The following is a 115,343-nucleotide window of genomic DNA, read 5'->3' as shown; positions in this document are numbered from 1 at the left end:
GTGGCAGCGCCGTAACTGGGCAGTGGAAACTGCCACTGCTCAGATGGAGGTGGTAGGACGTCGTCACTATGGACGCAAAGCCGCAGCCCCTGGTGGTGGCGGTGGACAAGGTGCGCCAACGCGCGAACTGCTGGACACGCTGCTGCTGTGGCAGTCTGCCGTACAACTGGATGCTCAAGGCCAGGCGGTTGTGGAGGTGCCCCTCAATGATGCGCTGACCAGTTTTTCCATTGTGGTGATCGCTGATGATGGCGTGCAACGCTTTGGCACAGGCAGTGTGGACATACGCACCAGCCAGGATTTGCAAGTAATCAGTGGTTTGCCTCCCGTGGTGCGCGAGGGGGACAAGTTCCGCGCCATGGTCACCGTGCGCAACAGCACCGAGCAGGCCATGCAGGTGAAGCTGCAGCCCAGGGCCGAAGGTGCAAGCTTGGCTGCTCAGACCGTGGAGGTTCCAGCGCAAGAGGCGCGCGAAGTGGCATGGGATGTGACGGTGCCCAACAGCTTGAACCAAGCGGTGCAGGCGCAATGGCAGTGGCAGCTGGAGGCTGAAGATACCAAGTCCGGGGCCAAAGACAACCTGACATTCAGCCAGCGCTTGCTGCCAGCCGTCCCATTGGGGGTACAGCAAGCGACCATCCAGCAAATCGATGGTCACTGGGAGCAGGCATTGAGCTGGCCGGAGAGCGCAGTGCCAGGCAAGGGCGGCGTCAGGTTGTCGTTCAGTGACAAGCTGGCTGACAAGGAGGAAGGCGTTCCCGGACTGCGTGACTGGTGGGCCGCGTATCCGTATGCCTGTCTGGAGCAGACTGTCGGCAAGGCCATTGGTCTGGGCGACGAAGCGCTATGGCAGCGCACCATGGCGCAATTGCCCACGTATCTGGACGACGATGGTCTGGCCATGTACTTCCCGCCACAAGACCATCGCCGTGCACAAGGCAGTGACACATTGACTGCACATTTGCTGGCGGTTCACCACAGCTTGCAGTCGGTGGATAAGCGCATGCAACTGCCTGCGGCAGAAAAGACGCGCATGGAGTCGGGGTTGATTGCTTTTGTGGAAGGTCGCCTGGAGCGGAAGTTCTGGAGTCCGCGCAAGGACCTGGATGTGCGCAAGCTCGCAGCGATTGCGGCGCTGGCCCGCAGTGGCAAGGCACGGCCCGCCATGCTGGAGAGCATCAGCATTGCGCCGCAGGAGTGGCCCACACATGCGTTGATCGACTGGCTCAGCATCTTGCAGCAGATGCCGCAAGTACCAGACCACGCGGCGCGACAGGAGGAAGCGCTGCAGCAGTTGAAGACCCGCCTGTCTTACCAAGGCAGCCAAGTCAGTTTCAGCACCGAAGCCCAGGACAACTGGTGGTGGCTGATGCAAAGCGTGGATGTGAATGTGGCCCGCTTGTTGCTGACCACCATGAATGATCCAGCCTGGGATGCCGAGCGCACGCGTTTGGTAACAGGTTTGCTGGCACGCCAGAAGCAGGGCTCCTGGAGCACAACCACTGCCAATACCTGGGCAGGTCTGGCATTGCGCCAGTTCTCGCAGCGTTATGAGCGCGAAGAAGTGACGGGCAACACCACCGCATTGCTGGGATCTGCAACGCAAACAGTGCACTGGAATGAAGCTGCTGCGCAAGAGTCCTCCGCAGCCTTGCCCGTCGGTAGCGCCGCACCTTCTCAGACGGGGGATCGAAGCTTGTTTCTGCCCTGGGGGGAGCGCCGCATGGGGCAGTTGAGCGTGCAGCACCGTGGAACGGGCAAACCCTGGGTCGGACTGCAGTCGATTGCGGCAGTGCCACGCACGCAGCCCATGAACGCCGGTTATGTGGTCAAGAAGACCGTCACCGCAGTTCAAGGTGCGAACAGCCAGAGCTGGAAGCGTGGCGATGTGGTGCGCGTGCGTTTGCAACTGCAAGCCAGCGCTGACATGACCTGGGTGGCTCTCAGCGACCCGATTCCCGCGGGCGCTACCATTTTGGGCAGCGGTCTGGGGCGTGATTCCGAGATCGCACAGCAGGGCGAAGGTCAGCACAGCGAAGGTGTCTGGCCTGCATTTGTGGAGCGTGGGCAAGACAGCTATCGTGTGTATTGGGACTATCTGCCTAAGGGCGATGCGGTAGTGGAGTACACCATGCGCCTGAACAATGCTGGTGACTTTGCACTGCCGCCTACTCGTGCGCAAGCCTTGTATGCGCCCGAAATGTTCGGCGAGTTGCCCAACGCACGCTGGCAGGTGGCACAACCCTGAAACGCGTTCATCCCTGCGGGCATAGCCCCGCAGAGATTGGAGCGTATTGGGGGATGGGACGCTGGAGGATCGAACTCCAGACAAGAAAAAGCTTTCAGAGCACGGCGTCTCTGAAAGCTTTTTTCAGGCTCCTGTCAGCCCTGCAGACAATCAGCAGGGCCAGGAGGCCATGCGGTAGGCACTATCCCAGAACATCCATTCCAGGCGCGCTGCATCGGTATAGGCGGCATGCATTTCTGACAGCGTCTGGGCATCGGCCTTGGCCGCCACTGCGTCGACAGTGTGGCGTACAGCACGCACATGCGCGTGGAATTCGTCCCCGCCGTAGGTGTCAATCCAGCTTTGGTAGGGGTTATCAGGCACGCTGTGCTTTTGCAGGTCCACCCCGACTTCTGCGTAAATCCAGAAGCAGGGCAGCAAGGCAGCCAGCGCAACAGGATATGGGCGGCTCCATGCCACAGATTGCAGAAAGTGACAGTAATGGTGGCAGGTGGGGGTGAGCGGTGTGGACTGGAAAATTTCAGGCGTGACTGCAAAATCCCGCATGAAACCGTGGTGCAACGCTCGCTCTGCGACGACTGCTTCTTGCGCAGCGGCGGCAAATTGCACGACACCTTCCGCGTCATTGGCCTTGCCCGCCGCCACAGCCAAAGCACGGCCAAAAGCGACCAGGTAATGGGCATCCTGAATCATGTAGTGCTGAAACACATCGCGCGGCAAGCTGCCGTTGGCCAAAGCCTGATTGAACGGTAGAGCGACAGTGGCATTAAAGAGTGGCAAATTGCTTTGCCAAGCTTGGTCACAGAACTTCATGGTTAGAACAGAAAAAAATGTCAAAAAATTCTCTGATGAGAGCGAAGGCTTCTACAGTGCTAAAAGACGCGCTATGTTTACGCCAGCGTCAGAATGGCCTGACACGATGAACCCCATAAAGCATATAGAGAGTTTTTCATGCGCTTGGTGACTTGGAATACGCAATGGTGTTGCGGTTTAGATGGACAAGTGCGTCCAGAACGAATAGTGCAAACCCTTGAGGCAATGGGGGAGAGCGACGTGCTATGCCTGCAGGAAGTTGCTATCCATTATCCGCAACTGCGCGGAGGCCCTGGGAATCAGTTGGCCCAGCTGCAAGCGCTCTTGCCGGAGTGGACGATCTTGTATGGAGCTGCAGTGCATGAGTGGACGGCTGCAGGTGAACAGCAGTTCGGCAATTTGATTGCCACGCGTTTGCCGGTGTTGCAGGTGCAGCACTATCCACTGCCGTATCCGGCAGACCACAATGTCCGCTCCATGCCGCGCATGTGTACAGCGGTGACGGTGCAGGACCCCACTTTGGGGCCTGTGCGTGTGATGACCACACATTTGGAGTACTACTCCAAACGCCAGCGCATGGCCCAGGCGCGTTATCTGCGGCGCATGCATTTTGAGGCTTTGTCACAGGTATTCGCGTCGCCACCAGCTGTACAAGATGGATCACCTTTTCAGAGCAAGCCGCATACCGCGCACTCGGTGTTGTGCGGTGACTTCAACCTTGAGCCGCATGAGATGGAATATGCAGCCTTGAGTTCGCCGGCTGCGGTGATTGAATGTCTGGAAGCGGGATGGCCAGAAGGGGTGGTGAATGCCCGCTGGAATGATGCGTGGCGTGTTTTAAATCCAGATCTGCCGCAGCCCGATACCTTCCGTTTGTTTGACCGGCAGTTTGGCTCAGAGCCCGGAGCTTGCGATTTTGTCTGGGTCAGTGACAGCTTGCGCACTCATGTGCGCAGCTTTACGGTTGATCAGCAGACCCAGGCCTCAGACCATCAGCCTGTGCGCGTGGTGATTGATTAAAGCAGTTCAGGCGTTGCGCGATGGCTTTTCGACAATGGGCGCTGCTAGGTGCTTTGTGCTTGCCGCTGTGCAGCTGGGCAATGCCCAGCCCCCAGGAGGTGCGCAGCAGCTTTCTGCCCTCGGAGACCTATATTCTTTCGCGCGAGGGCGAGGTATTGCAGCGCATGCGCACCGATATGCAAGTGCGTCGTGGCGCCTGGGTGGAACTGAGCGATGTCTCCCCCGCCTTGCGGCTGGCCTTGCTGGTCAGCGAAGATCAGCGTTTTTATGCCCATAGTGGCGTGGACTGGAAAGCGGTCTCCGCTGCGGCCTGGGGCAACCTATGGAACAGCAAAACCCGGGGGGCCAGCACCATCACCATGCAGTTGGCAGGTCTGTTGGACGAGGACTGGCGTTCCAGCAATCGGGGGCGCAGCATGGGACAAAAGCTGGGGCAGGCATTGGCTGCCACACAGCTTGAGCGCCGCTGGCGCAAAGACCAGATCCTGGAGGCCTATCTCAACCTTCTGCCGTTTCGTGGGGAGTTGGTGGGTATCGACGCGCTGAGTCGAACCTTGTTTGGCAAGGCTGCCCATGGGCTTGATGAAGTGGAATCAGCCATTACGGCAGCCTTGGTACGTGGGCCAAATGCCAGCGTGGCCGTGGTGTCTCAGCGTGCATGCGGTGTTTGGCAGGAGCTGGTAAAGCAGCGGATGGTATCCACCAACACCGAATGCACAGCCGTGCAATGGCGCACCGAGCAGGCTTTGCGTGCCCGTCTGTGGCCAGCCAGTGAAGGTTTGGCATCGCACTGGGCGCAGCGGGCATGGGCGGCTTTCGATAAAACGCAGCCTGTGCCTGCGCAAGGCATTTTCACCACGTTGAACGCCCAGGCTCAGCATCTGGCGGTGGAGAGCCTGCAGCGCCATTTGCGCGAGCTGCAAGGCCGCAATGTGCAAGATGGTGCTGCCGTGGTGCTGGACAATCAAAGTGGTGAGGTGCTGGCTTGGGTGGGTTCTTCAGGTGCCTTGAGCCAGGCAGGTGAAGTGGATGGCGTGCTGGCTTGGCGTCAGCCGGGATCCACGCTCAAACCGTTTTTGTACGCACAGGCATTGGATGAAAAACGTTTGACGGCGGCATCGCTGCTGGAAGACTCTTCTGCGCAGATTGCAACCACTTCTGGCCTATATGTTCCGCAAAACTACGACCGCAGATTCAAAGGCTGGGTGTCGGTTCGCATGGCTTTGGCCGCATCTTTGAACGTACCAGCCGTACGCACCCTGGTGATGGTCACGCCGGATGCTTTTTTTCAGCAACTGCGCCAGCTGGGTATGCCCTTGCGTGAAAACGCTGGCTTTTATGGCTATAGCCTGGCATTGGGCAGCGCAGAAGTGCCTTTGCTGCACTTGACGAATGCTTATCGGGCGCTGGCCAATGGGGGCAAATTTTCTGCTGTGGCGCCAGCACTGAAAGGGCAGGTCAACGTCACGCAACCCGTTCAAGTGCTGTCTGCCCAGAGCGCATTTGTGATTGGCGACATCCTGTCCGACGCGCAGGCACGGGCAAGCACCTTCGGCCTGGACAGCGTGCTGGGAACCCGTTTCTGGACGGCGGTTAAAACCGGTACCAGCAAGGACATGCGTGATAACTGGGCGGTGGGGTGGTCGCAGCGCTACACCGTGGGTGTCTGGGTTGGCAATGCCTCGGGCGAGGCCATGCACAGTGTCAGTGGCAGCAGTGGCGCGGCGCCGATCTGGGCGGACATCATGGCAGGCTTGCATGCCAGCAAACCGAGTAGAGCCCCCCAGGCCCCCTCCGGTCTGGTACGGCAAAACGTCACGTTTGTACCGGCAAGTGCCGGGCGCAGCCTGGAGCCTTCGCGCCAGGAGTGGTTTATTGCTGGAACGGAGCAGTCGCAGTTTCAGGAGCCTGCAGTGCCGGATGCTCGGCGTACGCCCAGCATCAGGGCGCGCATTCTTGCACCCACAGAGGGCACTATATTGGCGCTTGACCCAGATATTCCACCTCAGCAGCAAAAACTGCAACTGCAGGCATCAAGACCTGATGTGCGGTGGTTTTTGGGTGCGCAAGTGTTGGGACAGGGGGCGCAACTGCAGTGGTCGCCGTGGCCGGGGCGTTATGTGCTGCAGCTCAAAGACCTTAGGGGCCAATTGCTCGATGAAGTCAGTCTGGAAGTCCGCGGTGCAGGCGTGAAGACTCCTTAGCACGCGTATTGATCTAGCGCTGATTGAGGCTGGATAGGGATTCGTAGAATGCTTGGCTGACCTGCTAAGCCTATGACTTACCGATTATTTTCTCGCCGCGTGACCTGGCTGGCATTGATTGTCTCGCTGGGTATCGGTGCGTTGTTTGCGCACAGCATGTGGTCGATGCGTCAGGAACACTGGAGTGCGCAGTTGCGTACCAATGGCAATCTCAGCAGTACTTTGGCCAAGGGGCTGGAGTGGTCGTTGGAGGCAGTGGACCTGTCATTGCAACACACCGCGATTGCTCTCAACGAGGCAAATGTATTGGAAGCAGAACCTGATCAGCTTTCAAATCATTCTGTGCTGGAAGCTTTATGGCGCGATATTGAGGCCAACAATTTACTGGTACTTGATAGTCAGGGGCGAGCGTTGTCTCGCACGAAAGGTGTTCAACGCCTGGGCAAATCATTTGCCAACCATGATTTCTTTCAGGCATTTTTTCTGGATCAGTATCCGGGTGTTTTTATTGGAGCTCCCACGCAGGACTTGTATCCCGGCGAGTATGTGCTACCGATAGCGCGTGCAGTGCGTGGAAAATTCGGTCTGCTCAGCGGCGTGGTGGTCGGTGTGCTGCACATGCACTCCATCAATGCCTGGCTTGCATCTATGGATTTAGGCGAAAACAGTGGTGTGAATGTTATCCGAGAGGATGGCTTGATTCTCACGCGCTTCCCATATCAGCCATCAGCCATACACAACAGCTTGGCGGGATCCAGTAATTTGGCTCGTTTTGTAGCTTCGCCACAGGGCAACTTTGTTGGCATAGCAGTGATTGATGGGGTGCAACGCCTGTATACGCACAATCGGGTTGGGCATTTCCCTGTGGTGGTGAATGTGGCACAGGCCACGCGCACCATTTTTCAGGCATGGCGCCGAAATGTCTGGCAGCTTGGGGCATTCGCCAGCTTGCTGATGCTTGGATGTTTTGGCTTGTCTGTTCTGTTTGCACGGGAGCTTTCTCGGCGAGAAGCCACCGAGGTTGACCTATTCGCAGAAAAAGAACGCATGCGCCTGACCTTGCAGGCTATTGGCGATGCCGTGGTGTGCACCGATCCCAAGGGCAATATCACTTACCTCAATCCTGTGGCACGGCAGATTACCGGCATCGAGATGTGGGAGGTGGAAAACCATCCCGTTGAAGTCTTGCAGGCTATGCCTTATGCCATGAAGCAAGGTCCGGACTCTTCACCATTGCGTCGGGTTCTGCAGCAGGGCAAGGCAGTGGATCGCGAGCGCACCACGCTGATGCACCGAGGCAGCGGTGAGTTGCTGGAGATGGAGGAGTCTGCCAGCTTGGTCAAAGCTTTCGATGGCACGGTTCTGGGTGCTGTGGCTGTGCTGCGCGATGTGACTTCATCGGTGGCTCATGAGGAACATATGAAGCGCCTAGCCTTTCACGATACGCTGACAGGCCTGCCCAACCGCCAGTTGCTGCAAGATCGTGCGCAGCAAGCCATGGCGCATAGCAAGCGTAGCGGTGACATCATGGCCGTGTTGTATCTGGACCTGGATGGTTTCAAGCAAATCAATGACACCCATGGACACCAGGCAGGAGATGCGGCCCTGATCCATGCTGCAAAAGCGCTGCAGAGCAGCGTGCGCGAAAGCGATACGGTATGCCGTCTTGGGGGAGATGAGTTTGTCCTTTTGTTGTGTGAGATCCCTTCTCGTGCACATCTTCAAACCATTGCAAGGAAGGTGTTGAAAGCGTGTGCGCAGCCATTTATGTGGCAAGACAAAGCGTATGTGTTGCACATCAGTGGTGGCATGGCTCTGTACCCCGAGCAAGCGACGCAGTGGGGTGCGTTGCTGCACTGTGCGGACACTGCCATGTACGTTGCCAAGCAGGCGGGGAAACGACAGATTCGCCTCTTCCATGATGGGGCTGAGGCATCACTTTTGGCGAAGGCAGAAAGCGCTGCTGGCTTTGATATGGCTGCTGTCGGTGCAGGGGCGCGTTAAATTTCAAGCAAGCGCAAAATACATTCACGCAGCCAGCATCTTGGGCGCACTACGATATGCGCTGTTATCGAATAAGTGAGGGCTGAGCCGTGGCAGACTTGTCAAAAATTACCTGTATTGAAGACCTGCGCGTGATTGCCAAGCGACGTGTTCCGCGTATGTTCTACGACTATGCCGATTCGGGGTCCTATACGCAGAGTACTTATCGCGCCAACGAAGAGGCATTTCAAAAGATCAAGTTGCGCCAGCGTGTTGCCGTGAATATGGAAGGGCGCAGCACACGCACCACCATGATTGGTCAGGATGTGGCGATGCCTGTGGCGATTGCGCCAACGGGACTGACGGGGATGCAGCATGCCGACGGTGAGATTCTGGCGGCGAAGGCGGCAAAGGCCTTCGGCATACCTTTCACACTGTCGACCATGAGCATCTGCTCTCTGGAAGACATTGCAGTGCACACGGATCGCCACCCGTTTTGGTTCCAGCTCTATGTGATGCGCGACAAAGGCTTTATGGAACGCCTGATTGACCGTGCCAAAGCGGCCAATTGCTCTGCATTGCAGCTGACCTTGGATTTGCAAATCCTGGGTCAACGGCACAAAGACATTAAAAATGGCTTGTCCACGCCACCCAAGCCTACGTTGGCAAATCTGATGAACCTGGCGACAAAGCCCCGCTGGTGCCTGGGCATGCTGGGCACCCAGCGTCGCAGCTTTGGCAATATTGTGGGGCACGTGGATGGTGTGGCGGATATGTCATCGCTGTCTTCTTGGACAGCAGACCAGTTTGACCCTACTTTGAACTGGGGCGATGTCGAGTGGATCAAAAAGCGATGGGGCGGCAAGCTGATCCTGAAGGGTCTGATGGATGCAGAAGATGCCCGTCTTGCAGTGCAAAGTGGTGCAGATGCGCTGGTGGTGAGCAACCATGGAGGTCGCCAACTTGATGGCGCGCCGTCGTCCATCGAGGCATTGCCCAGCATGGTCGAAGCTGCTGGAAAAGGGATTGAGGTGTGGATGGATGGCGGTATCCGCAGTGGCCAGGATGTACTCAAGGCGCGAGCACTGGGTGCTCAAGGCACGCTGATTGGCCGCAGCTTCTTGTATGGTCTGGGCGCTTTTGGTCAAGAGGGTGTGAGCAAGGCGCTGAGCATCATTCACAAGGAGCTGGACACCACGATGGCGTTCTGTGGGCACACCAACATCAACAATGTGGGCAAGGAAATACTGTTGCCCGGAACCTATCCCCAGCCTTTTCCTGAAGTGTGACAGCTTCTGCAGCATGTGTATGTCTTTGTAAGAGCGAAACAGCAGGCAAGCGAGGGCGTGGACGTCCTACAGGTATCGCGCACGGATTATTCCTAAATGGCGTGTAGCACTTCCCGTCTTCGGGAGGACTGCAACCTATTGCAAAGGAGTAGCGACATGCTGGATACCTTGATTCGTGAAATCAGCGCCCGCTGGGGCTTGGGTGAGCAAGGACGTTCTTTGGTGCAGATGCTGGTGGCTTACATCAGCAATCCAGCAGCAGGTGGCCTGAGCGGTTTTCTGGAGAAGTTCCGCAATGCTGGCTGGGGAGGTATGGCCAACAGCTGGGTCGATAACCAGGCTGTTCCAGAGTCGCCGACTACCGCTCAGCTGGAGAGTGTGTTGGGCGGCAGCTCGGGTTTGTTGCAGCAAATCAGCAATCGCTTGGGCTTGTCCTACGACAAGGTCAGCGGTGTGGTGGCGGGTGTGTTGCCATCGCTGGTGCAACGGATGACACCTGACGGACACGTCCCTGCCACTTTGCCTGCGGAATTCGCAGCCCTGGCCAACGAGGGCAAGGCATTGCTTGGGCTGGGGGCTGGCGCCGCCACCGCAGGCGCCGCCCATCTTGGTGCACAGCGCACGGCAGCGGCCGCAGCAACGGCTAGCGATGTTTCCAGCAGCAGTGGTGGTTTGGGGAAATGGCTGCCGTGGTTGATCGCAGCCTTGGTGGCGATTTTGGGTATCAGTTATTGCACTCAGAACAAATCACCTGAGGCGACCTCCACCAGCAGTGCACCCATGCCTGCGCCCACACCTGCACCAGTGGCTCCAGAGCCAGCCCCTGCTGTGACTTCTCCTTCCAATGAAACTGTGGCTCCGGCTCCTGTGGTGCCCCCGGCAAGCAGCATGGGTGAAAGCGGTGCGACAGCTGCAGTGCCCGAAGGTGCTGGTGTCATTGATGAGATGGTCAACGACATGCCGGTGCTGCGGGTGTTCTTTGATACGGGAAGCACGGCGGTAGCGCCTGCATTTGCGGACAAGGCGCAAGCCATGGTGGCCTATCTGCAGTCGCATCCCGGTGTAAAAGCGATCATCTCGGGGTTCAATGATCCGACAGGCGATCCTGCTAAAAACGCGGAATTGTCCAAACAACGCGCGCAAGCAGTGAAGGCTGCACTGGAAGCTGCTGGCGTGCCGCCTGACAGCGCTGTTCTGGAAAAGCCTGCAGAGACGACGGATACCGGAGCCAACAATGCGGCATCACGCCGTGTGGATGTGATGCTGCGCCGCTAAGTTCCCGCGTTCCCCCCGCAGAAAAGCCCGATGTTCTGCCATCGGGCTTTTTTATTGCAGCCATTCATGGGCGAAGGGGCTCACATCGCCAGCCAGCGCGGGCTCCTTCGCCAATCAGCGCGAGACGGCAGATCAGCTGCGCCGTAAGCTGCGCCCTCATGACTGAATCGATTGTTTCTTGGTCTTGGCTGTGGGTGCCCTTTACCTTGTTTGCGGCGTTAGCCCAAACCATACGCAATACAGCCCAGCGCTCGTTGACCCAGCAGCTGGGTACTTTGCCCGCCACCTTGGTGCGTTTTGTCTATGGCTTGCCTTTTGCGGCAGTGTTTGTGGCGCTGTTGTACATATTGCCTGCGCAGCCACCAGCACTTCCGCAGTTCAGTGCAGCCTACGTTGGCTGGATTGGTTTAGGCGCTTTTTTCCAAGTGGCAGCTACGGCGGCTTTGTTGCTTGCCATGAAAGAGCGCAACTTTGCGGTGGCCGTGACGCTGTCCAAAACAGAGATTCTGCAAGTGGCCTTGTTTGCTGCCGTGTTCTTGAAAGAACTGCCTTCGGCGCTGGCACTGTCAGCCATGGTGATTGCCACCATTGGCGTGCTGCTGCTGTCGCTGCCGCAGCGTGGTCAGATATTGTCGTTGCGGGCATGGTTCAGCAAGTCTGCTTTGTATGGACTCATTTGTGGTGCATGTTTTGCGATTGCCGTGATTGGCTTTCGTGGTGGCGCTTTGGAGTTGAACGCTGAAACTCCCTGGCTGTCTGGTGGATGGGGCGTTCTGTTGGCCCAAACGTTGCAAAGTATTTTTCTGGGGGCGTGGGTAGCCTTTAAAACTCCGCAGGGCATCATGCCGATTGTGCGTGCCTGGCGCGCTTCACTGCTAGCTGGCTCCATGGGGGCTGCAGCATCCCTGGCCTGGTTTACCGCATACGCCATGCAAAGTGCGGCAGCCGTGCGCACGCTGGGAATGGTGGAGGTGGTTTTCAGCTATCTGGTCTCACGCCGCTTGTTCAGCGAAAACTTCAGTACCGCTGAAAAACTGGGGATGGGCTTGATGGTGCTGGGACTTGTGCTGATCTGCATGCAGGGTGCCTAGCGCTTCTTTCACAATAGTGGGGTGACTGCCACTGATCTGCCCCGCCGCATTGCCCATCTTGATATGGATGCATTTTTCGCGTCTGTGGAGTTGCTGCGCTATCCGCAGCTCAAAGGCTTGCCGGTGGTGATCGGCGGCAGCCGGCATACGCAGCAGCATGAAGATGCGCTGATCGCGCAGTGGGGCGCCCTTGAACAGGTACCTGTCGAAGCGTTTGCGCGCCTGGGGTCCTATGTGGGGCGTGGCGTGATCACCACTGCCACCTATGCGGCGCGCCAGTTTGGCGTGGGGTCGGCAATGGGCATGATGAAAGCCGCACGGCTGTGCCCGCAAGCCATCTTGCTGCCCATTGACTTTGCGCGCTATCGCCAGTATTCGCGCTGGTTTAAAGAGGTGATTGTGTCCGTGGCGCCGCTGATGGAAGACCGTGGCGTGGACGAGGTGTATATCGATTTCACGCATGTCGAAGGCGGACAGGAAGAGGGCGGGCGTTTGCTGGCTACCAGGCTACAACAAGCCATCTTTCTCAAAACCGGTCTGACATGTTCGGTGGGCGTGGCTCCCAACAAGTTGCTGGCCAAAATGGCCAGTGAGTTCAATAAGCCGAACGGCGTCTCGGTAGTGCAGCCGCAAGATCTGCAAACACTGATCTGGCCATTGGCTTGTCGCAAGATCAATGGCATCGGTCCTAAGGCGGGGGCCAAGTTGCAAGCCTTGGGCATTGTCACCATTGGTGAGCTTGCGCAGCAAAGCCGCGCCTGGCTGGTTCAGCACTTTGGAAAGTCCTATGGAGCTTGGTTGCATGCGGCTGCACAAGGGATCGACGATCGACCGGTGGTGACCGAGAGTGAACCAGTAAGCATGAGCCGTGAAACCACGTTTGAGCATGATCTGCATGCCGTGCAGGACAAAGCACAACTGGGGGCCATCTTCACGCGCTTGTGTGAGCGTGTGGCAGAAGACCTGCAGCGCAAAGGCTATGCCGGACGCACGATTGGTATCAAGCTGCGCTATGCAAACTTCAAAAGTGTCACGAGGGAGATCACCGTGGAGGCTTTTATCCAGGATGCGCACACGATCCGTGCCGTGGCCGGACAGTGCTTGAAGCGGGTGTCTTTGGAGCAGAGTATTCGATTGTTGGGCGTGCGTGTCGGTGGCCTGGTGCATTGGGATGCGGAACAAGGCAGGCCGATTGGAGAGTTACCTCCGAGCCCACGCAAAAGCAATCACGGTGATGAGTGGACCTTGCCGCTGTTTTGAATGCCCCTGATGACGGTGGAACGAGCTCACTCCAAACGGGCAGGACGGTAAAGCCTGGAATTTTCAAGCTCGCGCATGAAAAATTCTTTTCACTATCTCTAAGATGCGCAGCATGAAAACAGTGTTCTTGGTCCTGGTGCTTGCGGGTTTGTGGTGGTGGCTGCGCAAAGCGAAGCGCACAGAGCCTTCGGAGGCACCTGGGCCGCTATGGTCAGATCCCACGGCCAGCTTGGGTGTGCACCTGCGCATGCAGGGCGAGCGTGGCATGGGCGGCCCGGTCTACGGTGATGTGCTGTGTGATGACGGCGTATATCTGCCACATGTCTGGGAAATGGATTTTCAAACCAGTTCCGATGGCCGGTGGTTGCTCAAAGGCGATTATGACAATGAGACGCCCTGTCTGATTGACCGAGAGTGCCGTTGTGCCTGGGTCTTGTCTAGCGATGCGCTGGATACGCTGCGCCAGCGCATCAATCAACTGCCCGCTTGGCGCAATGGGGCTGAAGGGGCTGCATCTCAGGCCCGTTCATTGGCAGCTTCAGAAGTGCCATATGAAAGCTGGTTGACTGAGGCACTCGGCAACCCTGCGCAGGCTTTGGTTGCGCTGCAAGACCTGTGGATCATGCCCCATGATGTACCAGATACAGTTGATGCCACACCGCCTGCCTTGCCACAGCCTGCACATGGCGCTGTGCAGGTGACGTTGAAGCGGTTGCAAGCCAACAAGCTGCGCCATGAGCGCTACCCGCTGGAAACATGGGTGCGTGCAGACTGGCAGTTCGTGCTTGATGGTCAGGCCACCCCCTGGGTGCTGGATTGTGAGGCAGGCACTTTCACTTGGCGTGCTGACGGTAAGGCATTTGCCTGCTATGGCTACCCCGTGCGTAATGGTGCGCGGGACACAGAATTTCAATTGCTGGTTTGGAGTGTGGAGCGCGGTTGGCAACAGTGGGACCAGAGCCAACCTGCAGACCGTAAGCCATGGAGCATTTCCATGGTTTTGCCTGATCCATCATCTGTGTCACCCGCTGATAGCGCCGCTTTGCAATGGGACGAGGCTGCACTGCTGCAGCGCATGTATATCGACACACCGGAACTGGAACGCTTGCACGATGGGCGCAGCATCAGCTGTGTCATGAGTGAAATTGAAGGATGCGCTGGCCACAGTCTTGAGGGACTGCCAAAGCTTTCTCCTGTGCCACAGATACGTTTTTGGTGGCGCAAAGACTTGGCACATCCTGCACATTGGGTGGCACAAAGCGATCCGGTTGCCGGCCATGCTTTGCACTGGAGCTTGAAAAAAGAAGCGAAGGACGTTCAGGGGGCATCAGCGGCTTACACGCTGCGCTGGGGGAACATGCTGTTACCCGGCTTGTGGGAGCTGGAGCACGTGGTGGTGCAGGGCCGATGGGCGCTGTTGCGACCATGGGGAGAACCAGTTGAGCAAGGTGGTTGTGGAGAGATCGTAGTGTGGGATGGTCAGCATATCCAAACGCTGGATCTGCCTTGGCCCGTGCTGCGCCTACGGCCAATCCCGCAAGAAGATGGGCGAGATGCTGCGGTTATCTCAGTAATGGCTCTGCTGGGCGTTGTGGAGGATAAGCGGGAGCATGCATCTACAGGATGGTGGCGCTGGGGTGTTCAAGATGCAGTCAAAGAGCTGGCGGAGAAGGAGGCTTTGGATGCCGTTTATGCGTGGCGCAATGTAGCAGCTGATGCGCAGGGACACTGGCAACTGCAGAAAAACTGGCGCAGTGTTGTGCGTGCCCAGCACCCTTGCGCAGACGGAGACTACGTCTGGAATCTGGCAGACGGCAGTGACGGCCTGTGGTGGTGGGGTGGACTGAACCTGAGCATCAACAGCTACTGGTACGACGAAGTGCGTATTGAAGGAGTGTGCATCACCCGCAGTGGCGCTGCTTTGTGTGGTGTAGGGCCGCATGCACTTCCTCATCCCGATGGAGATGGGTGGGTGGTGCTGGAGCATGTTGAGCGGGATTACAGCGAGCCGCACCATTGGCTTGTGCACTGGATTCGCCCCGCAGAGCGCGAAGTGCGGAGCGTGCCACTGCGCGCTCATGTCCCCGTGCTGAGCCACTGGAGTACAGAAGGCTTGCTGTGGCAAGACATGCAAGCTGCGCAGCCGCACGAGGGGGAGGCTGGTCCCACACATGGTCAGGTGAGGGGGGAGGACTGGTTGAAAGCCATGCGTATTCCCTTGGTGGAGGCAGAAAGCGGACTGTGGTTGCGGCCGCAAGATGCCGTGTACGCGCAGGCGTTGCAGATGCAGCAGCCAAGACCGTGGCTCAGTTTTGAGGAAAATCAGTCCAAGACGTAGATTCGGCGATATTGGTTTGAAGGCGACCCGTGAACTCTGGATTGACAACAAAAGTGTGAGCAAATGAAAGTGCTGTGCGATGATCGTTAGATAGCCTAGATGCGTATGGCAAGGGAGCCGCGCACGGGCAATTGTTCGTATGGAGATCAGAGTGCGCGTCAACCTCCCCGTCAGCCAAAATAATTACGATTTTCCAGGCGATGAACTATTGGTATCGGTAACCAATACCAAAGGTGAAATTACCCATTGCAACCCTGCTTTTGTGCGCGTGAGCGGCTTTAGCTATGAGGATTTGATGGGGCAGCCTCACAATATGATCCGGCACCCTGACATGCCCGCAGCTGCTTTCAAAGATATGTGGCGCACGATTGCCCATGGTTATCCATGGACGGGTATTGTGAAAAACCGCCGAAGCAACGGAGATCATTACTGGGTGTCTGCCAATGTGACGCCCATCATGGAAGGCGGAAAACCTCAGGGCTATCTTTCTGTACGTACCAAGCCCAGTGCGCAAGAGGTGCAGGCGGCGCAAGCACTGTATGAGCGCATGAATGAAGAAGCCCGGTCGGGCCGTGAAACCATGCGTTTGCGTGGCGGGGAAATTCGTCACTATGGTTTGCGCGGCTTGTGGGAGCAGCGCAGTGACGTAGGCTTGCTGGCTCGAATGGTGATCATGTTGACCTTGGTGGCTGTACTGACGATGCTGCCAGATATGCTGGGCTGGCAGGGCGCGGCAGCATGGGGCTGGCGCTTGGCTGCATTGGTGTGCGGTACGGCATGGATTGCATGGCGCTTTCAGTCGCGCTGCGTCAGTGGTATCGAACAGGCCAATGCCTGGGCTGCAGAAATGGCCAGTTGCAACTTGTCGGTTAACCATAAGCACAGTTACTCGGGTGCCGTAGGTACCTTGATGGCAAGGCTGCAACAAATTCAAATCAATTTGCGTGCGGTGGTTGGTGATGTGTTGCTGGAGGTGCGTGGTTTCAATGCCATGTCTCAAGAGATGGCTCACAGCAGCCTCGATTTGTCCAAGCGTACTGAATTGCAGGCAGCCGACCTGGAGCAAACCGCTGCCTCGATGGAGGAAATTTCAGGTACTGTCATGCAGACGGCGGACATGGCCCAGCAGATGGAACAAGAAAGCAACGAGAGTAAAACCGTTGTCAGCCGCAGCGGAGAAGCCATTCAAGAAGTGGGCGAGGCCATGGAGCGGATCCGTCAGTCGTCCACACGCATGCGTGAAATCATCGGGGTGATTGAGAGCATTGCATTTCAGACCAATTTGCTGGCGCTCAACGCTGCTGTGGAGGCTGCCCGCGCAGGTGAGCAAGGCCGTGGTTTTGCCGTAGTGGCTGCTGAAGTGCGGGCCTTGGCGCAGCGCAGTGCGACCGCAGCCAAAGAAATTGGAGGTCTGATCAACACTACGGTAGACGGCATTAATGACGGAAATACGCGCATGCAGGCAGCAGGAAAGACCATTGAAGGCATGGTGGCAGCAGTAGAGCGCGTGAGCGAATTGGTGCACCACATCAGTTTGGCAACTCGAGAACAATCCATTGGTGTGGCCCATGTCAATGAGGCCGTGGCATCACTGGATACGATGACGCAACAAAACGCTGCCATGGTGGAACAATCCACTGGTGCTGCCGATGCATTGCACACCAATGCGGTGCGTTTGCAGCGATCAGTGGCGTTTTTTAATCTCTAATTTCGCCTTCTGACTGGGAAAAGCAGCCTTTGGGCTGCTTTTTTTGTTCCATTTTGTATAAAAAGTTAGCGTACGAAAGTCGCAAGCTTGGTTAGCATCCAAGTATGAAAATCTTGTTCTTTGTTTTGGCGGTCCTTGCTCTGCTGCTGTGGGGCATTAGAAGCTATCGTCCAAAAAAGCAGAGCACGCAGCAGACCAGAACCAAGCCAGTGACTCTCGCTGCACTGAAACCAGAGCCTGTGCTTGAGCCTGAGGAAGCGCCCAGCTTCAGCAGCGATGTCAAATTTCGCATGCGGGGCGAGCGTGGCATAGGTGGGCCTATTTATGGCGATGTGCTGTGCAGTGATGGGGTGTATTTGCCCCAGGTCTGGGAATCGGACTTTCATACATCTTTTGATGGTCGCTGGATTAGAACAGGCTCCTATGGAGACTCTGTACCTCGCTTGCTGGATCGAAAAAGCCGACGCTCCTGGTCGCTGAGTGTGGCGGAAGCAGGCTTGGTGGACGATTTGCATTGGCGGCTGCCACGTTGGAGTGGTGAGTCCGAAGGTGGTAACGGCGTGGCAGCAGAGGGACACAATGTGCTCACGGATACTGCTTTTGAGGCTTGGCTGAGCAAGCATGTCCAAGCCAAAGCGAATGCCTTGACGGGTGTTTGTGATTTGTGGATTCCCGCTGACTGTGTACCTGCTCAGGCGCAGGCCATGCCACCTGTGATTCCCGAGCAGGCCAATGCTGTAGTGCAGGTCACAGTGCAGCGCCATTGGCCCACCTCCCTGCGCGAACTCGACAATCCTTTGGAGCCCTTGCACAAACCACATTGGCAGCTGCAGCTCAATGGCGAAAATCATTCTTGGATCATCGATGGCAAAAGTCCTTTTGTGTGGCGAGCAGATGGTCAGGCATTTGCCTGCTATGGCTACCCTACCAGTGATGTCGCTCGCAGTTCGGGGGAACGTTTAGGTGTTTGGAGCTTGACTTTCGGTGGGCAGCAATGGTCGCAGTGGCTGCCGGAGGATCGAAAGCAGTGGTCTGTGTCCTTGTATCGTCCTGGCGCGGAGGACAACGGTGATGCTTTGCCAGCGCTGAGCTGGGATGGCAATGAGTTGCTTCAGCGCATGCAGATGGATACGCCTGAATTGGAACGCTTGCACGATGGCCGGAGCCTGAGCAGCGCAGCGACTCCTTTGTACGCCGCTTCCAAGCACCGCGAGGATGGCCGCGTACTGCTGAAAAAAATACCTGTGCGCCAATTCGTCTGGCGCCGAGATTTGCACCATCCGACGCGTTGGGTTGCGCAGAGTGAAGCGGTTGCGGGTCAACCATTGACTTGGCATCTGGTGCACGATGCCAAGGACGAATCGGGTGCTACGGCAGCGTACTCGGTGCAGGCTGCAGATCAGCAATTACCGGGGCTGTGGGAGCTGGAGCATGTTGTTGTGGATGGTCAATGGGCTATTTTGTGCCCTTGGGGAGAGTCCCCGCTACAAGGTGGCAAGCCTGTCCCATGGACATGGGATGGCAAGCAACTCAACAGCATTGATGTGAGCGCGCCTGTTTTACGAATGCGCCCTCATGTTTTGCCGGGGCATGCACAACTGCTGTTGCTGGTCGGCTGTGGCCCAGATAACAGCAACCTGGCCAGCAGCGGCTTATGGCGCTGGCCACTGCAAGTGGCGGACGCTACAAACCTGGCAAAGCATGGTTGGACTCCTGCTTATGAATGGCGTGATGTAGCGGTGAATGCACAAGGCGTGTGGCAGCTCATGCCGCGATGGCGTGAAGTGCAGCAGGTGCAGCATGCCTGTGCGGATGGTGATTATGTCTGGCGTTCGGAAGTTGCACGGGACGCCATCTGGTGGTGGGGAGGTTTGCACAATCAGATGAACAATTACTGGCGGCCGAAGGCGCCACGTTGCGAAGGTGTCCTGGTTACACAGTCAGGTGCTGTACTTTGTGGTGTGGGGCCCACTGCATGTCCACACCATGCGGGCGATGGTTGGTTGTCTTTGGAGTGGTTGGCACGTGGCGCAAGTGGTGAGGCAAATCACTGGAAATTGCATTGGCTGCGTCCACACAAACATGAAGTATGGACTTTGGAACTACGTGCGTACATGCCGGTGTTGCATGCCTGGGATGCGGTGCAGGGTGTGCAATGGGCAGATATTGAAGTGCCAGCAAACGAAGACGGTGGGCCTTTGCAGACAGTACAACATGTCATTGCGCCCATGCGTTGGGAAAGAGCGCAGCTAGATGTGCTCAAGCAAGGTCCTGCTGGTCTGTGGGTACGCAAGCAAGATGCGGTCTACGCCGATGCGATTGCTTTGCGTGATGATTGGCCTTGGACCCGTATGCCACCGACAGCGACATCGCGACCATGAAAAAACCGGCCTTGAAGCCGGTTTTTTTATGTGCCTGACACAACGCAGCGAACTACGTTGCGAGCTCTGCATTAAGGCTTGTTGCCTGTTGGAAAGGGCCATGCAGCTTGAGGTGCCAAGACAGTTTTGGCAACCGGTGCTGTGGTCTCTGCAGCAGGAGCAGCAGCGGCCTTCTTGGCGGGAGCTGCAGCCTTCTTGGCAGGAGCAGCGGCCTTCTTGGCGGGAGCAGCAGCCTTCTTGGCAGGAGCTGCAGCCTTCTTGGCAGGAGCAGCGGCCTTCTTGGCAGGAGCAGCAGCCTTCTTGGCAGGAGCTGCAGCAGCCTTCTTGGCAGGAGCTGCAGCAGCCTTCTTGGCGGGAGCAGCGGCCTTCTTGGCGGGAGCAGCGGCCTTCTTGGCAGGAGCAGCAGCCTTCTTGGCAGGAGCAGCAGCCTTCTTGGCAGGAGCAGCGGCCTTCTTGGCAGGAGCTGCAGCAGCCTTCTTGGTAGGAGCAGCAGCCTTCTTGGCGGGAGCAGCAGCCTTGGCAGTGGTTGCAGCCTTCTTGGGCGCAGCGGCCTTGGCAGTGGTTGCAGCCTTCTTGGCAGGAGCAGCGGCCTTCTTGGCGGGAGCAGCAGCCTTGGCAGTGGTTGCAGCCTTCTTGGGCGCAGCAGCCTTGGCAGTGGTTGCAGCCTTCTTGGGCGCAGCAGCCTTGGCAGTGGCTGCAGCCTTCTTGGGCGCAGCAGCCTTGGCAGTGGTTGCAGCCTTCTTGGGCGCAGCAGCCTTGGCAGTGGTCGCAGCCTTCTTGGGCGCAGCGGCCTTGGCAGTGGTTGCAGCCTTCTTGGGCGCAGCGGCCTTGGCAGTGGTTGCAGCCTTCTTGGGCGCAGCAGCCTTGGCAGTGGTTGCGGCCTTCTTAGGTGCAGCGGCCTTGGCAGGAGCAGCTGTTGCGGCTGCTTCGGTGGTTACGGGTGCAGCTTTTTTATCAGCCGCTTTCTTTGCAGTTGCCATCGTTTTCTCCTTCATCAATTTGCACACAGCGTTTGCGTAATCGAACTCAAAGAGCGATTACGAGCCATTGCGACGTGGAGTGATTCGACGCATGGACACACAAACGCCCCATGCCATCACCTGTAGAAATAATTTGTGATGGCATGAGGCGCATTATGAATTCCCTTGCAGTAGTTTGCGAAGCTTTATAGCGACTTAATCCCAAGAAAGTGCGCCACCTGATTGGTATTCGATCACACGTGTCTCAAAGAAGTTACGTTCTTTCTTCAAATCGATCATTTCGCTCATCCATGGGAAGGGATTTTCTTCACCAGGAAAAAGCTCTTCCAAGCCGATTTGTGTTGCGCGTCGATTGGCGATGTAACGCAGATAGCCCTTGAACATGGATGCGTTCATGCCCAGCACGCCACGCGGCATGGTGTCTTCCGCATACGCGTATTCCAGGTCCACGGCTTTGCGGAACAGGGCGTTGATTTCATCTTTGAACGCTGGTGTCCACAGGTGAGGATTTTCCAGCTTCAACTGGTTGATCAGGTCGATGCCGAAGTTGCAGTGCATGGACTCATCGCGCAGGATGTATTGGTATTGCTCTGCGGCTCCCACCATCTTGTTCTGACGGCCTAGCGCGAGGATTTGCGTGAAACCCACATAAAAGAACAGTCCCTCCATCAAGCAGGCAAAAACGATCAGTGACTTCAGCAGTGTTTGATCGTTTTCTGGCGTACCCGTGTGGAAGTGCGGGTCCATGATGGTGTCAATGAACGGGATCAAAAACTCGTCCTTGTCGCGGATGGATTTGATCTCGTTGTAGGCATTGAATATCTCACCTTCATCGAGGCCGATCGACTCCACGATGTACTGATAGGCGTGGGTGTGAATGGCTTCTTCAAATGCCTGGCGCAGCAGAAACTGGCGGCATTCTGGGGCGGTAATGTGGCGGTAAGTGCCCAGCACAATATTGTTCGCAGCCAACGAGTCCGCTGTCGTAAAAAAACCTAGATTGCGCTTGACGATGCGGCGTTCATCTTCAGTAAGCCCATGTGGGTCTTTCCAAAGCGCAATATCGCGTGTCATGTTGACCTCTTGTGGCATCCAATGGTTGGCGCAGGTGGCCAGGTATTTTTCCCAGGCCCATTTGTATTTGAAAGGGACCAGCTGATTGACATCTGTCTTTCCATTGATGATGCGTTTGTCGACAGCATTCACACGCTGGTGCATGTGCCCGTCTGACGCTGCAGAGGAAGAGGTTGTGGCAGTAGTGGTGTCTTCGTCAAAACTCAGCATGGTGAACTCCTTGGATGTGCAACAAAAAGGGAGATGGCTGTGCATGGGAGACAAGGCGCTGCCCTCTCAGGTGCAATCCCTTGGCGCCATGGCACTGGCTGTGAATAAATGGATCACGTGGGGAGGTGCTGCCGCCGTGCTTGGTACATCGGCAAGGCAGCACAGCTTTATTGGCAGGCCTCGCAGCCTGGGTCATCAATGGCACAAAACTTGATGTCGGTGGCAGGTACGCCTGCGCTGGCTCGTGCTGCCGCAGCAGCGCGGTCTAGTGCACTACTGGCTTCCACGGCAGCAGGCGAGACGGCATTGAGTGCACGGCTTTGAACCGTGGATTTTTCTGCAGCTGTGGCACTGGTCGTGCGCAAGTAGTACGTGGTTTTGAGGCCGCGCAGCCAGGCCAGCTTGTATGTCTCGTCGAGCTTTTTCCCAGATGCACCTGTCATGTAGATGTTCAAGCTCTGGGCCTGATCGATCCATTTCTGGCGGCGTGCAGCTGCCTCGACCAACCAGACAGGCTCGATCTCAAAGGCTGTTTCATACAGCTGTTTGATGTGCTCGGGAACGCGCTCAATGGCGCGCAGTGATCCATCAAAGTGTTTGAGATCCATGACCATCACACTGTCCCAAAGGCCGAGTTTTTTCAGGTCGCGAACCAGGTATTGATTGATGATGGTGAACTCGCCTGAGAGGTTGGATTTCACAGAGAGATTGCCAAACGAAGGCTCAATCGACGCGTCCACGCCCACTATGTTGGAGATGGTGGCAGTGGGCGCAATCGCCACGCAGTTGCTGTTGCGCATGCCGTCCTGAGCAATCTTGGCGCGCAGCGCTTGCCAGTCCAGACGCATGCTGCGGTCTACTTCAACGTAGCCACCGCGCGCCTGGCGCAGCAAATCCAGTGAGTCCAGCGGCAGGATGCCTTGTGACCACAGTGAGCCAGCGAAACTGGAATAGCTACCGCGCTCTCTGGCCAGCTCGGTCGATGCCCAATACGCCCAATAGCACACAGCCTCCATCGATGCGTCGGCAAATTCCACGGCAGCTTCGCTGGCGTAAGGGGTGCGCATGGCGTACAGCGCATCCTGAAAGCCCATGATGCCCAAACCCACGGGTCGGTGGCGGAGATTGGCATCACGCGCCTTGTCCACGGCGTAGTAGTTGACATCGATAACGTTGTCGAGCATGCGCATTGCCGTGGTGATGGTGCTGCGAAGCTTGGCGTGGTCCAGCTGACCATCGCGAATGTGCTGCGCCAGATTCACCGATCCCAGATTGCACACCGCTGTTTCACTGGCGCTGGTGTTGAGCGTGATTTCCGTACACAGGTTGGAAGAGTGCACCACGCCCACGTGCTGCTGTGGAGAGCGGACATTGCATGGGTCTTTGAAGGTGATCCAGGGGTGGCCGGTTTCAAACAGCATGGACAGCATCTTGCGCCACAGGTCCACAGCGGGAATCCGTTTGAAAAGCTGGATTTCTCCAGCATCGGCCTTGACTTCGTAAGCGGTGTAGGCCTGTGCAAAAGCCTGGCCGTACATATCGTGCAGCTCTGGGACGTCGGAGGGGCTGAACAGTGTCCACTGTCCTTTTTCCATGACGCGTTGCATGAACAGGTCGGGAATCCAGTTGGCCGTGTTCATATCGTGTGTGCGGCGTCGGTCGTCACCCGTGTTTTTGCGCAGCTCCAGAAACTCTTCAATATCCAGGTGCCAGGTCTCCAGATAGGCACACACCGCACCCTTGCGCTTGCCACCCTGGTTGACGGCCACGGCCGTGTCGTTCACCACTTTGAGAAAGGGCACCACGCCTTGCGACTCTCCGTTGGTGCCTTTGATGCGTGAGCCCAGGGCACGCACCGGTGTCCAGTCATTGCCAAGTCCTCCAGCAAATTTGGACAGCAGCGCATTTTCCTTGAGCGCGTCGTAAATGCCTCCCAGATCGTCAGCCACCGTGCTCAGGTAGCAGCTGGAGAGCTGGGAGCGCTGCGTTCCGCTGTTGAACAGTGTAGGGGTGGAGGACATGAAGTCGAACGACGAGAGTAATTCATAGAATTCAATGGCGCGGGCGTTGCGGTCATCCTCATTGAGCGCCAGGCCCATGGCCACGCGCATAAAAAAAGACTGTGGCAGCTCGATGCGCGTTTTGCGCACATGCAGGAAATAGCGGTCGTACAGCGTTTGCAGACCCAGATAATCAAACTGCTGGTCGCGCTCTGCTTTCAATGCTGTGCCCAGGCGGGGCAGATCAAAGTTCAGCAGTTCAGGGTTGAGCAGCTCGTGCTCGACGCCTTTTTGTACAAAGGCTGGGAAGTTTTCGGCATAGGCGCGGCCCATGTCTGCAGGCGGCACATCGCGTTCCAGCACTTCGCGCACGATGGTGTGCAGCAGCAGGCGGGCCGTGACATAGGAGTAGTCCGGGTCACGTTCGATCAGCGTGCGCGCAGCCAAGATGGCGGCTTTGTACACTTCGGCCAACGGTATGCCGTCATATAGATTGCGCAGGGTTTCAGCCACGATGGGAGCAGGGCTGATGTCTGCATTGAGGTCCTGGCAGGCCGCTGCAACCAGGGCTTCCAGGCGCTCTTGGTTTAGCGGAATCCGTTGTCCGCGCTCTGTCACGTGCAGCACGGGCTGGGGGCTGGCAGCAGCGGCAGCCTGTTCTTCGGCCTTTTTCTTGGCCGCAGCACGCTCCTGGTTGCGCGCTTCACGGTAGAGCACATAGGCGCGCGCCACGTCCTGGTGACCACCACGCATCAGAGCCAGCTCCACATGGTCTTGCACGTCTTCGATGTGGAAAGTTCCTCCGTCAGGGCGCGAGCGCAGCAGCGCTCGCACAACAGTGTTGGTCAAAGCCTCCACTGTTTCTCGGATGCTGATGGACGCTGTTCCCTGTGGCCCACGAACAGCCAAAAAGGCTTTGGTAACGGCAATCGCGATCTTTTGAGGTGCAAAAGGCACCACATCTCCGCTGCGGCGAATGATTTGGTATTGATCGAGTACCGCGGGAACATTGCCAGAGCCTGGTAATTGAGGAAGGGTATGGCCAGTGTCCGGGCTATTCAATGCGTTTTGCATGACGACCTCTTGTGCGGGTGAATGGGCGCAGCCTAAAGAGCAGTAGACGGATATGTCTCGCTGAGCTTCTTGCTACCGATGGTGTTCATATATTCAATAAAACACTATAGGTAGTGTATTTGTGTGAGTGAGGAAAAGATATGGTGTGCTTGTCTGGTACACACTTGCGCATCCTGTTGACACGCTGGCGTGCCTTGTAGCGCGGGCTTTCACGCAGATGTCGTGAATGCTCATGCGGATTGCCGGAGTAAAGAGCCTGCAAATCCTTATGCGGTGGTGAGCGGAGGGCCGAGAAAAATTTTTAAAACCCTGATGCTTCTGAAGGGTTATTGTACTATATGTATTGTTTTTCTTGTTTTTATGCACTAGATATGGTGTTTTGTAGTGCGGCTTGTAGACGGTGGATGTGGCATAAAAAAGAGCGCTTAAGCGCTCTTATGAGTTGTCGTGCACTGAACCACCGCTGCCAAGTGGGGGGGCATCAACATGGCTTTCAAGACTGAGGAAATTGCAATGAAACGGACTGCAGCTTGGCCTGGAGGCGTGCCCAATCAAAACCAGGGCCTGGGTCTTGTTTGCGGCCCGGCGCAATGTGCTCGTGTCCTGCAATCTGAGTGACTGGGTAGTGAGCAACCAAATCCCGGCATAGTTGGCTGAGGGCTTGGTATTGGGTATCTTCAAAGGTAAGCCCTTCCAGCCCTTCCAGCTCAATGCCGATAGAAAAATCATTGCAATTTGCTTGTCCGCACCATTGGGATTGGCCGGCATGCCATGCGCGATCATCACAGCTGACAAACTGCCAGACCTCTCCCTGGCGTGTAATGAAAAAGTGAGATGAGACTTCCAACCCGCGAATGCTTTGAAAGTAAGGGTGGGCATCCCAGTCCAGTTGGTTGGTGAAGAGCTTCTGGACACAACCTGTACCGTATTTGCCGGGTGGCAAACTGATGGAGTGCACCACAGCAAGGCAGATGGAGACTGCTTCAGGACGCGAGCCATAGTTGGGAGATGGCAAATGCTGGGCGTAGGACAGCCAGCCGTTATGCCAAATGGGTGGGCGAGTGTCAGAGGTGTGCGTCATGCAGTGCATTGTCGCTGGATGCTTCCTGCTCTTCGGGAGAGAGTGGAATATTCAGGCGTGCAATGCGGTAACGTATTTGACGCAGGCTGATGCCCAGGCGTGCAGCAGCTGCGGTGCGGTTGTTGCCGTAGTGCTGCAATGCGCGCATCAAAATCATGCGCTCCTGCTGGTCGAGCCAGGCTTGCAAATCCTCGGGCAACTCGTCCAGGGGGAGTTGCTCAGCATTGGGGGCTGCGCTTGCAGGAGCGTCCTCGCCGGAGGAGGGGGCGACGTCCTCGTTCAGCGCGATAAAGCGGTGCAAAAGGTTTTCCAGTTCGCGCACATTCCCATACAGCGGCATTTTCTGCAACTGCTCCAGCACATGGGGCGCAATGGGGGGGACCGAACTCAGGCTGTCGCCGGCAATACGCTGCAGCAGCACGGCACACAAATCGGGCAGGTCTTCGCGACGTTCACGCAGCGGTGGAATGGGTATGTCAATGACGTTAAGCCGGTAGTACAAGTCTTGGCGGAAACGACCTGCCTGCACATCCGCCGCCAAATTGCGATGCGTGGCGCTGACGATACGCACATCAACGGGTTCTTCCTGGGTACTACCCAGCGGACGTATGCAGCGTTCTTGAATGGCGCGCAGCAACTTCGCCTGCATGGACAGAGGCAGTTCGCCAATTTCGTCCAAAAACAGGGTTCCTCCCCGCGCGGCACTGAAAAAGCCCTCACGGTCGGCAGTTGCTCCGGTGTAAGCGCCTTTACGGGCTCCAAAGAATTCGGCTTCAAGAAGATGTTCTGGAATGGCGCCGCAGTTCACTGCGATCCAGGGTGCATGGGCGCGGTGGCTGCATGCATGCAGGGCTCGGGCAACGAGCTCTTTACCTGTGCCCGATTCGCCGGTGATCATCACCGGAGCCATGCTTTGTGAGACTTTTTGTATACGTTGCCTGACTTGCTGCATGACCGCAGAGTTACCGACCAGGCGCTCCAAAGCGACAGCGGCATTCACTACTCTGGCTTGTGCCCCTCCTATAGAGGAGGGCATTGGCACGGGTATTCCTGAAGAGCCAGCTTCGCTGCAGATGGCGGATGCCACTACAGACCGAAACTGCTTGAGATCGACGGGCTTTGTGAGGTAGTCGAACGCACCGAAGCGCAAGGCTTCCACAGCGTTCTCTGCGGATCCGTACGCCGTTATCACAATCGTGCGCTCTTGGCGGTGCTGCTCACGTTGCTCACGCAGCAACTCCATGCCCAAGCCATCGGGCAGCCGCATGTCCACAATCAGCACATCAAACTGACAGATTCGCAGATGTGCTCGTGCTTCTGCTAGTGTGGCGGCAGTCTCAACGCGGTGGCCTTCGCGCAGCAGTGTCAGTTCGTACAGTGTGCGCAGATCCGGCTCGTCATCAACAACAAGAATGGAGGCTGGAGAAGTACCCATGAACGCGATCACACCACAATCGGATCAAACAAGGAAGTGTTGGCAGAGCTCTGTACTCGGCCACGGAAGTGCACGGTGAATGCATTGCCGAACTGCATGCCATGCGCGGTCAGTCGTTCCACGCGGTGGTAGTCAATACTGCCGCCGTGACGTTGACACAGTTCACGGCAGATATAAAGACCCAGTCCAGTTGAGCGGCTTTGAGAAGAGAAAAAGGGCTCAAAAAGGTGCTTTTCGACAGAGGCCTCCAGAGGCGGAGCCTCACTCCACACCTGTAGCCAAAACTTCCCATCTTGACCTGCGCCCGTAACCAGTTGCAGTGCATCCTCGTGTTTGCCCAGGCTGTGGCGGGCCGCGTTATCAAGCAAGTTAACGACCAAACGACGCAGATGCTCGGTATCAAAGGCGACGAATACTTGCTTGCAGTTGGGTGTGAACACGCCCAATTGAGTGCTCTGTTGCTGGTGCCATTCTTGCCAGATGCGCAACAGCTCAGTATCCAGCTCCAGGGTATGCGACTCGCCGTGTTGAATTTGCTGCTGCACCCGGGCAATGTTCAGAACATCTTCAGCAATGCGCGCCAAACGCTGGGCATTTTGCTCGACCATGTCGCTCAAGCGCTGCTGTGCGGGGTGTGTCAGCTCCTCGGCCAGCAATGCGTTGGCTTGCACGATGGCGGCCAATGGGTTGCGAATCTCATGTGCCACAGCAGCGGACATGCGTCCCATGGCAGCCATTTTCTCGGTGCGCAGGCGTGCTTCCATTTCACGCAGATCATGCAAGAACATGACGCATAGCCAAGCTTGGGGAGTCAGTGTGCTGTCCAGGGTACTGTGGTTGACCAGTTCAGGAATCTGCACGTCGTGCTTCAAGCTGTTGGTAAGCCAGGTCCGCACATATAGACCGGTGGTACTTTGGCCTGCCGCCAATAGGTGAACATCCTGGCTCATGGGCTGACCACTGGCGAAGGTTTGATCAACCATGTCACGCAGGGCTTTCCAGTTGGCATGAAGCAAATTGTGCAAACCCAGCGGCGCAGGCATGTCCAGCATTTCACAGGCTGCGGGATTGGCCATGCGCACGGCATAATCCTTGTCCAGTACCAGCACCCCTTCAGACAGGTTGGCCACAATCAAACTGTTCACCTGGGCTTGTGCACGGGCTGCCTGGCGGTTGATACGTGCTTGGCGCTCCTGGTCTGCCAGGCGTTGGGACAGTTGGTGCGTGAGGTAGGTCACAGCGAAGAAACCTGCACATACCAGTGCCGTTTGCATATAGTCTTCGCTGCGCAGATGGTGCTGGCTCCAGGCACTGAACATGTCAATGCCGAGCAACGCCAGAGTGATGCCCGCAGTGGTGGCAAGTGCAAGCCGCATGCTTCCCAGCACAGAGACGGTGAGAATGGGCAGTGCCAGCAAAGGTGTGTAGTGCATCTTGCCGTGTTGCATCTCCTGCAACAGACAAATAACCAGCACATCGAAACCGATCAAAAGCAACCATGGCCAGCGCCAGGAGTGCGGTGGTGGTTTTTGATGCAAAGCGACCCAACTCAGCAGCGCGACAAGCAAGTAGATCGTAGTAAGCAGCCACAGCCCATAGATTCCTGAGGGCAGGTCTGTGGATGTCCAGGTTTGCGTGCTCAGCAACGCAATAAGCAACGTGGCTACAAGGACGCGGGCTGAGAGGAAAGCCTGCCAGAGGCGGCGAGCACTGTGAAGAGGAAGTGTAGTCACGGCAGGCAGGCGGTGTTGAGGTGCGAGATGCTAACGCGGGCCGAGGTGGCGATGCTCCGTGCTGCAATAGTGATTGCGGTCCGGGCTGGTAATGGCATCGCTGGCAGGTAGATGCAGGCCACAATGTGCGCAGGTCACCATATCTTCAGGCTGGCGCAAGCGTGGTTTAGGCTTTGGTGGAGGCGCTGCAGCCTTGCGTCGGTTGCTTCGCCAGATATGAATGGCCACGAGCACGACCAACGCTACGAGCAAATACTTCATCACATGTGCCCCAGCATGAAAACTTCCAATACAAAGCGTGAACCTGCATAAGCGAGTAGCAGAAGTGCAGCGCCCGCATAAATAAGATGCACTGCATGGCGACCACGCAATCCAAAACGACTGCGGCCAATCAACAGGCACGCAAACGCGATCCACGCCAGCAGCGATAACACAGTTTTATGGTCCCAATGCCAGGCGCGCCCATACAACGATTCACCAAACAGCCAGCCAGCCAGCAGTGTGGCTGTGAGCAGTACAAAACCTGCTGTGACAAATCGGAAGGTCAGGCGCTCCAGCATCAACAACGGCATGCCGTTGTCATCATTGGTGGCGCTACGCATGCGGCGCTCAGCACGCGACATCAGTCCAGCGTGGACAACCGCCGCTGCGCATAAACCATAGGAGGCGATGCCCAGTGCCAGATGCAAAGGCAGCCAGGCAGACGCATGTACAGCCATAGGGTTGCCGGGAAAGAGCTGAGACAGCAGTACGGTCAGTGCTCCCATCACAGAGAGCACACCTACTGCGCGCAGCCTTGGGTAAAGCTGTTGTTCTATGGCGTACATGGTCAGCATCAGCCATGCTGTCATCGACAGGGCAGGCGCAAAGCCAAAGCGCGCAGGAGAGGACATCAATCCAGCTGCCACCGTGAGCAGGTGTAAAACCCAGGCCGCACGCAAAGCAATGCGTGTGTGGGCTTCGGCCATACGCTGAGCGCCGAATGCGGGAATAAGGTAGGCCACAATCGCTGCCAAGGCCAGCGCCATGGCCCAGACGGGAGTGCCAGTGAAAAAATGGGTGGAAGGCTCCATGTCTGCAATCATAGCGGTCTGCCTTGTATGCTGGAGTGGCTGTTGCTTGCCATCCTTGCGCCGTGTCAGTGCTTGTGTACTCTATATGGGAAGGGGCGTATTGTGTAAGCAGCGGGTAGAATTAACAGCTTGTTTGTACAGGGCTGCCCGCGGCGGGCAGTAAGGGCCGAGCGCTAAGGCACGGCTCCCTGCCCAAAGTGCCGGGCCAATTGGCCGAGCCGCACACGGCGCACAGTTTTTCTCTTCGGACACATCTGCTTATGGCATCCGCACTCACCGACAAACTCTCGCGACTCGTCAAGGAGATGCGTGGTCAGGCTCGCATCACCGAATCCAATGTACAAGACATGCTGCGTGAAGTGCGCATGGCGCTATTGGAAGCGGACGTAGCCTTGCCCGTGGTGCGCGACTTTATTGCCCGCGTCAAGGAAAAGGCACTGGGTCAAGAAGTGCTCGGTAGCCTCAAGCCAGGCCAGGCCTTGGTCGGCATTGTGAATGCCGAGCTGGCAGCCACCATGGGCGAAGGTGTGGCTGACATCAATTTGAATGCGCAGCCTCCAGCCATCATCTTGATGGCGGGTTTGCAAGGTGCCGGTAAAACCACCACCACGGCCAAGCTGGCCAAACATCTGATTGAAAAGCGCAAGAAGAAGGTGCTCACCGTATCGGGTGACGTGTATCGCCCTGCTGCGATTGAACAGCTCAAAACCGTGACCGCCCAGGCGGGGGCAGAATGGTTCCCTTCGACCCCTGACCAAAAGCCCCACGATATTGCTGTGGCTGCGCTGGACTACGCCAAGAAACACTACTTTGATGTGTTGCTGGTGGACACGGCAGGTCGTCTGGCCATTGACGAGTTGTTGATGGCTGAAATCAAGGATTTGCATGCCACGCTCAATCCTGTTGAAACCTTGTTTGTGGTTGATGCCATGCAAGGTCAGGATGCCATCAACACTGCCAAGGCTTTCAAGGAGGCTCTGCCGCTGACAGGTATCGTGCTGACCAAGCTCGACGGTGACTCGCGCGGTGGTGCGGCGCTGTCGGTGCGCCAGATCACGGGGGCGCCGATCAAATTTGCCGGTGTTTCGGAAAAGCTCGACGGCTTGGAGGTGTTTGACGCCAGCCGCCATGCGCAGCGTGTGCTGGGTATGGGCGACATTGTGGCGCTGGTGGAGCAGGTCACCAAGGGCGTGGACATGGAAGCCGCTCAGAAGATGGCCGAAAAGCTCAAGAGCGGCGATGGCTTCGATCTGAACGATTTCCTGGCGCAACTGCAACAGATGAAGCAAATGGGCGGTCTTTCCACCTTGATGGACAAGCTGCCCTCCGAGCTGACCGCCAAGGCGGGAGCTGTGGATATGGACAAGGCGGAGCGTGAAATCAAACGCAAGGAAGGCATTATCTGCTCCATGACCCTCAAGGAGCGCAAGCACCCTGCACTCATCAAGGCCACGCGCAAGAAGCGCATTGCTGATGGTGCTGGTGTGCAGGTACAGGACGTGAACCGCTTGCTCAAGGAGTTTGAGCAAATGCAGTCAATGATGAAAAAGATGAAGGGTGGCGGCCTCATGAAGATGATGAAGCGCATGGGGGGCATGAAAGCCATGAAGGGCATGATGGGTGGCGGTGGTGGTATGCCCAAGCTGCCTTTCTAAGTACGCCGGCCATTCCGTCTGAAAGCCGTATCGCTGCATAAGCCATGCGGCTTTTTTTATGGCTTGCAACAAGTGCTTTGACTGTTTATGCAGCAAGGATTCGGAGGGGAGTTGGCAGGAAAGCGTGCTTTGTCACATGGCGAGTAGCTCTACTTTTTTACTTTCAATGGCAAGTTGCCCATAATGAATGTCATGTCTGCACCATTCTTTCCTCGCTCGTCGCCCCTGTCTTTGCGCCGCACTTGGTTGTTGCTAGGTGCAGCGGCCGTGCTGGCTGGATGTTCCAGCAAACCACGTTCCAAGAATACAGCCCACCGCAGCAGCGGCTTGCGCACAGCACCAGCCACCGCTTTGAAGTTGCAGGGCGAACTGCGAGAAAGCCTGCTGGCGCGGACCATGCTGGTGGTGAATACACCGTATACCTATGGTGGGAATTCACCCGAAGGGGGGTTTGACTGCAGTGGCTTGATCCAATGGGCCGTAAAAGGTATTCACAATGGTGCGTTACCCCGTACCACGGCACAGTGGGCTCAATCCAGCACTCCTGTGCAAAACCGCAGCTTGCAGCGTGGTGACTTTGTTTTTTTCAATACGCTGGGCGGACCGTATTCGCACATGGGCATATTTGTAGGCAACGGTCAGTTTGTGCATGCCCCTTCCAAAGGGGGGACGGTGCAGCGGGTGCGCATGGATAACGTCTATTTCGCCAAGCGGTTCACAGAAGCACGCAGCATCTTTGTTTGAGAAATCTAGCCAGGCTGTTTGCTCTTTTTGATTGACAAGCTACAGGGATTTGGCTGACATACAAGCAGGCCTTGGGTGTGGAGTATCAATAACTTCAGGAGGAAGTTGTCATGCTCACACCAATACCCATTCGTTTTTACATTGCCAGCGCTGCTGCCGTCAGTGTGATGGCATTGCTGTCGGCTTGTCAGGATGAAGGTCCGATCTTGCGTGCGGATACTTTCCCGATGGGACAGGCGGATCGTTTTGATCAACCGGCACCCAAAAAACCACTATTGGGCTCTGACAGTTACTTGCGCAGCCAGGATGTGTTACCGGTGGCCAAAGCGGACATCCGGGAGCCATTGCCAGCGGGTGTTCCGTTGCCAGATCCAGTTGCCAATCTGGAAGTAATCCAGCCGCAAGCCAGTACGGCAGAGCCGTCTGAGGAGCAAGGTGGTGTGACCCCCGCAGCGGGAATGGCCGCCGTAATTACCAATGCCCAGGGGGATGGCGAAACCAACAAGCTGGATGGCGGAACCGTTAAGTAGTTACGGTGAAGCAAAAGAAAAACCCCGCAGTGCTTGCGCGCTGCGGGGTTTTGTATTTTGGTGGTCGTAGTGGGACTTGAACCTACGACATCAGCATTATGAATGCTGCGCTCTAACCAACTGAGCTATACGACCGAACTCTGGTGGTCGTAGTGGGACTTGAACCTACGACATCAGCATTATGAATGCTGCGCTCTAACCAACTGAGCTATACGACCAAGAGAACGCGATTATATATCAAGTTTTAGAGGTGGACGAAGTTCGCGGAGCGCTTGTTTATAAAGGCGTCCATGCCTTCCTTTTGATCTTGGGTGGCAAACAGGGCATGGAACAGGCGACGCTCGAACATCACCCCGTCATTCAGGCTGCCTTCAAAGGCGCGATTGACGGACTCCTTGGCGGCCATGACTGCAATCTGCGAGAAACCACTGATGGTGATGGCGGCGCCCAGGGCCTCGTCGGCTAGCTTGTCATAGGGAACTACGCGGCTGACCAAGCCGGCGCGTTCAGCCTCGGTGGCATCCATCATGCGGGCTGTCAATGCCATGTCCATGGCTTTGGATTTTCCCACGGCACGGGGCAGGCGCTGGGTACCGCCAGCACCGGGAATCACGCCCAGCTTGATTTCGGGTTGGCCAAACTTGGCATTGTCCGCAGCGATGATGAAATCGCACATCATCGCCAATTCGCAGCCTCCCCCGAGTGCAAAGCCGCTGACGGCAGCGATGACCGGCTTGCGAATGCTGCGAATGGTTTCCCAGTTGCGGGTGATGTAGTTCCCTTTGTAGGCATCAGCAAAGCTGTACTTGGCCATGGCACCGATGTCGGCACCGGCGGCAAAGGCGCGCTCGCTGCCCGTGATGATCATGCAGCCGATTTTTTCGTCAGCGTCAAAGGCCTTGAGGGCTTCGCCCAGCTCATTCATGAGCTGGTCGTTCAGGGCGTTGAGTTGCTTGGGGCGGTTCAGGGTGATGATGCCCACTTTGTCCGCTTCAACACGGACTTCGATCATTTCGTATGCCAAGGCTTATCTCCTAATAGTCATGTGTGTGGCAGCTATGACTATAACCAAGCACTGCCCGTAAGTGCTTACAGCGCTAGCCAGCGGTCAACAACCGCAGCATCGGTGACGCTGAGTTGGTAGTTGGAGATGGGCGCGCCGGCACAGGGCAGAGAAAGCGATAGTTGTAGCAGTTGGCGGTCGCGGGCAATCAAGGCGATTACCGAGGTGGTGCCGTGTGGCACGTAGAACTCCAGCTCCTCCAATTTGGTCAAACGCCATGCTTGGGAGCTACTGGATAACTTCAGACCATACCACTCATCGCCAGCCATCATCCCTGCTTGTTCGGCCAAACCACCGCGCAAGACTTGCTTGATAAGCACGCTGTGGATCTCTTGCACCCGCAGGCCCAAAGCCTGTGCAGGGGCGGGTTTGTCCGTTTCTGCTTTCACACCGTGGGCGGCCAGCAATTCTTGCAACGGAAGTTCGTCAGTCCCGTGGACCCAGGCCTGTAGCTCTGTCTGCCAGCTACGGCCTGTCTGGGCTTGTAGCTCACTGAGTACATCGGTTTCGGTCATGGCGCCACCCTGACAGCGTTGCCACAAGCCACGCATCACAGCATCCAGGCTGGCCCGGCCTTCCTGGCGCAGCTTCAGGTCCAGACACATGGCAACCAATGCGCCCTTGGTGTAATAACTGACAGTGATGTTGGCGGTATTTTCGTCCTGGCGGTAATACTTGATCCACGCATCAAAACTCGATTGGGCCACGCTTTGTACCAGACGTCCTGGTGTTTGCTGAACCTGATTGAGCGTTTTTGTGATGAGTTTGAGGTACTGGGCGTTGTCGATCAACCCTGCGCGGCGCAGCAGCAAGTCATCGTAATAGCTGGTGAAGCCTTCGAAGAACCATAGCAACTGGGTGTAGTTTTCCTGGTCATAGTTGTAGGGCACCAGTTCGGCGGGACGCAGACGCTTGACGTTCCAGGTATGAAAGTATTCGTGGCTGATCAGTCCCAGAAGCTGGATGTACCCGTCGCTGGCCTTGTCTGTGCCCAGGCGAGGCAGATCCGGGCGGCTGCAGATCAGGGCGGTGGAGTTGCAGTGCTCCAGGCCACCATAGCCATCGTGTGTCACGTTCAGCATGAACACGTAGTTGCTATGAGGTGCTGAGCCCCAGAAGTTGATTTCCGCTTCGCAAATTTTCTGGGTGTCGCGCAGCAAGCGTTCACCGTCGAAGGAGGCGGGCGCGCCAGCCACCACAAAGCGGTGCGGCACGCCTGCGGCAACAAAGCTGCCACTCCAGAAATCGCCCATCTCAACGGGGCAGTCCACCAACTGGTCGTAATCCCGGGCTATATAGGTGCCAAAGCCTTGCGCATCGACAGCAGTCGCAGGCAGACCTGTCGCCAGCTGCCATTTTGGCACTGTGGCGCAAGGCTGAACATGCAGCTGATGGGGCTGTGCTTCCTGGCCGTGCACGCGCAGCAGGAGGCTGGTGCCGTTGAAAAAGCCGCGGCGCTGATCCAGCCAGGCCGTGCGTACCGAAGTGTCATAGGCACTGACTTCATAGCTCACTACCAAGGGCAGATGGGTCTGGCAACTGACTTCCCATTCGTGTTTGTTCAACTGCTGGACTTCGATCGTGTGCTCACCTTGGTGGGCGCGCAGGTTCTGCAGATTCTTGGCGAACTCACGCACCAGATAACTGCCAGGAATCCATACGGGCAAAGATAGCCGCTGCTGGACGCTGGGTTGGGAGATGGTGAGGGTGACGCGGTACAGGTGCGCGTGCAGGTCATGCAAGGCGACGCTGTAGTGCAAAGAGGAGTTGGTTGGAGGCATGGCGGTACGGTGTGGGGTACATCCGCGGCATGCCGGGCGGCAATGCCGCAAGTGAGACAGGCTGCCTGGGCAGCCTGTCATGAAGCGCTTACTCTTACTTTTTGTGTGCGGCGTTAAGGTATTTTTCAACCTCGCTGGCGGGGATAGCGCCCGGCACACGGGTGTTGTCCGCAAAGATCAGTGTGGGTGTGCCTGTGATCTTGTGCTTGCGACCCAGGGCCAGGTTGCGCTCAATAGCGTCGATATCGCAGCTGGCGGCAGCGGGTGTTTTGTCCCTGAGCATCAGATCATGCCAAGTCTTGGCACTGTTTTTGGCGCACCAGATATTGCGCGACTTCTCGGCTGAGTCTCGGCTCAGGATGGGGTATAGAAACAGATAGACAGTCACGTTGTCTACGTTTTGCAGGTCACGCTCAAAGCGCTTGCAGTAACCGCAGTTCGGGTCTTCAAAAACCGCCAGCTTGCGCTCACCCTTGCCATGCACGATCTTGATGGCATCGTTCAAAGGCAGGTTCTTGAAGTCCACAGATGTGAGCTGGTTGATACGGTCTTCGGTCAGGTTTCGCTGTGCCTTGGTGTCAATCAACTCACCCTGGATCAGATAGTCACCAGTCTCGTTGGAATAGAACACATCGGTACCGATGCGTACCTCGTACAAGCCTTTCATGGGTGTTGGTTTGACCTCATCGACTTGCTGCAATTGAGGAATGCGCTCAGCCAAGGTCTTGGTGATTTGGTCTTGAGGCTGGGCTGCGATGGCGCAACCCCAAGCAGCAGTAGCCAACAACGCTGTGGCGAACAATTTCATGGCACAGATTCCGGTGAATAAAAAGTTATTGGGTGGTCGGGGGAGCAAAAGGTTCCCTTGGCATGAATAGGCTTAGGCTTAACGCTCCAGGCCCATGGCCTGGCGGGCGGCCCAGTCCTTGATGGGGCCGCTGCGCTCAAAACTGCGCAAGCCAAAGTTTCTGAGCGCCTGTAAGGGCGCTTCAGAACGGCTGAAGAGTTGCTGCAGCCCATCCATGGCCAGTCCTAATGGAGCCAGGCCTGCTTTGCGCTCTCGCTCATAGCGGCGCAGCAGCTTCAAGTCTCCCGTGCTGCGCCATTCGTCACGTGCCTGCAGAATGCGGGAAAGGGCTTGCACGTCGGCCAAGCCAATGTTCAGCCCCTGGCCTGCAAGTGGGTGCACATTGTGAGCTGCATCACCTGCCAGCACCCAACTGTTGGGTGTACGCGATTCAGAGGTGCCAGGCAAAGGCCCGCACCAGCGCTTGGCAATGGCTTGCTGCAGTGGCCACGACATGCGAGGTCCTTGCAATGTCAGTTGCCCCAAACTGCCTTGGCTGATGTCCATCAGGGCTTGTATGAATGTGGCCTCATCGGTGTTCTTCCAGTGGTCGGCATCCGCCTGTGCAACCGACCACACCACAGCGACACTGTGACCGTTCTCACCATCAATGGGAAGGAGCGCCAGAATCCCTTGTGGAGAAAACCACTGGCGTGCCACCTGGCCATGAGGCTGTTCGCAATCCAAGCGTGTGGCAATTGCGTGCTGTCCATAAGGAGTGATATCAAACTCCACGCCCAACTCTGAGCGGGTAGCGCTGGCACGACCTTCGCAGATGGCAGTCAGCGGTGCTTGCACGGGGGACTGCACGACTTCGACCTGTGGCTGGTAGCGCACGGCCTCGGCCAAGCGTTGCTCCAGTGCAGGAACATCAACAATCCATGCCAGCGCATCTACGCCTTGGGCGCCTGCATCAAAGTGCACGCTGCCATCCACATCACCATGCACTTCCATGTGTTTGACCGGCGTGGCGTGCTGTTCATCGGGCCAAGTACGCAAAGATTCCAGCAGTTGCTTGGAGTTGGTGTTGAGTGCATAGGCTCTGATATCGGTCGGCATGGCGGCCGAGAGTGGCGTTGCCACCAAAGCCACGCGCAGGCGCTCGCGCGCCAGTAAAAGTGCCAGGGTGCGGCCGACAATGCCGGCTCCGCGGATACATACATCAAAGGTTTGCGCCATGTTTCGCATTGTAGGAGGGCTGGCAGCAGCCGTTGGGAAGGACGGCTTCCCCAAATCAAGAGTGTTGCAGATGACACAAAGACAAAGTCATCGCGTCACAATAAGCGCATGACAGTCTTTTCCATCGATCAAGCGGATGTCACGGGCACCATTGGCGCACTGTGGGTGTTTCCTATCAAGTCCTGTGCAGGCATCGCTGTGCAGGAGGCAAAGTTGCTGCCTACCGGGCTGGAGTGGGATCGTGCCTGGATGGTAGTGGACCCGGAAGGCGTGTTTATCACCCAGCGTGAAGTTGCACAGATGGCTTTGGTGCAACCCCATCTGGATCTTGCTGCTGGTTTGCTGAGATTGAGTTTTCCCGGACTGAGTGATTTGGCTGTGCCATTGAAACTGCCATTCATGGCGCAAGCGCCGCAAATCGCCGTGCAGGTATGGAATAGCCAGCTCGAGGCTTGGGATATGGGGCAGCAAGCCGCTCAGTGGTTCAGCCTGGCATTGCAGCGTGAGTGCCGTCTGGTTCGCTTCGACCCTGCGCAGCAACGGCTGTCGAACACCAAGTGGACCGGCGGGATCAAGGCGCCTAATCAATTTGCCGACGGCTATCCCCTGCTGGTGACGACCAGCTCTGCCTTCGAAGCCCTGAATGCAAGGTTGCAGGCTCAGGGCCATATTGCGGTGGATGGGCTGCGTTTTCGTGCCAACATCGTGCTCGACGGGCTGGCCGAGCATGAAGAAGACTTTATAGAGACGGTTTGGATCGAAGCGCAGGAGCCTGTGGCTATCCGGCTGGGCAAGCCTTGCTCACGTTGCCCCATCCCCAATATTGATCCGCGCACGGCGCAGTCTAGCCCGGAGGTCGGGCACACCATTGCCCAGTACCGCCAGGATGCACGTCTCAATGGTGCTATCACCTTCGGCATGAACGCTGTGGTTGCGCAAGGTGCGGGTCAGTTGCTGCGTGTGGGCCAAGTTGTAGGCGGGCAACTAAAATTTGACTAACGCTGGGCGTGTTTCGTTAAGATGCCGATCAATTTTGGAGGAGTTGACTTATGAAATACATGCTGTTGGCCGCAACTGCTGCTCTGGCCTTGGCTGGATGTGCCACCCAGACAGATCCCATGATGAGAGATGCGGCACCTTATGTAGCCACGCCTGACTATGAACATGCACTGGTGTGCGACACACGCTACGATGACTTGAGAAAGTGTGAAGCCACCATCAAGCAGTTGTGCGGTAACCGAGGCTTCCTTGACCTGCGTATCCGTCCATTGCGTGAGCCAGGCAGCAGTGTGGACAGCTCAACCCATCGCTTGTTGCAACTGCAGTGCAAACCACGCGCAGCGAAATAAATTCTCTATTTTTGAGTTCAAGCAGGCCAGCCCCTTTTCTTGGGGCTGCCTGCTTTTTGCTTTGCAGTCATCTGAAAAAAACCTGGCAATCTGCTGCGCGCCAGCAGAGATTTGCTGATCATTACAATCAGCATAGTTTTTCGTGACTTTACGAGCACCAAATCCTGCTTTGGCAGAGCGCTAGTTGTCACACCTCTTCAGAATACCGAATACGCCGGAATGCGGATCGGGCACTTCGGCCACGCGGGTGCGGTGCCTGGTAGTGCATTGATACACAAGGATTTTCCATGAGCCTCAAATGCGGCATCGTGGGCCTGCCCAACGTTGGCAAGTCCACCCTTTTCAACGCGCTGACCAAGGCTGGCATCGCCGCCGAGAACTATCCCTTCTGCACGATTGAACCCAACACGGGCGTAGTGGAAGTGCCTGATCCACGCCTGAATCAGCTGGCCGAAATCATTTCGCCTGAACGCATTGTTCCTGCCATTGTGGAGTTTGTGGACATTGCGGGTTTGGTGGCCGGTGCATCCAAGGGCGAGGGCCTGGGCAACCAGTTCTTGGCGCACATCCGCGAAACTGATGCCATCGTGAACGTGGTGCGTTGCTTTGAAGACCCCAACGTGATCCACGTGGCCGGTCGTGTGGATCCGATTGCGGACATCGAAGTCATTCAGACCGAATTGTGTCTGGCTGATCTGGCTACGGTGGAGAAGGCGCTGAACCGCTACTCCAAGGCGGCCAAGTCAGGCAATGACAAGGAAGCAGCCAAGCTGGTGTCTTTGCTCACGCCCATTCAGGAGGCGCTCAATGAAGGCAAGCCTGCCCGCGTGGTGCCTGTTTCCAAGGAAGATGCGCCGCTGCTCAAGCCTTTCTGCCTGATCACTGCCAAGCCCGCCATGTTTGTGGGTAACGTGGCCGAAGATGGCTTTGAAAACAACCCCCTGCTGGATCGCTTGAAGGAATATGCCGATGCCCAGGGCGCTCCCGTGGTGGCCATTTGCGCCAAGATTGAAGCGGAAATGTCCGAAATGGAAGATGAAGACCGCGATATGTTCCTGCAGGAGCTGGGCTTGGAAGAACCTGGACTGAACCGGCTGATCCGTGCCGGCTTCAAGCTGCTGGGTCTGCAGACCTACTTCACCGCAGGTGTCAAGGAGGTGCGCGCCTGGACAGTGCGTGTAGGGGCTACCGCCCCCCAGGCGGCTGGCGTGATTCACGGTGACTTTGAGCGCGGCTTTATCCGCGCGCAAACCATTGCATTTGAAGATTTCATTGCCTTCAAGGGTGAGCAGGGGGCCAAGGACGCTGGCAAGATGCGCGCGGAAGGCAAGGAATATATCGTCAAGGATGGCGATGTGATGAACTTCTTGTTCAACGTCTAAATTGAATCAGGCCCACGACACCGCTTTGCATGCAGAACTGGTGGCCGTCCTGGTGGCGGTCAGTCAGGGAGTGCCTCGGGTGCTCACCACCCAGTGTGGGCAAGCTTTGCCTGCAGGGCCGTTTCAAATGGTGCATCGCTCACTGCAAGCGGGCTTAAGGGCCTGGGTGGAGAGCCAGACCCAGCATTCGCTGGGTTATGTCGAGCAGCTTTACACCTTTGCAGATCGTGAGCGCACGGAAGCTGCTCATGTGCTGTCCATCAGCTATCTGGGCCTCACGTGTGAGCCTGAACAAAGCCCGCAAGGGGCAACCAGCTGGCAGGACTGGTACAGCTACTTTCCTTGGGAAGACTGGCGTCATGGTGCGCCTGAGGTGTTGGAGGCGGCCATACTGCCGCATCTGAAGGCTTGGGTGAGCGAGTCTGCCCATCCTGCGTTGAAGAAGGCCCGGCAAGCGCGCCTGGCAGTGAACTTTGGTGTGGATGGTCAAGCCTGGAACGAAGACTTGGTGTTGCAGCGCTATGAATTGCTTTTCGAGGCAGGTTTGATTGAGGAAGCACAGCGCCGTGGAATTTCTTTGCGTGCCCAGGTTCCAGGGCTGTCCATGCGACACGATCACCGTCGGATTCTGGCCACCGGCATGGCCCGGCTGCGTGCCAAGATCAAATACCGTCCCGTGGTGTACGAGCTGATGCCACCAGAATTTACACTTTTGCAATTGCAGCAGACCGTTGAAGCCTTGGCTGGACGTGACTTGCATAAGCAGAATTTCCGGCGTTTGATCGAGCAACAGGCGTTGGTTGAGGAAACCGGCCAGATGACTGCCGGAGCGGCAGGTCGTCCTGCCAAGCTGTTTCGCTTTCGCAGCGATGTGCTTCAAGAGCGGGCGACTGCAGGCACCAAGCTTCCGTTGGCGCGTGGGGCTTGACAGGTGGTTATACTCATTGTTAGCATAAAGAGGTGTATCTCATTCACCGAGGCGCTCTCTTTTTTTTGCCTATAAAATACTCAAAATGAGCATAAATAAATCGACTGAGACAAATTTTCGTTTGCCCGTTCCCGCTCTGCCTGACGTGATGCTTCAGCCTTTGGTACAGATGGCATTGCTGGAAGATTTGGGACGTGCAGGAGATTTGACTACTGACACCATCGTGCCCGTTGATACAAAGGCGCAGTTGCGCTTGGTAGCACGCCAGGAAGGGGTGCTGGCAGGGCTGGATCTTGCCCGCCTGGCATTCCATGCCTTGGATCCACATGTGCAGTTTAAGGCACAACTGCGAGATGGGGCAGACTTATTCCCGGGGGCAGAGATTGCATGCATTCGCGGCAGTGCGCGCGCCATTTTGTCGGCAGAGCGTGTTGCGCTCAATTATTTGTGTCACCTCAGCGGCGTGGCCAGCGCTACGGCTTCGATTGCCCGTGCCATTGCACCCTATGACGCACGTGTCACCTGCACTCGCAAAACCATGCCCGGCCTGCGAGTGGTGCAAAAGTACGCTGTGCGCGTCGGGGGCGGCAGCAATCACCGCTTTGGTCTGGATGATGCGGTACTCATCAAGGACAACCACATTGCGCTGGCCGGTGGCGTGGAGCAGGCCGTGCAGCGAGCGCGTACGGGCGTGGGGCATATGGTCAAGATCGAGCTGGAAGTTGACAACTTGCAGCAGTTGGAGGTGGCGCTGAAATTGGGGGTGGATGTAGTGCTGCTGGACAATATGGCATTGGATGATTTGCGCACGGCGGTGGCTATGTGCAGGGGAAAAGCCATCACCGAAGCATCGGGTCGCATCACACCAGATACTGCTCCAGAAGTGGCAGCAACCGGCGTGGATCAGATTGCCGTAGGCTGGCTGACACACAGCGCTCGCGTATTGGACATCGGCCTTGATGCGTAAAAGTCACCGATTCATCCAAAGCTTGGCGGCAGCATGGCTTGCGAGCATGCTGCTGGCTTGTGGAAACCACAAAGCCGGGGACCCGTTGTTGCCGTTTGCTACCCGTCAACCGTTGCGCATTGTGGTCACCTTTCCACCGGGCGGAGGCACGGACTGGCTGGCTCGCAAGTTGGGCGCGGAGTTGCAAAGCCAGTTGGGGGTGCCCGTGGTAGTGGACAACAAGCCAGGGGCCAGCGGCAATATTGGGGCCAAGATAGTGGCCGATGCCCCGGCTGACGGGCATACCTTGTTGATGGTCAATAGCTCGTTTGCCATCAATCCTGGTGTATTCAGCAGCATGGATTTTGATCCGAAGCATGACTTTACTGGGGTCATTAACGTGGGCTATGTGCCTTCGGTGTTCGTGGTTCCCCAGCAGTCCTCTTGGCAGAGCCTGTCGCAGGCGCTGGATGCAGCTCGCGCTCAACCAGCTTTGCCATTTGCTTCATGTGGCAATGGTACGCCGCAACACTTGGCTGGTGAGATGCTCGCCAAGGCACAAGCAGTCAGCCTGCAGCAAGTGCCATACAAAGGCTGCGGTCCGGCATTGGCTGCTGTATTGGGAAATCAGGTGCCGTTGGCAGTGCTCACTGCCAGCAGTGCTGCGCCCTTGGTGCATACAGGAAAGCTGCGTGCTTTGGCGGTGACCTCCGCCGGGCGTTCCGAATTGCTGCCTCAGGTGCCCAGCGTGGCAGAACAGGGCGTGACCGGTTATGCCGTTGACCAGTGGCATGGCTTGCTGGTGCCTGCTGCCACTCCACGTGCGACGGTGCAGCAATTGAACCGCGTGATACGCGAAATACTGGGCAGACCTGCAGTGGCGCAAGCTATTAAAGAGCAGGGTTTTGCCCTGGATGGTGGCTCTGCCCAAGATTTTCAGGACATGGTGCATGCAGATATCGCACGCTATGCGAAGGTCACGCAGTCCATTGGCCTGAAAGTCGACTGAAGCAACAAAACATGATTTGTGTTGCAGAGGGCGTCAATGAGGCAAGGCCCAGATAATGACAGTGGTCATGACCAGATAGCGCAGAAATTTGCCTATGGCCATATAAAACAGACAGGGCCAGAAAGGCAGCTTCAGCCAGCCTGCAACGGCACATAGTGGGTCGCCCACAATGGGAAGCCAGCTGAGCAGGCAGGTCTTTGCGCCCCAGCGCCGTAGCCAAACACGGGCTTTGCGTTCGGTGCGTGAGAGTTCGCGTGGAGGTTTCTGCCCCTCGGCGATCGGCAAGCCTTGTCTACTTCGCTCGCGTGCAAGATTCCAGGCTTTGTGAGCGCCCAATCCCATCCACCAGCTGATGCCACCACCCACGGTATTGCCTGCTGTGGCGGTCAAAATGGCAGGCCAGAATAGTTCGGGATTGAGCTGCAGCAAGCCAACAACGGCAGGCTCTGACCCCAAAGGCAACAAGGTGGCAGACACCAGTGCCACAACAAACAAGGTGCTCAGCCCGAATTGGGGAAGAGCCAGCCATTGCAAAATTTCTTGAATCCACGCTTCCATGGGCGCAGTGTAGGTGCTCGTCTGCTATCGGCTGGCAGAGGCTTGCCCTAAGCTGGGGGTATGAACATCGCATTTGCAATGAGTAAGAGAGTGAAGCAGCAAGTCGGTAAAGCGCTTTTGGTGTCGCTGACCATGGTTTCCAGTGCTCTGGCGGAGGGTGGAAAACTTCCTGCGTCTGCACAGGAGCGCCTTATTGAGGCCGAATGTCAGCTTTTGATGGATGCGCCCCATGCACGCCGCGCCCTGCAAATGGCGAAAGTGATGATTCAGTCGCAAGGCATGCGACTGGTGGTAGATGGCTGTCCCTATGTGCACACGAGTGCAGGCCATATGCAGCAGGTCATGGATGTTCATGTGCTGGTGGTTGACAGTGAGACAGCCTCCGATTTTGTGCGTGGCCCTTTGGCTGATGGTGAGGAAGTGGATATGGGTGCTGCTCATATCCCACCCCCAGCAGCGCTTTCAGCGGCGCTACAAGATACTTCAGGGGGCGCGACAGAGGACGTTTCGCCCGATGTAGAGTTCAACCGCACCTGGCTGGCAGGCGTAATGCGCGGACGTGGCTGGGTTCCGGTACCAGGCCATTGGTGGGCCTTTGTTCCTGCCGCCGTCAACTGGTAAGTGAGACGCGATTAGGACTTGGCGTTTTACCTGATTCTTTGCTAGTGTCTTTGTAGCGTCTGGGTGTGCTTATTTTTTGGGCAGCTACAATAGAAAGCTTTCCCGCTTCTTGCTCCTTGTCCCGTTTAGGCCTTTCATGACTGTGCTGCGCATTGGTCAGCATTCGCTGGCGAATAACCTGTTTGTTGCTCCCATGGCGGGTGTGACAGATCGGCCGTTCCGCCAGCTGTGCAAGGCATTGGGAGCCGGTTATGCGGTCAGTGAGATGGTGACATCGCGCAAGGACTTGTGGAACAGTCTCAAGACCAGCCGTCGTGCCAATCATGCGGGTGAGCCTGGACCGATTTCGGTACAAATCGCGGGCACGGATGCGCCTATGATGGCTGAGGCCGCCATCTACAACATTGAGCGCGGTGCACAGATCATCGACATCAACATGGGTTGTCCGGCCAAAAAGGTGTGCAATAAGTGGGCGGGTTCCGCTCTGATGCAAAACGAGCCTTTGGCGGTGGAGATTGCCCATGCAGTGGTTGAGGCGGCTCGGCCTTTCAACGTTCCTGTGACCTTGAAAATGCGCACTGGCTGGTGCGATGCCGAAAAGAATGCCGTCAAGCTGGCGATGCAATTTGAAGACGTGGGCATTCAAATGCTCACGGTGCATGGCCGCACGCGTGAGCAGGGCTACAAAGGCTTTGCAGAGTACGACACCATCGCCGCAGTCAAACAGGCTGTGCAGGTGCCAGTAGTGGCCAATGGTGACATTACGAGCCCTGAAAAAGCGCGAGATGTACTGGCCTATACCGGTGCGGATGCCGTGATGGTGGGCAGGGCTGCGCAAGGGCGCCCCTGGATTTTCCGTGAGATCGCTCACTTTCTGGCGACGGGCACACACATGGCGCCACCCTTGGTGTCTGAGTTGCGCGCCTTGCTGCTTGAGCATTTGCAAGACCATTACAGCCTGTATGGGGAGCTGACCGGAGTGCGCAGTGCGCGCAAACACATTGCCTGGTATTTGCGTGCTTTGCCTGGCGGGGAAACCTTTCGTAAACATATCAACACCATCGAAGACTGCCAAGTGCAGTGGCAGGCCGTGGCTGACTATTTGGAGCAGCTGGGCCAGCAGATGGAGCGTCTGCCACTAACCACTGGGGCGGCAGATGCAGAGCTAGAAATTGAGGAATTGGCTGCATGAGCACCCAAGCACAAGACAACCAAAGTATTGAGGAATGCGTTCGCGCCAGTCTGGAGAGCTATTTCCGGGATCTGGGGGGCGAGACACCCAGCAATATGTATGACATGTTGCTGCGACTGGTCGAGAAACCACTGCTCGACGTAGTCATGCACCAGTCAGACAACAACCAGTCGCGTGCTGCGCAGTGGCTGGGTCTGAATCGCAACACCTTACGCAAGAAGCTGCTTGAGCATGACATGCTCTGAGCGCGCAGCATTCTTTTTTTGATAGCTGTCAGCGCTTGCAAGGTAGGCGCTGAGTAACGATTTCATCATTATTGAGTTGCACCATGAAAGCACTGCTCTCTGTTTCCGACAAAACCGGCATCGTTGAATTCGCGCAAGCCTTGCACGCCATGGGCGTGCAATTGCTGTCTACCGGTGGCACTGCCAAGCTGCTGGCTGAGAAGGGTCTGCCTGTAACGGAGGTGGCGGAAGTCACCAAATTCCCAGAAATGCTCGATGGTCGTGTCAAGACACTGCACCCCATGGTGCATGGTGGTCTGCTGGCACGCCGTGACTTCCCTGAGCATATGGCTGCTTTGAAGGAGCACGGGATTGAGACCATTGATCTGCTGGTTGTGAATCTGTACCCCTTTGAAGCCACAGTGGCCAAGGCTGGCTGCACGTTGGCTGATGCCATCGAGAACATCGATATTGGTGGTCCCGCCATGGTGCGCTCTGCTGCCAAGAACTGGAAAGATGTGGGCGTTGTGACAGCTGCCGACCAGTACGAGAAGGTGCTGGCCGAGTTGAAGACCCATGGCAAGCTCTCCAATAAGCTGCGTTTCGAGCTGTCGGTGGCAGCGTTCAATCGCATCAGCCAGTATGACGGTGCCATCAGCGACTATCTGTCTTCCGTGAAGTTTGAAGACGAAAAACTGAGTGAATCGTACGTGCCTGAGCGTGCGGCATTCCCCGGCCAGAGCAATGCACAGTTCGTCAAGATTCAGGATCTGCGCTACGGTGAAAACAGCCACCAGCAAGCAGCCTGGTACCGCGATTTGTACCCTGCGCCGGGTTCGCTGGCTACCGGTGAACAGCTGCAAGGCAAGGAGCTGAGCTACAACAACATTGCCGATGCTGATGCGGCCTGGGAATGCGTCAAGAGCTTTGACGCGCCCGCCTGCGTGATTGTCAAGCATGCCAACCCTTGTGGCGTGGCCGTTGGCGCCAATGCCTTTGAAGCCTATTCCAAGGCATTCCAGACTGATCCCACCAGTGCCTTTGGCGGCATCATCGCCTTCAACCGCCCTGTGGACAAGGCAGCAGCAGAAGCCGTTTCCAAGCAGTTTGTTGAAGTGCTGATGGCGCCTGAGTTCAGTGCTGAAGCGCTGGAAATCTTCAAGGCCAAGGTCAATGTGCGTCTGATGAAGATTGCCCTGCCTGCCGGTGGTGAAACCGACTGGGCCAATGGTCGCAATGCGGTGGAGTCCAAGCGTGTGGGCTCCGGCATTTTGCTGCAGACTGCGGACAACCATGAGCTGCAACTGGCTGATCTGAAGGTGGTGACCATCAAGCAACCTACGCCTGAAGAGCTGCAAGATCTGCTGTTTGCCTGGAAGGTGGCCAAGTTCGTCAAGTCCAACGCCATCGTGTTCTGCAAGAACGGCATGACCATGGGCGTGGGCGCAGGCCAGATGTCGCGCCTGGACTCGGCACGCATTGCTTCCATCAAGGCAGAGGCTGCCAAGCTGACGCTGCAGAACACCGTTGTGGCTTCGGATGCTTTCTTCCCCTTCCGTGATGGTTTGGACGTGGTGGTGGATGCGGGCGCGACCTGCGTGGCACAGCCTGGTGGCTCCATGCGTGACCAGGAGGTCATTGACGCGGCCAACGAGCGTGGTGTCGCCATGGTGTTCACCGGCGTGCGTCACTTCCGTCACTGATAGGAGACAGCGCAGTTCATACCTGACGCGTTGTGTCCATCCTTGCTCGTAGCGCTGCTACTTTTCTCCGGATCGACATTTCGCCTCAGAGCAACCCATTCAGTGATGGGCTGTGCGGGCGGCGTTGTCTTGGAAGCCCTTGCTTGCGTCAGGTTGGGCAAGGCAATGCACACTCGGCATGGATGTTTCGGCTCCATGCCGATTTTGTTTGTGAAAAGGATGTTTCTCCATGCAGGATTACGACGACGAGCCGGTACAGCGTCCGAAGTGGCTCGGCTGGCTCATCATCATCGGCATGATTTTGGTGGTGCTGGGTTTGCTGAATTTGGGCGTGCGACTGTACATTGGCACACCATCAGACCAGAAAGCAGCTAAGACGGTGGCACAGTTGGCGCAACTGCACCCCGAGTTGGTTCAAGGCAAGGCGTGGCTGGATGCCAGCGATTGCATGCGCTGTCATGGTATTGACAGCAAATTTGTGGGTCCAGGATTTGTACAAATTGCTGATCGTTACCGGGATCAGACACAGGCACAGGCATATATCGCGCAAAAAATTCGTGAGGGCAGTGTCGGTGTTTGGGGTAAGGTGATCATGCCGCGCCATCCACAAGTGACGCAGGAGCATGCAGAAGGCATGGCAGCATGGATTCTGGCCTTGCCTGCACAGACCAATAACTAGCAGTCTTTCGGATTCATGCAAAAAACGGATTTTCTCAGTGCGTCCGGGTTTTTGCGAATTTCTGATATTGCTTGCAGTTTATGGGCGTTAACTATCCTTTGGACGCATTCTTTTTCAGTTGCTTGTGTCGCTAACTTCAATGCTTAAACCGCGCAGAAACTGGCTCGAGAAACAAACACGTATTCAGGTGTAAGCACAAGCTTGCTGCTGCCTGTACGCGTAATCCCTATTCTTATGCCTTTGAAACTAGATGGCTGCCAACGCGGACTGCGTTGGCGGACTGCAAAAGGGTTTGAATGCAGTGGTTACGAACTAAAACTGTCGCACAGGCACTGGCCGATGCGGACGAGCAAGGGCGCCAGCTCAAACGTACGCTGGGCACTTTCGATTTGATCATCATGGGCATGGCTGTGGCAGTCGGTGCGGGCATTTTTTCGGTAGGTGCTCGCGCAGCTGGCACTTTTGCCGGGCCAGCCGTGATCTTCTCCTTCATCATTGCTGCGTTTACGTGTGCGCTGGCCATCATGTGCTATGCGGAGTTTGCATCCAATGTACCAGTCACAGGCAGTGCCTATACCTACACCTACCTCACCATGGGAGAGGGACTGGCATGGATCATTGGCTGGAATCTGCTGCTTGAAATGATTTCTGCGGCAGCTGTGATTGCCAAGTATTGGGGCATTTACTTGTCTACCGTGTTTGCCACTGCGGGATGGGATATTCCACAAACCATTCAGTTCGCAGGTGTGACGCTGAACTGGGGACCATTCTTTATCGTCAGCGTCTTCACCTTGCTGTTGATGGCTGGCACCAAAGAGTCGGCCAAGGTGAACAACTTCTTTACCTTGATCAAAATTGCCATCACGCTGTTTGTAATTGTGGTGGGCTTCAGCTATATGAACACCGATAACTTTTCGCCTTTTATACCGGCTGCTCAACCACCCGTTGCTGCACACGGTGTGAGCGGTGATGTCTGGGGCCAGCCCATGCTGGCCTGGCTGTTTGGAGCAGCGCCCAGTCAGTATGGGTGGCTGGGCGTGATTTCCGGGGCATCACTGGTGTTCTTTGCCTTCCTGGGCTTTGACATCGTGGCGACTTCTGCCGAAGAGGTGAAAGACCCGCAACGCACTTTGCCGCGCGGCATTCTGGGTGGATTGGCGCTGGTGACGGTGCTGTACATCCTGGTCACACTGGCGCTGACCGGCATGGTGCCATACACCGAATTGGCGAAGGCGGAGAATCCATCGCTGGCCACCGCATTCATTGCTGTAGGCGCGGACTGGGCGGCGCAGATCATCTCCATCGGCGTACTGGTGGGCATGACCACCGTGGTCATGGTGCTGTTGATGGGCAGTGCCCGTGTGCTGCTGGCTCTGTGCCGTGACGGCTTGCTACCGCGCAACTGGGGTGTGACCTCCAGGACGCGGAAAACACCTGTGCGTCTGCAAATCGTTGTAGGCGTTGTGGTGGCATTGATGGCGGGATTCACCAATGTGGAGGCGCTGGAAGAGATGATCAACATCGGCACCTTGTCGGCGTTTGTGCTGGTCAGCGTTGGCGTGTTGGTGCTGCGCAGAAAGAATCCCCAGGGTAGCGGCTATCGTGTGCCATTCGCCCCGGTTCTGCCCGCACTGTCTGCAGTATTGTGCGTGTACCTGATGATGAATCTCACTACGCTGACTTGGGTTCGTTTTCTGGGCTGGATGGCACTGGGTGTCTTGGTCTACGCTGCTTACGGCATGCGACATTCACGTTTGGCGAAAGTTTCTTGAACAGTACCTTTAACGCGACAATCGGGTGATCTCCGACCCGGTGTTCAAGCAGCACCGAGATTTTTATGCCTGCTTTGCTCTACAGTGGCAGACAAGGAGTTTTGCATGATCCCAATCGCGACAGGCCCTGATGGGCAGATGCGCTGCGCATGGTGCTTAGGCAGCGAGCGCTACATTCACTATCATGACCATGAATGGGGATTCCCGGTCCGCGATGATCGCAGGTTGTTTGAAAAGATCAGCCTGGAGGCGTTTCAGTCGGGCTTGAGCTGGTACACCATCTTGCAAAAGCGTGAAAACTTTCGTGCAGCCTTTTCAAACTTCGACTTCCACAAAGTAGCTCAGTTCGGGGAAGCAGACGTGCAGCGCCTGCTGCAAGACACAGGCATTGTGCGCCACCGTGGAAAGATTGAAGCGGTAATCCACAATGCGGGTAAAGCGCAGGAAATGGTGGCACGGGAGGGGTCGCTAGAGGCTTTCTTCTGGAGCTTTGCACCTGCACGACCCAGCGAAGGCTTGCAAGTGATGGCTCAAACACCTGAATCCCAGGCCCTTGCCAAGGAACTTAAAAAACGTGGGTGGAAGTTTGTCGGTCCCACCACCTGCTACGCTTTCATGCAGTCCATGGGCATGGTCAATGACCACGCGCCTGAGTGTGTAGTGCGTGCTGGTGTGGATGCAGCGAAAAAAGAATTTCAACATCCACAATAAATCAAGCCCCGCAAGCATCTAGCGTGCGGGGCTTGATCAGCGTCCAAAACAGTGCTTACAGTGTCTTGAACACTTCGCGTGCTGCTTCAATGGTGCGGTCAATATCGGCTTCGGTATGTGCGGCACTCACGAACCCGGCTTCATACAGAGCGGGTGCAAAGTAGTGGCCTCGTGACAGCATGCCATGGTAGAACTTGTTGAACAGGGCGCCGTCGGTTTTCATGACCGCGTGGTAGCTGCTAGGCAGCTCTGGCAGCAGGTAAAAGCCGAACAGACCACCTTGCCAGTCGATGCTGAATGGAATGCCTGCCTCATCAGCTTCCGCCTTCAGGCCTTGCATCAGGTGACCGGTCTTCAAATGCAGCTCTGAATGGAATCCAGGTTGGCCGATCAGCTCCAGTGTCTTCAATCCACATGCCGTGGCGATCGGATTGCCTGAAAGCGTCCCAGCCTGGTAGACCGGGCCCAGGGGTGAAAGCTTTTCCATGATTTCACGGCGGCCACCAAAAGCTGCCATGGGCATGCCACCACCAATGACCTTGCCCATCACGGTCAGATCAGGTTCAAAGCCATCAATTTCCTTGGCATACAGGCTTTGCGCGCAGCCAAGAGCCACTCGGAAGCCAGTCATGACTTCGTCGTAGATCATCAAGGCGCCATACTCTTTGGTCAGTTCGCGGATGCGGCGGGTGAATTCCACAGACGCACGCACAAAGTTCATGTTGCCAGCAATGGGTTCCATGATGACACAGGCAACTTCATGCCCTATCTTGGCAAAAGCTTCTTCCAGCTGGGCGATATCGTTGTATTCCAGCACGATAGTGTCTTTAACCACATCTGCAGGCACGCCGGCGGATGAAGATGCGCCAAAGGTAGCCAGGCCCGAGCCAGCTTTGACCAGCAGCGAGTCGGCATGGCCGTGGTAGCAGCCATTGAACTTGATGATCTTGTTGCGGCCGGTGTAGCCACGTGCCAGACGCAGAGCGCTCATACCTGCTTCGGTGCCGGAGGAGACCATGCGCACCATTTCCATGGAAGGCACCAGCTCACGGATTTTTTCGGCGAGCACGACTTCGCGCTCCGTTGGCGCTCCGAAGCTGAAACCTTCCAGGACGGCTGCTTGCACGGCTTGCAGCACTTCGGGGTGGCCGTGGCCCAGGATCATGGGACCCCAGGAGCCGATGTAGTCCACAAACTGCTGGTCATTGGTGTCCCAGAAGTAGGGGCCTTGGGCGCGTTTCACAAAACGGGGGATACCACCGACGGCATTGAAAGCACGGACAGGTGAGTTCACACCACCTGGGATAACGCCTTTGGCGCGCTCGAACAATGGTTGATTGAGATCAGTGTTTTGTGTCATGGGAAGGCATCACAAAGCCCTCAAGGGGCGGTTGATTCTCCTCGGGGGAGGGAATAGTGGACGGTGTTGACTCGGTATCTTCGCCGCTTTCGCTAGTTTCGACACCTTCTTCAGGCTGCGCCCAGAACATGCGGTCGGGTATGAGCTGTCCCATGCCGGGGCGAAAGCCGCTGCCCAGGCTGCGGTCCAGATAATCCAGCGCTTCCTGCGCCGCTGCTCCAAGATCATTGCCAGCGGCGAGCAGGGCTGTGAGCGCTGCGGACAAAGTGTCGCCCGCGCCATTGAAGCTGCCGTCAAACAGTTCAAATTTGCTGCTACCTATAACGGTTTCGGTCGATGCAAGGACGTTGTCGATATGTTGCTCGGCCAGTGGAATACCTGTGACAAGCACAAAGGGCACATCCAGCGTTTCAGCCGCTTTGGCAATGTCACGCGCGGTAGGAGCACGGCTGTGGCTCCAGTCAGGAAGGAGCCATCGGCTGAGTGTGCCGTGGTTACCAACCAACACAGAAGTTTGAGGCATGACAAGAGCTTGGAAGGCATCCAGATATTCTTCGAGACCATCACCTTGCCACCAGGACAGATCCGGCATGTAACTGACGATAGGAATGTCCGGGTAATCGCTCGCCAGTTCGGCAATGGCAGCCAGGTTGGCAGGGCTGCCCGCAAAGCCGACTTTGATGGCGCGTACAGGAATGTCTTCCAGCACCGTGCGTGCTTGATCGGTGAGGGTTTCATCATCGATGGCCGTGTGTGAAAACACATGGCTAGTGTCTCTGACGACTACGCCTGTGACGACAGCCACGGGATGGCCGCCAACTGAAGCAATGGTAGTGATGTCCGCTGTCAGACCGCCTGCTCCGCTAGGGTCGCAAGCGTTGAAACACATCACACACATGGGCTGCGCGAGAACGGTTTCAGAGCTGTTGTCGGGGGTGTTATTTGCAGTTGGAACTGCTGGGGGCTGAAATGCCATGCGTTGTCCCAATGACCGCCGCTCTGTCAAGAGGGGGAAGGTAGGTGCCTAGATACAATCGTTGCATTCTATTGGATGCGACTTTAAGCTGTGACTGACCCTAAAACTTGGATGTGTTTGATTTGTGGCTGGATGTATGACGAATCAGTGGGAGACCCTGAACACGGCATACCGGCAGGGACTCGTTGGGAGGATGTGCCAGATGATTGGACGTGCCCCGAATGTGCTGTAAGCAAGTCAGACTTTGAGATGGTCGAGATTTGAGAGGGAGACAGGTGCTGCACAGCCCTGTCGGGGGATTTTTTATAACCCAAGGGGCATTTCAAATTGAGTACAGCAGGAGCATCTTTCAAAGTGTTGGTGGTGGACGATAGCAACACCATACGACGAAGTGCCGAGATTTTTCTCAAGCAAGGCGGCCACGAAGTGCTGCTTGCAGAAGATGGCTTTGATGCACTGGCGAAGGTGAACGACTTTCAGCCACAGCTTATCTTCTGCGATATCTTGATGCCGAAGCTAGACGGCTATCAGACCTGCGCCATCATCAAGCGCAACGCCCATTTCTCTGACACGCCCATTGTCATGCTTTCCTCCAAGGATGGCGTTTTTGACAAGGCCCGCGGACGCATGGTTGGCTGTCAGGAGTACCTCACCAAGCCATTTACAAAAGATCAGCTGTTGCAAGCTGTGCAGCAGTTTGGACGGATGGCTGCGGCGGTTAATTGAATTGAAAAAACGAGAGGAGAGGGCCATGACCATTCAAAAGGTTCTGGTAGTGGACGACTCGAAAACAGAGTTGATGTATTTAACTGGCTTGCTGCAAAAGCAAGGCTATCAGGTACGTACTGCGGAAAATGCCCAAGAAGCAATGGCGCGTCTGAGTGAAGAAAAACCGGATCTCATCTTGATGGATGTAGTGATGCCGGGGCAGAACGGTTTTCAGCTTACACGAATCATCGCACGCGACACCAAATATGCGGGCGTACCCATCATCATGTGCACCAGTAAAAACCAGGAGACTGATCGGGTCTGGGGGTTGCGTCAAGGGGCGTGTGATTACATCACCAAACCGGTCGATCCCCATGAGCTGCAAGTCAAGATTGCCGCGTTGCAAAACACTTGAGTTGAGTGAGTAGCCATGGCAAATCGACAAGCGTTGCGTGAATTGCAGACTCGCCTGGCTGAGCGCTTACAAGCGGCGCGCACCAATCAGGTCCAAGGTGCGAGCTGGTTGGCGGTGCAAGCGGGGGCACGCAACTACTTACTACCTCTTGAGCAGGCTGGTGAAATCTTTGCTTGGCCCGGTGTGATGCATGTGCCGTATACCAAGGCCTGGTTCTGGGGGGTCGCCAATTTGCGTGGAGGTCTGACAGGCGTCGTAGATCTGAGCGCTTATCTCGGGCATCCCGTGGAGCGCAAAGAGCAGGCCTTGCACGAGCTGAGCCTGCTGACCATCAACCCTGCTTTGCAGGTGAACGTGGCATTGGTTGTGGATGAGTTGTTGGGTTTGCGTAGCAGCAATGACTTTATCTCAACAGCCCTTGAGGCAACGCAGGACGAGCAACCGTGCCTGCCGGGTATTGTCGGTGAACGTTATACCGATCGTGCAAATGCTGTGTGGCAGGTATTGCAGTTACAGCAGTTGGTGCAAACGCCGGAATTCCTAAGCATTCGCATCTGATCTTTTGATCCTTCGAGGTTGAGCATGTCCTTTGTCCAGCAGGTCAGCAATATTTTTCGCCGTAAATCCACTTCTTTAGATGAGAGCGTGGAAGTGGGTAGTGCGCAAGTAGACGACACTCCGCCGCAACCTCTAACTGCTGATACATTGCAAAGCGTGCAAGACACGGCATTGATGGATGAATTGCCAATGGAGCAAGGCCGCATCCATTTGCCTTTCATGGGGACGGCACCTGCTGCTTCCCACCAACGCCGGTTATTGACCCTGTTGGCCTTGGTCGTGGTGTTGCTGGCCATTGTTGCAGGCTGGGTGTTGCAGCAAGCAGACCGATCGGCCAAGCAACTGGCTGCCACAGGCCAGTCACTGATGCAGTCGCAACGTTTGGCGAAATCTGTGACTCAGGCTTTGCTGGGCAAAGAGCAAGCTTTCGTTGAATTGCAAAACAGTGCAAGTGTTTTGGGGCGCAATGTGCGTGCATTGACCCAAGGTGATGAAGAACTTGGCGTGCAAAGCTTGGATGCCTCTTTCTCAGATGAGTTGGGCGCAGTTAGCTCCTTGGCACAACGTGCTGAAAAGAACGCAAAGGCAGTTCTGGAGCAAAAAAACGTGTTGACGCAGGCTGGTGATGCCTTGCGTTCTATCAACCGCCAATCATCCAGCTTGCTGGAGTTGGCAGAGGCGGTTGCTAATTCCAAGTTGCAGCTTGGAGCCTCTTCGGCAGAAATTGCAGCCTCCAGCCAGTTGCTGATGCTGACTCAGCGCATTGGCAAGTCGGCCAATGAATTCCAGACAGTTGATGGCGTCAGCCCTGAGGCTGTGTTTTTGCTGGGGCGTGACCTGAACTCCTTCAAGGAGCTTGCCGAAGGGCTGCTCAACGGTAACGCAGAGCTGCGTTTGCCAGCGTCACGCGACTCACAGGTGCGTGAACAGCTGAAGATCATGCTGAAAGAGTATGAAGAAACCAGCACGCAAGCAACATCGATTTTGGGTAACTTGCAGGGCTTGGTTGCAGCTCGCGAAGCGCAAAACACCATTATTGGTGATAGTGAACCACTGCGTTCTCAGTTGGAGAACTTGCAGGAGAAGCTCTCCAGCCAAGCGGGTATTTCTTTGACTCAGATGGGCTTGTTGGTCTTTCTTGCGCTTCTCGTATTGGCGTGCGGCGTGGGCATTTCGCGCGTGCAATTGCTTGATAGTCGGCAGCGTCAAGTGCTGGCCGAGCAGCAGCAGCGCCTGGCACGCTATCAAGAGCAAGAAGCCAAGCGGGTCAACGATGCCAACCAAGCCGCTATTTTGCGCTTGATGAACGAGCTGCAAAATGTGGCCGAAGGTGATTTGACGCAAGAGGCAACGGTGACGGAAGACATTACTGGTGCCATTGCGGACTCGGTGAACTACACGGTTGAAGAGTTGCGACTGCTCGTGGGGAACGTGCAAAACACTGTGCAGCGCGTGTCTCAAACAACGACCCTGGTTGATACGACGTCGTCGGAACTGTTGGCTACTTCAGCAGAGCAGTTGCGTGAAATTCGTGAGACTGGCAAGTCGATTTTGGATATGGCCACCCGTATTAACGTGGTGTCCGAACAGGCCCAGGAATCCGCAACCGTGGCGCGCCAATCACTGCAAGCGGCAGAGCAAGGGCAGCAGGCGGTACAAAACACGATTGGCGGTATGAACGCTATTCGTGATCAGATCCAGGAAACGTCCAAACGCATCAAGCGACTGGGGGAATCTTCCCAGGAAATTGGTGAAATCACGGAACTGATTTCTGACATTACAGAACAGACCAACGTGCTGGCGCTGAATGCCGCCATTCAGGCCGCTTCGGCGGGTGAAGCAGGACGCGGCTTCTCGGTGGTTGCGGAAGAAGTGCAACGACTGGCGGAACGTTCAGCCGATGCCACACGGCAGATCTCGGCTCTGGTGAAGACCATTCAGACCGACACACAGGATGCGGTGGCTGCGATGGAGCGCTCGACACAAGGCGTGGTCGAGGGCGCACGGCTGTCTGACTCTGCAGGTACCGCACTGACGGAAATTGACAGCGTTTCACGCCGCCTGGCAGAACTTATTGAGCAGATCTCAAAGACTACACAAAGTGAAGCCGAGCTGGCCAACGCTGTAGCAGGCAATATTCAGCATATTTTTGCAGTGACCGAACAAACAGGAGATAGCACCCGCAGTACCGCAGAGCAAGTGCGAGATTTGGCGCACATGGCTGAAGAGCTGCGCCAGTCGGTATCTCGCTTCAAGATTGCTTGAGGCCAAGTTTTCGATTGCACTAAGAAATGCGGCTGAAACATGCCAAGGATGGACGATGTCACCCACTGAAGTCACTGCACCTGAGGGACAAGCCCCCTACGGGCAACAAGATTTAGGCCCATTGGCATGGGTGTTGGAAGAGTTGCGCAAATCACTGGATAGCGCCGTCAAAGCTACCCGTCGTTTCGTGCGTGAGGCTGAAGAGGTTCGTGAATCTGATCTGGCTGCATTGGATAGCAGTCCATTGCGTACAGCCAAGCAGCAGTTGCACCAGTCCAGTGGAGCGCTGGAGATGGTGGGGCTGCCGCAACCAGCGTTGCTGCTGCGCTCTATGGAAGCTGCGCTGCAGCATTACGTGCAAAAACCGGCAGATTGCACAGAGGCAGTGGCACAAACGCTGGAAAAAGCCAGCTTTGCCTTGCTGGAGTATCTGGAGTCGACCCTGGCGGGCAAGCATATTTCGGCAGTGGCCTTGTTTCCACAGTATCGCGATGTGCAGGCACTGTTTGGCAACGAAGGTAAGGTGCATCCGGCGGATTTGTGGCCCATCGAGCGCAGACTGCGTGATCCTGAGATACCTTTTCAGATCTCACCATTAAGCTATGACCAGGTGCCACGCAAGATGCTGGACGCGACGGTTTTGCAAATCGTCAAAGGACAAGATGTCGCAGCAGCCAGTGCTCGGATGTGCAGTGTATGCCTGGGGTATGCCATGGCTCAGACTGAGCCAGTCATGCGTATTTTCTGGAAAGTGGCTGGGGCGTATTTCGATGCCATGGCCCATGGCCTCATCCGCATCGACAACTACACCAAGCGCGTTGCATCACGTATCTTGATGGTGTCGGTAGCACTTGCAAAAAATGATCCGGTTGCGCCGGAGCGCTTGTTGCAGGACATGCTGTTTTTTTGTGCGCAAGCTGCCATTGGCAAGGATGCCGCCAAAGCAGCAAAAGTTTGGCAGGCGGTGTATAGCAGCTTTGACTTGCAGCGTCATAGCGTGGTCAATTACGAGCAAGCACGCTTTGGCCGCTTTGATCCTGCCTTGCTGGCACAGGCGCGCAAACGCATTGCTGCGGCGACAGAAATCTGGTCGAGCTTGGCCGGTGGTGATGCTCACAAGATCAAGCCTGCCGTAGATCAGTTCACATTGGTATGCGAGTCGCTCACCAAATTGCACCCTGACAGTGAAAGCCTGGCCAAAGCCCTGATGCAGGTGATGCACAGTGTGTCTTCGCGTGCTCATCCGCCATCCACAGAAGTAGCCATGGAAGTGGCAACTTCTGTGTTGTATTTGCAAGCGGCCTTTGCATCGCTGGAGATGGCTGATGAAGCCATGACGGAGCACTGCACCATATTGGCGAAACGGCTGGAGGCTGTCCTGTCTGGTGAAGCAGCGCAGCCCCTTGAGCCATGGATGGAGGATCTGTATCGCCAAATGAGCGATCAGCAGACCATGGGTAGCGTGGTGGGGGAGCTCAGAGGCACGCTCGCCGAAGCTGAGAAATTGTTGGACCAGTTTTTCCGCAACCCTGCGGACACATCCATGCTTGCTGCTGTGGCAGCGCATTTGGCACAAATGCGGGGTGTGCTCTCTGTGCTGGGGCTGGATCCGGCTTCGCAGGCCATGGTGCGCATGCGCCAGAACGTGGAACGCTTGCAGCAAGGCGATGTGCCCGAAGAAGAGCAGCAGGTGCTGTTCGAAAAAATGGGCAACAGCTTGGGAGCATTGGGCTTTTTGATCGACATGCTCAGCTACCAGCGCAACATGGCGCGCAAACTCTATGAGTTTGATGAGCAGGAAGGCGAGCTCAAGCTCTTGATGGGGCGTGTGCGCAGTAGTGATGCTGCTTCGGAAAAGACCGAGCAAGCAGAGACGCAGAAGCGCTTGGAGGAAATTGTCGAGCCGGCACTATTGGGTAGCCCGGTTATGTCTGCTGCTGATGCACACCAGCAGGAAACCGAGGTCAATGATGTCAGTGCTCAGGCCGAGCTGCCAGAGCCCCATCAGAGCTTGGGAGAGTGGGAAATTCCCGGGCAGCCCGCAGAGGTAGCGCAAGTGCCCGTTGCTGCATCTCCTGCTGCGCAGTTAGAGGCGCTGCCTGAAGACACCGACAGTGAGCTGCTGAGCATCTTCCTGGAAGAGGCCAGGGAAGTTGTGGTCAATGGGCGTGCTGCCTTGCAAGTGCTGGCGCAGGAGCCAGCAAATTTGAGCGAACAAACCGTGTTGCGACGTGCCTTTCATACGCTCAAAGGCAGTTCACGCATGGTTGGCTTGGACGAGTTTGGTCAGGCTGGGTGGGCCATGGAGCAGATGCTCAATGCCTGGCTGGCAGAACAAAAGGCTATGCCAGAGCCTATGCAGCAGCTTTCGCTGCAAGCTCTGCGCGGTTTTGAAGCCTGGGTGGAGGCGATTGATTCCAACGCTGCGCAGCAGTGGCAATCAGCGCCTTTCCGCGCCAGCGCAGACGCTATGCGCCTGGATAACCGTTTTGTGGCCTTGGATATGCAGGCTGTGCAAGGGGGGGCTGTGTCGGATGTGGCACAGCCGATTGCTGCGTTGCAGGAAGGTCAGCAACTGGCTGCAGAAGCTCTGTCACTGTCCGATGCAGGCGCCGTGCCTGCGGAGGTATCGGGCAAGGAGCCTGATGCGGATATTGCAGAGCTTTCACTGAGTACCGGTGCTGAAAACCAGGATGCTGCTTTTGACGAGCCATCCTCTGAAGGGGCAGAAGCGAAACCCCTGGAGCAAACAGTTACGCCTGCTGAGGCCGAAGAAATCAGTTTCGATGAGTTCTCGGCCTTGCTGGAAGGTGCGGGAGATGGAATTTCTGCACCGATTTTGCCGCCCGCAGATGAGGTGGGGTATGCAACTGCAGACATAACACCGCCTGTCACTGAGCAAGAAAGTCTGCCAGAGCCAGCTATCGCCGGGAACGGCGCTCTAGTGCCAGAGCTTCAGGCAGCAGAGTCAGAGGATGACATCAAACGTATTGGTGACTTGTCTGTACCGCTGGCTTTGTTCAATGTCTATCTGGGTGAAGCGGAAGGATGGTCTTACCGCCTGCTGGATGCGTTGACTGCGTGGCAGGAAAATGTGCACGAAGCACAGCCTGAGATGGTGGAGGTATGGGCACATTCATTGGCTGGCAGCTCAGCCACGGTGGGCTTCACAGCTCTGTCAGAGGTGGCGCGCAAACTGGAGCATGCGTTGCAGCATGTGGCGTCGCAACCTCAGGGCGTGCCAGAACAGGTGCAGTGCTTTGTCCGTGCCGCAGAAGAAATTCGTGGCTTGTTGCACCAGTTCGCTGCAGGCTTCCTGCACAGTGCTTCTCAGGAGGTACAGGCGGGCTTGCAGCAGATACTGGATACCGAACCCAGCTTCCCTGAAGCTGCTGATAAAGCGCAGCAGCCTGAGGTGGAAGACTTGATGATCAAGCCGGTGCCTGTGCCAATCGCAGTTATGCCGCAAGCTCAGGCCAATGTGCTTGATGCTGGCAAGGCAACGGTCCTGGGTGGCTCGGAGGATGATGATATTGATGCCGTCAATGTCATTGATCCCGACCTGTTCCCTATCTTTGAAGAAGAGGCAGCGGAGCTGTTGCCCACTTTGGGGGGCGCCATGCGTGAATGGGCGGCGCATCCCACTCGCCTGGAGGCTCGTAGTACTCTGTTGCGTGCCTTGCATACTCTCAAAGGCAGTGCACGGCTGGCTGGTGCCATGCGCATGGGGGAGATGGCGCATCGACTGGAGTCTGCAGTGCAGGCGCTGGAGGTTGACCGTGTAACCAGTGAGCAGATTGAGCCATTGTTCGCACGTCTGGATGCGCTTGAGGCAGGCTTCAATGTGCTGTGTGCTGCGGAAACACAGGATGAGCGTGAACCGGTGACGGCGGAGTCTTCCGGGGAGGCACTGACGCTGACGTCGGACGTTCAAACAACGCCGCAGTCCGAGGTGCCTGCTGCACCCAGTTTGGCGCCTGTGGCGTTGGCACCGGTTGATTTACCCAAATCTGCTTTGGCCGGAGCTGTGCGCCAGAGTGCACAGCAAACAGTGCGTGTGCGTTCGCAATTGCTGGATCGATTGATCAATGAGGCCGGTGAGGTGATGATTGCGCGCTCGCGTCTGGATGAGCGTGTGGACAGGATGAAGAGCACTTTGGCGGACTTGGGCCTCAACCTGGACAAGCTGCGTCTGCAATTGCGAGACCTCGAAGTACAGGCAGAGTCGCAGATGCAGTCGCGCATGCAGCTGTCCAAGGATGCAGGCACCGAATTCGATCCGCTGGAGTTTGACCGTTTCACCCGGGTCCAAGAGCTCACGCGCATGATGGCTGAGTCGGTCAATGACGTGGCGACAGTTCAACGCAATTTGCTGCGTGATGTTGCTGGTGCGGAAGACGACTTGGTGGCACAGGGGCGTCAAGCGCGCGACTTGCAGCGTGACCTGCTGCGCACACGCATGGTGGAATTCGACTCCATCTCTGAGCGCTTGTACGCGGTTGTGCGCCTGACCTCCAAAGAAACTGGCAAGCAAGTCACGCTGGGTTTGAGTGGCGGAACGATTGAAATGGACCGTGGTGTGCTTGAGCGCATGGTGCCCGCGTTTGAGCACTTGTTGCGTAACTGCGTGGATCATGGCATTGAACTGCCGGAGCAGCGCAAGGCTGCAGGTAAGACCCCCATGGGCAAGATCGATATTCAGGTGCACCAGGAAGGTAACGACGTTGCCGTGACCTTCAAGGACGATGGAGCAGGACTGAATGTCAGGCGTATTCGTGAAAAAGCGCTCTCGCTGGGACTGATTTCTGAGGATGAGCTTGTCGATTCAGCACGGGCTGCACAACTGGTGTTCATGCCCGGGTTTACGACTGCGCAGCAGTTGTCTGGCGTTTCTGGGCGTGGTATCGGTATGGACGTGGTGCGTACCGAAGTGCAGGCACTGGGAGGGCGTATCGAGACGGTGTCTGAGGAAGGCGTTGGCTCAACTTTCCGTTTGCTGCTGCCTCTGACCACAGCAGTGACGCAGGTGGTGATGTTGCGTGCGGGGGAGTTTTCTGTAGGCGTGTCCGCCAGTTTGGTGGAAGTGGTACGCCGCGTGAACTTGAAAGATTTGGAAGCAGCCTATCGCAGTGGTGTGCTTGAAGATGGCGGGCAGCGTATTCCATTCTTTTGGGCAGGAGCAGTGTGGAGCCAGTCATCCCGCAGTATTGAGGTGGGAGCAGGAAAAACCCGGCCAGTCATTATTTTTCGCAGCGCGTCGCAGCGTATTGCCCTACATGTGGACGAAGTCCTGGGACACCAGGAAGTGGTGGTCAAGCATCTGGGGCCGCAAATGTCGCGCCTCCCTGGGGTGACGGGCATGTCTGTGCTCGCTTCCGGAGCGGTGGTGCTGATTTATAACCCGGTAGCCCTGACAACAGTTTATGGTGAAAGAATTCGCCAGCTGGGTGCAGGCTTGCCAGCTATGTTTGACACGCTGGCGTCCGGCCAGCTATCGCCTGATGTAGCTGCGGCAGCACCTGTACCGGGCATGCTGGCAGCCAGCCAGGTACCGATGGTGATGGTTGTGGATGATTCCATCACCGTGCGCCGTGTCTCGCAGCGCCTGTTGCAGCGTGAAGGCTATCGTGTTGTCACGGCTGCCGATGGGCTGCAGGCGCTGGAGAAGCTGCAGGATGAACTGCCTTGTGTGGTGTTGTCAGACATTGAAATGCCACGCATGGATGGTTTTGACTTGCTGCGCAATATCCGTGCTCAGGAGCGCTTGCAGCATCTTCCTATCATCATGATCACTTCACGCACTGCGCAAAAGCATCGTGACCATGCGATGGAGCTGGGGGCGAATCACTATCTGGGTAAACCATACTCCGACGAAGCACTGATGGGATTGGTGCACCACTACGCGGTGGGTAAACCTTTGCCGGTGCAATAAGGCAGCAGTAGACGGAGCCTGAGGTGGCGCTTCTGGAAAAGAGAATAGTGCGCAGAGATCAATTAAGTTGTAGCTGAGAAAGATGTCGGAACTTAAGAACATCAAGTGCGGAAACTCTCTTTTTTAGAGCGTCTTATATGTGTCTATCACTCGGGGTAAATGCGCTATTGCAAACAGGCCGGTGGTTGCCCGCTAAAATAGGCAGTTATGCCCGCTGAATCTGCGCCTATCAATCTGACGCACCATTTTCTGATCGCCATGCCCGGTCTGGAAGATGAGTCCTTTTCTCGCAGCGTGGTGTATTTGTGTGAACATAACGAGCGCGGTGCGCTTGGGCTGATCATCAACAAGCCATCCACGCTGAGTCTGCAATCCCTGTTGCACAAAATCGATTTGCCTTTAGGGCGCAAGGACCTGCAAGAGGACTTGGTCTTGCGCGGAGGGCCCGTGCAAACTGATCGTGGCTTTGTCCTGCACGATCCCTTCATTATTGAAGGGGCGAAGGAAGATGAGTCGGCTTATGCATCCACGCTGGCCATTCCTGGCGGCCTGGAGATGACGACCTCCAAAGACGTGCTGGAGGCGATTGCGCATGGCGCAGGACCCCGTAGGGTGGTGGTCACGCTGGGCTATGCCTCGTGGGGCGAAGGTCAGCTGGAGTCAGAGCTGGGTGAGAATGCCTGGCTGACGGTCAATGCTGATCCACAAGTCATCTTCAATACTCCGATTGAAGAGCGTTATAACAGGGCTTTGAGCCTTCTGGGGCTGGAGCCCTGGATGCTGTCTCCCGAATCAGGACGCGCATGAATTCCGACACCTCTTCTTCACGGCCCAGCCAAACTGCTGCACAGGCCGTGGATTTCCCTGCGCACATTCAGCAATTTCTTGCGTTTGACTTTGGCACCAAGCGCACAGGCTGTGCCTCGGGTAATCGTGTGTTCGGAGGTGCCAGCCCATTGCCGACCATCAAGGCGGAGGGTGCGGATGCGCGGTTTGCTGCTGTGGAAAAGCTGATCAAGGAGTGGCAACCACAAGCGCTGGTGATTGGTGTGCCTTACCACCCAGATGGGGCGCCGCACGAAAACACGGCACGGGCACTGAAATTTGGTCGCCAATTGCGTGGGCGATTCAATTTGCCGGTCTACGAAGTTGACGAACGCTACAGCACCACGGAAGCCTTGGCGGGTGGTGCCAAAGATGCCGATGCCGCTTCGGCATGCATCATCTTGGAACAATTTTTGAGGAGCATTGCATGAGTCTTTCCGCTGGTTCTTTGGTGCTGGATGCCGAAGCTCTGTATCGTGAGTTATTGCGCGGTGTGCGCAGTCTGATGGGGCCGGAGACCAAGCTTGCGGGCGTGGCTTCAGGCGGTGCATGGTTGGCGCAGCGTTTACACAAAGATCTGGGTCTGCCAGGCAGTGCGGGCGTGCTTTCTTCTGCACTGCACCGCGATGATTTCGCGCAGCGTGGTATGGCACAAAGTGTGCAGACGCAGCTCGACTTTGACGTGAACGGAGCCGACATTCTTGTGCTGGATGATGTGCTCTACACCGGGCGCACAGTGCGTGCCATTTTGAACGAACTGTACGACTATGGACGCCCCGGTAGTGTGCGCTTGGCCGTGCTGGTGGACCGTGGTGGGCGTGAACTGCCCGTAGCCGCCGAATTTGCAGCCGCCCGCGTTGCACTGCCAGCCAGCCAGTCGCTGGCTCTGGCGCGTAGCGAAAACGGTACCTTCCAATTTGAAGTCAAAGAGGTCTGAACGTGCTGTACAAGCGCAACCCCCAACTCAACAAAAACGGTGAGCTCATTCATCTGCTGTCCACGGAAGGCCTGTCCAAAGACATCCTGACCCAGATTCTGGACACGGCAGAGAACTTTGTCAGTGTCAACGACCGCGAAGTGAAGAAGGTGCCTCTGCTACGTGGCAAGAGCGTGTTCAACCTGTTCTTCGAAAACAGCACGCGTACGCGCACGACGTTTGAAATTGCCGCCAAGCGTCTCTCGGCAGACGTGTTCAATCTGGATATTGCACGCTCTTCCACGGCCAAGGGGGAGACCTTGCTGGACACTATCGACAATCTGTCGGCCATGGCTGCGGATATTTTTGTTGTGCGCCACAGCGAATCGGGTGCGCCGTATCTGATTGCCCAGCACGTGGCACCGCATGTGCACGTGGTCAATGCCGGTGATGGCCGCCACGCACACCCTACGCAGGGCCTGCTGGACATGTACACCATTCGCCACTACAAGAAGGACTTCTCCAACTTGCGTGTTGCGATTGTGGGCGACGTGCTGCACTCCCGCGTGGCGCGTTCCGATATTCACGCGCTGACCACCCTGGGCGCGGCCGAAGTGCGCGTGGTTGGCCCTCGTACTTTGGTGCCTGCAGACATGTCCAGCATGGGGGTGCGCGTCTTCCATAACCTGGAAGAGGGCATCAAGGACTGCGATGTCATCATCATGCTGCGTTTGCAAAACGAGCGCATGAGCGGCGCATTGCTGCCATCAAGCCAGGAGTATTTCAAGAGCTTTGGCCTGACCGAAAAACGCCTGGAGCTGGCAAAGCCTGATGCCATCGTCATGCACCCCGGACCCATCAACCGAGGCGTGGAAATCGACTCTGCTGTTGTCGATGGTCCCCAGGCTGTGATTCTCTCGCAAGTGACTTTTGGTATCGCTGTGCGGATGGCGGTCATGTCCATCGTGGCAGGCAACGAAGCCTAATTGTTTGGATCGCTGCTTGCGCTTGCCAACTGAGCGCAAACAGCCCATTGGGTGTGAAACCATGAAAATCTTGATTCAAAACGGCCGTGTGCTTGACCCTGCACGCGGATTCGACCAAGTGTGTGATGTTGCCGTGGCAGCGGGCCGTATTCTGTCGATAGGGCAGGCGCCTGCAGGCTTTGCAGCCGACCGCGTCATTGATGCTTCGGGTCAATGGGTGTTGCCGGGGTTGGTGGATTTGGCGGTACGTTTGCGCGAACCAGGCCATGAGCACGAAGGCATGCTGGCTTCTGAAATGGCTGCCAGCGTGGCTGGTGGCGTGACCAGCTTGGTGTGTCTGCCTGATACCGATCCCGTGCTGGACGAGCAGGGCTTGGTTGAGATGCTTAAGTTCCGGGCCGAAAAGCTTCACCAATCGCGTCTGTTCCCGATGGGGGCGTTGACCAAAGACCTCAAGGGTGAAGTGCTGACCGAGATGGCCGAGCTGACCGAGTCGGGCTGCGTGGCGTTTGGCCAGGCGGATGTACCGCTGTCGAGCATCACTACCTTGAGTCGCGCGCTCAGCTATGCCAACACTTTTGGTTATTCGGTCTGGTTGCGTCCTCAGGACAAGGATCTGGGCAAGGGCGTGGCAGCCAGCGGTGCTTTGGCCACGCGCATGGGCCTGGCGGGTGTGCCAGTGGCGGCTGAGACCATTGCCTTGCACACCATTTTTGAGCTGATTCGTGGCTCACAAACCCGTGTGCACCTGTGCCGCATTTCCAGCGCTGCGGGTGTGGAACTGATCCGAAAGGCCAAAGCCGAGGGCCTGAATGTGACGGCAGACGTGTCCATCAATGCGTTGCATCTGACGGAAAACGATATCGGCTATTTCGACAGCCGCGCACGCTTGAATCCACCGTTGCGCCAGCAACGCGATCGCGATGCCTTGTCTGCTGCCTTGGCCGACGGCACCATCGATGCGTTGGTCTCGGATCATTGTCCGGTAGATGATGATGCCAAGGTACTTCCTTTTGCGGAAGCTGAGGCAGGGGCCACCGGCGTCGAATTGCTGCTGTCCCTTGCCGTGAAATGGTCTGAGGATGGCAAAGTGCCTTTGTCCCGTGCTCTGGAGGTGGTGACGGCAGCGCCAGCACGTTTGCTGGGGAGCGCTTTGGGAACCTTGCAAGCCAGCCTGGGTCAATTGGTCGAAGGCGGTGTGGCTGACTTATGTGTAGTCAACCCACAAAGCGCCTGGACCGTGACGGCCAAAGAGCTGGTCAGTCAAGGCAAGAGTACTCCCTTTAACGGCTACGAATTACCAGCCCGGGTCCAGCTGACGCTGGTCAATGGTCACATTGCATTTGAGCGTTAAGTCGTACAACCCTTTTGGGTTTCGTCGGGAGAGTCACCACAACCACTGAAGGAGGATGGGCCTGATGGCTGGAAGTTGGCGTGCAATACGAAGATTTACGCAAATGCTGTGGCATGCCATCAAGGGCGTGCATCTGGCTCGTAATGGCTTCAACCAATTGGATGCCCAGGCCCAGCAACGTGCCGTTGAGCGCTGGGCTCGTGAATTTCTTGAAGCTGCCGGGATAGCACTGCGTATAGAGGGGCAACCTGTCGCACATGGGCCAGTATTGCTGGTGGCCAATCACCAGTCCTGGCTGGATATTCCCACCTTGCATGCGGCCCGCCACTGCCGCTTTATTTCCAAGGCAGAAATTTCCCGATGGCCCCTGGTGGGCGCTTTGGCGCGTGCAGCTGGCACGCTGTTTGTGCAACGCAACTCGCGCAGAGACACGCAGCGTACCGTGCTTGCCATGGCCCAGGCATTGGAGCACGGCGATATTCTCACGGTTTTTCCTGAGGGCACAGTAGGTCCCGGGCGCGAGCTGTTACCGTTTCACGGCAATATGTTGCAGGCGGCTATCGATGTCGATGTGGCTGTGCAGCCCGTGGCCATGACATTTGTTGATCAGCGCACAGGCGCTATTTCGTACGTGCCATGTGAGGCTTATCCCGATGAGCCTATGTTGAGGAGTCTATGGCGCACCATTGGCACAGAGCATTTGATGGCTGTTGTGCATTATGGAGTCCCGGAAAAGGCCAATGGCCGTGATCGCCGCCAATGGGCGAATGACTTGCGTGCGCAGGTGCAGGCTTTGCGCTGGAATGCAGCCAGTGAGCCGGAGCTTGAGCAAGACTTACCCTTGGAACAAGCTACTGTCCGATAGCCTGCTGCCAGGTGGTTTCACCACAATCGATAGTGGCAAACATAGGGAGGAGGAATGTCTATGCGCACCATTCAGGTAGATATTGCGGTGATTGGGGCAGGCACTGCAGGTATGCATGCTTTCAGTACTGCACGCCGTGCCGGAGCGCGCGTGGTGATGATTGACCATGGCCCCTTGGGGACTTTGTGCGCCCGTGTGGGCTGTATGCCATCCAAGGCGGTGTTGCATGCCGCCAAGCGCTGGGATTCTTTGCGAAGTCTGCTGCCTGAAAACGGGATACAGCAACTGCCCGCAGGACACACCACGCCACAGGCTTTGTGGAGACAAGCCTTGTCCATCCGTGATGAACTGGTGGCTGGCAATGTGCGCCAGGTGGAAAAGCTCGGGGGGGCCGACTTGTTGCACGCCAGTGCACAGTTTGTGGGGAAGGACACACTGGAGCTCAGCGACGGGCAGCGCGTGCAAGCACGTGCCTTCATTGTGGCCACAGGCTCAGAAGCCATCAAGCCTGCAGACATGCAGCAGGAGCTGGGCGACGCACTGATCACTACGGATGAGCTGTTTTTCTTGCCCGAATTGCCGCGCAGTCTGGCGGTAATGGGGCTGGGTGCCATTGGTCTGGAAATGGGGTTGGCGCTCAGGCGTTTGGGCGTGGATGTGGCTGCCGCAGGCCGATCTCCTGTTTTGGCCAAGATGGCAGATCCTGAAATTGCCAGAGTGTCCCGCGATTATTTTGCACAGCAGTTGCCCATGGCCTTGGGGAACCCTGATATTCAGGTCCGCAAGGATGGTGAGGGAGTGTTGCTCAAAGCTGGGGAACTGGAGCATCGGGCCCAGTACCTGCTGGCTGCGTTGGGCCGTCGGCCACGCCTGCAAGGCTTGGATATGGAGCATGCAGGTGTGCAACTGGATGATAAAGGGCGCCCACGCATGGAAGCTGACCAGTTGCGTTGTGCGGGCAGCATGGTGTTTTTGGCAGGCGATGCACTGCCTGACCGTGCGCTGATGCACGAAGCCGGGCATGAAGGGACGCTGTCTGCCCAGCAAGCCTTGCGGGCTCTGGGGGACCGCAAGTGGCAAGACTTGCCGCTGCGGCATCGCACCGTACCCATGTCCATTGTCTTCAGTGATCCCGACATGGTGCAGGTAGGCATGCGGTTTGATCAATTGCCCGCAGATGCATTGATTGGCACGGTCGACGGGATGGGCAGTGGCCGCTCCAAACTGATGCAAGCACCGCACCATTTGCTGCGCATCTATGCGGAGCGAAACACGGGCAAGCTTTTGGGCTCCAGTATTTTCTGCAGCGGCGGAGAACACCTGGCACACCAACTTGCCTGGGCCATTCAACGTGGTGAAACCGTGGACAGCATGCTGGATCTCCCGTACTACCATCCAACGCTGGAGGAAATGGTGGATACCGCCTTGCGGGCGATGCGGCGCAGTCTGCGCAATGCTTGACCGCATACGCCGCGCAGACGGGATAGGCTGCCGATAATCTAACGTGTTTTGAATACAGGGAACATTGGCATGCGTAAGTTGTGGATTCCGATTGCAGCCCTCTTGGGTGTCACAGGTGTGGGCATGGCAGCATATGCCTCGCATGGCTTGGGCTTTATCGCTGACCCGACCGTCCGTGAAGCGACTCGTACCTCCTTGCAGATGGCTGTTCAGCAGCAAATGTTCCATGCGCTGGCCTTGCTGGGGGTGGGCATTCTGTCGCTCAAGGGATGGAGCAACCGCTGGATTTGTGCTGCAGGCGGACTGTTTGTGCTGGGTGTGATGCTCTTTAGCGGCTTGATTTATCTGCGCACCTTCACCGGTGTGGAGACTTTCCGTGCTTTTGTTCCATGGGGCGGTAGCAGTCTGATGCTGGCCTGGCTGGCGCTGGGCGTAGGTGGTTTCAAAACAGCGCGCAGCGCCTAAACTCAGGGCTATGAGCGATATCACTATTTTTCACAACAACCGATGCAGCAACTCGCGCGGCGCTTTGGCGCTTTTGCAGGAACGCGGCATTGAGCCCAATATCGTGGACTACATTGCCACGCCATTGACTGCCGCGGAGCTTTCAGAGCTGGTGGCCCATCTGGGCGTGCCGGTACGTGACTTGCTGCGCACCAAAGAGGCTGCGTACAAAGAGCTGGGTTTGGATAACCCCGCGGTCAGCGATGCGCAAATCATCATGGCAGTAGCGGAGCACCCTGTACTACTCAATCGCCCCATCGTGGTGACTCCCAAGGGGGCGGCGCTGTGCCGTCCACCAGAGAAGGTGCTGGAGCTACTGTAAGCTTTAGAACGTGGTTGCGAGGAGACGCAAACACGTTCTTAGCAGCCTGCGCGAAACTGCTGGTCGCGCGCTGCTTTACGTTCGCTTCGGATGCGTTCCATGTGGCTAGCCGAGCCTCCACGGCGCCCCATCTCATCGAGTTGGCGAATGCGTTGTTCGATAACTGTGCAGTCTGGGCGTGCTCTGCGTCGCTGTGCCAGCGCGGAGGTGTCTGCGCGGTGCACCAAAGGAGCTTGGCTCGAGGTCTGCTGTTCGGCGTGGCGCCACTCCCGCTCCGCGTATCTCCATTGCCGCTCCCAGGTCCAGGATTGCGGCACGGATTGACTGCGAAGCATGGTGGCGTTGTGTGACTGGCACGACTGAGCACTCCAGAACTGGCGCTCGGCAAGCCGACATAAAAACACGGTGCTGTTGTGCGTGTTGCCGTGGACTTCAACAGGTGGCTGGATCTCCACAGTAGCTCCATTCAGGCAGGGCGCATCGCTGTAGCTATGGCCGCAACGAAACACCTGTGCGTGACAGGGGACGGCCACCAGGGTGAACATCGTTGCGCAAACTGAAAGCAGAGTAAAGCGGGCTAGTGTGGACATGGCTTGATGCTAGAAGCCAGAGCCATGCTGTACAAGCGCATCTGTCCATAAAGTCATGCAGTGCCACAGACGCCAAAACCCTGCGTGCTCCAGCGCTGCGTGCGGGTAGATGATCAAGACTTGTCTTTGGGTTTGAGTGACTGCTGCAGGCGCTGCGTGACTGAAGAGGTGGAATCTCGCACCTGCAGTGCCGCATGGTTGAGACCTTGTGCGGTGGCCTGGTACGCAGACTGTGTGGCGTCGCTAACGCTGCGCCCGGCTTGTTTGACACTGTCCGCAGCTGCCTGGGCGGTGCTCACTACGCTGTGTTTGATGCGACCATACACTGCCTGGGTGATTTGGCTGCCGCAGTCTTTGACAATGCTGCCTAGCAACTGCGCAGCCCGATGCGTGGCGCCGCGTTTGATGGTTTGCCGTTCGGGTGATTGTGCTGGCGCGCAATAGGCATCTGCGATCAAGCCAACACGCAGTGTGAGAAAAGCGTTGGCAGCGCCGCTGGCCAGACTGTTGGTCAGCAACTGTCCCATGCCTCCAAGTCCGGGGATGCTTCCCACGGCTGCAGGCGTGGCAGACTGCACAATCGGAGCGGTGAGTTCAGCAAAATCCACATCATCCAGACTGCTGGCAATCAGCACGCATGCACCGACATTGCCATACAGATAGCTCATTTGCTTGAGCGAGGGGCGCAGGCCATAGATACGCGCAATGCGCCAAACCAGCTGAATCTGGCTGACTAATACCACCAGTCCATCCAGACGGCCGTTTTGCAACAGTGCCGTGCTGGAAAGTACTTCGGCAGCTGTGCGCCGCGTTTCGCTTTCTGCGGCTTGGCGTAGCTGTGCCAGCGCTTGCGAGAGGTCGGCCTCGCTTTCCAGTGCATAGCCTGCCAGCCGAGAGTTGCGGGCCAGATGCGCACGCAGCCGTTGCTGGTAGTCGTGGATGGCCTGATGGTCCCCATCTTCCGGCCAGCGCAAGGGCGCAGGCAGCCGCAGCAACCAGATAGTGGGCAGTACAACCGTGGCAATCAGCAAGCCGGTCAGACTCCAGAATACGGGCTGGCCGGCACCTGCGTGCAGGCGGTCTGCAGCATCGGCCAGCTGACTGACCATGGCCACGGCAAATACACCTGTCCATACCACCAGCGCTGTGGCTGCTATCCAGAGCAGGCGGGAAGTCAATCGTGTCATGGTGCAAAGTCTCCAAAGCCAAACGGCATCCAGTGTGCCTGAGTGTGGCTGGAGTTGCATGGAAGAGAAAAATTCAGGCGTGCACCAGCAAACCCTGTTTTTCGATAAATGCGACGACCTCGTCCAGGCCTTCCAGCGTTTTCAGGTTGGTCATGACAAAGGGTTTCAGGCCTTTGGGGGTGCTGCGCTGCTTTTCTGTGTCGCTGCGCATGATGTCCAGGTTGGCACCAACGTGGGGGGCCAGATCTGTCTTGTTGATGACGAAAAGATCGCTCTTGGTGATACCGGGGCCGCCTTTGCGAGGAATCTTCTCGCCTGCGGCCACATCGATCACATAAATGGTCAGATCGCTCAGTTCAGGACTGAATGTGGCTGCCAGGTTGTCACCACCCGACTCAATGAAGATGATGTCTGCATTCGGAAAGTCCACCAGCATGCGGCTGATGGCTTCCAGGTTGATGGACGCATCTTCACGAATGGCAGTGTGCGGACAGCCTCCAGTTTCCACTCCCATGATGCGCTCTGCCGGCAAGGCTCCGCTGATGGTCAGCAGGCGCTGGTCTTCCTTGGTGTAGATGTCATTGGTGATGGCCACGAGGTCCCATTTCTCGCGCATGGCCTTGCACAGCATTTCGAGAATGGTGGTCTTGCCAGAGCCGACCGGTCCACCAATGCCAATGCGCAAAGGCGGCAGTTTTTTTGTGCGGTTGGGAATGTGGTGCAGTGCAGTGCTCATGATCGAAACAGGCGTGAGTATTGATGTTCATGCCGGGCCGACAGAATGGCCAGCATGGGTGAAAAGGCTTGGCGTTCATGCTCGGGCAGCGTCAGAGCGTATTCGACGGCAGCAGGAATGTCCTGCGTCAGTCTCGCCAGAATGCGCTGACCGGCGCTTTGTCCCAGAGGTACGGCCTTGATGGCGGCCTGGGTCATGTTTTCTGCCCAGCCAAAGGCGTAGGCCAGTAGCACTTCTCGGGGGGCTGCTTGTGTCAAATGTCCGGCCAGCGAAAAAACGATCGGGTAGTTGGCATCCTGGGTGGCCAGCCACTGAATGCGTCCCATTGCTCCTGTGTCGTCTGCATAGCGGGTTTTGAGCCATTCAACCAGCGAGCGGCCCATTTGTTCGGACTGCAGGCGCAGCTCGCAACTTTCACGCGTGCTACGCACCCATGTGTTGAGCGCTTGCAAGCGATTGGTGTCTTCAGGCGACCAGGCGGACAAGGCTTGGGCAATGGCTGCCATATCGCTGCGGGCCTGCGCCAGGTGCAATTGCGCTACCAACCAGTCGGATGCCTCCTGTTCGTTGGAAATCAGGGATGCATTGACTGCGGCTTCCAGCCCTTCGGAATAGGAAAATCCTCCAATCGGCAAGGCGGGCGAGGCGAGCCACATCAGCTGCAGGAAGCTGTGCGACGCCAAGTGCAAAGGAATGTTGTGCATAGGCCTATTCCCCGCGCAGGGTGAGGAACTTGAGCCCCACAATGCCCGTGATGATCAAGCCAAAGCAAGCCATGCGGGCCATGCTGCGATCTTCATCCAGGAACACCATGCCATAGGCTGCCGTGCCCACAGCGCCAATGCCTACCCACACAGCGTAGGCCGTACCAACAGGGATGGTGCGCGTTGCCAGCGACAACAAATACATGCTGGCTGCAATAAACGCTGCGCAAAACAGACTGGGCCAGAGTTTGGTGAAGCCTAGGGTGCGTGGCATGGCAGCAGCATAGAAAATTTCACACAGACCAGCGGCAATCAAAAATGCCCAGTTCATCCACAGCAGCCCTTTCCATGGTCATGGCTGCCAGTTTTTTTGCCATGTGGGTGTCCATGGGCGTGGCTATGTTCATGGTGATGGTGGCTGTGTCCATCGTTGGTGACATGACCACCATAGGCTCCTCCTTCGGGTTCGAAAGGCAGCTCGACCTCTTCCACGGTCATGTGCATGCTGCGCAGCATGTCGGCAAGCACGTGGTCGGGTTCAATCTTCAGGTGATCGGGCTGCAGCTCTATGGGTACATGGCGGTTGCCCAGGTGGTAGGCCGCGCGCATCAGGTCAAAGGCGCTGCCATGTTCGGCGCAGGCGCTGATTCTCAGTACCTGTTGCGCTGCGGCGATGACGCGCACCATGGAGCCATCTTCGGCCACCAGCACATCACCGCCGCGCACGGCCTGCCCATGGGGTAAAAAGATGGCCAGTTCGCGGCCCAGGCTGTCGGTGGCGGCAAAGCGTGATTTCTGGCGCACATCCCAGTCCAGCTCCACGGTTGAAGCGCGTTTGAGCAGCACACTGGCAAGACCCTGGCCTTGGGGGAGGAGTTTGTTGACGGTCAACATCATTCTTACTTTCAAAAGGGAAGCGGCAAGTTGGCGCGGATTGTGCGAGAGAGGCGCTTCCGAATACTTGATAGCATGACAAACATGTCAACCCCTTCTGCATTTTCTTCGTCTGTGGCCTCTGACTGGCAACCTTGCGGTGCCAGTCATGTGGCCGTGTATGGCACGCTGCGTGCCGGTGGTGTGAATGAGATTGCGCGCTTGCGCGATGGCATGGTGATGACAGGGCGAACGACCTTGACGGGCACGCTGCACGACATGGGCTGGTATCCCGGCTTGAGCCTGCAGGGTTCGCACCAGGTACTGGCCGAGGTCTATCCGCTGGATCCTGCGCTGGAGCAGGTGCTGGATGGCTATGAAGGCATCTGGCCACAGAGCACAGGCGAATACACCAAGCGCATCGTGACTGTTCCGGTGGCGCTGACCGGTGGAGGCACGCAGATGCTGGCCGTGCTGGTCTATGAAGCGCTGCCCGCAGCAGTCGCTCAAGCACCTGTGATCCATGCGGACGATTGGCTGGCCTGGTTTCAGGCGCAGCAACGGTAGTTCGCTGACTGAACCACACACGCGATCAAGCTGGGAGCCAAGGCTCCATGTCGCAGCCCTTGGCAGTGCCTTGTAAAGCTGCAGTGCAGTGGCTGCCACGTTGATGGGCATGGTGCTCAGAACAGGAAGTAGCGCTGGGCCATAGGAAGGCTGCGCGCTGGCTCGCAGGTCAGCAACTGCCCATTCGCACGTACAGCGTAGGTCTGGGCGTCCACTTCCATGTGTGGTGCCAGATCGTTGTGGATCATGTGCTGCTTTTTCACGTCGCGGATGCCTTTGACCGCAGACAGCACTTTGGTCAAGCCAAAGCGCTCGCCGATGCCTGCGGTCACACCTGCTTGTGAGACAAAGGTCAACGAGGTCCTTGCTATGGCTCCGCCAAAGGCGGCGAACATGGGGCGGTAGTGCACGGGTTGCGGCGTGGGGATGGAGGCGTTGGGATCGCCCATGGCGGCCATGGCGATCAAGCCGCCTTTCATGATGACGGCAGGTTTGACGCCAAAGAAGGCAGGCTTCCAGATCACCATGTCGGCCCACTTGCCCACTTCAATGCTGCCCACTTCGTGGCTGATGCCATGCGCGATGGCTGGGTTGATGGTGTATTTGGCGATATAACGCTTGGCACGGAAGTTGTCGTTGCGTGCGCCATCGCCTGGCAAAGCGCCGCGCTGCTGCTTCATCTTGTGCGCAGTCTGCCAGCAGCGCAGGATGACTTCGCCCACCCGCCCCATGGCCTGGCTGTCCGAGCTGAACATGCTGATGGCACCGATGTCGTGCAGGATGTCCTCGGCGGCAATGGTCTCCTTGCGGATGCGGCTCTCGGCAAAGGCAAGGTCTTCGGCAATGCCCGCATCAAGGTGGTGGCAGACCATCAGCATGTCGACGTGCTCGTCCAGCGTATTGATGGTGTAGGGGCGTGTCGGGTTGGTGGAACTGGGCAGCACATTGGCCTCACCTACCACTTTCAGGATGTCGGGGGCGTGGCCGCCGCCTGCGCCTTCGGTGTGGAAGGTGTGGATGGTGCGGCCCTTGAAGGCGGCCACAGTGTCTTCCACAAAGCCCGATTCATTGAGCGTGTCTGTGTGGATGGCGACCTGCGTATCGGTTTCCTCGGCTACATCCAGGCAGTTGCTGATGGCCGCCGGTGTGCTGCCCCAGTCTTCGTGGAGCTTGAGGCCAATCGCACCTGCGCTGATCTGCTCGTGCAGACCGGCAGGCAGCGCCGCATTGCCCTTGCCCAGAAAGCCAAGATTCATGGGGAAGGCGTCAGCCGCTTGCAGCATGCGCTCCATATTCCACGGGCCGGGCGTGCAGGTGGTGGCGAAAGTGCCCGTGGCCGGGCCTGTGCCGCCGCCGATCATGGTGGTCACACCGCTGGTCAGCGCTTCCTCGATCTGTTGAGGGGCAATGAAGTGAATGTGGGTGTCGATACCGCCTGCGGTGACGATGTGGCCTTCGCAGGAGATGATTTCAGTGCCTGGACCGATGATGATGTCCACGCCCGGCTGTGTGTCCGGGTTGCCAGCTTTGCCAATTGCTGCAATACGGCCACCCTTCAGACCAATGTCGGCTTTGACGATGCCCCAGTGGTCCATGATCAGTGCGTTGGTCAGCACTGTGTCCATGGCTCCCTGATCACGGCTGCGCTGGCTTTGCGCCATGCCGTCACGGATGGTCTTGCCGCCGCCGAATTTCACTTCTTCGCCGTAGCCGCCTGCAGCCAGGGTGTAGTCTTTTTCGACTTCAATGATCAGGTCTGTGTCGGCCAGCCGCACGCGATCGCCCACGGTGGGGCCAAAGGTTTCGGCGTAGGCGCGCTTGTCGATGGTCGCCATCACAGGTCTCCTTGAATCAGGCCGCGGAAGCCATAGACCTTGCGATCTCCGGCAAAGTCCACCAGCTCCACCGTGCGTTGCTGGCCGGGCTCAAAGCGCACAGCCATCCCGCTGGCAATGTTCAGCCGCTTGCCGTGGGCCGCTGAGCGGTCAAATTCCAGGCCCGCATTGGTTTCGGCAAAGTGGTAGTGCGAGCCCACCTGAATGGGGCGGTCGCTGGCGTTTTTGACCACCAGCGTGACGACAGCACGGCCTGGGTTGAGAATGTGCACACCCTCATCGACAAAGATTTCTCCGGGGATCATGCGCAGCCCTTTCTTCAAGCGAGGCGGGCAAGCATGAAGGCGCCCAGCGCAGCGGTCACACCGCCCGCCACTTTGGCGATGACCTGGTAACGCTGCATCACGGCATGACCGATCAACATGCCCGTGACATGCAGCAGGGCGGAGCCTGCGGCCATGCCCACGATCACACCTGCTGCGGCTCCGAAGGAATCTTCGAAAAGCTCATAACCGTGCGCCGCACCATGGAAAAAGGCAAACACACCGGCCAAACCTGCGGCAGCACCCATCGCCATCTTCTGCCGCACCATGACCAGCAGGCCCAGCACCAGCACGGAGGCGGCAATCATGGGCTCAATGGCGGGCACATGCAGACCCGCAAAACCGGCCAGGCAACCGGCCATCAGCAACGCCACAAAAGCGGCAGGTGCTGTCCAGGCCTTGCGCGATCGGTTGAACGCCAGTGCGCTCCAGGCGCCAACTGCCAGCATTGCGGCCAGGTGGTCAGCGCCGCCAAATGGGTGGGCAAAAGCGTGGGTCAGGCTGTCCAGAAAATTGTGGTGGCTACCCCCATCAGCACCCACATGGGCGAGGGCGGAAAAGGGCAGGGCAGCAGCGGTGGTCAGGCTGGCAGTGATGAGGTATTTGTGTTTCATGGCAGTGAGCGCTGGTGAGAGAAGGAGGAAAAAATTGTTGTGGGCGGTGAAAGAGTGCATGCCGCTTGATCGCTGAAGTCATGCTGTGTAGTGGCGCCGTTAAACAATGGGTTCGTGCACCGTGACCAATTTGGTGCCATCGGGAAAGGTGGCCTCGATCTGGATGTCTGGAATCATTTCGGCAATGCCGTCCATGACGTCCTCGCGCGTGAGTACGCTGCGGCCTTCGCTCATCAGTTGCGCCACTGTTTTGCCATCGCGTGCGCCTTCCATCACATGGGCGCTGATCAGGGCCACTGCTTCGGGGTAGTTCAACTTCAGGCCACGGGCCTTGCGGCGTTCGGCCAGCAAGGCGGCAGTGAAGATGAGCAGCTTGTCTTTTTCGCGAGGGGTGAGTTCCATGGCGTGATCGGTTGCGTTGCGAAGGGGCAGAAGTGCTCCCTCCCCTTGTGTTTGCAAAAGACGTGCCAGTGCAAGCTGTGGTGCACGGCGCCTGCATTGATTTGGTGCTGTCGGCTTGAGTGCGCCCAAAGCCAGTATGTGCATTGGTGCAAGGCTTATCCAGACTGGTGCGGCAATACTGCTTTTCTGCTTTTCTGTGCACCGGATTGGTGATTTGTGTGCATGCTCCTCAAAGTGGCACATGGTTTGCATTGAGCGGCTGGACACCGCCGATGAACGCTTGCGGCGGGCATATTCAACCAGCCCTTTAGGAGCATTTCATGATCCAGTGCCGTTTCACATTGAAGGCTTTGGCTGCCAGCGCAGCTATGGCCGGTTTTGGTTTTGCCGGTTTGCCAGCCCAGGCGGCAGACACCATCAAGGTGGGTGTGTTGCACGCGCTGTCGGGCACGATGGCGATTTCTGAGACAGCGCTCAAAGACATGGCGCTGATGACCATCGAAGAGATCAATGCAAAGGGTGGCGTGCTGGGCAAGAAGCTGGAGCCGGTGGTGATAGACACAGCATCCAACTGGCCTTTGGCTGCAGAAAAGGCCAAGCAACTCATCAGCCAGGACAAAGTGGCCGTCACTTTTGGCTGCTGGACATCGGTGTGCCGCAAGTCGGTGTTGCCAGTTTATGAAGAAAACAACGCCGTGCTGTTCTACCCCGTGCAATACGAAGGGGAAGAGTTGAGCAAGAACGTCTTCTACACCGGCGCTGCGCCCAACCAGCAAGCCATTCCTGCGGTGGAATATCTGATGAGTGAAGACGGTGGTGAGGCCAAGCGCTGGGTGCTGCTGGGCACCGACTATGTCTATCCGCGCACCGCCAACAAGATTTTGCGTGCTTTCCTCAAGAGCAAAGGCGTAGCCGACAAAGACATCATGGAGGCTTACACGCCCTTTGGGCACAGCGACTATCAGACCATCGTGGCTGACATCAAGAAGTTCGCTGCAGGTGGCAAGACCGCGGTGGTCTCGACCATCAACGGTGACTCCAACGTGCCTTTCTACAAAGAGCTGGGCAATGCCGGATTGAAGGCCACCGATGTGCCCGTGGTTGCTTTCTCCGTGGGTGAGGAAGAGCTGCGGGGGCTAGACCCTAAACCCCTGGTGGGCCATCTGGCGTCGTGGAATTACTTCATGAGCGTGAAGAACCCCAGCAATGATGCCTGGATCAAGCAGTGGAGCGCCTACGCCAAAGCCAGGAACTTACCAGGTCAGGCCAGCAAGCCTTTGACCAACGACCCCATGGAAGCCACATACGTAGGTATTCATATGTGGAAACAGGCAGTCGAGAAAGCCAAGTCGCTTGAAGCCGACAAGGTGATTGCAGCCATGGCGGGCCAGACTTTCAAAGCACCCAGCGGTTTCACACTGACCATGGATGCAAAAAACCACCATCTGCACAAACCGGTGCTGATTGGCGAAATCAAGGCCGATGGGCAGTTCAATGTGGTGTGGAAAACCCAGGGTCCGAGCAAGGCTCAGCCATGGAGCCCTTTTATTGATGGTAACGACAAGAAAAAGGACGAGCCTGAGAAGAAGTAAGCCGATCTGGCACCGCAGTTGCCGTGCAGTGCCTGTACCGGAGTCTTTGTTGCAAGGGCCCGTCCGGTGTGGCGGGCTTTTTGTTGATGGGATCACCTATGTTTTCAACCCTCATGTACGCCATGCGTCAGGGACTGCATGCTGCAGTGGCTGCACTGCTTGCGTGGCAAGTGCCTGCTGTGGCGCTGACAGCAGAGCAAGCGCTGGCCATGGCTCAAGGCGACAACAACAGCCGCATTGCAGCGATGAACGACGCGGTTGCTACAGGCAAGGCCGAGCGCGTGGCAGATTTTCTCCATGCCCTGCGCGATGGTGAAGTGCAATACACAGAGCAACGCGCTTTTATAGTGCGTGGCGCTGAGACACTGGACCCCGTGACGGGGCTGGCAACGGCACTTCCAGAAGCTGCGCAAGAGGCCAGTACCAACAACCGCATGCGTCGTGAAATTGGCAATGCCCAGGCGGCCTTGAACCTGTTCGTCGGGAATGATTCAGAGCGGCTGGATGCGGCCAGGGCCATGCTCAAAGGCGCGACTTCTGCACGCCTTCCCACGCTGGACAAAGCGCTGGCGCAAGAAAATCATGAAGCTGTGCGCGCAGAACTGGAGCTGGCGCGTGCGGCGGCCTTGCTGGGGAGCGATGATGTGAACGAGCGCATGGCTGCGGCGCAGCAACTGGCACAGCGCGCCACCCCTGCCACCCGCTTGCTGCTCAATGAGCAGCTGTCAAAAGAGGTGGATCCCAAAGTTCAGGCAATACTCAAGCGAGCCTTGGCTGAGGTCGAGGACAAGCTGGCCTGGGGCGAGCGCCTGGGCGTGGCGTTTACGGGGATCAGTCTGGGTTCCATCCTGCTGCTGGTGGCATTGGGCCTGGCCATTACTTATGGGCTGATGGGCGTCATCAACATGGCCCACGGTGAGCTGATGATGATTGGCGCCTACGCCACCTTTGTGATGCAGGGCCTGTTCCGCAGCTATCTGCCAGCTTACTTTGACTGGTATTTGCTGGCAGCCATTCCTGTGGCTTTCATGACCTCGGCTGTGGTGGGGGCCATCATGGAGCGTGGCGTGCTGCGTTTTCTGTACGGACGTCCGCTGGAGACCTTGCTGGCTACCTGGGGGATAAGCCTGGTGCTGATGCAGCTGGTGCGCTCCACCTTTGGTGCACAGAACGTGGCCGTTGAAAACCCCGTGTGGATGAGTGGTGGTCTGCAGCTGCTGCCCAACCTGATGCTGCCGTGGAACCGCGTGATCATCATCGCCTTTGCCTTTGCCGTGCTCGCCGGTGTTGCCTTCATCATCGCCAAAACCCGCATGGGCTTGTTTGTGCGGGGCGTCACGCAAAACCGTCCGATTGCTTCGTGCATGGGCGTGAACACTGCGCGTGTAGACACCATGGCTTTTGCGCTGGGCAGTGGCATTGCGGGTTTGGCCGGCTGTGCGCTGAGCCAGATCGGCAATGTGGGGCCAGATTTGGGCCAGAGCTACATCGTTGATTCATTCATGGTCGTGGTGCTGGGCGGCGTGGGTCAGTTGGCCGGGACGGTCTATGCCGCTCTGGGGCTGGGCATTCTCAACAAGTTCCTGGAAGGCTGGACCGGGGCGGTGCTGGCCAAGATTGCAGTGCTCATTTTCATCATCGCCTTCATCCAAAAGCGTCCTCAGGGCATCTTTGCAATGAAAGGCCGCAGCGCGGAGGCATGACATGGCTACTTCTACGTTGAAAACGAATATGTTTGTGCCGGTGGAGCTACCTGGCCGAAAGCCACTGCTCACCAAAGCAGGCTGGTGCGCCTTCATGGTGGCGCTGATCGTGGTCTGCGCGCTGGCACCAGTGCTCAATTTGTGGGTGGGCGAAGGAAGCGTGTTTCATCTGTCCGATTACGGTGTGCGCTTGCTGGGCAAGATCATGTGTTTTGCCATCTGCGCGCTGGCCATGGATCTGATCTGGGGCTACACCGGCATCCTGAGTCTGGGCCATGGCCTGTTCTTTGCGCTGGGTGGCTATGTGATGGGCATGTATTTGAGCCGCCAGTCCGTGGGTGCCGATGAGCTGCCAGCCTTCATGGTGTTCCTGGCGTGGAAAGAGCTGCCCTGGTTCTGGGCACTGTCTGACAGCTTTGTCGCCACCTTCCTCCTGATCCTTGCGGTGCCCGGTCTGGTGGCCTTTGTGTTTGGCTGGTTTGCTTTCCGCTCTCGCATCAAGGGTGTGTATTTCTCCATCATCACTCAGGCACTGACGTACGCCGCAATGCTCCTGTTTTTCCGCAACGAAACCGGCTTTGGTGGCAACAATGGCTTTACCGGTTTCAAGCAGATTCTGGGTATTCCGCTGGCGACACAGGAAATGCGCATGGCATTGTTTGTGGTTACGGGTTGTACGCTGCTGGCTTTTTTCCTGATGGCGCGCTGGTTGGTGCGCAGCAAGTTTGGCCGCGTGTTGCAGGCCATACGTGATGCGGAATCGCGCGTCATGTTCTCGGGCTACTCGCCACTGCCGTACAAGCTCACCATCTGGGTCATCAGCGCCATGATGTGTGGTGTGGCCGGAGCCCTGTATGTGCCGCAGGTGGGCATCATCAATCCTGTGGAGATGTCGCCTGCCAGCTCGATCGAGATGGCGGTGTGGACGGCTGTGGGTGGACGTGGCAGCCTGGTTGGCCCCATTGTGGGTGCCTTTGCTGTCAATGGCGCCAAGAGCTGGCTGACCGTGGCAGCCCCCGAGTTCTGGCTTTACTTCCTGGGTGCGTTGTTTATAGCAGTCACGCTATGGATGCCCAGCGGCATCGTGGGTGTGGTGCGCAGGCTGCGCAGCAAAAAACTGGACCAGCAAGAAGGAGGTGCGGCATGACGCCCGATCTGATGGAGGCTGGCCGACAGCGCTTCCAGGCAGCCGCGCAAAAAGTTGTGGAAAACACCGAATCCGGCGGCCGCAGTGCCAGCATGGCGCGCATTGCCACGCCGGGGGAGGTGGATGTGACCCATGGCCGCATCCTTTACCTGGAAGACGTGCATGTGAGTTTTGATGGGTTCAAGGCCATCAACGGCCTGAATCTGGATATTGCTCCGGGTGAGCTGCGCTGCATCATTGGCCCCAACGGGGCTGGCAAGACCACGATGATGGACATCATCACCGGCAAGACGCGGCCCGATAAAGGCACCGTGTTCTTTGGTTCAACCATCGATCTGCTGCGCCACAACGAGCCGCAAATTGCCCAGCTGGGCATTGGCCGCAAGTTTCAGAAACCCACCGTGTTCGAGCAACTGACGGTGTTTGAAAATCTTGAACTCGCGCTCAAAACCCACAAGGGTGTCAGGCACAGCATGTTCTTTGAGCTCGACAGTGCACAAGGCGATCGGCTGGCGCAAGTGTTGCACACCATCCACCTGGCGGGAGCGGTGAAGCGTGAAGCCGGAGTGCTCAGCCACGGCCAAAAGCAGTGGCTGGAGATTGGAATGTTGCTGATGCAGGAGCCCAAGTTGCTGCTGCTCGATGAACCCGTGGCCGGGATGACGGATGAGGAAACCGCTCGCACGGCAGAGCTGTTTTTAACGCTTAAAGGTCAGCACTCGCTGATGGTGGTGGAGCACGACATGTCCTTCATCAACACCATCAGTGAAAAAGTCACGGTGCTGTGTGATGGCAGTGTGCTGGCAGAAGGCACGCTGGCGCAGGTGCAGGCCGATGAGCGTGTCATCGAGGTTTATCTCGGACGTTGATGCGCTGTCAGCCCAAGCTGATGGGGCACTGGAGACCTGAAATGCTGAAAGTTCACAACCTGCACCAGTACTACGGCGGCTCGCACATCCTGCGCGATGTGAGCGTGCAGGCCGAGCCCGGAAAAGTCACCGTGCTGCTGGGGCGCAATGGCGTCGGCAAGACGACGCTGCTCAAGAGCTTGATGGGGTTGGTGCCGATCCGAAGCGGCTCCATCGAATGGATGGGCAAACCCATGCACCCACTCACATCCTATGAACGCGCCCGGGCAGGCATCGGCTATGTACCGCAGGGGCGTGAAATCTTCGGGCGGCTGACCGTGGAGGAAAACCTGCACATGGGGCTGGCCTACCAAAGCGCTCGCACACCGATTCCGGAAGACTTGTATGCCTTGTTTCCTGTGCTCAAGCAGATGCTGCGACGCAGAGGAGGCGACCTATCCGGTGGTCAGCAACAGCAACTGGCCATTGCACGGGCTTTGGCTCCTGCGCCGGGATTGCTGATCCTGGATGAGCCTACGGAGGGCATTCAGCCCAGCATCATCAAAGATATTGGACGCGTGATCCGCATGCTGGCCCAGGAGCGCAATATGGCGGTGCTGTTGTGCGAGCAGTACTACGATTTTGCGCAAGAACTGGCCGATGCCTATTTGGTGATGGAGCGTGGAGAGATCATTGCGGCAGGACCGGGAGCGGAAATGCAGGCAAAGGGCATCCAGAAACTGGTGGCGATTTAGGCCTTGCAGGATGCCGGATATTGGCAGTCAGCAAATCTCATAAGGCTCATAAGACACCGATGCGGCTCATTGTTTGGAAGAGTGGTTTTTGCGAAAGTATTCCCACTCTTCAATTGCTTGTCCGTTGGGCAATATGCACATGGCGTGTGTGCCTTGCGCGGTTTGCTCCATGCGCAGCTTGCCTCCCTGTTGGATGCAATACACCGAAGCTTGGTTGGCCAGACCGACTTGAGGTGTCTTCTCTGGCGGTTCAGGTGCTTGTGGTGCTGCGCAGGCGCTGAGCATGAGTGCGGAGGCTGCCAGGGAGGTGGTCTTGTTCATGGGTGTCTTCCTTGGTGAACTTGGGTAGACAGCATATAAAAATGCCCGCTCAATGTGGTGTCGGCGGGCATCGGATAAGTGGTGGTAAGCCAAGCGCTTAGCGTGGTCTGCTTCGCGGGGTGTTGCGTTGCGCCAGCGCCGCCTCATACAGGGGCAGCACTTTTGGCACATAAGCTTCGAGTTCTTTGATGCGATCTGCACCTGCAGGGTGGGTGCTTAAAAAAGCCGGGCCACCTTTGCCGCTGCTGAGCTGTTGCATTTTTTTCCAGATAGAGGAAGCGTTGCGTGGGTCATAACCTGCACGGGCCATCAATTCCAGGCCAATGATGTCGGACTCCAGTTCCATGGAGCGCGAATTGGGCAGATGCACCAGCATTTGTGAGCCTGCATCCATCAATTCTCCAGGGACTCCGGCTGCGGCGGAGACAACACTGGTCAGCAGGCTGGAGACGGTTTTTTGTGACAGCTGCTCCCGAGAGTGCTCTCGCAGCGCATGGGCGATTTCGTGGCCCATGACTGCAGCAATCTCATCATCAGTGAGTTTGAGCTGATTGACGATGCCGGTGTACACACCGATCTTTCCACCAGGGGCGCAAAAAGCGTTGATCTGGTCGGACTCAAACACATTGATTTCCCACGCCCAGTTGCGTGCGTCCGGGCGAAAAACGCCAACCTGGGCAATCAGGTCGTTGCCAATTCGTCGCACGCGCTGCGTCATGGCGCGGTCGGTGTTGAGTTTTTGCTTTTTTTGCGCGTCAGCAGTCAGTTGCTGAAACCCTTTGGCCGCCTGCGCATTCACGGTGTCGCTGGAAACCAGCAGCAGCTGACTGCGTTGCAGACCGATGGCTCCCGAACTGGTGGTGTTGGCGCATCCTTGCAAGACGGTGATGGTGAGAGCAACACCGGCAAGACGCAGCAGCCAGCGATGTATGGTCCCGATATCCATTTTTCTAACCTTTGTTTGAACAAGCGCTGTGAGGTACGGATTCAAGCATAGCGGCAGAAAACCAACAAGTTGCTGGCCTGCTGATGTATGGAATATCACGCAGGCATGCAAAAGCCGTATTGCAGGGTCTGCAATACGGCTGGGATATGGAGACTTCAGCGGTAATTACTGGATATTCAGTGTGATGCTCTTGTCCACAGGCTTCATGCGTTGCAGCGTCAAGGTCAATACGCCCAGATCCAGTTTGGCATTCGATGTCGAGACATCAATTTCATGCGGCAGTTCCCAGCTACGACGAACCTGGCGTGGCGCACCTTCCACGCTCTGCAGGTACACCATGTTTGCCTCGATACGCAGTTGCAGCTGTTCCCGTGTCAAGCCAGGAACGTCAATGGAAAGCACCGTGGCATCCTCTGTCTGGCTGGCCTGATAATCAGGTGTCAACTGTTGTGCTGCGTTGGTGGCTGCTTGCATGAAGCGCTGCAGTGCTGCATCGGGGCGTGTGGCGTGGCGAAGGATGGGGGTAGCGAGAAACATGCGATAACTCCTTGTGTTGAGTGGCGCCGTCTGCGCCTGGATGTTTCCTAAATGCGTACCCCGAAACGGATTTCAAGCCTTTTTTTCGAAGAATAAATTTTCGTCATTACACTTGAAAAATGACGTGTTGCCTTTATCGCGTGCGAGGTGTGTGAGGCATTTTTGCCAGCATAAAAAAAGGCGCTGCAAGGACAGCGCCGAACCTGCGATGAAGCCGGGGCACGTCGAGGAGACAAACAGGATAAGTCGCTCTAAAACGCTGCGCTGTGCGCGGCCAGGACCGGATCCCCTTGCAGGGCAATCGAGTCTCTGCCGTCAGCGCCGACAGGAATGCTGCCAACCAGGGTGGAGCGATACAGCTGACGATCAAACTCCAGCGCAAAAATATCTTGAGGCGCCACGTGCGCAGTAGCGCGGTTGTCCCAAAAAGCAATGGATCCTGGCTCCCACTTGAAGCGCACAGTGAAATCGCTGCGTACCGCATGCTCCCACAGCAACTCAAGCAGTACCCGGCTCTCGCGTGTGCGCAGGCCAGAGATGGTTTTCAGGAAACCGGGGCTGATGAATAGCACTTTCTCTCCAGTCTCCGGGTGCCGCGTGATCAAAGGATGTTCGCTGACCAAAGTGTTCTTTTTGATCAATTCCAGATATTCAGCGCTGGCATCGCTTCCAGAAGGCGGACTGAAGCGGTGCTCACCACGCAGGGTTTGCAAAAATGCCTTCAACGGCTCGGACAATGCTTCATATGCCGCGACCAGATTGGTCCACTGGGTATCACCGCCATAAGGCGGAATCGTCACGCCACGCAGGATCGAGCCTGCAGGCGGGTTCACTGCGGCAGTCACGTCGGTGTGCCAGCCTGTCCATGGGCGGCGCTCAGGCTCTCCGCCATGGCTGTTGGCACGGCGGTGTTTGGCAATCGAGTACAGCTGTGGGTAACCATCCACATGACCAAATACCGGGTGCCCAATGGTCAGTTCGCCAAACTGGCGTGAAAAGGCCACGTGTTGCTCATGGCTGAGATGCTGATCCCGAAAGAACACAACTTTCCATTGCAGCAAGGCAGAACGAATGGTGTGTACCTCTTGTGCGCTCAAGGCTTGGCGCAAATCCACACCCGCAATCAAGGCACCAATGTGAGCAGACTGTGGAGTAATGCTGATATGGGGTGTTGCTGCTTGCGCATCTTGCAGGCGTTGCAGCAATAGTTGACGGGGAGAAAGTGTCAAAGGTGCATTCATGGCAATGGCTTTCGGTGCATTGAATGGTGTTTGAAGGCTGTGGTGCTTCAAAGGCTTAACGTGTGTTGCGGGTGCTTGCTTGTGCGACACGTGCCGCTTGTTCTGGCAAGAGTCCAAGCTGCGCGAGTAAGGCATGGGAGGAGGAGACCTGGCGTTTCAGCAGGCCTGCCGTTTGCTTAGGGCCGTGAAACCAGGGCTCCCATTGGTTCAAGCGGACAAAGTCTTTCCACTCCTGGCTATCGGTCACTTTTTGCAAAGCGGAGACCCAATACGCCTGTTGTGCTGCCGTAATCCCAGGTCCGGCCATCACTCCCTGGAAGGAGTCGCTGACATAGTTCACCCCTTGCTCTTTCCACGTTGGGGCACTGGCAAAAGCACCGCCCAGGCGTTGCTCTGCCGCAATGGCCAACACGCGGACGCGGCCTGATTGCAGATAAGGCAGCAAATTGGGGGTGGTGGCTGACACCACATCCAGATGTCCCCCCACCAAAGCATTCATTGATTCGGCGGAAGACTTGTAGGGAATGATGCGCAGTCCGTGGATATCCACACCTGCTTGCTTCAAGGGTTGTGCGGCACCGAGATGGATGTGATTGCCCAGTGTTTGTGCAATGCCGATGGAGAACTTGCCCGGGTCCTGCTTGAGGTGTGCAATCAGATCGTGCGCATTTTGTAGAGGGGAGTCGGCACGTACCACGACGGTGACGAACTCACGAAACAGGGTGACCAGAGGCGTGCCGTTTTGCAAATGTGCTGGCACAGCGTTTTGTGCAAGGCTGTTGCCGTAGCTGGTGCTCAATGTCATCAGGGTGTGGCCGTCACCAGCTGTGCGATGCAGGCTCTCCAGCGCGACGATGCCATGGGCACTGGATTTGTTGCTGACAATAAAGCTGGAGGCATAGCCATCGCGCACCAGCAATTCTGTGAGCTTGCGTGCTGCGACATCCAGCGCGGCACCTGCACCGCTGGGAACGATGAATTCCGGCGTTTTGCTGGGTTTCCAGGCGGCATTTTCAGCCGCGGATACAGGCATGCCCGAGGCGCACAGCAGAGCCACGCAAGCCATCCATTGGCGCAGGGAGTGACGTGGAGGACGGGCTCTGAGTGTGTAAGACATGGTGTGGTTCCTTTGCATTCCGTTCGCTGCAAGGTGCAACGAACACAAGCAATGTATGAACCGCCATGAATTACGGGAACGAATGTTTTTGCATGTCGTTACTCGGAAAACGCATAAGCCATTTAGATGGCATGTCGCGTCATGATCTGCTGTGCAAAATCCATCAAATTCCTGCAATGCATGTCGTTATCAGTGCGCGGGCTCACATCTTTGATGTGCAGGGCTCCCCATTCCTGCGGGCGCTCGATATAGGCGGTTTGCAAGCCGCAGGCTCTGGCGGCTGCCAGATCATCGTGGTGGGCAGCGACCAGCATGACTTCTTGCGGCTGGAGCCCGAACATGCTCACCGCACCTGAATAGACGGCAGGATCAGGTTTGTAGGCGTGGAACACTTCGGCAGACAGCAGGCAGTCCCAGGGCAGGAGATTGTGTTTGGACAGCAGGGTCAGCAATGCCATATTGCCGTTGGATAAAGAGGTGAGGATGAAATGGGGTTTCAGGCGTCCCAGCGCTGCAGCGCTTTCAGGCCATGCATCCAACTGGTGCCATATCTTGTTGAGGGACTGGCGTTGCGATTCGTCGAGATGCTCCAGGGCAAACTGGGGCAGCAATCCATCCAGAATCTGACGGTGCAGCACGTCCAGGGAAGTCCAGGTCTGGCTGCCATTGCGTACACGCTCCATGGCCGGTTGATAAGCACTGCGCCATGCGCAGGCGAATGCGTCACCGTCCACATGAGGATAGTGCTCGGCCATGTATTGCAATATGGAGCCATGCCAGTCCACGACAGTGCCAAATACATCAAAAGCAAGAACACGGGGACGTACGTTGTGGGAAGGCATGGTGGCTCCTTGGGTAGTCAACATTGCCAAGTTAGCAGATGCATGGGAACAAGGCGATACGTGATGCCCCTGTGTGCTTGGCGAGCAGATGTGGCAAGACGTATGCGCTATGGCTTGCCGTGTGGTGCCGAGCGTCTCTTCTGCCTTGAAAGCGGCATCGGTGTAGCAGACAGCAAATCTGCGGGCAAAGTGATCATCGGAAGCTGTTCACTGGCTTACATATGCCAGATGCGAGGAGTTGTTCCCGGAAGTCCCCAATGTTTGTCACGCCAGCAAATGCGCACCTGTTGCCACAGCTGCATCAACGGCTCTACCACCGGGGCAAGACCCCGTAGCACCAGCATATGATCGTTCGGTGCTGTCACGCCACACCAACTACCTTGAGGATGCTGGTCCAGAATTTCCCGTGTAGCGTCGAGCAGCAGCTCACGTTGACCTCGTGTGAGTGCGGTGCCGCAAGCCAGTACCATGCTGCCCATGCAACGTTGGCCGGCCAGCCCTACAGGCCCATCCATCAAGAGCAGGTCATCTGCGCGCACTGTGCCACGCTCCAACCAGCGCCCAGTCCATTGCATCTGCTGGGTAAAGCTGCCGCGCTGAAACGGCTCATGGGTGTGAGGCAGGCCGAATGCGGTGACATCCCAGCTCATCAGCTCAGCGCTAGGCGCGAGTTCAAACTCCAGCAGATTGTGGGCATCACAGGCGTTATAGGCCAGGGTTTCGAGTGGCAGCCACTCAAGGCGTGAATTCTCTGCCAGTTGAAGTCGGGTTGTTTGTATGGCCGCAGCGCCGCTGGACCTGTAAAAGCGCGTGGCGCCAGGCGTGGTGACCAGTGCATGAGCCCCCGCTTGCACACTGGCAGTGATGTCCAGGGTGTCGCCGCTGACCAGTCCCCCAGGGGGGTGTATCAACACGTTGTGGCAGATTGCATCCCCTTCGGGATAGAGGCTGCGCAGGACCCGCAAAGGGCCGTCATGGTGGAAATGCATCCGCGTACGTGCGGATGAAACGGAGTAATCGAGGTGAAGTTGAGCAAGCCATGCCATGTCCGACGAGCAAGCAAGAAACGCGCCTGTTGCACCAAGTTAGGGCGCTGCCTGAGGTGGAATGCCGGTGTTGTCATGCGCAGAAAACCAGTGGTCTTCATAGACAGCCAATGCTTCGTCAACCAGGCATGGGCCGGTGCATTCGATGCTCTCGTGCGCATTGGCAAACACATCATGGCAGCTCAGATGCACCGGACGAAGATCGGGACGGATGGTTTGCAGGCGTGGCCAGTCCAGCCCATAGATCACTCGACGCAGACCAGATGCACAGATGGCACTGGCGCACATGGCGCAGGGCTCGGCACTGCAATATAGGGTGGCGCCTGCTAGCAGTTGGTGGGTCAGGCGTGCGGTGCTGAGCTGGCGCACGGCATTCATTTCCGCATGACCGGTGATGTCCCCGGTTTCTTGTGTGTTGCTGAAAGCCTCTGCCAGTATGCGACCGTCGCTGGACACCACCATGGCTCCGAATGGGCGGTTGCCTCGTATGCGTGCCGCGTTTGCCCAGATGAATGCCTGTCGCAGCCAGTGGTTGTCCGTGTTGTTGAGCAAGTATTCATCGGCATGTGGCAGGGTGGCAGCATGAGTCGATGTTGGTAAAAAGCGTGCGCGCATGGAAGCCTTTCCGTGACTGAGTGGTGGCCCATGGAAGGCCGTAGGCAAGCGCCATGTGAATATGTATCGCCAAGCACAATGCACATGCCGTGCCAAGCACAGGCTGCGGAGGTAGGGCGTGAGGATGGAGTGCTGTCAGCGCCTGTGAGTTCGTGTGTCAGCCTGTAGAAAACCCGCTGGTTGTGTTGGAAGATGGAGCATGTTTCAAGCGGCAGCCGGTGGTGCGAAGAGGGATGGGGGCTTGTGCACCTGTGCAATAGGAGGCCATACAAGCTCATGTCTCATGTGGCTGGCGCGGTATTGGCATCACTGTGGTGCATGTTGAAAGGTACAAAAAAAGGCCTGCGCAAGGCAGGCCAAAGTCGAGGAGTGAGGAGTTCGTCATCCAAAGATCAAGAGTGACGCTTTCAGTGGTTTTGTGAGCCGCGATGAGCCCAGGCGGTGGTGCGCTTTTCAATCCAGCTAAACAGTTCGTACATGGCCATGGCCATGACACCGACCACCAGCAACCCTGCAAAAGCCAGGCCCATCTGCATGGAGGACCCCGCAGAAATCAGCAAGTAGCCAATGCCTTCGTTAGCAGCCGTCATTTCAGAGACCGTGGTGCCCACAAACGCCAGTGTGATCGCTACTTTCAGCGATCCGTAGAAGTAAGGCAGCGACCGGGGCAGCCCGACTTTGATCAATACGTCCCAGCGTTTGGCGCCGAGCACGCGCAGCACGTCTTCCAGCTCTGGCTCCAGTGTCGCCAGGCCGGTGGCAATGTTGACGGTGATAGGGAAGAAACTGATGAGGAAGGCCGTCAATATGGCTGGCCCGACACCAATACCAAACCAGACCACCAGAATGGGTACGAAAGCGGCTTTGGGCAAAGCGTTGAATGCGGTCATCAAGGGGTACACCGCTGCATAGGCCAGGCGCGAGCTTCCAATCAAAAAGCCGAGCAACACGCCAACCACGATCGCCAGACCAAAACCGGCCATGGTGACCCAGAAGGTACGCCAGGCATGGCCAGCAATTACGCTGTGGTATTCGATGAAGTCCTTGAGAATCAGTGCCGGGCTGGGAAAGATAAATGGCGAGACTTCAAAAGCCGCGCACAGCACCTGCCACAGGATGAGCACTGCCAGCAGCAATACCCATGGTGACCAGCGTTCCAGCTGTTTGTTGTTGAGCTTGTACATATTCCTGCTTTCTGCGACTTATTGGTTGATGACTGCGCCGCTCTTGCGCATGGCTCCGATGTGGCCGCGCAGCTCGTGCACGATGTCGGTGAATTCCTTGGTGTATGTCATCTCCAGATCGCGGGGGCGCGGGAAGTCGATCTCGCGGCGCACCACAAAGCGCCCCGGGCTTTTGCTCATCACATATACGGTGTCTGCCAGGAATACCGATTCACGCAGGTCGTGCGTGACAAGGATCACGTTGAATTTCTGATCGGCTTGCAGGTCACGCAAAATGCACCACAACTCTTCGCGTGTGAAGGCATCCAGAGCTCCAAAAGGCTCGTCCAGCAGCAGCATCTTGGGTTCGTGAATCAGCGCGCGGCAGATACTGGCACGTTGCTGCATCCCTCCTGACAGCTGCCAGGGAAACTTGTCCTCGTAGCCACCCAGACCTACTTTCTTCAGCAGGTTGCGAGCGCGCTCTTCATAGATTTTGCGTTTGGCTTTGAATTGCGAGCGGTGGGGTTCCACGATCTCCAGGGGCAGCAGCACGTTGTCCACCGTGGTGCGCCATGGCAGCAGCGAAGGAGACTGGAAGGCCATGCCGGAAATTTTCAGCGGGCCGGTGACAGGGTGGCCGTCAATCAAGATCTTGCCCATCGAGGGCATGCGCAGGCCGGTGGCCAGCTTCATGAAAGTGGACTTGCCGCAGCCCGAAGGTCCGACGATAGCGATGAATTCGCCTTGCTTGACCTGCAGGTCAATGGCTTCGACGGCGAAGTGATTCTGTGCCAGCAGCTCGTCGTTGTAGGCCAGCCAGACATCACGGAAATCTACGAAATTGGGTTCGGCAGCGCTTTGCATTCGGGTCTATCGGTGGGCAACCAGGCGCGGGCCTGGCTGCGGGGTTGCACAAGGGCTTACTTCTTCGGGAAAACATCCAGCTCAGCCGCTGCTGGCAAGAAGCTGCCATTCCAGACGGTGCTTGGGTTGATACGAGTTTTGGTGCCAAAAGCATCCGAAATTTCAGATGCCATCAGCGAAAGGCGACCGGATTCGAGCTTGCCAAAGCCTTCGCGGCGTGCGTCGGCGCTGGCTACGACGGTGTCAATGGCCAGTTGCAGGCGTCTTGTTTCCAGAGCCGCATTGGCAATGCCATCACGGGCCTTCACGTGTGCGATGGCAGCGGCTGGGTCGGCCATGACGTCTTTCGCACCTTTGGCAAAGGCGGACAGGAACTTTTTGATGGCTTCAGGGTTTTCTTTGACCAGTTTGGGGCTGGCAATGATCACGTTGCCGTAGTGTTTGACGCCATGGTCTGCATATTGCATCAGCACGACATCGCTGGCTTTGGCACCGCGCGCTTCCAGATTTAGCAGGCTGGTGAAGGTGAAGCCGGTAATGGCATCCACATCACCGCGCACCAGCATGGTCTCGCGCAATGGCGGATCCATGGAAACCCAGGTCACGCTGTCCACCTGGTTGGCTTTGGCAAAGATAGGAAAAGCTTTGCGGCCAGCATCGAACACCGGAGCCCCCATTTTTTTACCGGAGAGATCGGCAGCCTTGGTGATGCCACTTTTCTTGAGAGCCATCACGGCGGCGGGAGTGTTGTTGTAGACCACCATCACGCCCACAGGTTTATTGGGTGCGTCGGGGTTGTTGGCGTGAAATTCCATCAACGATGCCATGTCCGCAAAACCCATGTCGTAGGCCCCCGAGGCCACGCGTTGCACTGCCCCGCCAGACCCGTTGCCTGCATCCACAGTCACATCCAGGCCTGCTTGCTGGAAGTAACCCTTGGCCACTGGCTGCAGGAAAAACGCAGAAGGACCCTCAAAGCGCCAGTCAAGCTGGAACTTGATAGGAGTGTTTTGGGCGTGTGCCACACCTAGGCTGCTGGCAAAAACCAGTGCGGCAGTGGTTTGCAGGAAGTGGCGTTTTTGCATGGGTGCTCCTGATAGCGGGTAGAGGGAAACGTGACGCAGCCCGATGCTGGGCTGCAACAAGGCTTTGCTACAGGGTGAGAGCAAAAACAATGCCTGCTTTTTGTATGCAGTTTGTGTATGGCATTGCGAAGGGCTTCACGGATGACTGCATCGGCTTGGTGCGTCTAATCAAGGGTTTGCACCAAGGTGACAGTTTTTCTAATGACTGGCAGTGAAAATGCTGCGTCGCAGCAATTACGCTGCGTTGACTTGGACTTTGCGCATGGCCCGTATTCAGTTCTCAGATTTGCACCACACTGTTTTCGCGACTTCACTGGAGTGCCCGCCTGTGCTGCATCCTGGTGCACATACTGACAATGTGGATCTGCTGCAACTGGCATCGCTGGCACGTTCCCGGTTTTTTGCGTGGCTGGGTTACCGTGAAGGCAATGTCGAGGGCGCTCAAATCTTTGTGGCTGACCAGGCGGTGCAATACAAGGCGGAGGCTTTCCCCCATCAGGCGGTGGAGGTGCAGATGGCGGTCTCGGACATGGCGGCAAAAGGCTTTGACTTGGTCTATCGTCTGGTGGATGCGCACACGGGTCAGATCATCACTCTGGGCAAGATCGGCATTGTCTGTGTGGACCGTGAAACCAAAAGACCTTGCCCTGTACCACAGGCTTTGCGCAGCAAGCTTCTGGCACTGCAGCCACTGGAGGCTGTGGTCGCGTAAATTGCTCCCTGCTTGGCAGGGTATTGCATGGATATGCAATGGCGAGCGCCTGGGCTGAAGTAGTTCATCACACAGCAGGCGTCGCAAGCATGACACGCTCTCTGAAATATGTGCATCTACAGTTAATTCCAGTGCCCACAGACAGGGGCACAGGAGACAAAGGTGCGCAAAGCCATTACCCATCCCCTGCAAAACAATCAGGGTGCAGAGGCCACGCCTGCGCGTGGTGCTGACGAGCGTTGCCCCTGTTTTATGGTGCGCAGCCTTTCACGCAAGATTTCCCCGCTGTATGACGATTGTCTGGCCCCCTGTGGATTGAAGGGCCCGCAATTCAGCCTGCTGCTACACACAGGTACCCGGCGTGGCCAAGCGCCGTTGGCGATATCGGCCCTGGCTCATGTGCTGAACACCGATCGCACAATGATGACGCGTAATTTGCGCAAGCAGGAGCAGGAGCAGGAGGGGAAGGGGGAGGCGAGGTTTCGCCAAGCCCTGGGTTTGTGGAGGCAGGCACAAGCACAGGTAAGTCAACGCTGTGGTGCACAGCAGATCGCTGCATGGGAGTTGCTGGTGGACGGCATGCTTGTCCAAATGCCCTATTCGAAGGAGCAGGTATGAGCAACGTTGCTGCGCCTGATGCGGCAAGCCACCCATTGCTGCGAGATGCCATCTTGCCGACCCTGTTGCGTCTGTCCGTGCCCAATATGGTGGCAATGGGTATGGCTGTGCTGGTGGCGGTGGCCGAAACTTATTACGTGGGGCGCCTGGGAACCACGGCTTTGGCTGCCATGGCACTGGTGTTTCCACTTGCCATGCTGACGCAGATGATGAGCAACGGCGCCATGGGCAGCGGCGTGTCTTCGGCCATCAGCCGTGCACTGGGCGCGGGCGATACGCGCAAAGCCTCCACATTGGCGGTGCATGCCATGGTCATCGGCGCAGTGGTGGGCGTGCTGTATTCGATACTGTTTGTGGTGTATGGCGCTGTGTTTTACCACTGGCTGGGCGGGCAAGGCGAGGTGCTGCGCCAGGCAAGCAATTTTGGCTCTGTGCTGTTCAGTGGCGCCATGCTGGTTTGGTTGTGCAATACGCTGGCCTCGGTGGTGCGAGGTACTGGAAATATGCAATGGCCATCGGCAGTGATTTTTGGGTGTTCCTTGGTGCAAATACTGGTGGGTGGTGGTCTAGGTCTGGGAATTGGGCCGTTGCCCCGCTGGGGAATGGAAGGTGTGGCGCTGGGCAACATCACAGCCATGGCCTTGGCAGTGGCATTGCTTGGATGGTATGTGCTGCGTATTCAGGACAAGCTGCAGTTGGGCTGGCGTAATACGGAGCTGTCTTGGCCTATGTTCAAAGATATCTTGCGAGTCGGTGCCTTTGCCTGTATTTCGCCCTTGCAGACCGCATTGGCAGCCTTGATTTTTACGGGCATGGTGGCACGTCTGGGGTCACACGCTTTGGCCGGTTATGGCATTGGCCAGCGTCTGGAGTTTCTGTTGATTCCCATCGCCTTTGGTGTGGGCGTGGCCGCAGTACCGATGGTCGGCATGGCGATGGGGGCCGGACAGGTGCAGCGTGCACGCAGTGTGGCGTGGACAGGAGCTTGGCTGGCAGCCGTGATTTTGGCGCTGCTGGGGCTGGTGGTGGTGCTGTGGCCTGGCGTATGGTCGGGCATCTTTTCGCAAGACGCGCAAGTGCTGGCATTTGCCAATATGTATTTACGTACCGCTGGGCCGGCCTTTGGTTTGTTTGGCATGGGCCTGGTGCTGTATTTCGCCTCGCTTGGGGCAGGTCATGTGCTGGGACCGGTCTTGGCTGGCAGCATGCGCTTGGCGGTGGTCATCGCTGGCGGCATGTGGTTGATGCCGAATGGCAACGGCAGTGCGCAATCGCTGTTTATTGTCGTGGCGACTGCCATGGCCTTGTACGGACTATGCACGGCGTGGGTGGTGTGGCGTACGCCGTGGCAGCACCGGAAATGAACAAGTTGAGTTGGCAAATGCTGTAGTGGCGCAGCTGAATCTAGACAGGCATATGGGCAAGTGCCGATCAGTGGAGTCTAGGGCAGGGTGCAAGAGCTATCCAAGCCAGCCATTCCTGCAACTTTTTGCCAGCTGCTACGCTGGTCCAGGCAATGCTGCAGACGTGCTTGCTGCGCCTGTGTGTTGGCTTGCTGTGCGGCTTTGTCTCGCTCGGCGAGTAACAAGGCAACCTTGTCACGGATTTGTGGCATCACAGCCATGGCTGCCTTTTCGCCTTCCACAATGGCCTGCGCGCGCTGGTTGAAGTCTGCAGGACCGATGTCCAGCACTTTGGGATGCACGGTGATGTCGGCACGTGTGAGCTCTGCCTGCCCCAACTTGTGTCCCATGATGGCGAGTGACTGACCCATGGTGCCCAGCATGTTGCCGGGAGCCTGACCCCGGGGCTTGTTGGAGATGTCCACTGCAATCACGATGTCGGCACCCAATTCGCGCACAGCGTCCACAGGTACTGGGCTGACCAAGCCGCCATCTACATAGTGCTGCTTGCCTATTTGCACCGGCTCGAACACGCCAGGAATGCTGCTGGATGCGCGAACCGCTTGTCCGGTGTTGCCGCGTGCAAATACGATGCGTTTGCCGTCTTCCAAACGGGTGGCGACGGCAACAAAGGGCTTGCCCAGCTTCTCCAGAGGTTGGTTGCGGACTTGTGCATTCACATAGTCTTGCAGCTTTTGGCCTTTCACCACCCCCCCGCTGGCCCACTGCAGATCTCGAATACTGGCCTCATCCAGGGCCACGGCTTTCTCTTGCAGCTCGAAAGCATCCATCCCGCTGGCATACAGAGCCCCCACCAAGCTGCCGGCACTGGTGCCCGCTACCAGCGCGGGCGCAAAACCGTTGGCTTCCAGCATTTTGATGACGCCGATATGTGCAAATCCTTTGGCAGCACCACCTCCTAAAGCCAGACCAATGCGGACCGGCTGTGCTGACACTGTTGCAGCCACAGGTTGGACGGCAGGTGCTCGAGGCGCTGTGCTGCTGCAGGCGGTCAGCCAAAGTGCGCAGACACATGCCAAAGGACGAAGAAGTGCGTGGTATTGCATGGCGAAATCGTGCCGTAAGAGTGCGGAAACAGAATGATTACATTTTAAAAAACATGAGGGGCCCGGGTGTTAATACAAATTAAGACGCAGTCTTTGAAAGACTGGGTTTAGCAGAGCGAGGCTTTTCCCAAAGACGGCTTATATGGAGTAGGAATAGTGCCGGTTTATCGTCATGACAGAGGCTGGTAAGTACAAAAAATTCTGCTCCCAACCTAATTAATGATCAGGCGGTAGCCAACTTGCAACTCTGTCACCAAATATGTTGGCTGAGAGGGATTCACTTCAATTTTCTGCCGTAAGTTGGCCATATGCACCCGCAGATAATGAGGCCGATCCAGATAGTCTGGTCCCCATACCTGTAGCAGTAATTGCCGGTGAGTCAAAACCCGTCCATGGCCCACAATCAGCGCTGCCAGCAAGCGAAATTCAATGGGCGTCAGGTGAACGGCTTCATCTCCACGCCACACTTCGTGGGTGGCCAGGTTCACGCTGGTATCCCCAAACCGTACTGTGCTGCAGGGCTTGTCTTGGTTTGACAGTTGTACCTTGCGCCTCAGCATGACGCGCAGACGCGCAAGCAGCTCCGGTATGCCAAAGGGTTTGCACAGATAGTCATCAGCGCCGGCATCAAGCGCGGCAACCTTTTCTTCCTCACGTTCACGGGCTGACAGCACCAAGATCGGCAGTTGGCACCAGCTACGCAGCTCGGTGATTACATTTTTTCCATCGGCATCTGGCAGCCCCAAGTCCAAAACCACCGCATCAGGCTGACGGCTGGCTGCCTCAATCAGTCCCCGCTTGGCCGTATCTGCCTCAAACACCTGCCAACCCTCATCTTCCAGCGCCAGACGCAAAAATCGGCGGATGCTGGCATCGTCTTCAATCAGTAAAACACGTGGGGTTGCAGTCATTTCTCAAGACTCGATGGACAAAGCATTGTGAGCTTCAGTCAGATATGGTGGGCTGGGTTGCCACGGGCAAGCGAATGGAAAAAACAGATCCTGTCTCAAGTGGCGCTGCCTCACACCCCAGTTGACCGCCGTGGGCCTGTACGATACGTTGTGCCAGAGTCAGTCCCAGGCCGATACCGGTCACAGTGGACTCTGTTTCTCCCCGAGTAAAAGGCTCAAAAAGCTGCTCGGGCGATATATGCTTGGGAAGGCCCAGCCCCGAATCCTGCACACTCAGCACACACTCAGCACCTTCAATTCTTGCCGCTATATGAATGACCGTTTGGGGTGGTGTGTATTTGGCGGCATTGTCCAGCAAATTGACCAGCACACGCTCCATCAGAGTGGGGTCAATGTACAGCAGCGGCAAATCTGGCGGGAGATTCGTTGTGACTATGTGCGCTGACAGGCGATCCTGCATTTGCCGCAGGGCGCTGCCAATCACTTCATCCAGGGGTATCCATTCGCGCCTCAGATGCACCCCACCTTGCTGCAGGCGTGCCATTGCAAGCAGATTTTCGACAAGCTGCTGCATAGCCAGGGCCTGCTTTCGGATCTGTATCAGCATGTCGTACGTGTCACGAGACTGCGCATGAGGAAGTGCTGCCTGCGCGGCTCCCAAAATACTGGTGAGCGGTGTGCGCAAATCGTGCGAAATGGCGGAGAGCAAGGTGTTGCGCATGCGCTCCCCCTCCATGGCAAGCTTGGTCTGCTGTGCGACATCGACGAAATGCACGCGTTCCAGAGCCAGCGCAATTTGGCTTGCACATGCATCAAGCAGACTTCTTTCTTCGGGGATATGAAGCCGCTTGGGCGAGTGAAGCTGAAGAGCCAGAACGCCGCGCACACGTACAGGTGCAATCAGAGGCATATACATGGCAGGAGCTGCAGCCAAGGTATCGGTGCCGCTTCCCGCAATCTGCCCATGTTCCATGCACCACCGGGCCACGCTGATGTCGATCGGCCCTTCACTACCACGCGCGATGTTCAGTTGTTCTTTACTGTCGGGTAGCAATAATCCGGCTTGCGCATCAAATACGCCGGACATTGTTGATAAGGCAATCTCTGTGATTTGTTCTTGTGTCAACGCTGCGGACAAATCTCTCGCAAGTCTTGCCAAGGCACCTGAACGGCGTTCACGCTCCGCAGCGACTCGGGCCTCATGGCGTAGCCTGGCCATAAGCTGACCACAGATCAGCGCTACACCAAGCATCAAGCAGAAAGTAAAGATATATTGGGTGTCGTTGATGCTGAAAGAGTTGCGTGGAGGCACAAAGTAAAAATCAAATAGCAGCACCGATAGCAGCGCTGCCCACGCGCCTGGACCTCGGCCCCAGCGTAACGAGGAAAGCACGACCAGCAGCAAGAACAGCATCACGACATTTGCAGGCTCAAAGACCTCCAGCAGCAATTCCGCAAGTGTCGCAGCTGCAAAGCAAGCCAGCGTGACTCCTGAGTATCCTTTCCAGTTCCAACCATTGTCTGCGTTGACCTGCATTGGCGTCAGATGCTCTTTTCGAGCACTGTTGACGGAAAGCACCAGAACGTCCAGACCTGGGTTAAGCAAAGCAATTTGTTCAGGCAAGCTGGCTCGGCGCCACGGCAGCCAACGGTTCCAGCGCTGCTGAACGCGGGCCAGGACCAGATGGCTTGCATTGCGCTCTTGGGCGAAGTCAACCAATGCTTGTGCCACATTGGAGCCAGGAATGGTTGCTGTGTCTGCTCCTAGACGCTCAGCCAATGTGAGTGTTTTGAGAACCGTTTCTCTTGCCGGGCGTTGACGGTGCTGGCGGTCTGGCGCATCTACATAGACAACCGTCCAGACTGCCTCTAGGCGCCGTGCCAGCCGTGCGACCTGGCGAACCAATGCATCATCACCGGTCCTTCCGTTGACGCCGACCAATAAGCGCTCGCGTGCCGGCCATATGTCCTCAATTGCGCGCTCTCGGCGGTAGTCGCGCATATCCTCGTCAACACGATCAGCAGTACGGCGCAAGGCAAGCTCACGCAGAGCCAGAAGATTGCCTAAGCGGAAAAAGTTGCGAGAGGCTCGTTCAGCCTGCTCAAGTGGATAAATCTTGCCTGCCTTGAGTCGCTTAATAAGCTCTTCGGGCGGTAAGTCCACGACGATGACCTCATCAGCGTCGTCAAAGATGTGATCGGGTACCGTTTCATGTACCTGAATGCCCACAATGCCACTGACCACATCGTTGAGGCTTTCAAGGTGCTGCACATTCAGCGTTGTCCAGACGTCAATGCCTGCCTCCAGCAACTCTTGAACATCCTGCCAGCGCTTGGGATGGCGTGCACCAACCGCATTGCTGTGCGCGAGTTCGTCCAGTAGCAGTACATCCGGGTGGCGTGTCAGTGCGCCATCGAGGTCGAACTCCATCAACGTCTTGCCCTGGTAGGCAAGGCGGCAGCGTGGCAGCAGCTCTAGCCCATATAACTGAAGCTCTGTTTCGGCGCGGCCATGTGTTTCTACCAGGCCGATCAAAATACTGCGTCCCGACTGGCGCTCACGCTGTGCTGCTGCCAGCATGGCATAAGTTTTTCCTACGCCCGCATTGGAGCCGAAGTAGATGCGCAGCTTCCCGCGCGAAGCCTGAACATGTTCGGCTTGTAGCTGCGCAACCAGAGCGTCGGGATCCGGGCGCTCTGCAGGATTTAGAGAGGGGCTGGTGGTGGCTGCCATCTTCCAGTCATTGTCGATGTTTTCAATTTCATACAAGATTCAGTGCTGTCAGCAGCAGGTCGATGAGCTTGATGCCTGCAAATGGAACAATCAGGCCACCTAAACCATATATGAGCAGATTCCTGCGCAGCAGCGTTGCTGCGCCTGCAGCCCGGTAGGGAACGCCTCTCAGAGCCAGAGGTACCAGCGCGATGATGATTAGCGCGTTAAAGATTACGGCGCTCAGGATGGCAGAGTCAGCACTATGCAGTTGCATCACATTGAGCGATGCCAGCTGAGGGTAGGTACCCACAAATGCTGCTGGAATGATGGCGAAGTATTTGGCTACATCATTTGCGATGCTAAAGGTGGTGAGCGCACCCCGTGTCATCAGCATTTGTTTGCCTGTTTCCACCACCTCTATAAGCTTGGTTGGATCACTGTCCAAGTCCACCATGTTTCCAGCTTCTTTTGCCGCCTGTGTGCCACTGTTCATGGCCACAGCCACATCAGCTTGTGCAAGCGCTGGGGCATCGTTGGTGCCATCTCCAGTCATGGCAACCAGGCGGCCTGCTGTTTGGTGGCTGCGTATCAATTGCAGCTTGTCTTCAGGCTTGGCCTCGGCCAGATAGTCATCCACACCCGCTTCAGCAGCGATGGCAGCGGCTGTTAGCGGGTTGTCACCGGTAACCATTATGGTTTTGAGGCCCATGCGTCGCAGCTCTGCAAAGCGCTCACGCATGCCGGGTTTGACAATGTCTTTGAGCTCAATCGTGCCTAACACCGTCGCACCATCTGCCACAACCAGTGGTGTGCTTCCTTTACGGGCTACGTTGTCCACTGTCTGCAATACTGTGGGAGGAAAACTACCTCCGAGCGCTTCTACATGGCGGCGCACGGCATCTGCCGCACCCTTGCGCAAACGGCGTGATCCCTGAGGTGTGCACAGGTCCACCCCGCTCATGCGAGTTTGCGCAGTAAAAGGCACCATTTCTGCTTGCAGCTCTGAGGGCAAGCTCTGCGCAACTCCATATCGCTCTCTGGCCAGAGTGACCACGCTGCGGCCCTCGGGTGTTTCATCTGCAATGGATGACAGCTGAGCTGCTTCAGCCAATTGTTGTACCGAAATACCGGGTGCAGGAAAAAACTCGCTGGCCTGACGATTGCCCCAGGTGATGGTGCCAGTTTTGTCCAGCAGGAGTACATCCACATCACCCGCAGCCTCCACTGCTCGCCCTGAGGTAGCAATCACATTGGCTTGCATCATGCGACTCATGCCTGCAACGCCAATCGCCGACAGCAGACCCCCGATCGTGGTGGGTATCAAGCACACCAGCAGCGCAATTAGTACCGCAATGCTGACCACGCTGCCAGAGCCTGCTTGCTCTACGGCAAATTTCGAGAATGGCCAAAGGGTCACGATGACCAGTAAAAAAACCAGGGTCAAGCCGACCAGCAAAATGGTCAGCGCAAGCTCATTGGGGGTTTTTTGTCGTTTGGCCGATTCGACCATGGTGATCATTCGATCCAGAAACGATTCGCCGGGGTTGACGGTAACCTGTATGACCAACCAGTCGGAAAGCACTCGTGTACCTCCGGTGACGGAGGAAAAATCCCCTCCAGCCTCGCGAATCACCGGAGCTGATTCACCGGTGATGGCACTTTCATCTACGGAGGCTACGCCCTCTATCACTGTTCCATCCAGCGCAATCACATCCCCGGCCTCCACAAGCAGCGTCATGCCTTTGCACAACTGGCTGGCGCGCGCTGGCTGCCAGGTACTTGCGTGATGCGGTTGCTCAAGCACTTTGGCCGTTGTGTCCCGCTTCATACTGCGCAGAGTCGCTGCTTGGGCGCGGCTACGTCCTTCGGCCAGAGCCTCGGCAAAGTTGGCAAACAACACGGTGAACCATAACCACAAGGCCAAAGCCAGCGTGAAGCCTTGATGGCTGGCTGCTGGCGCTGAGAGTTCCTGCAGCCATAGCAATGTCGTCAATACAGCGCCAAGGTAGACCACGAACATCACCGGGTTAGCCCACTGCGTGCGCGGTGATAGCTTGCCCACAGCACTCCAAAGTGCGCTGCGAATCAGCGGCATGTTCCATGAGCTTCTGACGGTTGGCGTTTTTTGTTGGCCCATGGCTTACTCCTTGGCAGAGGCAGACGCGCTGATTGCATCCAGAGCCATATTCAGCTGCAGCACATTGACCCGGGGCTCTCCCAGCAAAAACATGGTGCGCTGTTCGGTGGCTTGATTCACAAGCGCTTGAACTTGCTCTGGCGGTAGTTTTCTCTGGATGGAAACGCGAGGAAGCTGCAACGCAGCATTAGCCACAGAGATATGTGGATCCAGGCCTGATGCTGATGCAGTCACTGCATCGACTGGCACTCTCACATGCTCCTGCAACCCATTGGTTGTGCGGTATTGGGTCACACGCTGAGCCACCGTGTCCGCCAAGCCATTGTGTGTAGCACCCTGGTTGCTCGCGCCTGAGGCGCCTGCGTTGTAGGGCAGAGCAATGCTGGTGCCTGATTTATCGGGCGCAGGGCCAACGGTGGCGCTTGGGCGGCCATGAAAATAAGTCATGCCTTCAAATTGCTGGCCAATCAGTTGCGAGCCAACAATGCGGCCATTGCGCTCGACAAGACTTCCATTGGCCGTGTGCGGAAATATGGCTTGCGCGATGCCTGTGGTGATCAACGGATAGGCAATTCCGGTGAGCGTCATCACCACGACTGCCGCGCGGACACTGCTGGCCAGCAGATGGGGCCAGGAGCTGGGTAGAGACTCGCCATCTGCAACCGCTGCAATAGGCGCTGATAAGGAGAGAGAAGAAGAGGGTTTCATAGCCTGCTCCGTGATGCGTGACACCAGGGCCCCGGTTCTTTGGGATAAATTTATGCGTACAGCTGAGTCATCAACATCTGTAAATGCTCAATGACCGGGCCCAGTGCCAAGGCTGGTAGAAACGTCAGTCCACCTACCACCAGCACTACGAAGACCAGTAGGCCCATAAACAACGGCGTTGCGGTTGGAAATGTGCCTGGACCTGCTGCCACGGTTGCCTTGGCTGCCAAGCTTGCGGCCAGTGCCAGCAAAGGCAGCAGCGTCAAGAAGCGTCCGGCTAGCATGGCCAGTCCCAAGGTGGTGTTAAAGAATAGTGTGTTGGCGTTGAGTCCTGCAAACGCCGAACCGTTATTGGCTGTGGCCGATGCGTAGGCGTACAAAATCTCAGAGAAACCATGCGGACCATGGTTGTTGAGGCTTGATGATGTATCGGGCCATAGGGCAGCGATTGCGGTGAAGCCCAGAATCGTTGCTGGATGAGCGAGCACCGACAGCATGACAAGCTTCATCTCTCGCACTTCAATCTTTTTGCCCAGAAACTCGGGTGTGCGGCCAATCATCATTCCGGCTAAAAACACCGTAAGGATGGCGTACTGAATCAGATTAATGAGCCCTACGCCATCACCACCGAACACGCAATTGAGCATCATCAGCGCCAATGGTGTGATGCCACCCAGCGGAGTGAGTGAATCGTGCATTGCGTTGACTGAGCCCGTCGTGGCAGCTGTTGTGGTGGTCACAAACAAGGCGGTGTCAGCGATGCCAAAGCGCATCTCTTTGCCTTCCATATTCCCGCCTGGCTGGCTGCTGCTCCACTGCTGATCGGCGCCAGCACGCTCTAGCAAAGCACTCCCACCTTGCTCTGCCACGAAAACAAGGCTCAAAAAACCAAGAAATAGCACCATGCAAGCACCAAACAGTACCCAGCCTTGACTACGCCGCAGCAGCATGGAGCCAAACGCATAGGTCATGGCTGCTGGGATCAACAGCATGGACAGGATGTGCAGCACATTGGTTAGTGGCGTGGGATTTTCAAATGGGTGCGCCGCATTCATGCTGAAAAAGCCGCCGCCATTGGTTCCCAGGTGTTTGATGCTTTCCAGGCTGGCTACGGGCCCCACCATCAATTGCTGGCGTGCGCCCTCCAGCGTGGTAGCCACTGCCTCGGTGTCAAGTGTTTGCGGAATGCCCAGCCATACGTAAACAAGAGCCATCACTAGCGACATCGGAAGCAGTACACGCCACAGGACACGCACAAAGTCCACCCAGAAATTGCCTAGATCCCTGCTGCTCGATCTTGCCAAACCACGTACAAAACCGGCGCCCACAGCGATACCGGTTGTAGCGCCAGCAAACATCAGGAATGTGATGGCAGCCATTTGCGAGGCATTGCTTAAGCTGGATTCACCCGCGTAAGACTGCCAGTTGGTGTTCGTAATAAAGGAGGCAGCAGTATTGAACGCCAAGTGCGGTACTTGCGCTTGCAGCTTAAGCGGGTTGAGTGGTAGCCAGCCTTGCAGGCGCAAGATCAGATAACCCAGCAGCATCATCACAGCGTTAGACAGAACCAGTGCAGCTGCGTAGCGCTGCCAGCCCATGCGCTCATCCGGGTTGACTGCCAAAGCGCCATATGTCAGACGTTCCAGCCAGGTGTGATGCTGGCTCGTAAAACAGCGCGCCAGCCACTGCCCCATGGGCACGGTCAGTATTGTGACGACCGCAAGAACGACGAAAAATTCGAGCCAGGGTAACCACATGGTGTTGCCCTTTCAGATGCGCGCCAAAGCGCGCACAAAGCCCAAAAGTCCGACAAAGCAGACAACGATGATGCTGACAAAAAAGAGGTCTTGTAAGGCTTGATGCATGACGTTCTCCTCAAAATTTCTCAGGGAACAGCAGCGCATAGCCCAAGTAAGCAAACAGTCCTAGCGCTGTAATTGCAGACAGCGCTTGAATCCAGTGGCTGACCAACATTTCATACCTCCATTGATAGCCAAAACCTTTTTCGCATCTCCACAAAGTGATGCGGCTTGGCACTGGAGAAACTGTAGAAATGAAGGCGTCAAAATGGTGTATGGAATGCGGCGTTTCATATCAAGATGGCATCAAGATTTGAAAGAAACGCCATTTCGCAGGCGCTCAGCGCGTTGATTACTATCCAGAATCACTTGTACTCATTCCGCCAGAGCTGCCTGGCACAACATGGCCTGTTGTCAGTCAAGAGCATGCGTTTTTGTGGGCTTGGGGGAGAGGCGTTGACATGGCTCACTGTCAACAAGGACCAATTACAAGTGGTGTGAAGAAGGTGCAGAAAGGTCGCTTGATGAAGACGGTGTGTGGATATAAGCGGTCTTATGCCTGAAATCAGGATTAAGTATGGCGGTGACCCGACAATAAGCAGCACCTGATTGGATTTCCTTTATGCTCTCTCGCCGCCTATTCACTACCTCCACCTGTTTATCACTGATGACAGGTTGTGCCACTGTCAAAAAAGATGCTCGCGATGCCTCGCTGCATAAGCATTGCATGAACCTTGAAGCTCAAGCGCAGGGCCGCCTGGGTGTTTGCATCATTGATACGGCCACTAGGCAACAATGGGGTTGGCGACAGGATGAGCGCTTCATGATGCTCAGCACATTCAAGCTACTGGCCAGTGCCCTGGTGCTACACCGGGTTGATCTGGGGCTCGATTCTTTGCACAGGCGCATCGCCTATACGCGTAGCGCGTTGATTCCATGGTCGCCAATCACTGAAAAGCACGCCGATGGTGCAGGTTTGACCTTGGGCGAATTGTGCGCTGCGACCATCACCACCAGTGACAACACGGCTGGCAATCTGATTTTGGAAAGTTACGGCGGTCCCGCTGCACTGACAGCCTACGCACGTCAACTGGGAGATACCGTGACGCGGCTGGACCGCAATGAGCCTACCCTCAACATTCCCTCGGGAGATGCCTTGCTGGACACCACCAGCCCTTGGGCCATGGCCCAGACCATGCAGACATTGCTGATGGAAGAGGCATTGTCGCCCGCTTCGCGCCAACAGTTGTTGGATTGGTTACTGGCCAATACTACAGGTGGAAAGCGCCTCAAAGCCGGAGTGCCAGCAGGGTGGCAGGTGGGCGATAAAACCGGCACCTATGGCACGGATGCGAATGACATCGGGATTCTGTTTCCACCCCGAAGAGCGCCGTTGATTGTGTCTGCTTACTTGGCAGATAGCCAAGCTGAAGCGGCGGTTAAAGATGCTTGCCTGGCCCAAGTAGCTGCATGGGCAGTGCAGAACATCAACGTATAAGAAGAAGGTGTCTTGGTTTGTGGTAGAGACAGCGGAGAAAACATAGACCATTGAACATTGAAGTTGAGTGGCAGCAATGGGATGTTCACTGTGTTGGGAGCATGAACTGAGCGTGCTACACGCGGTGCAGTAGAGATGATCGTTTTTCTGCGTTCCCAGCTACGCGGAAGAACACGAGCTTGCTCTGGACTCGGCGTTTCAGCTGCGCGAATACGACATCAATCAGGAGCTGTATGGGTTGCTGGAATACATCAGCTCCATTCAGGCCTCCATGCTGAATGCGTTGGCCACCACGTTTCGCCGCCGCTACTACGAAAACGGCAGTCATGCCGGGTTCATCATGTACCTGTCAGACGCTGCAGTGGGCAACACCGATGTGGACAAGCTGCGCGAACAACTGTGCCGCTCCAAGGGCCCCGGCAACTTCCGCCACCTGTTTGTGCACGCACCGAACGACAAGCCAGACAGCCTCAAGCTGATTCCGATCAGCGAGGAGGCAGCCAAGGACGATTTCAGTGCGATTAAAAACGCCAGCAAGCAAGACGTGCTGGCCGTACCACCGGGCCTGCTTGGCATCATCCCCAACAACACCGGCGGTTTCGGCAACTCCGCGGAGGCCCGCCAGGTGTTCATCGAAAATGAAATTGATCCACTCAAGACCAAGTTCATGGGCATCAATTTGTGGGCAGGGGAGGAGGTGGTGCGGTTTATTGATTCATAGATTTCAGCATCATCGGATCGTTAACAGTCGCAGGCCGCAGCCTGCGTATTCCACTTTATATGTACACGCACTCCAATATTTCGTGGACAGAGCACTGAAATTTCATGGACAGCTCACCACCGAATTTGGACAGCCCGCAATCGTCAGCCAAGAGCAGTCATGCCCAGTCATTCCAATTGGGCTTCGCACTACGTCAACGTCTAGTCCTTAGACTGTATGCGTTCGAAGTACCAGAAGGAGCAATAGATGACAGCTGACTTCCTAGTTGTAAAGTCGCATCGCAATGAGTTCCCGAATCCCATCCAACTGAAGATAGGAGATCAGATACATGTTGGGGAACGGTACGAAGGGCCAGAACCATGGTCTGGCTGGTATTTATGCACAGTCAACGGGCAAGAACCTGGTTGGGTTCCGGAGCAAGTATTTGAGCTTCTTTCAAACAGTAATGGAATCGTGCTGAGTGATTACACCGCTCAAGAGCTGGATGTTGATGAAGGCGAATTTGTGCGAGGTGCACATAGTTTGAATGGCTGGGTATGGTGCTCTCACTCCAAGACAAATAAACAAGGCTGGGTTCCTGAGGAAAACCTTCGCTTGGAAACATGAGTTGAGTTTCTTCTCTGGTTTGCTGCCATCCACGTTTAGCGGCAAGGTGTCCATCTGATTATGGAAGCCTGCCCACGAGCACTGGAACGGGTGGTCAAGTAAGACAGGAATCCGCGCAGAGCCTGCGAGCAAGACTTCAAAGGTGCCTTTGGCCCCTTTTTTTGCCCAACACTCCCCTTTTTGGTCGAATGCGCAAAAGCACCACTGTCTCCCTCGGCGCGCCACATCGCCCCCACCGCGCCTGCCCGCTTCATATGGCGCAAATTACGTGTAGGTCGGCTGCGCTGGTCTGGCTCTGGACTTGGCGCTGCCGCCAAATACTGGCCCAAGCAAAATTACGAGAAATTGCGGGAGTTTTTTCAGGGAAGCGTCTGATCCGTTCAAGCGCAGCCGCTTTGCGCACTTTCAGCCGGAAATTTGCTCAATTTGTCCCAGCTATGAACCACTGTTGATTTTTTATCTTAATAAAACAGCAAGTTATTGGTCCCCCCGACAGGAATCGAACCTGTATCTGACCCTTAGGAGGGGTCCGTTCTATCCATTGAACTACAGGGGGACGCGGGCGTTATTGTAAATGGTGCCAATGCCTGTAAGTTCAAAATGTACAGGCATTGGAGGCCAACTTAGTCTTTGCTGCGGGTATAGATCAAGTCCACAGCAGTTTGCTCCCCGGTCTGGCCGCGCAGTGTCAGGCGTTTGGATAGGTCGTAGAAGATGAATAGCGTGCCCATGGCGCCGGACAGGCTTTGTTCGTAGACAACATAAAGATCTTTGGACAAGCGTTTGCCCACACTGACTGCAGCACCTTCCGAGCCATCTTCACTAGGGCCTTTGAGGCCCACTTCATCCAGCCCCAGCTGACCAGCAAAATTTCCGCCAGTCCCACCACCGCTGAGCAGGGCCAGGGCGGCCTGCTGCAGCAAGGCGGTCTCGGCGCCACCCGCAGCAGCGCTGCGGCCCATCACAATCCAGGACAGTTTTTCTGCATCGGACATGGACGGCTCCGAGAACAGCGCCACGCGAGGGCTGTTGGCGCTGCCTGTGACCTTAACGCCTGCACGTACCTCGATATTGGGGCGAATGGCTACGATGTCGATGGCGGGGTTGGCATAAGGGCCGCTGAAGCGGATGGTGCCGCTTTCCACGTCAAGTGACTGCCCCCAGGCGCGGTAGCGTCCGTTGACGGTGTGAATTTCACCGGTGATGCGCGGACCGTTGGTGACTTGCAGCTTGCCCTCCAGGCGGGTGGTGATGCCGTAGCCTTGCAGGGCAAAGTCTTCACCCAGATCCAGGTTCACCAGGATGTCAGGGGGCTGTACGGCCTGTACCGAGCCGCTGGCTTGGGAGGCTTGTTTCTCCGCTTGCTGCTGGGCCGCTTTGCGGCTGGCCGCTGAGGTCACGTGCACGTCCGAGTCCAGCGATGGGGCGGATTCGTCGGCCAGCATGATGGCTGCACGGTCCACTTTGAGGTCGCCATGCAGGCGTACTTGTCCTGCATTCATGCCTGCATTGAGACTGCCGCTGACACTCAGCTGGCGGTCAGCGCGCACCAGTACCTGCAAGCGCTCGGCAACCGCACGAATGTCCATGCTGATGCCGGAGCTACCTTCTGGTGCATTGGGGTCAAACGCGACAAAACCTTGACCGGTCAGCGTGCCGCCGTCTTTGGGGGCAGAGGTCAGGTTGCCGCTTTGTCCCAGGATGCGCGTGCTGCTGCCTTCACCGCCTTTGAGGTAAATCTCTGTGATGTCCAGGCGTGTGCCTTGCAGCCGCGCACGCAGGCGGCCATCCTTGAGGTCCACACCGTCCAGCAAAGAGCGGATGCTGAGTTGGTCTGCACTGAGTTGACCATCCCATTGGGGTGCATTGCGTGTACCTGAGATGGCGACGTCGGCGTTAAAGGTGCCGCCCACACGCCAGCCTGGAGGTGCAAACAGTGCCCAGATGCCGATGTTGGGCAAGCTGGCTTTGACGTTGCCTGAGATGGGGGCTTTGTCTGACCAGGTGAAACCATCTTTGCCGGATGTGACTTGGCTGCGCAGATCTGCGTTGATTTGACCGGCTCGCTCGGAGTTCCATACCAACTGGGCACGCAAATCGTTGCCTTGCGCACCGAGTTGCAGCCGTAGCTCTTGTAAGCGAGCGCGCATGCCGCGGCCACCACTAACGGCGCGTGAGCGCACTTGATGGGTTTCCGTATTGATTTCACTGGCGCCAGTACTGCGCACCACAGTAACCGGTGCTGCATCAGCGTCTTCGACAGACAGACGTATGTCACCGCTGGCACGTTCCAGCAGCACATCGGCGCGCAACTGGCGGCCGGTGTTGTCAATGTCCCATCTGCCTTGCACGATCAGATCGCCACCAACGCCTGCGCTGGCGAGCAATGGTTTTTGTGGATCAGGACTGAATGCATCCACCCAGGCCAATGGAATATGGTGTAGCTGGCCTTTTGTTTGGACTGCCCAGTTGCCGGAGCCGGTTTGGCGCAGCGACAGTGGTTCCCATTGCAGGCTGGCGGATTCGGTGCCGGCACTGGCGGGCGGGGTCACCAGCAGACGGCCTTCACCGGCCTGGATACGCACCGTGCGCACAGGGTTCCCAGTGGTGTGTTGGTTGGCTGTAGTAGGGCTTGCCAGTTGTACATGCCATGTGTTGCTGGTTTTGCCATCAGGGCTCCACTGGGCCTGCAATTTTTGAATGCGTGCTTGCCAGTCGGTAGCGGCAGCGCCTTTGTGTACCAGCAGACCCGCGTGTGCTTCGGTGTCCAGCCCCATGGTTTGCTCTGCCATTTGAGCTTGACCATTGAGGCTGACTTGCAGGGCCTCAGGACTACCGGATGCACCCAGCTTGAGTTGCTGCACTTGGGTGATGGTGCCGCCTGCGGGCTGGTAGCTGAGGCGGCGAGCCTGGACCTTGGCGGTGATTTGCATGCCGCTGGCCTCAATAGGCGCAGCGGGGTTTTGCAGTCGTTGCAGCAGCTTTTGCCAGCCGCCGCGCCATTGCAACTGGGCGGTGGTGCTGCCCTGCAGTTTGGCTCCGGCCAAGGGGTCTTCACCCAGAGGAAGGCGGCTGAGCCAGCGGCCCAATTGCTCTGCGGAGCTGATGTTGAGCGATACCTCACCTTGTCCATTTTCTGGGCCAGCATCCAGGTCCAGATTGGCTTGTGTGCCGGGCACTTGTGCTTGCAACTTACCTTGAACGGTTTGCGCTTGGGTGTCCAGGCGCAAGACGGCAGTTTGCAGCTTGGCTTGCAGGGCACTGATATCCAGGTTGCGCAATTGCAGCACGGGAGCCTGCCATGTGCCTTCGGCGCGGGCTGACTCTATATGCAAAGCCTGAGAGTTGCGAGCCTTGGCGGCTTGCAGATCCAGTTGAAACTGCACGGTTTGGTTTTCAGCGGTGCTGGCTTGCAGGCTGCCAGATACGGGGGCTGAATCGAGGGTGCTGTACAGCTCTGCGGGGTTGACACCCTGTAACACAGCCTTGCCTTGCACTGCTTGCGTCTGCGTATCAAAGCTGCCTTGTGCCTGTAAATGGGCATCGCCAGTTTTACCGAAATCGACACGCGCGTTTTCCAGTAGCCATGTCTGGCTGCCATCAAAACTGGCATCTGCCGTGACGGAGCGAACAGGCAGAGCTTGTTGATCCCAGGGGCCGGGAATGCGGTTGCTCAGCGCGGCGTTCAGCTTCCAGCCTTCGCCGTCAGGGCCTGCCTTAACGGTGCCGTTCAAGTCTGTACGCGGACCTCCGGGCATGAACAGCGCTGCATCCACATGCTGTAACTCGGCGTGGGCTTGTTCAAGCGGTTGCGGCAGCCAGGGGCGCAGCACCGCCTGGATATCTGCGGTCAGTGCTTTACTGACAGCCCTGGCTTTGTCATCCTCACCATCCACAGTATGCGCGTGTGCCGTGATGCTCAAAGCTGCCGCTTCTGTAGCCAGCGTGCCCTTGGCAGTAGCGGTAGCCACAATACCGAGCACTTGTTCGGGTTGATTGGGAAGCGGTGCCTTGATGCTGCCCCTGACTTCAGCCTCCAGCTGCATGGGCGCAGCGGCTTGCAAGTGCAGCTGGGCTTCATAAAAACCCTCGGCATAGCGCAGGCTGGAGACTTCCAGCTTGTGTTGCGTGCGGTCGTAGTTGTAGTGACCGTACAGTTCAGTGATGACCGCCTCTGGCGGCCCTTCCCAGACCACGCGCTCGATGCGGACAGGCACATCCAGGCTCACGGGCAGTTGCAAAGATTGCAGTGGCTCGGTGGGGCTGTCATCTTTGGGCTGGGGGGTGCTGCGAATGCGCAGTTCATCCATGTTCACACGGCCAAAGCGCAGCTCACGCGAAAGCAGAGGTTGCAGGCGCCAGGCAATGTCTGCCCCTTTGATTTCCACCTGAATGGCGGGGCTGGTCCAGCGCAGCCATTCAATGCGGCCACCTGTACGCAGGCTACCTTCTACGCCATCAGCCTCCAGCTTTTGGTCTGCAGGCATCCAGCTGGCCACGCGTGCCAGGGTGCGGCTGAGAGAGTCTGATTGTCCCGACCACCACCAGGCCACTCCGACCAAACAGCACAGTGCAATCAGAAACAGGGCGATGGACATCATCAACCAGCGCAGCCAGCGACGGCGGCGGCGTGTTGGCGGTGGCGGGTTTTTCGCTGAAGCAGGGCTGGAGTGCTCCAGTTGGAGTTCTTGGCGTTCTTGCATGAAATCAGAAATTGAAGCCTAAACGCAGATGCAAACGAACCTGCTTGGTTTCGAGGCCATAGGCCAAATCGGCTTGCAGCGGGCCTACAGGGCTGCGCCAGCGAATACCTGTACCCACACCGACAAACACTTTGTATTCGTCCAAAGAGTCGGTAACCGTGCCTGCGTCCACAAAGGTCGCATGCTCCCAGTCGGTGCGGTTGCCTGCAATGGTGATGGGGCGTTGCCACTCCACGCTGCCAGAGGCCATATAGCGGCCACCAATGAGCTTGCCGCCATCGGTGCGAGCCCCCAGGCTTTGGTAGCTATAACCACGCACGGTGGTATCACCGCCCGACAGAAACAACTGGGTGATCGGAATGATTACGTCATCCTTGGCAATCACCGCTCCGCCATTGGCGCGCAAGGCCAAGCGGCTGCGGCGGCCTGTCTCTCCTTCAGCGCGCGCAAAAGGATGCAGGTACATCCAGCGCGCAGCGATGCGACCAAATGGCTCGCGTGCTGGAGTGAGTGTGCTGCCAGCGCCAACTTCCCATCCCAGACCGTAGCCGCGTGTGGGGTTGGTGGGGTTGTTGAAATAGCGCCCCGTCCAGCTGTAGTTGGCCGTGATGGCCGAGCTTGAAGGCGGAGCGCCCGTTCCCTGGGGTCTGGCAATGTCGTACTGCAGATAGTAGCTGCGGTCGATTTTGTCCTCGTTTTTGCTGCGACCCGCCAGAACGGTCAAGCTGTTGGCTTTGTAGTCGGCCAGTTCTTCGCGTACGGCCTTGCCGCCAAAGAAATAATTCCAGCCGCTGTAGTCAGGCAGTGATTCCACCCGTGTGGATAGCAGTGGGTTTTTCTTGTCCAGCTGCAGCTTGCTTTGCGCGCGCCAGCCCAGCCAGGGAATGCGGTTGTGCGTGTGATCGATTGAAAATCGCACGCCAGTATCAGTGCTGATGCCCAGACCATAGACCCATTTTTGCAGCTTGGCTTCACGTACTTCGGCGATCACCGGCGCATGCACTTCGGTCTCACCTGGCTGGGCTACATCGGTGGCCAGGGTCAAAAACACGGAGTCGTAATAACCGCTGTTCGCCAAGCGCTGCTGGGCATCGAGCAGACTGGTCTGTCTATATTCGTCGCCTACGGGCAGACGTGCCAAACGAATCAATCCAGCAGGGTTGTAGCGCTGTGCGCCTTCAATCACCAGTGGGCCGAAATAGTAGGCCGGCCCTGGCTCATAGCTGACTTTGAGCTGGGCTTGCTGCGTATCGGTATCAATATCTGCGCGGCTCTCGACCAGGCTGGCTGTGGGGTAGCGGCGATTTTGCAGACGACGCGCTCCATCATTCTTGGAGTTGCTCCACTCCGATTGGGTGAACTGCGCGCCCTCAGGTAGCCCCCAGTTGCGACGGATGCTCTCGCGCATGCTCAAGCCCTTGGGGTCATCGGCATTGACGCCGGTGAAGTCCACGTCCGCATTGGCGATCTTCGTGGGCTCGCCGGGGTCCACCTGCAC

100 protein-coding genes and 3 tRNA genes (2 of these 103 only partly in view) are annotated in these 115,343 nt (G+C 56.9%); 54 read left to right on the top strand and 49 right to left on the bottom strand.

The annotated features are described in order from the left end of the window. Positions 1-2,248 carry the 3' end of an alpha-2-macroglobulin family protein gene (locus QEP11_RS12685; RefSeq protein ID WP_284336997.1) on the top strand. 3,638 nt of this gene lie to the left of the window's left edge, so the window shows 2,248 of its 5,886 coding nt (coding positions 3,639-5,886); its start codon lies beyond the left edge, outside the window; the stop codon is at positions 2,246-2,248. A 150-nt stretch (positions 2,249-2,398) separates the two neighbouring features. On the opposite strand, the gene tenA is transcribed toward QEP11_RS12685, so the two are convergent. Continuing rightward, on the bottom strand, positions 2,399-3,061 hold the full coding sequence (tenA, locus tag QEP11_RS12680) for a thiaminase II (RefSeq protein ID WP_284336996.1): 663 nt from the start codon (positions 3,059-3,061) through the stop codon (positions 2,399-2,401). A gap of 138 nt (positions 3,062-3,199) precedes the next feature. Between tenA and QEP11_RS12675 the strand changes: the two genes are divergently transcribed. From QEP11_RS12675 to QEP11_RS12630, 10 genes are all read left to right on the top strand, one after another. Then, positions 3,200-4,081: an endonuclease/exonuclease/phosphatase family protein gene (locus QEP11_RS12675; protein ID WP_284336995.1), complete on the top strand. Its 882-nt coding sequence runs from the start codon at positions 3,200-3,202 to the stop codon at positions 4,079-4,081. Positions 4,082-4,101: 20 nt separating this feature from the next. Further along, the gene (pbpC, locus tag QEP11_RS12670; protein WP_284336994.1) at positions 4,102-6,285 is read left to right on the top strand and encodes a penicillin-binding protein 1C; all 2,184 of its coding nucleotides are present in this window, start codon (positions 4,102-4,104) and stop codon (positions 6,283-6,285) included. Positions 6,286-6,357: 72 nt separating this feature from the next. Further along, complete coding sequence (locus tag QEP11_RS12665) at positions 6,358-8,289, top strand: sensor domain-containing diguanylate cyclase (RefSeq protein ID WP_284336993.1); 1,932 nt, start codon at positions 6,358-6,360, stop codon at positions 8,287-8,289. Between the two features lie 89 nt (positions 8,290-8,378). Continuing rightward, positions 8,379-9,557, top strand: coding sequence for an alpha-hydroxy acid oxidase (locus tag QEP11_RS12660; RefSeq protein ID WP_284336992.1), 1,179 nt, complete (start codon positions 8,379-8,381; stop codon positions 9,555-9,557). Positions 9,558-9,713: 156 nt separating this feature from the next. Further along, complete coding sequence (locus tag QEP11_RS12655; RefSeq protein WP_284336991.1) at positions 9,714-10,832, top strand: YidB family protein; 1,119 nt, start codon at positions 9,714-9,716, stop codon at positions 10,830-10,832. A gap of 158 nt (positions 10,833-10,990) precedes the next feature. Further along, the gene (locus QEP11_RS12650; RefSeq protein WP_284336990.1) at positions 10,991-11,923 is read left to right on the top strand and encodes a DMT family transporter; all 933 of its coding nucleotides are present in this window, start codon (positions 10,991-10,993) and stop codon (positions 11,921-11,923) included. A gap of 63 nt (positions 11,924-11,986) precedes the next feature. Then, the gene (dinB, locus tag QEP11_RS12645; protein ID WP_284337042.1) at positions 11,987-13,183 is read left to right on the top strand and encodes a DNA polymerase IV; all 1,197 of its coding nucleotides are present in this window, start codon (positions 11,987-11,989) and stop codon (positions 13,181-13,183) included. A 112-nt stretch (positions 13,184-13,295) separates the two neighbouring features. After that, positions 13,296-15,521 carry a hypothetical protein gene (locus QEP11_RS12640; RefSeq protein WP_284336989.1) on the top strand — a complete coding sequence of 742 codons (2,226 nt, stop codon included), beginning with the start codon at positions 13,296-13,298 and terminating at the stop codon, positions 15,519-15,521. Positions 15,522-15,672: 151 nt separating this feature from the next. Continuing rightward, a complete protein-coding gene (locus tag QEP11_RS12635) occupies positions 15,673-17,229 on the top strand; it encodes a methyl-accepting chemotaxis protein (RefSeq protein ID WP_284336988.1) in 1,557 nt (518 codons plus the stop codon). Between the two features lie 209 nt (positions 17,230-17,438). Then, positions 17,439-19,610, top strand: a complete 2,172-nt coding sequence (locus QEP11_RS12630) for a hypothetical protein (protein ID WP_284336987.1) — start codon at positions 17,439-17,441, stop codon at positions 19,608-19,610. A gap of 71 nt (positions 19,611-19,681) precedes the next feature. Here the strand turns inward: QEP11_RS12630 and QEP11_RS12625 are convergent, their stop codons facing one another. From QEP11_RS12625 to QEP11_RS12590, 8 genes are all read right to left on the bottom strand, one after another. Continuing rightward, on the bottom strand, positions 19,682-20,590 hold the full coding sequence (locus tag QEP11_RS12625; RefSeq protein ID WP_284336986.1) for a hypothetical protein: 909 nt from the start codon (positions 20,588-20,590) through the stop codon (positions 19,682-19,684). Positions 20,591-20,785: 195 nt separating this feature from the next. After that, entirely contained in the window at positions 20,786-21,874 is a 1,089-nt protein-coding gene (locus QEP11_RS12620) for a ribonucleotide-diphosphate reductase subunit beta (RefSeq protein WP_284336985.1), read from the bottom strand. Positions 21,875-22,041: 167 nt separating this feature from the next. After that, complete coding sequence (locus QEP11_RS12615) at positions 22,042-24,948, bottom strand: ribonucleoside-diphosphate reductase subunit alpha (protein WP_284336984.1); 2,907 nt, start codon at positions 24,946-24,948, stop codon at positions 22,042-22,044. Between the two features lie 493 nt (positions 24,949-25,441). After that, positions 25,442-26,029 carry a 1,6-anhydro-N-acetylmuramyl-L-alanine amidase AmpD gene (ampD, locus tag QEP11_RS12610; protein ID WP_284336983.1) on the bottom strand — a complete coding sequence of 196 codons (588 nt, stop codon included), beginning with the start codon at positions 26,027-26,029 and terminating at the stop codon, positions 25,442-25,444. Next, positions 26,013-27,464, bottom strand: a complete 1,452-nt coding sequence (locus QEP11_RS12605) for a sigma-54-dependent transcriptional regulator (RefSeq protein ID WP_284336982.1) — start codon at positions 27,462-27,464, stop codon at positions 26,013-26,015. The genes ampD and QEP11_RS12605 overlap by 17 nt, the downstream gene beginning before the upstream one ends. 8 nt (positions 27,465-27,472) lie before the next feature. Further along, the gene (locus QEP11_RS12600) at positions 27,473-29,197 is read right to left on the bottom strand and encodes a sensor histidine kinase (RefSeq protein ID WP_284336981.1); all 1,725 of its coding nucleotides are present in this window, start codon (positions 29,195-29,197) and stop codon (positions 27,473-27,475) included. 30 nt (positions 29,198-29,227) lie between these two features. Then, the gene (locus QEP11_RS12595) at positions 29,228-29,458 is read right to left on the bottom strand and encodes a PP0621 family protein (protein WP_284336980.1); all 231 of its coding nucleotides are present in this window, start codon (positions 29,456-29,458) and stop codon (positions 29,228-29,230) included. Then, a complete protein-coding gene (locus QEP11_RS12590; protein ID WP_284337041.1) occupies positions 29,458-30,270 on the bottom strand; it encodes a cytochrome C assembly family protein in 813 nt (270 codons plus the stop codon). The genes QEP11_RS12595 and QEP11_RS12590 overlap by 1 nt, the downstream gene beginning before the upstream one ends. Positions 30,271-30,530: 260 nt before the next feature. Between QEP11_RS12590 and ffh the strand changes: the two genes are divergently transcribed. From ffh to QEP11_RS12575, 3 genes are all read left to right on the top strand, one after another. Further along, entirely contained in the window at positions 30,531-31,925 is a 1,395-nt protein-coding gene (gene ffh / locus QEP11_RS12585; protein WP_284336979.1) for a signal recognition particle protein, read from the top strand. A 192-nt stretch (positions 31,926-32,117) separates the two neighbouring features. Then, positions 32,118-32,669: a C40 family peptidase gene (locus QEP11_RS12580; RefSeq protein ID WP_284336978.1), complete on the top strand. Its 552-nt coding sequence runs from the start codon at positions 32,118-32,120 to the stop codon at positions 32,667-32,669. Between the two features lie 110 nt (positions 32,670-32,779). Next, complete coding sequence (locus tag QEP11_RS12575; protein WP_284336977.1) at positions 32,780-33,199, top strand: hypothetical protein; 420 nt, start codon at positions 32,780-32,782, stop codon at positions 33,197-33,199. Positions 33,200-33,257: 58 nt separating this feature from the next. Here QEP11_RS12575 and QEP11_RS12570 read toward each other — a convergent pair. The 6 genes from QEP11_RS12570 to QEP11_RS12545 all read right to left on the bottom strand — a co-directional run bounded on the left by QEP11_RS12570 (position 33,258) and on the right by QEP11_RS12545 (position 38,069). Continuing rightward, positions 33,258-33,334: transfer RNA gene (locus QEP11_RS12570), tRNA-Met, on the bottom strand. A gap of 6 nt (positions 33,335-33,340) precedes the next feature. Beyond that, positions 33,341-33,417 (bottom strand) — tRNA-Met (locus QEP11_RS12565). Between the two features lie 26 nt (positions 33,418-33,443). Further along, entirely contained in the window at positions 33,444-34,223 is a 780-nt protein-coding gene (locus QEP11_RS12560) for an enoyl-CoA hydratase (protein ID WP_284336976.1), read from the bottom strand. 65 nt (positions 34,224-34,288) lie between these two features. Next, positions 34,289-36,043, bottom strand: a complete 1,755-nt coding sequence (locus tag QEP11_RS12555; protein ID WP_284336975.1) for a M61 family metallopeptidase — start codon at positions 36,041-36,043, stop codon at positions 34,289-34,291. 94 nt (positions 36,044-36,137) lie between these two features. Then, positions 36,138-36,851 (bottom strand): DsbC family protein, encoded by a 714-nt coding sequence (locus tag QEP11_RS12550; protein WP_284336974.1) that lies wholly within the window; start codon positions 36,849-36,851, stop codon positions 36,138-36,140. A 78-nt stretch (positions 36,852-36,929) separates the two neighbouring features. Then, positions 36,930-38,069 carry an FAD-dependent monooxygenase gene (locus QEP11_RS12545; protein WP_284336973.1) on the bottom strand — a complete coding sequence of 380 codons (1,140 nt, stop codon included), beginning with the start codon at positions 38,067-38,069 and terminating at the stop codon, positions 36,930-36,932. A gap of 108 nt (positions 38,070-38,177) precedes the next feature. On the opposite strand from QEP11_RS12545, the gene QEP11_RS12540 reads away from it, so the two are divergent. From QEP11_RS12540 to QEP11_RS12515, 6 genes are all read left to right on the top strand, one after another. Continuing rightward, positions 38,178-39,068, top strand: a complete 891-nt coding sequence (locus QEP11_RS12540; protein WP_284336972.1) for an MOSC domain-containing protein — start codon at positions 38,178-38,180, stop codon at positions 39,066-39,068. Positions 39,069-39,118: 50 nt separating this feature from the next. Further along, complete coding sequence (locus tag QEP11_RS12535; protein ID WP_284336971.1) at positions 39,119-39,418, top strand: hypothetical protein; 300 nt, start codon at positions 39,119-39,121, stop codon at positions 39,416-39,418. 287 nt (positions 39,419-39,705) lie between these two features. Then, positions 39,706-40,800: a redox-regulated ATPase YchF gene (gene ychF, locus QEP11_RS12530; protein ID WP_284336970.1), complete on the top strand. Its 1,095-nt coding sequence runs from the start codon at positions 39,706-39,708 to the stop codon at positions 40,798-40,800. Position 40,801: 1 nt separating this feature from the next. After that, the gene (locus QEP11_RS12525; RefSeq protein WP_284336969.1) at positions 40,802-41,728 is read left to right on the top strand and encodes an NUDIX hydrolase; all 927 of its coding nucleotides are present in this window, start codon (positions 40,802-40,804) and stop codon (positions 41,726-41,728) included. An 85-nt stretch (positions 41,729-41,813) separates the two neighbouring features. Then, positions 41,814-42,695: a carboxylating nicotinate-nucleotide diphosphorylase gene (gene nadC / locus QEP11_RS12520; protein ID WP_284336968.1), complete on the top strand. Its 882-nt coding sequence runs from the start codon at positions 41,814-41,816 to the stop codon at positions 42,693-42,695. Then, on the top strand, positions 42,688-43,683 hold the full coding sequence (locus QEP11_RS12515) for a tripartite tricarboxylate transporter substrate binding protein (RefSeq protein ID WP_284336967.1): 996 nt from the start codon (positions 42,688-42,690) through the stop codon (positions 43,681-43,683). Before nadC ends, QEP11_RS12515 begins: the two co-directional genes overlap by 8 nt. A gap of 33 nt (positions 43,684-43,716) precedes the next feature. On the opposite strand, the gene QEP11_RS12510 is transcribed toward QEP11_RS12515, so the two are convergent. Then, the gene (locus QEP11_RS12510; protein WP_413788725.1) at positions 43,717-44,241 is read right to left on the bottom strand and encodes a YqaA family protein; all 525 of its coding nucleotides are present in this window, start codon (positions 44,239-44,241) and stop codon (positions 43,717-43,719) included. A 78-nt stretch (positions 44,242-44,319) separates the two neighbouring features. Between QEP11_RS12510 and QEP11_RS12505 the strand changes: the two genes are divergently transcribed. From QEP11_RS12505 to QEP11_RS12475, 7 genes are all read left to right on the top strand, one after another. Beyond that, a complete protein-coding gene (locus tag QEP11_RS12505; RefSeq protein ID WP_284336966.1) occupies positions 44,320-44,862 on the top strand; it encodes a M15 family metallopeptidase domain-containing protein in 543 nt (180 codons plus the stop codon). Between the two features lie 136 nt (positions 44,863-44,998). Continuing rightward, the gene (gene dusB, locus QEP11_RS12500; RefSeq protein ID WP_284336965.1) at positions 44,999-46,054 is read left to right on the top strand and encodes a tRNA dihydrouridine synthase DusB; all 1,056 of its coding nucleotides are present in this window, start codon (positions 44,999-45,001) and stop codon (positions 46,052-46,054) included. Next, complete coding sequence (locus QEP11_RS12495; RefSeq protein ID WP_284336964.1) at positions 46,051-46,299, top strand: helix-turn-helix domain-containing protein; 249 nt, start codon at positions 46,051-46,053, stop codon at positions 46,297-46,299. The genes dusB and QEP11_RS12495 overlap by 4 nt, the downstream gene beginning before the upstream one ends. Positions 46,300-46,382: 83 nt before the next feature. Continuing rightward, positions 46,383-47,981 carry a bifunctional phosphoribosylaminoimidazolecarboxamide formyltransferase/IMP cyclohydrolase gene (purH, locus tag QEP11_RS12490; protein WP_284336963.1) on the top strand — a complete coding sequence of 533 codons (1,599 nt, stop codon included), beginning with the start codon at positions 46,383-46,385 and terminating at the stop codon, positions 47,979-47,981. 229 nt (positions 47,982-48,210) lie between these two features. Then, the gene (locus tag QEP11_RS12485) at positions 48,211-48,660 is read left to right on the top strand and encodes a c-type cytochrome (protein ID WP_284336962.1); all 450 of its coding nucleotides are present in this window, start codon (positions 48,211-48,213) and stop codon (positions 48,658-48,660) included. 296 nt (positions 48,661-48,956) lie between these two features. After that, positions 48,957-50,432, top strand: coding sequence for an amino acid permease (locus QEP11_RS12480; RefSeq protein ID WP_284336961.1), 1,476 nt, complete (start codon positions 48,957-48,959; stop codon positions 50,430-50,432). 105 nt (positions 50,433-50,537) lie between these two features. After that, the gene (locus QEP11_RS12475) at positions 50,538-51,143 is read left to right on the top strand and encodes a DNA-3-methyladenine glycosylase I (RefSeq protein WP_284336960.1); all 606 of its coding nucleotides are present in this window, start codon (positions 50,538-50,540) and stop codon (positions 51,141-51,143) included. Positions 51,144-51,198: 55 nt separating this feature from the next. On the opposite strand, the gene hemL is transcribed toward QEP11_RS12475, so the two are convergent. Both hemL and thiD read right to left on the bottom strand, forming a co-directional pair. Beyond that, positions 51,199-52,503 (bottom strand): glutamate-1-semialdehyde 2,1-aminomutase, encoded by a 1,305-nt coding sequence (gene hemL / locus QEP11_RS12470; RefSeq protein WP_284336959.1) that lies wholly within the window; start codon positions 52,501-52,503, stop codon positions 51,199-51,201. Beyond that, entirely contained in the window at positions 52,487-53,401 is a 915-nt protein-coding gene (gene thiD, locus QEP11_RS12465) for a bifunctional hydroxymethylpyrimidine kinase/phosphomethylpyrimidine kinase (protein ID WP_284337039.1), read from the bottom strand. The genes hemL and thiD overlap by 17 nt, the downstream gene beginning before the upstream one ends. A 189-nt stretch (positions 53,402-53,590) precedes the next feature. On the opposite strand from thiD, the gene QEP11_RS12460 reads away from it, so the two are divergent. The 15 genes from QEP11_RS12460 to arsC all read left to right on the top strand — a co-directional run bounded on the left by QEP11_RS12460 (position 53,591) and on the right by arsC (position 70,590). Then, a complete protein-coding gene (locus QEP11_RS12460) occupies positions 53,591-53,743 on the top strand; it encodes a rubredoxin (RefSeq protein ID WP_284337038.1) in 153 nt (50 codons plus the stop codon). A gap of 63 nt (positions 53,744-53,806) precedes the next feature. Further along, complete coding sequence (locus QEP11_RS12455; RefSeq protein WP_284336958.1) at positions 53,807-54,205, top strand: response regulator; 399 nt, start codon at positions 53,807-53,809, stop codon at positions 54,203-54,205. A 25-nt stretch (positions 54,206-54,230) separates the two neighbouring features. Further along, the gene (locus QEP11_RS12450) at positions 54,231-54,602 is read left to right on the top strand and encodes a response regulator (protein ID WP_284336957.1); all 372 of its coding nucleotides are present in this window, start codon (positions 54,231-54,233) and stop codon (positions 54,600-54,602) included. Between the two features lie 15 nt (positions 54,603-54,617). Continuing rightward, positions 54,618-55,160, top strand: a complete 543-nt coding sequence (locus tag QEP11_RS12445) for a chemotaxis protein CheW (protein ID WP_284336956.1) — start codon at positions 54,618-54,620, stop codon at positions 55,158-55,160. A 24-nt stretch (positions 55,161-55,184) separates the two neighbouring features. Further along, complete coding sequence (locus tag QEP11_RS12440) at positions 55,185-57,425, top strand: methyl-accepting chemotaxis protein (RefSeq protein WP_284336955.1); 2,241 nt, start codon at positions 55,185-55,187, stop codon at positions 57,423-57,425. A gap of 55 nt (positions 57,426-57,480) precedes the next feature. After that, the gene (locus QEP11_RS12435; protein ID WP_284336954.1) at positions 57,481-63,357 is read left to right on the top strand and encodes a hybrid sensor histidine kinase/response regulator; all 5,877 of its coding nucleotides are present in this window, start codon (positions 57,481-57,483) and stop codon (positions 63,355-63,357) included. 207 nt (positions 63,358-63,564) lie between these two features. Then, positions 63,565-64,164 carry a YqgE/AlgH family protein gene (locus QEP11_RS12430; RefSeq protein ID WP_284336953.1) on the top strand — a complete coding sequence of 200 codons (600 nt, stop codon included), beginning with the start codon at positions 63,565-63,567 and terminating at the stop codon, positions 64,162-64,164. Next, a complete protein-coding gene (gene ruvX / locus QEP11_RS12425; RefSeq protein ID WP_284336952.1) occupies positions 64,161-64,613 on the top strand; it encodes a Holliday junction resolvase RuvX in 453 nt (150 codons plus the stop codon). The genes QEP11_RS12430 and ruvX overlap by 4 nt, the downstream gene beginning before the upstream one ends. After that, positions 64,610-65,119 carry a bifunctional pyr operon transcriptional regulator/uracil phosphoribosyltransferase PyrR gene (gene pyrR, locus QEP11_RS12420; protein ID WP_284336951.1) on the top strand — a complete coding sequence of 170 codons (510 nt, stop codon included), beginning with the start codon at positions 64,610-64,612 and terminating at the stop codon, positions 65,117-65,119. The genes ruvX and pyrR overlap by 4 nt, the downstream gene beginning before the upstream one ends. A gap of 2 nt (positions 65,120-65,121) precedes the next feature. Beyond that, a complete protein-coding gene (locus tag QEP11_RS12415; protein WP_284336950.1) occupies positions 65,122-66,084 on the top strand; it encodes an aspartate carbamoyltransferase catalytic subunit in 963 nt (320 codons plus the stop codon). 61 nt (positions 66,085-66,145) lie between these two features. Then, complete coding sequence (locus tag QEP11_RS12410) at positions 66,146-67,438, top strand: dihydroorotase (RefSeq protein WP_284336949.1); 1,293 nt, start codon at positions 66,146-66,148, stop codon at positions 67,436-67,438. A 55-nt stretch (positions 67,439-67,493) separates the two neighbouring features. Further along, a complete protein-coding gene (locus QEP11_RS12405; RefSeq protein ID WP_284336948.1) occupies positions 67,494-68,303 on the top strand; it encodes a lysophospholipid acyltransferase family protein in 810 nt (269 codons plus the stop codon). Positions 68,304-68,363: 60 nt separating this feature from the next. Then, on the top strand, positions 68,364-69,764 hold the full coding sequence (locus QEP11_RS12400) for a dihydrolipoyl dehydrogenase (protein WP_284336947.1): 1,401 nt from the start codon (positions 68,364-68,366) through the stop codon (positions 69,762-69,764). Positions 69,765-69,833: 69 nt separating this feature from the next. Beyond that, positions 69,834-70,229, top strand: coding sequence for a DUF423 domain-containing protein (locus QEP11_RS12395; protein ID WP_284336946.1), 396 nt, complete (start codon positions 69,834-69,836; stop codon positions 70,227-70,229). 10 nt (positions 70,230-70,239) lie between these two features. Next, positions 70,240-70,590 carry an arsenate reductase (glutaredoxin) gene (gene arsC / locus QEP11_RS12390; RefSeq protein WP_284336945.1) on the top strand — a complete coding sequence of 117 codons (351 nt, stop codon included), beginning with the start codon at positions 70,240-70,242 and terminating at the stop codon, positions 70,588-70,590. A gap of 38 nt (positions 70,591-70,628) precedes the next feature. Here the strand turns inward: arsC and QEP11_RS12385 are convergent, their stop codons facing one another. From QEP11_RS12385 to ureE, 6 genes are all read right to left on the bottom strand, one after another. Continuing rightward, on the bottom strand, positions 70,629-71,180 hold the full coding sequence (locus QEP11_RS12385) for a hypothetical protein (protein ID WP_284336944.1): 552 nt from the start codon (positions 71,178-71,180) through the stop codon (positions 70,629-70,631). Between the two features lie 113 nt (positions 71,181-71,293). Continuing rightward, positions 71,294-72,367: a DUF697 domain-containing protein gene (locus QEP11_RS12380; RefSeq protein ID WP_284336943.1), complete on the bottom strand. Its 1,074-nt coding sequence runs from the start codon at positions 72,365-72,367 to the stop codon at positions 71,294-71,296. 73 nt (positions 72,368-72,440) lie between these two features. Beyond that, complete coding sequence (gene ureG / locus QEP11_RS12375; protein ID WP_284336942.1) at positions 72,441-73,103, bottom strand: urease accessory protein UreG; 663 nt, start codon at positions 73,101-73,103, stop codon at positions 72,441-72,443. Beyond that, entirely contained in the window at positions 73,100-73,807 is a 708-nt protein-coding gene (locus QEP11_RS12370) for an urease accessory protein UreF (RefSeq protein ID WP_284336941.1), read from the bottom strand. The genes ureG and QEP11_RS12370 overlap by 4 nt, the downstream gene beginning before the upstream one ends. Before the next feature lie 4 nt (positions 73,808-73,811). Further along, a complete protein-coding gene (locus tag QEP11_RS12365; protein WP_349816772.1) occupies positions 73,812-74,081 on the bottom strand; it encodes a DMT family transporter in 270 nt (89 codons plus the stop codon). 53 nt (positions 74,082-74,134) lie between these two features. Continuing rightward, entirely contained in the window at positions 74,135-74,701 is a 567-nt protein-coding gene (gene ureE / locus QEP11_RS12360; RefSeq protein ID WP_284337037.1) for an urease accessory protein UreE, read from the bottom strand. Positions 74,702-74,785: 84 nt separating this feature from the next. On the opposite strand from ureE, the gene QEP11_RS12355 reads away from it, so the two are divergent. Beyond that, a complete protein-coding gene (locus QEP11_RS12355; protein ID WP_284336939.1) occupies positions 74,786-75,247 on the top strand; it encodes a gamma-glutamylcyclotransferase family protein in 462 nt (153 codons plus the stop codon). 116 nt (positions 75,248-75,363) lie between these two features. Here QEP11_RS12355 and ureC read toward each other — a convergent pair whose 3' ends face one another. The 4 genes from ureC to QEP11_RS12335 all read right to left on the bottom strand — a co-directional run bounded on the left by ureC (position 75,364) and on the right by QEP11_RS12335 (position 78,421). Then, the gene (ureC, locus tag QEP11_RS12350) at positions 75,364-77,082 is read right to left on the bottom strand and encodes an urease subunit alpha (protein ID WP_284336938.1); all 1,719 of its coding nucleotides are present in this window, start codon (positions 77,080-77,082) and stop codon (positions 75,364-75,366) included. Then, positions 77,082-77,387 (bottom strand): urease subunit beta, encoded by a 306-nt coding sequence (locus QEP11_RS12345; protein WP_284336937.1) that lies wholly within the window; start codon positions 77,385-77,387, stop codon positions 77,082-77,084. The genes ureC and QEP11_RS12345 overlap by 1 nt, the downstream gene beginning before the upstream one ends. A 14-nt stretch (positions 77,388-77,401) precedes the next feature. Then, complete coding sequence (locus QEP11_RS12340; RefSeq protein WP_284336936.1) at positions 77,402-78,019, bottom strand: HupE/UreJ family protein; 618 nt, start codon at positions 78,017-78,019, stop codon at positions 77,402-77,404. A gap of 99 nt (positions 78,020-78,118) precedes the next feature. After that, positions 78,119-78,421 carry an urease subunit gamma gene (locus QEP11_RS12335; RefSeq protein WP_284336935.1) on the bottom strand — a complete coding sequence of 101 codons (303 nt, stop codon included), beginning with the start codon at positions 78,419-78,421 and terminating at the stop codon, positions 78,119-78,121. Between the two features lie 323 nt (positions 78,422-78,744). Between QEP11_RS12335 and urtA the strand changes: the two genes are divergently transcribed. From urtA to urtE, 5 genes are all read left to right on the top strand, one after another. Beyond that, positions 78,745-80,013, top strand: coding sequence for an urea ABC transporter substrate-binding protein (urtA, locus tag QEP11_RS12330; protein ID WP_284337036.1), 1,269 nt, complete (start codon positions 78,745-78,747; stop codon positions 80,011-80,013). Between the two features lie 98 nt (positions 80,014-80,111). Then, positions 80,112-81,716: an urea ABC transporter permease subunit UrtB gene (gene urtB / locus QEP11_RS12325; RefSeq protein WP_413788724.1), complete on the top strand. Its 1,605-nt coding sequence runs from the start codon at positions 80,112-80,114 to the stop codon at positions 81,714-81,716. 1 nt (position 81,717) lies between these two features. Next, a complete protein-coding gene (urtC, locus tag QEP11_RS12320; RefSeq protein WP_413788723.1) occupies positions 81,718-82,863 on the top strand; it encodes an urea ABC transporter permease subunit UrtC in 1,146 nt (381 codons plus the stop codon). After that, on the top strand, positions 82,860-83,732 hold the full coding sequence (gene urtD, locus QEP11_RS12315; protein WP_284336934.1) for an urea ABC transporter ATP-binding protein UrtD: 873 nt from the start codon (positions 82,860-82,862) through the stop codon (positions 83,730-83,732). The genes urtC and urtD overlap by 4 nt, the downstream gene beginning before the upstream one ends. Before the next feature lie 41 nt (positions 83,733-83,773). After that, on the top strand, positions 83,774-84,466 hold the full coding sequence (gene urtE / locus QEP11_RS12310; RefSeq protein WP_284336933.1) for an urea ABC transporter ATP-binding subunit UrtE: 693 nt from the start codon (positions 83,774-83,776) through the stop codon (positions 84,464-84,466). Between the two features lie 66 nt (positions 84,467-84,532). On the opposite strand, the gene QEP11_RS12305 is transcribed toward urtE, so the two are convergent. The 11 genes from QEP11_RS12305 to QEP11_RS12255 all read right to left on the bottom strand — a co-directional run bounded on the left by QEP11_RS12305 (position 84,533) and on the right by QEP11_RS12255 (position 94,246). Further along, on the bottom strand, positions 84,533-84,787 hold the full coding sequence (locus tag QEP11_RS12305) for a putative hemolysin (RefSeq protein WP_284336932.1): 255 nt from the start codon (positions 84,785-84,787) through the stop codon (positions 84,533-84,535). Positions 84,788-84,884: 97 nt separating this feature from the next. Then, positions 84,885-85,733: a M48 family metallopeptidase gene (locus QEP11_RS12300; RefSeq protein ID WP_284336931.1), complete on the bottom strand. Its 849-nt coding sequence runs from the start codon at positions 85,731-85,733 to the stop codon at positions 84,885-84,887. 165 nt (positions 85,734-85,898) lie between these two features. After that, positions 85,899-86,270, bottom strand: coding sequence for an Hsp20/alpha crystallin family protein (locus tag QEP11_RS12295; protein ID WP_284336930.1), 372 nt, complete (start codon positions 86,268-86,270; stop codon positions 85,899-85,901). 251 nt (positions 86,271-86,521) lie between these two features. Beyond that, a complete protein-coding gene (locus tag QEP11_RS12290; RefSeq protein WP_284336929.1) occupies positions 86,522-87,511 on the bottom strand; it encodes a TauD/TfdA dioxygenase family protein in 990 nt (329 codons plus the stop codon). A 55-nt stretch (positions 87,512-87,566) separates the two neighbouring features. Further along, on the bottom strand, positions 87,567-88,628 hold the full coding sequence (locus tag QEP11_RS12285; protein ID WP_284336928.1) for a Bug family tripartite tricarboxylate transporter substrate binding protein: 1,062 nt from the start codon (positions 88,626-88,628) through the stop codon (positions 87,567-87,569). 122 nt (positions 88,629-88,750) lie between these two features. Beyond that, positions 88,751-89,470, bottom strand: coding sequence for a haloacid dehalogenase type II (locus QEP11_RS12280; RefSeq protein ID WP_284336927.1), 720 nt, complete (start codon positions 89,468-89,470; stop codon positions 88,751-88,753). Between the two features lie 215 nt (positions 89,471-89,685). Beyond that, positions 89,686-90,516: an urease accessory protein UreD gene (locus QEP11_RS12275; protein ID WP_284336926.1), complete on the bottom strand. Its 831-nt coding sequence runs from the start codon at positions 90,514-90,516 to the stop codon at positions 89,686-89,688. Between the two features lie 39 nt (positions 90,517-90,555). Then, positions 90,556-91,131: a nucleoside deaminase gene (locus QEP11_RS12270; protein ID WP_284336925.1), complete on the bottom strand. Its 576-nt coding sequence runs from the start codon at positions 91,129-91,131 to the stop codon at positions 90,556-90,558. A 407-nt stretch (positions 91,132-91,538) separates the two neighbouring features. Beyond that, complete coding sequence (locus QEP11_RS12265; protein WP_284336924.1) at positions 91,539-92,315, bottom strand: ABC transporter permease; 777 nt, start codon at positions 92,313-92,315, stop codon at positions 91,539-91,541. Between the two features lie 18 nt (positions 92,316-92,333). Then, entirely contained in the window at positions 92,334-93,161 is an 828-nt protein-coding gene (locus tag QEP11_RS12260; RefSeq protein WP_284336923.1) for an ABC transporter ATP-binding protein, read from the bottom strand. Between the two features lie 56 nt (positions 93,162-93,217). After that, the gene (locus tag QEP11_RS12255) at positions 93,218-94,246 is read right to left on the bottom strand and encodes an ABC transporter substrate-binding protein (protein ID WP_284336922.1); all 1,029 of its coding nucleotides are present in this window, start codon (positions 94,244-94,246) and stop codon (positions 93,218-93,220) included. A 217-nt stretch (positions 94,247-94,463) separates the two neighbouring features. Here QEP11_RS12255 and QEP11_RS12250 point away from each other — a divergent pair, with 217 nt between their 5' ends. The 3 genes from QEP11_RS12250 (at position 94,464) to QEP11_RS12240 (ending at position 96,940) form a co-directional block, all read left to right on the top strand. Next, a complete protein-coding gene (locus QEP11_RS12250) occupies positions 94,464-94,958 on the top strand; it encodes an acyl-CoA thioesterase (protein WP_284337033.1) in 495 nt (164 codons plus the stop codon). Between the two features lie 162 nt (positions 94,959-95,120). After that, positions 95,121-95,576, top strand: coding sequence for a MarR family transcriptional regulator (locus QEP11_RS12245; RefSeq protein ID WP_284336921.1), 456 nt, complete (start codon positions 95,121-95,123; stop codon positions 95,574-95,576). Continuing rightward, complete coding sequence (locus QEP11_RS12240) at positions 95,573-96,940, top strand: MATE family efflux transporter (protein WP_284336920.1); 1,368 nt, start codon at positions 95,573-95,575, stop codon at positions 96,938-96,940. The genes QEP11_RS12245 and QEP11_RS12240 overlap by 4 nt, the downstream gene beginning before the upstream one ends. Positions 96,941-97,017: 77 nt before the next feature. On the opposite strand, the gene QEP11_RS12235 is transcribed toward QEP11_RS12240, so the two are convergent. The 7 genes from QEP11_RS12235 to kdpF all read right to left on the bottom strand — a co-directional run bounded on the left by QEP11_RS12235 (position 97,018) and on the right by kdpF (position 106,492). Next, positions 97,018-98,046 carry a patatin-like phospholipase family protein gene (locus tag QEP11_RS12235; RefSeq protein ID WP_284336919.1) on the bottom strand — a complete coding sequence of 343 codons (1,029 nt, stop codon included), beginning with the start codon at positions 98,044-98,046 and terminating at the stop codon, positions 97,018-97,020. A gap of 212 nt (positions 98,047-98,258) precedes the next feature. Continuing rightward, on the bottom strand, positions 98,259-98,957 hold the full coding sequence (locus tag QEP11_RS12230; RefSeq protein WP_284336918.1) for a response regulator: 699 nt from the start codon (positions 98,955-98,957) through the stop codon (positions 98,259-98,261). Positions 98,958-98,991: 34 nt separating this feature from the next. Next, on the bottom strand, positions 98,992-101,691 hold the full coding sequence (locus QEP11_RS12225) for a sensor histidine kinase (RefSeq protein WP_284337032.1): 2,700 nt from the start codon (positions 101,689-101,691) through the stop codon (positions 98,992-98,994). A gap of 28 nt (positions 101,692-101,719) precedes the next feature. After that, positions 101,720-103,768 (bottom strand): potassium-transporting ATPase subunit KdpB, encoded by a 2,049-nt coding sequence (kdpB, locus tag QEP11_RS12220; protein WP_413788728.1) that lies wholly within the window; start codon positions 103,766-103,768, stop codon positions 101,720-101,722. Between the two features lie 45 nt (positions 103,769-103,813). After that, positions 103,814-104,518: a potassium-transporting ATPase subunit KdpC gene (kdpC, locus tag QEP11_RS12215; protein ID WP_284336916.1), complete on the bottom strand. Its 705-nt coding sequence runs from the start codon at positions 104,516-104,518 to the stop codon at positions 103,814-103,816. Positions 104,519-104,568: 50 nt separating this feature from the next. After that, positions 104,569-106,275 carry a potassium-transporting ATPase subunit KdpA gene (gene kdpA / locus QEP11_RS12210; RefSeq protein WP_284336915.1) on the bottom strand — a complete coding sequence of 569 codons (1,707 nt, stop codon included), beginning with the start codon at positions 106,273-106,275 and terminating at the stop codon, positions 104,569-104,571. A 118-nt stretch (positions 106,276-106,393) separates the two neighbouring features. Then, entirely contained in the window at positions 106,394-106,492 is a 99-nt protein-coding gene (gene kdpF / locus QEP11_RS12205; RefSeq protein ID WP_284336914.1) for a K(+)-transporting ATPase subunit F, read from the bottom strand. A 552-nt stretch (positions 106,493-107,044) separates the two neighbouring features. Here kdpF and bla point away from each other — a divergent pair. The 3 genes from bla (at position 107,045) to QEP11_RS12190 (ending at position 109,142) form a co-directional block, all read left to right on the top strand. After that, positions 107,045-107,815 carry a class A beta-lactamase gene (bla, locus tag QEP11_RS12200; RefSeq protein ID WP_284336913.1) on the top strand — a complete coding sequence of 257 codons (771 nt, stop codon included), beginning with the start codon at positions 107,045-107,047 and terminating at the stop codon, positions 107,813-107,815. Between the two features lie 238 nt (positions 107,816-108,053). Beyond that, entirely contained in the window at positions 108,054-108,536 is a 483-nt protein-coding gene (locus tag QEP11_RS12195; RefSeq protein WP_284336912.1) for a phage portal family protein, read from the top strand. A gap of 246 nt (positions 108,537-108,782) precedes the next feature. Then, positions 108,783-109,142, top strand: a complete 360-nt coding sequence (locus tag QEP11_RS12190) for an SH3 domain-containing protein (protein ID WP_284336911.1) — start codon at positions 108,783-108,785, stop codon at positions 109,140-109,142. A 481-nt stretch (positions 109,143-109,623) separates the two neighbouring features. Here the strand turns inward: QEP11_RS12190 and QEP11_RS12185 are convergent. The 3 genes from QEP11_RS12185 to QEP11_RS12175 all read right to left on the bottom strand — a co-directional run. Next, positions 109,624-109,698, bottom strand: a tRNA-Arg gene (locus tag QEP11_RS12185). Positions 109,699-109,765: 67 nt separating this feature from the next. Then, positions 109,766-113,845 (bottom strand): translocation/assembly module TamB domain-containing protein, encoded by a 4,080-nt coding sequence (locus QEP11_RS12180; RefSeq protein WP_284336910.1) that lies wholly within the window; start codon positions 113,843-113,845, stop codon positions 109,766-109,768. Between the two features lie 4 nt (positions 113,846-113,849). Beyond that, a protein-coding gene (locus QEP11_RS12175; RefSeq protein ID WP_284336909.1) for an autotransporter assembly complex protein TamA crosses the window boundary here: on the bottom strand, positions 113,850-115,343 show its 3' portion. It continues 366 nt past the right edge of the window; only the last 1,494 of its 1,860 coding nucleotides appear in the window; its start codon lies beyond the right edge, outside the window — the gene reads right to left on this strand; the stop codon is at positions 113,850-113,852.

It is taken from the genome of Comamonas halotolerans (assembly GCF_030162935.1).
Lineage (GTDB): Bacteria > Pseudomonadota > Gammaproteobacteria > Burkholderiales > Burkholderiaceae_C > Comamonas > Comamonas halotolerans.
The sequence above is the reverse complement of the archived record's forward strand: the minus strand, read 5'-3'. Positions and strand labels throughout refer to the sequence as shown.

Coding starts and splice junctions, on each gene's coding strand:
- tenA (WP_284336996.1), bottom strand. CDS start 3,061: ATGAAGTTCTGTGACCAAGCTTGGCAAAGCAATTTGCCACTCTTTAAT.
- QEP11_RS12675 (WP_284336995.1), top strand. CDS start 3,200: ATGCGCTTGGTGACTTGGAATACGCAATGGTGTTGCGGTTTAGATGGA.
- pbpC (WP_284336994.1), top strand. CDS start 4,102: ATGGCTTTTCGACAATGGGCGCTGCTAGGTGCTTTGTGCTTGCCGCTG.
- QEP11_RS12665 (WP_284336993.1), top strand. CDS start 6,358: ATGACTTACCGATTATTTTCTCGCCGCGTGACCTGGCTGGCATTGATT.
- QEP11_RS12655 (WP_284336991.1), top strand. CDS start 9,714: ATGCTGGATACCTTGATTCGTGAAATCAGCGCCCGCTGGGGCTTGGGT.
- QEP11_RS12650 (WP_284336990.1), top strand. CDS start 10,991: ATGACTGAATCGATTGTTTCTTGGTCTTGGCTGTGGGTGCCCTTTACC.
- dinB (WP_284337042.1), top strand. CDS start 11,987: ATGGATGCATTTTTCGCGTCTGTGGAGTTGCTGCGCTATCCGCAGCTC.
- QEP11_RS12640 (WP_284336989.1), top strand. CDS start 13,296: ATGAAAACAGTGTTCTTGGTCCTGGTGCTTGCGGGTTTGTGGTGGTGG.
- QEP11_RS12625 (WP_284336986.1), bottom strand. CDS start 20,590: ATGGCAACTGCAAAGAAAGCGGCTGATAAAAAAGCTGCACCCGTAACC.
- QEP11_RS12620 (WP_284336985.1), bottom strand. CDS start 21,874: ATGCTGAGTTTTGACGAAGACACCACTACTGCCACAACCTCTTCCTCT.
- QEP11_RS12615 (WP_284336984.1), bottom strand. CDS start 24,948: ATGCAAAACGCATTGAATAGCCCGGACACTGGCCATACCCTTCCTCAA.
- ampD (WP_284336983.1), bottom strand. CDS start 26,029: ATGACGCACACCTCTGACACTCGCCCACCCATTTGGCATAACGGCTGG.
- QEP11_RS12605 (WP_284336982.1), bottom strand. CDS start 27,464: ATGGGTACTTCTCCAGCCTCCATTCTTGTTGTTGATGACGAGCCGGAT.
- QEP11_RS12595 (WP_284336980.1), bottom strand. CDS start 29,458: ATGAAGTATTTGCTCGTAGCGTTGGTCGTGCTCGTGGCCATTCATATC.
- QEP11_RS12590 (WP_284337041.1), bottom strand. CDS start 30,270: ATGGAGCCTTCCACCCATTTTTTCACTGGCACTCCCGTCTGGGCCATG.
- ffh (WP_284336979.1), top strand. CDS start 30,531: ATGGCATCCGCACTCACCGACAAACTCTCGCGACTCGTCAAGGAGATG.
- QEP11_RS12580 (WP_284336978.1), top strand. CDS start 32,118: ATGTCTGCACCATTCTTTCCTCGCTCGTCGCCCCTGTCTTTGCGCCGC.
- QEP11_RS12575 (WP_284336977.1), top strand. CDS start 32,780: ATGCTCACACCAATACCCATTCGTTTTTACATTGCCAGCGCTGCTGCC.
- QEP11_RS12555 (WP_284336975.1), bottom strand. CDS start 36,043: ATGCCTCCAACCAACTCCTCTTTGCACTACAGCGTCGCCTTGCATGAC.
- QEP11_RS12550 (WP_284336974.1), bottom strand. CDS start 36,851: ATGAAATTGTTCGCCACAGCGTTGTTGGCTACTGCTGCTTGGGGTTGC.
- QEP11_RS12545 (WP_284336973.1), bottom strand. CDS start 38,069: ATGGCGCAAACCTTTGATGTATGTATCCGCGGAGCCGGCATTGTCGGC.
- QEP11_RS12540 (WP_284336972.1), top strand. CDS start 38,178: ATGACAGTCTTTTCCATCGATCAAGCGGATGTCACGGGCACCATTGGC.
- QEP11_RS12535 (WP_284336971.1), top strand. CDS start 39,119: ATGAAATACATGCTGTTGGCCGCAACTGCTGCTCTGGCCTTGGCTGGA.
- ychF (WP_284336970.1), top strand. CDS start 39,706: ATGAGCCTCAAATGCGGCATCGTGGGCCTGCCCAACGTTGGCAAGTCC.
- nadC (WP_284336968.1), top strand. CDS start 41,814: ATGAGCATAAATAAATCGACTGAGACAAATTTTCGTTTGCCCGTTCCC.
- QEP11_RS12515 (WP_284336967.1), top strand. CDS start 42,688: ATGCGTAAAAGTCACCGATTCATCCAAAGCTTGGCGGCAGCATGGCTT.
- QEP11_RS12510 (WP_413788725.1), bottom strand. CDS start 44,241: ATGGAAGCGTGGATTCAAGAAATTTTGCAATGGCTGGCTCTTCCCCAA.
- QEP11_RS12505 (WP_284336966.1), top strand. CDS start 44,320: ATGAGTAAGAGAGTGAAGCAGCAAGTCGGTAAAGCGCTTTTGGTGTCG.
- dusB (WP_284336965.1), top strand. CDS start 44,999: ATGACTGTGCTGCGCATTGGTCAGCATTCGCTGGCGAATAACCTGTTT.
- QEP11_RS12495 (WP_284336964.1), top strand. CDS start 46,051: ATGAGCACCCAAGCACAAGACAACCAAAGTATTGAGGAATGCGTTCGC.
- purH (WP_284336963.1), top strand. CDS start 46,383: ATGAAAGCACTGCTCTCTGTTTCCGACAAAACCGGCATCGTTGAATTC.
- QEP11_RS12485 (WP_284336962.1), top strand. CDS start 48,211: ATGCAGGATTACGACGACGAGCCGGTACAGCGTCCGAAGTGGCTCGGC.
- QEP11_RS12480 (WP_284336961.1), top strand. CDS start 48,957: ATGCAGTGGTTACGAACTAAAACTGTCGCACAGGCACTGGCCGATGCG.
- QEP11_RS12475 (WP_284336960.1), top strand. CDS start 50,538: ATGATCCCAATCGCGACAGGCCCTGATGGGCAGATGCGCTGCGCATGG.
- hemL (WP_284336959.1), bottom strand. CDS start 52,503: ATGACACAAAACACTGATCTCAATCAACCATTGTTCGAGCGCGCCAAA.
- thiD (WP_284337039.1), bottom strand. CDS start 53,401: ATGTGTGTGATGTGTTTCAACGCTTGCGACCCTAGCGGAGCAGGCGGT.
- QEP11_RS12460 (WP_284337038.1), top strand. CDS start 53,591: ATGTGTTTGATTTGTGGCTGGATGTATGACGAATCAGTGGGAGACCCT.
- QEP11_RS12450 (WP_284336957.1), top strand. CDS start 54,231: ATGACCATTCAAAAGGTTCTGGTAGTGGACGACTCGAAAACAGAGTTG.
- QEP11_RS12445 (WP_284336956.1), top strand. CDS start 54,618: ATGGCAAATCGACAAGCGTTGCGTGAATTGCAGACTCGCCTGGCTGAG.
- QEP11_RS12440 (WP_284336955.1), top strand. CDS start 55,185: ATGTCCTTTGTCCAGCAGGTCAGCAATATTTTTCGCCGTAAATCCACT.
- QEP11_RS12435 (WP_284336954.1), top strand. CDS start 57,481: ATGTCACCCACTGAAGTCACTGCACCTGAGGGACAAGCCCCCTACGGG.
- QEP11_RS12430 (WP_284336953.1), top strand. CDS start 63,565: ATGCCCGCTGAATCTGCGCCTATCAATCTGACGCACCATTTTCTGATC.
- ruvX (WP_284336952.1), top strand. CDS start 64,161: ATGAATTCCGACACCTCTTCTTCACGGCCCAGCCAAACTGCTGCACAG.
- pyrR (WP_284336951.1), top strand. CDS start 64,610: ATGAGTCTTTCCGCTGGTTCTTTGGTGCTGGATGCCGAAGCTCTGTAT.
- QEP11_RS12410 (WP_284336949.1), top strand. CDS start 66,146: ATGAAAATCTTGATTCAAAACGGCCGTGTGCTTGACCCTGCACGCGGA.
- QEP11_RS12405 (WP_284336948.1), top strand. CDS start 67,494: ATGGGCCTGATGGCTGGAAGTTGGCGTGCAATACGAAGATTTACGCAA.
- QEP11_RS12400 (WP_284336947.1), top strand. CDS start 68,364: ATGCGCACCATTCAGGTAGATATTGCGGTGATTGGGGCAGGCACTGCA.
- QEP11_RS12395 (WP_284336946.1), top strand. CDS start 69,834: ATGCGTAAGTTGTGGATTCCGATTGCAGCCCTCTTGGGTGTCACAGGT.
- arsC (WP_284336945.1), top strand. CDS start 70,240: ATGAGCGATATCACTATTTTTCACAACAACCGATGCAGCAACTCGCGC.
- QEP11_RS12385 (WP_284336944.1), bottom strand. CDS start 71,180: ATGTCCACACTAGCCCGCTTTACTCTGCTTTCAGTTTGCGCAACGATG.
- QEP11_RS12380 (WP_284336943.1), bottom strand. CDS start 72,367: ATGACACGATTGACTTCCCGCCTGCTCTGGATAGCAGCCACAGCGCTG.
- ureG (WP_284336942.1), bottom strand. CDS start 73,103: ATGAGCACTGCACTGCACCACATTCCCAACCGCACAAAAAAACTGCCG.
- QEP11_RS12370 (WP_284336941.1), bottom strand. CDS start 73,807: ATGCACAACATTCCTTTGCACTTGGCGTCGCACAGCTTCCTGCAGCTG.
- QEP11_RS12365 (WP_349816772.1), bottom strand. CDS start 74,081: ATGCCACGCACCCTAGGCTTCACCAAACTCTGGCCCAGTCTGTTTTGC.
- ureE (WP_284337037.1), bottom strand. CDS start 74,701: ATGTTGACCGTCAACAAACTCCTCCCCCAAGGCCAGGGTCTTGCCAGT.
- QEP11_RS12355 (WP_284336939.1), top strand. CDS start 74,786: ATGTCAACCCCTTCTGCATTTTCTTCGTCTGTGGCCTCTGACTGGCAA.
- ureC (WP_284336938.1), bottom strand. CDS start 77,082: ATGGCGACCATCGACAAGCGCGCCTACGCCGAAACCTTTGGCCCCACC.
- QEP11_RS12345 (WP_284336937.1), bottom strand. CDS start 77,387: ATGATCCCCGGAGAAATCTTTGTCGATGAGGGTGTGCACATTCTCAAC.
- QEP11_RS12340 (WP_284336936.1), bottom strand. CDS start 78,019: ATGAAACACAAATACCTCATCACTGCCAGCCTGACCACCGCTGCTGCC.
- QEP11_RS12335 (WP_284336935.1), bottom strand. CDS start 78,421: ATGGAACTCACCCCTCGCGAAAAAGACAAGCTGCTCATCTTCACTGCC.
- urtB (WP_413788724.1), top strand. CDS start 80,112: ATGTTTTCAACCCTCATGTACGCCATGCGTCAGGGACTGCATGCTGCA.
- urtC (WP_413788723.1), top strand. CDS start 81,718: ATGGCTACTTCTACGTTGAAAACGAATATGTTTGTGCCGGTGGAGCTA.
- urtD (WP_284336934.1), top strand. CDS start 82,860: ATGACGCCCGATCTGATGGAGGCTGGCCGACAGCGCTTCCAGGCAGCC.
- urtE (WP_284336933.1), top strand. CDS start 83,774: ATGCTGAAAGTTCACAACCTGCACCAGTACTACGGCGGCTCGCACATC.
- QEP11_RS12305 (WP_284336932.1), bottom strand. CDS start 84,787: ATGAACAAGACCACCTCCCTGGCAGCCTCCGCACTCATGCTCAGCGCC.
- QEP11_RS12300 (WP_284336931.1), bottom strand. CDS start 85,733: ATGGATATCGGGACCATACATCGCTGGCTGCTGCGTCTTGCCGGTGTT.
- QEP11_RS12295 (WP_284336930.1), bottom strand. CDS start 86,270: ATGTTTCTCGCTACCCCCATCCTTCGCCACGCCACACGCCCCGATGCA.
- QEP11_RS12290 (WP_284336929.1), bottom strand. CDS start 87,511: ATGAATGCACCTTTGACACTTTCTCCCCGTCAACTATTGCTGCAACGC.
- QEP11_RS12285 (WP_284336928.1), bottom strand. CDS start 88,628: ATGTCTTACACACTCAGAGCCCGTCCTCCACGTCACTCCCTGCGCCAA.
- QEP11_RS12280 (WP_284336927.1), bottom strand. CDS start 89,470: ATGCCTTCCCACAACGTACGTCCCCGTGTTCTTGCTTTTGATGTATTT.
- QEP11_RS12275 (WP_284336926.1), bottom strand. CDS start 90,516: ATGGCATGGCTTGCTCAACTTCACCTCGATTACTCCGTTTCATCCGCA.
- QEP11_RS12270 (WP_284336925.1), bottom strand. CDS start 91,131: ATGCGCGCACGCTTTTTACCAACATCGACTCATGCTGCCACCCTGCCA.
- QEP11_RS12265 (WP_284336924.1), bottom strand. CDS start 92,315: ATGTACAAGCTCAACAACAAACAGCTGGAACGCTGGTCACCATGGGTA.
- QEP11_RS12260 (WP_284336923.1), bottom strand. CDS start 93,161: ATGCAAAGCGCTGCCGAACCCAATTTCGTAGATTTCCGTGATGTCTGG.
- QEP11_RS12255 (WP_284336922.1), bottom strand. CDS start 94,246: ATGCAAAAACGCCACTTCCTGCAAACCACTGCCGCACTGGTTTTTGCC.
- QEP11_RS12250 (WP_284337033.1), top strand. CDS start 94,464: ATGCTGCGTCGCAGCAATTACGCTGCGTTGACTTGGACTTTGCGCATG.
- QEP11_RS12240 (WP_284336920.1), top strand. CDS start 95,573: ATGAGCAACGTTGCTGCGCCTGATGCGGCAAGCCACCCATTGCTGCGA.
- QEP11_RS12235 (WP_284336919.1), bottom strand. CDS start 98,046: ATGCAATACCACGCACTTCTTCGTCCTTTGGCATGTGTCTGCGCACTT.
- QEP11_RS12230 (WP_284336918.1), bottom strand. CDS start 98,957: ATGACTGCAACCCCACGTGTTTTACTGATTGAAGACGATGCCAGCATC.
- QEP11_RS12225 (WP_284337032.1), bottom strand. CDS start 101,691: ATGGCAGCCACCACCAGCCCCTCTCTAAATCCTGCAGAGCGCCCGGAT.
- kdpB (WP_413788728.1), bottom strand. CDS start 103,768: ATGCCGCTGATTCGCAGCGCACTTTGGAGTGCTGTGGGCAAGCTATCA.
- kdpC (WP_284336916.1), bottom strand. CDS start 104,518: ATGAAACCCTCTTCTTCTCTCTCCTTATCAGCGCCTATTGCAGCGGTT.
- kdpA (WP_284336915.1), bottom strand. CDS start 106,275: ATGTGGTTACCCTGGCTCGAATTTTTCGTCGTTCTTGCGGTCGTCACA.
- kdpF (WP_284336914.1), bottom strand. CDS start 106,492: ATGTTGGTCAGCCACTGGATTCAAGCGCTGTCTGCAATTACAGCGCTA.
- bla (WP_284336913.1), top strand. CDS start 107,045: ATGAACCTTGAAGCTCAAGCGCAGGGCCGCCTGGGTGTTTGCATCATT.
- QEP11_RS12190 (WP_284336911.1), top strand. CDS start 108,783: ATGACAGCTGACTTCCTAGTTGTAAAGTCGCATCGCAATGAGTTCCCG.
- QEP11_RS12180 (WP_284336910.1), bottom strand. CDS start 113,845: ATGCAAGAACGCCAAGAACTCCAACTGGAGCACTCCAGCCCTGCTTCA.